The sequence below is a fragment of the Kangiella sp. M94 genome (genome assembly GCF_054926195.1).
Map to the genome: position 1 here is coordinate 2,530,426 of NZ_CM142903.1, position 115,343 is coordinate 2,645,768.

At 44.2% G+C, this 115,343-nt stretch carries 117 protein-coding genes (2 of these 117 only partly in view); 67 read left to right on the forward strand and 50 right to left on the reverse strand.

Going from position 1 to position 115,343, the window contains the following annotated elements:
• The 6 genes from ACYTXU_RS11715 to ACYTXU_RS11740 form a co-directional block, all read left to right on the forward strand.
• Window positions 1-99: the 3' end of an aspartate/glutamate racemase family protein gene (locus tag ACYTXU_RS11715; RefSeq protein ID WP_462206967.1), read on the forward strand. 594 nt of this gene lie to the left of the window's left edge; 99 of the gene's 693 nt are visible here — the last part of the coding sequence; the start codon falls outside the window, past its left edge; its stop codon occupies window positions 97-99.
• Window positions 100-195: 96 nt separating this feature from the next.
• Window positions 196-813 carry a LysE family translocator gene (locus ACYTXU_RS11720; protein WP_462206968.1) on the forward strand — a complete coding sequence of 206 codons (618 nt, stop codon included), beginning with the start codon at window positions 196-198 and terminating at the stop codon, window positions 811-813.
• Window positions 814-837: 24 nt separating this feature from the next.
• On the forward strand, window positions 838-1,254 hold the full coding sequence (locus ACYTXU_RS11725; protein WP_462206969.1) for a GFA family protein: 417 nt from the start codon (window positions 838-840) through the stop codon (window positions 1,252-1,254).
• A 67-nt stretch (window positions 1,255-1,321) separates the two neighbouring features.
• Entirely contained in the window at window positions 1,322-1,837 is a 516-nt protein-coding gene (locus ACYTXU_RS11730) for a hypothetical protein (protein WP_462206970.1), read from the forward strand.
• Between the two features lie 125 nt (window positions 1,838-1,962).
• Window positions 1,963-2,484, forward strand: coding sequence for a TerB family tellurite resistance protein (locus ACYTXU_RS11735; protein ID WP_462206971.1), 522 nt, complete (start codon window positions 1,963-1,965; stop codon window positions 2,482-2,484).
• A gap of 183 nt (window positions 2,485-2,667) precedes the next feature.
• Window positions 2,668-2,898, forward strand: coding sequence for a hypothetical protein (locus ACYTXU_RS11740; protein WP_462206972.1), 231 nt, complete (start codon window positions 2,668-2,670; stop codon window positions 2,896-2,898).
• 12 nt (window positions 2,899-2,910) lie between these two features.
• Here ACYTXU_RS11740 and ACYTXU_RS11745 read toward each other — a convergent pair whose 3' ends face one another.
• Window positions 2,911-3,600 (reverse strand): penicillin-insensitive murein endopeptidase, encoded by a 690-nt coding sequence (locus ACYTXU_RS11745; RefSeq protein WP_462206973.1) that lies wholly within the window; start codon window positions 3,598-3,600, stop codon window positions 2,911-2,913.
• Window positions 3,601-4,015: 415 nt separating this feature from the next.
• On the opposite strand from ACYTXU_RS11745, the gene ACYTXU_RS11750 reads away from it, so the two are divergent.
• From ACYTXU_RS11750 to ACYTXU_RS11760, 3 genes are all read left to right on the forward strand, one after another.
• A complete protein-coding gene (locus ACYTXU_RS11750) occupies window positions 4,016-4,654 on the forward strand; it encodes a glutathione S-transferase family protein (protein ID WP_462206974.1) in 639 nt (212 codons plus the stop codon).
• Window positions 4,655-5,094: 440 nt separating this feature from the next.
• Complete coding sequence (locus ACYTXU_RS11755) at window positions 5,095-8,316, forward strand: amidohydrolase family protein (RefSeq protein ID WP_462206975.1); 3,222 nt, start codon at window positions 5,095-5,097, stop codon at window positions 8,314-8,316.
• Between the two features lie 127 nt (window positions 8,317-8,443).
• Window positions 8,444-10,318, forward strand: coding sequence for a tetratricopeptide repeat-containing diguanylate cyclase (locus tag ACYTXU_RS11760; protein WP_462206976.1), 1,875 nt, complete (start codon window positions 8,444-8,446; stop codon window positions 10,316-10,318).
• A 109-nt stretch (window positions 10,319-10,427) separates the two neighbouring features.
• On the opposite strand, the gene ACYTXU_RS11765 is transcribed toward ACYTXU_RS11760, so the two are convergent.
• Entirely contained in the window at window positions 10,428-10,904 is a 477-nt protein-coding gene (locus ACYTXU_RS11765; RefSeq protein WP_462206977.1) for a Dps family protein, read from the reverse strand.
• 180 nt (window positions 10,905-11,084) lie between these two features.
• Here ACYTXU_RS11765 and tusA point away from each other — a divergent pair, with 180 nt between their 5' ends.
• From tusA to ACYTXU_RS11785, 4 genes are read left to right on the forward strand one after another with little or no spacing between them, the layout of a single operon-like run.
• Complete coding sequence (gene tusA / locus ACYTXU_RS11770; RefSeq protein WP_462206978.1) at window positions 11,085-11,339, forward strand: sulfurtransferase TusA; 255 nt, start codon at window positions 11,085-11,087, stop codon at window positions 11,337-11,339.
• Window positions 11,340-11,341: 2 nt separating this feature from the next.
• Window positions 11,342-11,947 (forward strand): DUF1285 domain-containing protein, encoded by a 606-nt coding sequence (locus ACYTXU_RS11775; protein ID WP_462206979.1) that lies wholly within the window; start codon window positions 11,342-11,344, stop codon window positions 11,945-11,947.
• A 14-nt stretch (window positions 11,948-11,961) separates the two neighbouring features.
• Window positions 11,962-12,195: a hypothetical protein gene (locus ACYTXU_RS11780; RefSeq protein WP_462206980.1), complete on the forward strand. Its 234-nt coding sequence runs from the start codon at window positions 11,962-11,964 to the stop codon at window positions 12,193-12,195.
• 59 nt (window positions 12,196-12,254) lie between these two features.
• A complete protein-coding gene (locus ACYTXU_RS11785; RefSeq protein WP_462206981.1) occupies window positions 12,255-12,986 on the forward strand; it encodes a L,D-transpeptidase family protein in 732 nt (243 codons plus the stop codon).
• An 81-nt stretch (window positions 12,987-13,067) separates the two neighbouring features.
• On the opposite strand, the gene ACYTXU_RS11790 is transcribed toward ACYTXU_RS11785, so the two are convergent.
• The gene (locus ACYTXU_RS11790) at window positions 13,068-13,616 is read right to left on the reverse strand and encodes a DNA-3-methyladenine glycosylase I (protein WP_462206982.1); all 549 of its coding nucleotides are present in this window, start codon (window positions 13,614-13,616) and stop codon (window positions 13,068-13,070) included.
• 893 nt (window positions 13,617-14,509) lie between these two features.
• Here ACYTXU_RS11790 and glyQ point away from each other — a divergent pair.
• From glyQ to ACYTXU_RS11815, 5 genes are all read left to right on the forward strand, one after another.
• Entirely contained in the window at window positions 14,510-15,436 is a 927-nt protein-coding gene (gene glyQ / locus ACYTXU_RS11795; RefSeq protein ID WP_462206983.1) for a glycine--tRNA ligase subunit alpha, read from the forward strand.
• A 2-nt stretch (window positions 15,437-15,438) separates the two neighbouring features.
• Entirely contained in the window at window positions 15,439-17,499 is a 2,061-nt protein-coding gene (gene glyS, locus ACYTXU_RS11800; RefSeq protein ID WP_462206984.1) for a glycine--tRNA ligase subunit beta, read from the forward strand.
• A 26-nt stretch (window positions 17,500-17,525) separates the two neighbouring features.
• Entirely contained in the window at window positions 17,526-18,050 is a 525-nt protein-coding gene (gene gmhB / locus ACYTXU_RS11805; protein WP_462209422.1) for a D-glycero-beta-D-manno-heptose 1,7-bisphosphate 7-phosphatase, read from the forward strand.
• Window positions 18,043-18,840, forward strand: coding sequence for a sugar nucleotide-binding protein (locus ACYTXU_RS11810; RefSeq protein WP_462206985.1), 798 nt, complete (start codon window positions 18,043-18,045; stop codon window positions 18,838-18,840). Before gmhB ends, ACYTXU_RS11810 begins: the two co-directional genes overlap by 8 nt.
• 95 nt (window positions 18,841-18,935) lie before the next feature.
• Window positions 18,936-19,670 (forward strand): DUF481 domain-containing protein, encoded by a 735-nt coding sequence (locus ACYTXU_RS11815; RefSeq protein ID WP_462206986.1) that lies wholly within the window; start codon window positions 18,936-18,938, stop codon window positions 19,668-19,670.
• Window positions 19,671-19,899: 229 nt separating this feature from the next.
• Here the strand turns inward: ACYTXU_RS11815 and ACYTXU_RS11820 are convergent, their stop codons facing one another.
• Complete coding sequence (locus tag ACYTXU_RS11820; protein WP_462206987.1) at window positions 19,900-20,436, reverse strand: gamma carbonic anhydrase family protein; 537 nt, start codon at window positions 20,434-20,436, stop codon at window positions 19,900-19,902.
• Between the two features lie 199 nt (window positions 20,437-20,635).
• On the opposite strand from ACYTXU_RS11820, the gene ACYTXU_RS11825 reads away from it, so the two are divergent.
• The 4 genes from ACYTXU_RS11825 to ACYTXU_RS11840 all read left to right on the forward strand — a co-directional run bounded on the left by ACYTXU_RS11825 (window position 20,636) and on the right by ACYTXU_RS11840 (window position 26,070).
• Window positions 20,636-23,068, forward strand: a complete 2,433-nt coding sequence (locus tag ACYTXU_RS11825) for a bifunctional diguanylate cyclase/phosphodiesterase (RefSeq protein WP_462206988.1) — start codon at window positions 20,636-20,638, stop codon at window positions 23,066-23,068.
• A gap of 95 nt (window positions 23,069-23,163) precedes the next feature.
• Window positions 23,164-24,054: an ATP-grasp domain-containing protein gene (locus ACYTXU_RS11830; protein WP_462206989.1), complete on the forward strand. Its 891-nt coding sequence runs from the start codon at window positions 23,164-23,166 to the stop codon at window positions 24,052-24,054.
• 11 nt (window positions 24,055-24,065) lie between these two features.
• Entirely contained in the window at window positions 24,066-25,094 is a 1,029-nt protein-coding gene (locus tag ACYTXU_RS11835; protein ID WP_462206990.1) for a TraB/GumN family protein, read from the forward strand.
• Window positions 25,095-25,233: 139 nt separating this feature from the next.
• Entirely contained in the window at window positions 25,234-26,070 is an 837-nt protein-coding gene (locus ACYTXU_RS11840; RefSeq protein ID WP_462206991.1) for a polysaccharide pyruvyl transferase family protein, read from the forward strand.
• A 22-nt stretch (window positions 26,071-26,092) separates the two neighbouring features.
• Here the strand turns inward: ACYTXU_RS11840 and gorA are convergent, their stop codons facing one another.
• Entirely contained in the window at window positions 26,093-27,457 is a 1,365-nt protein-coding gene (gene gorA / locus ACYTXU_RS11845; RefSeq protein ID WP_462206992.1) for a glutathione-disulfide reductase, read from the reverse strand.
• A gap of 71 nt (window positions 27,458-27,528) precedes the next feature.
• Here gorA and ACYTXU_RS11850 point away from each other — a divergent pair, with 71 nt between their 5' ends.
• The 5 genes from ACYTXU_RS11850 to ACYTXU_RS11870 are packed head-to-tail and all read left to right on the forward strand — an operon-like array spanning window position 27,529 to window position 33,423.
• The gene (locus ACYTXU_RS11850; RefSeq protein ID WP_462206993.1) at window positions 27,529-28,581 is read left to right on the forward strand and encodes a CDP-glycerol glycerophosphotransferase family protein; all 1,053 of its coding nucleotides are present in this window, start codon (window positions 27,529-27,531) and stop codon (window positions 28,579-28,581) included.
• A 25-nt stretch (window positions 28,582-28,606) separates the two neighbouring features.
• Window positions 28,607-29,005: an adenylyltransferase/cytidyltransferase family protein gene (locus ACYTXU_RS11855; protein ID WP_462206994.1), complete on the forward strand. Its 399-nt coding sequence runs from the start codon at window positions 28,607-28,609 to the stop codon at window positions 29,003-29,005.
• 26 nt (window positions 29,006-29,031) lie between these two features.
• Entirely contained in the window at window positions 29,032-29,844 is an 813-nt protein-coding gene (locus ACYTXU_RS11860) for a glycosyltransferase family 2 protein (protein ID WP_462206995.1), read from the forward strand.
• Window positions 29,837-31,882 (forward strand): oligopeptidase A, encoded by a 2,046-nt coding sequence (prlC, locus tag ACYTXU_RS11865; RefSeq protein ID WP_462206996.1) that lies wholly within the window; start codon window positions 29,837-29,839, stop codon window positions 31,880-31,882. The genes ACYTXU_RS11860 and prlC overlap by 8 nt, the downstream gene beginning before the upstream one ends.
• On the forward strand, window positions 31,882-33,423 hold the full coding sequence (locus ACYTXU_RS11870) for an FGGY-family carbohydrate kinase (protein ID WP_462206997.1): 1,542 nt from the start codon (window positions 31,882-31,884) through the stop codon (window positions 33,421-33,423). Before prlC ends, ACYTXU_RS11870 begins: the two co-directional genes overlap by 1 nt.
• An 85-nt stretch (window positions 33,424-33,508) precedes the next feature.
• Here the strand turns inward: ACYTXU_RS11870 and ACYTXU_RS11875 are convergent, their stop codons facing one another.
• The 6 genes from ACYTXU_RS11875 to ACYTXU_RS11900 all read right to left on the reverse strand — a co-directional run bounded on the left by ACYTXU_RS11875 (window position 33,509) and on the right by ACYTXU_RS11900 (window position 38,702).
• Window positions 33,509-33,898, reverse strand: a complete 390-nt coding sequence (locus ACYTXU_RS11875) for a hypothetical protein (protein ID WP_462206998.1) — start codon at window positions 33,896-33,898, stop codon at window positions 33,509-33,511.
• Complete coding sequence (locus ACYTXU_RS11880) at window positions 33,891-34,286, reverse strand: hypothetical protein (protein ID WP_462206999.1); 396 nt, start codon at window positions 34,284-34,286, stop codon at window positions 33,891-33,893. Before ACYTXU_RS11880 ends, ACYTXU_RS11875 begins: the two co-directional genes overlap by 8 nt.
• Window positions 34,287-34,424: 138 nt before the next feature.
• Complete coding sequence (locus ACYTXU_RS11885) at window positions 34,425-34,736, reverse strand: hypothetical protein (protein WP_462207000.1); 312 nt, start codon at window positions 34,734-34,736, stop codon at window positions 34,425-34,427.
• A gap of 1 nt (window position 34,737) precedes the next feature.
• Entirely contained in the window at window positions 34,738-35,346 is a 609-nt protein-coding gene (locus tag ACYTXU_RS11890) for a TetR/AcrR family transcriptional regulator (protein ID WP_462207001.1), read from the reverse strand.
• A 35-nt stretch (window positions 35,347-35,381) separates the two neighbouring features.
• Window positions 35,382-36,167, reverse strand: a complete 786-nt coding sequence (locus tag ACYTXU_RS11895; RefSeq protein ID WP_462207002.1) for an outer membrane lipoprotein-sorting protein — start codon at window positions 36,165-36,167, stop codon at window positions 35,382-35,384.
• A gap of 30 nt (window positions 36,168-36,197) precedes the next feature.
• The gene (locus tag ACYTXU_RS11900) at window positions 36,198-38,702 is read right to left on the reverse strand and encodes an efflux RND transporter permease subunit (protein WP_462207003.1); all 2,505 of its coding nucleotides are present in this window, start codon (window positions 38,700-38,702) and stop codon (window positions 36,198-36,200) included.
• 162 nt (window positions 38,703-38,864) lie between these two features.
• On the opposite strand from ACYTXU_RS11900, the gene ACYTXU_RS11905 reads away from it, so the two are divergent.
• Together ACYTXU_RS11905 and ACYTXU_RS11910 are read left to right on the forward strand one after the other, a co-directional pair.
• Window positions 38,865-39,200, forward strand: coding sequence for a DUF3703 domain-containing protein (locus ACYTXU_RS11905; protein WP_462207004.1), 336 nt, complete (start codon window positions 38,865-38,867; stop codon window positions 39,198-39,200).
• Between the two features lie 585 nt (window positions 39,201-39,785).
• Window positions 39,786-40,340, forward strand: coding sequence for a DUF1415 domain-containing protein (locus ACYTXU_RS11910; protein ID WP_462207005.1), 555 nt, complete (start codon window positions 39,786-39,788; stop codon window positions 40,338-40,340).
• Here the strand turns inward: ACYTXU_RS11910 and ACYTXU_RS11915 are convergent.
• Together ACYTXU_RS11915 and ACYTXU_RS11920 are read right to left on the reverse strand one after the other, a co-directional pair.
• Window positions 40,329-40,916: a uracil-DNA glycosylase family protein gene (locus ACYTXU_RS11915; RefSeq protein WP_462207006.1), complete on the reverse strand. Its 588-nt coding sequence runs from the start codon at window positions 40,914-40,916 to the stop codon at window positions 40,329-40,331. The two genes, ACYTXU_RS11910 and ACYTXU_RS11915, sit on opposite strands and share 12 nt — an antisense overlap.
• A 26-nt stretch (window positions 40,917-40,942) precedes the next feature.
• On the reverse strand, window positions 40,943-41,821 hold the full coding sequence (locus ACYTXU_RS11920; RefSeq protein ID WP_462207007.1) for an RluA family pseudouridine synthase: 879 nt from the start codon (window positions 41,819-41,821) through the stop codon (window positions 40,943-40,945).
• Window positions 41,822-41,838: 17 nt separating this feature from the next.
• On the opposite strand from ACYTXU_RS11920, the gene ACYTXU_RS11925 reads away from it, so the two are divergent.
• The 3 genes from ACYTXU_RS11925 (at window position 41,839) to ACYTXU_RS11935 (ending at window position 44,148) form a co-directional block, all read left to right on the forward strand.
• Window positions 41,839-42,624, forward strand: coding sequence for a class I SAM-dependent methyltransferase (locus tag ACYTXU_RS11925; protein ID WP_462207008.1), 786 nt, complete (start codon window positions 41,839-41,841; stop codon window positions 42,622-42,624).
• A gap of 30 nt (window positions 42,625-42,654) precedes the next feature.
• Entirely contained in the window at window positions 42,655-42,942 is a 288-nt protein-coding gene (locus ACYTXU_RS11930) for a peptidylprolyl isomerase (RefSeq protein ID WP_015781577.1), read from the forward strand.
• 249 nt (window positions 42,943-43,191) lie between these two features.
• On the forward strand, window positions 43,192-44,148 hold the full coding sequence (locus ACYTXU_RS11935; protein ID WP_462207009.1) for a HEAT repeat domain-containing protein: 957 nt from the start codon (window positions 43,192-43,194) through the stop codon (window positions 44,146-44,148).
• Between the two features lie 35 nt (window positions 44,149-44,183).
• Here ACYTXU_RS11935 and rsmD read toward each other — a convergent pair whose 3' ends face one another.
• Window positions 44,184-44,801, reverse strand: a complete 618-nt coding sequence (gene rsmD / locus ACYTXU_RS11940; RefSeq protein ID WP_462207010.1) for a 16S rRNA (guanine(966)-N(2))-methyltransferase RsmD — start codon at window positions 44,799-44,801, stop codon at window positions 44,184-44,186.
• 129 nt (window positions 44,802-44,930) lie between these two features.
• Here rsmD and ftsY point away from each other — a divergent pair, with 129 nt between their 5' ends.
• The 24 genes from ftsY (at window position 44,931) to ACYTXU_RS12060 (ending at window position 67,510) form a co-directional block, all read left to right on the forward strand.
• Window positions 44,931-46,142, forward strand: a complete 1,212-nt coding sequence (gene ftsY, locus ACYTXU_RS11945; RefSeq protein WP_462207011.1) for a signal recognition particle-docking protein FtsY — start codon at window positions 44,931-44,933, stop codon at window positions 46,140-46,142.
• Between the two features lie 23 nt (window positions 46,143-46,165).
• A complete protein-coding gene (ftsE, locus tag ACYTXU_RS11950) occupies window positions 46,166-46,849 on the forward strand; it encodes a cell division ATP-binding protein FtsE (RefSeq protein WP_462207012.1) in 684 nt (227 codons plus the stop codon).
• Window positions 46,842-47,810, forward strand: coding sequence for a permease-like cell division protein FtsX (gene ftsX, locus ACYTXU_RS11955; RefSeq protein ID WP_462207013.1), 969 nt, complete (start codon window positions 46,842-46,844; stop codon window positions 47,808-47,810). Before ftsE ends, ftsX begins: the two co-directional genes overlap by 8 nt.
• Before the next feature lie 197 nt (window positions 47,811-48,007).
• Window positions 48,008-48,586, forward strand: coding sequence for a YceI family protein (locus tag ACYTXU_RS11960; RefSeq protein ID WP_462207014.1), 579 nt, complete (start codon window positions 48,008-48,010; stop codon window positions 48,584-48,586).
• Between the two features lie 321 nt (window positions 48,587-48,907).
• Entirely contained in the window at window positions 48,908-49,759 is an 852-nt protein-coding gene (gene rpoH / locus ACYTXU_RS11965; RefSeq protein WP_462207015.1) for an RNA polymerase sigma factor RpoH, read from the forward strand.
• Between the two features lie 264 nt (window positions 49,760-50,023).
• Window positions 50,024-50,818, forward strand: a complete 795-nt coding sequence (locus ACYTXU_RS11970) for a substrate-binding periplasmic protein (RefSeq protein ID WP_462207016.1) — start codon at window positions 50,024-50,026, stop codon at window positions 50,816-50,818.
• A 172-nt stretch (window positions 50,819-50,990) separates the two neighbouring features.
• A complete protein-coding gene (locus ACYTXU_RS11975; protein ID WP_462207017.1) occupies window positions 50,991-51,740 on the forward strand; it encodes a beta-ketoacyl synthase chain length factor in 750 nt (249 codons plus the stop codon).
• Window positions 51,730-52,530 carry a lysophospholipid acyltransferase family protein gene (locus ACYTXU_RS11980; RefSeq protein WP_462207018.1) on the forward strand — a complete coding sequence of 267 codons (801 nt, stop codon included), beginning with the start codon at window positions 51,730-51,732 and terminating at the stop codon, window positions 52,528-52,530. The genes ACYTXU_RS11975 and ACYTXU_RS11980 overlap by 11 nt, the downstream gene beginning before the upstream one ends.
• On the forward strand, window positions 52,505-52,768 hold the full coding sequence (locus ACYTXU_RS11985; RefSeq protein WP_462207019.1) for a phosphopantetheine-binding protein: 264 nt from the start codon (window positions 52,505-52,507) through the stop codon (window positions 52,766-52,768). The genes ACYTXU_RS11980 and ACYTXU_RS11985 overlap by 26 nt, the downstream gene beginning before the upstream one ends.
• A complete protein-coding gene (locus tag ACYTXU_RS11990; RefSeq protein ID WP_462207020.1) occupies window positions 52,768-53,025 on the forward strand; it encodes an acyl carrier protein in 258 nt (85 codons plus the stop codon). The genes ACYTXU_RS11985 and ACYTXU_RS11990 overlap by 1 nt, the downstream gene beginning before the upstream one ends.
• Window positions 53,026-53,027: 2 nt before the next feature.
• Window positions 53,028-53,591, forward strand: coding sequence for a COG4648 family protein (locus ACYTXU_RS11995; RefSeq protein WP_462207021.1), 564 nt, complete (start codon window positions 53,028-53,030; stop codon window positions 53,589-53,591).
• A 9-nt stretch (window positions 53,592-53,600) separates the two neighbouring features.
• Entirely contained in the window at window positions 53,601-54,944 is a 1,344-nt protein-coding gene (locus ACYTXU_RS12000) for an AMP-binding protein (RefSeq protein WP_462207022.1), read from the forward strand.
• A 1-nt stretch (window position 54,945) separates the two neighbouring features.
• Entirely contained in the window at window positions 54,946-55,320 is a 375-nt protein-coding gene (locus ACYTXU_RS12005) for an ApeI family dehydratase (RefSeq protein ID WP_462207023.1), read from the forward strand.
• Window positions 55,320-57,056 carry a glycosyltransferase family 2 protein gene (locus ACYTXU_RS12010; protein ID WP_462207024.1) on the forward strand — a complete coding sequence of 579 codons (1,737 nt, stop codon included), beginning with the start codon at window positions 55,320-55,322 and terminating at the stop codon, window positions 57,054-57,056. Before ACYTXU_RS12005 ends, ACYTXU_RS12010 begins: the two co-directional genes overlap by 1 nt.
• On the forward strand, window positions 57,043-58,596 hold the full coding sequence (locus tag ACYTXU_RS12015; RefSeq protein WP_462207025.1) for an HAL/PAL/TAL family ammonia-lyase: 1,554 nt from the start codon (window positions 57,043-57,045) through the stop codon (window positions 58,594-58,596). The genes ACYTXU_RS12010 and ACYTXU_RS12015 overlap by 14 nt, the downstream gene beginning before the upstream one ends.
• Window positions 58,583-59,032, forward strand: coding sequence for an acyl-CoA thioesterase (locus tag ACYTXU_RS12020; protein WP_462207026.1), 450 nt, complete (start codon window positions 58,583-58,585; stop codon window positions 59,030-59,032). The genes ACYTXU_RS12015 and ACYTXU_RS12020 overlap by 14 nt, the downstream gene beginning before the upstream one ends.
• A complete protein-coding gene (locus tag ACYTXU_RS12025; RefSeq protein ID WP_462207027.1) occupies window positions 59,019-59,651 on the forward strand; it encodes a LolA family protein in 633 nt (210 codons plus the stop codon). Before ACYTXU_RS12020 ends, ACYTXU_RS12025 begins: the two co-directional genes overlap by 14 nt.
• The gene (locus tag ACYTXU_RS12030) at window positions 59,641-61,989 is read left to right on the forward strand and encodes an MMPL family transporter (RefSeq protein WP_462207028.1); all 2,349 of its coding nucleotides are present in this window, start codon (window positions 59,641-59,643) and stop codon (window positions 61,987-61,989) included. Before ACYTXU_RS12025 ends, ACYTXU_RS12030 begins: the two co-directional genes overlap by 11 nt.
• The gene (locus tag ACYTXU_RS12035; protein ID WP_462207029.1) at window positions 61,982-63,313 is read left to right on the forward strand and encodes an NAD(P)/FAD-dependent oxidoreductase; all 1,332 of its coding nucleotides are present in this window, start codon (window positions 61,982-61,984) and stop codon (window positions 63,311-63,313) included. The genes ACYTXU_RS12030 and ACYTXU_RS12035 overlap by 8 nt, the downstream gene beginning before the upstream one ends.
• The gene (locus ACYTXU_RS12040; RefSeq protein ID WP_462207030.1) at window positions 63,298-63,879 is read left to right on the forward strand and encodes a DUF3261 domain-containing protein; all 582 of its coding nucleotides are present in this window, start codon (window positions 63,298-63,300) and stop codon (window positions 63,877-63,879) included. Before ACYTXU_RS12035 ends, ACYTXU_RS12040 begins: the two co-directional genes overlap by 16 nt.
• On the forward strand, window positions 63,869-65,059 hold the full coding sequence (locus ACYTXU_RS12045) for a beta-ketoacyl-[acyl-carrier-protein] synthase family protein (protein ID WP_462207031.1): 1,191 nt from the start codon (window positions 63,869-63,871) through the stop codon (window positions 65,057-65,059). Before ACYTXU_RS12040 ends, ACYTXU_RS12045 begins: the two co-directional genes overlap by 11 nt.
• Window positions 65,060-65,071: 12 nt before the next feature.
• Entirely contained in the window at window positions 65,072-65,563 is a 492-nt protein-coding gene (locus ACYTXU_RS12050; RefSeq protein ID WP_462207032.1) for an ApeP family dehydratase, read from the forward strand.
• Between the two features lie 4 nt (window positions 65,564-65,567).
• Window positions 65,568-66,293 (forward strand): 3-ketoacyl-ACP reductase FabG2, encoded by a 726-nt coding sequence (locus tag ACYTXU_RS12055; protein WP_462207033.1) that lies wholly within the window; start codon window positions 65,568-65,570, stop codon window positions 66,291-66,293.
• On the forward strand, window positions 66,293-67,510 hold the full coding sequence (locus ACYTXU_RS12060) for a beta-ketoacyl-ACP synthase (protein WP_462207034.1): 1,218 nt from the start codon (window positions 66,293-66,295) through the stop codon (window positions 67,508-67,510). The genes ACYTXU_RS12055 and ACYTXU_RS12060 overlap by 1 nt, the downstream gene beginning before the upstream one ends.
• Before the next feature lie 20 nt (window positions 67,511-67,530).
• Here the strand turns inward: ACYTXU_RS12060 and ACYTXU_RS12065 are convergent, their stop codons facing one another.
• The 5 genes from ACYTXU_RS12065 to trxA form a co-directional block, all read right to left on the reverse strand.
• Window positions 67,531-68,280, reverse strand: coding sequence for an NAD(P)H-flavin reductase (locus tag ACYTXU_RS12065; RefSeq protein WP_462207035.1), 750 nt, complete (start codon window positions 68,278-68,280; stop codon window positions 67,531-67,533).
• A 16-nt stretch (window positions 68,281-68,296) separates the two neighbouring features.
• Window positions 68,297-69,778 carry a 4-hydroxy-3-polyprenylbenzoate decarboxylase gene (gene ubiD, locus ACYTXU_RS12070; RefSeq protein WP_462207036.1) on the reverse strand — a complete coding sequence of 494 codons (1,482 nt, stop codon included), beginning with the start codon at window positions 69,776-69,778 and terminating at the stop codon, window positions 68,297-68,299.
• Window positions 69,779-69,824: 46 nt separating this feature from the next.
• Window positions 69,825-70,493: a hypothetical protein gene (locus ACYTXU_RS12075; RefSeq protein WP_462207037.1), complete on the reverse strand. Its 669-nt coding sequence runs from the start codon at window positions 70,491-70,493 to the stop codon at window positions 69,825-69,827.
• 990 nt (window positions 70,494-71,483) lie between these two features.
• Window positions 71,484-72,740 carry a transcription termination factor Rho gene (gene rho, locus ACYTXU_RS12080; RefSeq protein ID WP_462207038.1) on the reverse strand — a complete coding sequence of 419 codons (1,257 nt, stop codon included), beginning with the start codon at window positions 72,738-72,740 and terminating at the stop codon, window positions 71,484-71,486.
• A gap of 429 nt (window positions 72,741-73,169) precedes the next feature.
• Window positions 73,170-73,496, reverse strand: coding sequence for a thioredoxin TrxA (gene trxA / locus ACYTXU_RS12085; RefSeq protein ID WP_462207039.1), 327 nt, complete (start codon window positions 73,494-73,496; stop codon window positions 73,170-73,172).
• A 108-nt stretch (window positions 73,497-73,604) separates the two neighbouring features.
• On the opposite strand from trxA, the gene rhlB reads away from it, so the two are divergent.
• The 3 genes from rhlB (at window position 73,605) to ACYTXU_RS12100 (ending at window position 75,707) form a co-directional block, all read left to right on the forward strand.
• Complete coding sequence (gene rhlB / locus ACYTXU_RS12090) at window positions 73,605-74,867, forward strand: ATP-dependent RNA helicase RhlB (RefSeq protein WP_462207040.1); 1,263 nt, start codon at window positions 73,605-73,607, stop codon at window positions 74,865-74,867.
• Between the two features lie 180 nt (window positions 74,868-75,047).
• Window positions 75,048-75,308, forward strand: coding sequence for a hypothetical protein (locus tag ACYTXU_RS12095; protein ID WP_462207041.1), 261 nt, complete (start codon window positions 75,048-75,050; stop codon window positions 75,306-75,308).
• Window positions 75,309-75,425: 117 nt separating this feature from the next.
• A complete protein-coding gene (locus ACYTXU_RS12100; protein ID WP_462207042.1) occupies window positions 75,426-75,707 on the forward strand; it encodes a hypothetical protein in 282 nt (93 codons plus the stop codon).
• A 103-nt stretch (window positions 75,708-75,810) separates the two neighbouring features.
• On the opposite strand, the gene ACYTXU_RS12105 is transcribed toward ACYTXU_RS12100, so the two are convergent.
• The 12 genes from ACYTXU_RS12105 to ACYTXU_RS12160 all read right to left on the reverse strand — a co-directional run bounded on the left by ACYTXU_RS12105 (window position 75,811) and on the right by ACYTXU_RS12160 (window position 85,991).
• The gene (locus ACYTXU_RS12105) at window positions 75,811-76,308 is read right to left on the reverse strand and encodes an acyl-CoA thioesterase (protein WP_462207043.1); all 498 of its coding nucleotides are present in this window, start codon (window positions 76,306-76,308) and stop codon (window positions 75,811-75,813) included.
• A 9-nt stretch (window positions 76,309-76,317) separates the two neighbouring features.
• Window positions 76,318-77,190 carry an alpha/beta hydrolase family protein gene (locus ACYTXU_RS12110; RefSeq protein ID WP_462207044.1) on the reverse strand — a complete coding sequence of 291 codons (873 nt, stop codon included), beginning with the start codon at window positions 77,188-77,190 and terminating at the stop codon, window positions 76,318-76,320.
• Between the two features lie 110 nt (window positions 77,191-77,300).
• Window positions 77,301-78,020, reverse strand: a complete 720-nt coding sequence (locus ACYTXU_RS12115; RefSeq protein WP_462207045.1) for a DUF4197 domain-containing protein — start codon at window positions 78,018-78,020, stop codon at window positions 77,301-77,303.
• Window positions 78,021-78,075: 55 nt separating this feature from the next.
• Window positions 78,076-78,963, reverse strand: coding sequence for an AEC family transporter (locus ACYTXU_RS12120; RefSeq protein ID WP_462207046.1), 888 nt, complete (start codon window positions 78,961-78,963; stop codon window positions 78,076-78,078).
• An 18-nt stretch (window positions 78,964-78,981) separates the two neighbouring features.
• Window positions 78,982-79,980, reverse strand: a complete 999-nt coding sequence (gene hemB, locus ACYTXU_RS12125; RefSeq protein WP_462207047.1) for a porphobilinogen synthase — start codon at window positions 79,978-79,980, stop codon at window positions 78,982-78,984.
• A 21-nt stretch (window positions 79,981-80,001) separates the two neighbouring features.
• Window positions 80,002-80,928 carry an oxygen-dependent coproporphyrinogen oxidase gene (gene hemF / locus ACYTXU_RS12130; RefSeq protein ID WP_462207048.1) on the reverse strand — a complete coding sequence of 309 codons (927 nt, stop codon included), beginning with the start codon at window positions 80,926-80,928 and terminating at the stop codon, window positions 80,002-80,004.
• 9 nt (window positions 80,929-80,937) lie between these two features.
• Window positions 80,938-81,501 (reverse strand): L-threonylcarbamoyladenylate synthase type 1 TsaC, encoded by a 564-nt coding sequence (gene tsaC, locus ACYTXU_RS12135; RefSeq protein WP_462207049.1) that lies wholly within the window; start codon window positions 81,499-81,501, stop codon window positions 80,938-80,940.
• A gap of 36 nt (window positions 81,502-81,537) precedes the next feature.
• Window positions 81,538-82,044 carry a 5-(carboxyamino)imidazole ribonucleotide mutase gene (purE, locus tag ACYTXU_RS12140; protein ID WP_462207050.1) on the reverse strand — a complete coding sequence of 169 codons (507 nt, stop codon included), beginning with the start codon at window positions 82,042-82,044 and terminating at the stop codon, window positions 81,538-81,540.
• A 118-nt stretch (window positions 82,045-82,162) separates the two neighbouring features.
• Window positions 82,163-82,993, reverse strand: coding sequence for a TlpA family protein disulfide reductase (locus tag ACYTXU_RS12145; RefSeq protein WP_462207051.1), 831 nt, complete (start codon window positions 82,991-82,993; stop codon window positions 82,163-82,165).
• A gap of 248 nt (window positions 82,994-83,241) precedes the next feature.
• Window positions 83,242-83,721: a Smg family protein gene (locus ACYTXU_RS12150; RefSeq protein ID WP_417445585.1), complete on the reverse strand. Its 480-nt coding sequence runs from the start codon at window positions 83,719-83,721 to the stop codon at window positions 83,242-83,244.
• An 85-nt stretch (window positions 83,722-83,806) separates the two neighbouring features.
• Window positions 83,807-84,898 carry a DNA-processing protein DprA gene (gene dprA / locus ACYTXU_RS12155; RefSeq protein ID WP_462207052.1) on the reverse strand — a complete coding sequence of 364 codons (1,092 nt, stop codon included), beginning with the start codon at window positions 84,896-84,898 and terminating at the stop codon, window positions 83,807-83,809.
• 55 nt (window positions 84,899-84,953) lie between these two features.
• Window positions 84,954-85,991, reverse strand: a complete 1,038-nt coding sequence (locus tag ACYTXU_RS12160; protein ID WP_462207053.1) for a LysM peptidoglycan-binding domain-containing protein — start codon at window positions 85,989-85,991, stop codon at window positions 84,954-84,956.
• Between the two features lie 294 nt (window positions 85,992-86,285).
• Between ACYTXU_RS12160 and def the strand changes: the two genes are divergently transcribed.
• The 5 genes from def to ACYTXU_RS12185 all read left to right on the forward strand — a co-directional run bounded on the left by def (window position 86,286) and on the right by ACYTXU_RS12185 (window position 92,072).
• Window positions 86,286-86,789, forward strand: a complete 504-nt coding sequence (gene def, locus ACYTXU_RS12165; protein WP_462207054.1) for a peptide deformylase — start codon at window positions 86,286-86,288, stop codon at window positions 86,787-86,789.
• Between the two features lie 8 nt (window positions 86,790-86,797).
• Window positions 86,798-87,757 (forward strand): methionyl-tRNA formyltransferase, encoded by a 960-nt coding sequence (gene fmt, locus ACYTXU_RS12170; protein WP_462207055.1) that lies wholly within the window; start codon window positions 86,798-86,800, stop codon window positions 87,755-87,757.
• A gap of 65 nt (window positions 87,758-87,822) precedes the next feature.
• Entirely contained in the window at window positions 87,823-89,151 is a 1,329-nt protein-coding gene (gene rsmB, locus ACYTXU_RS12175) for a 16S rRNA (cytosine(967)-C(5))-methyltransferase RsmB (protein ID WP_462207056.1), read from the forward strand.
• A gap of 84 nt (window positions 89,152-89,235) precedes the next feature.
• On the forward strand, window positions 89,236-90,609 hold the full coding sequence (trkA, locus tag ACYTXU_RS12180) for a Trk system potassium transporter TrkA (protein WP_462207057.1): 1,374 nt from the start codon (window positions 89,236-89,238) through the stop codon (window positions 90,607-90,609).
• A gap of 14 nt (window positions 90,610-90,623) precedes the next feature.
• A complete protein-coding gene (locus tag ACYTXU_RS12185; protein WP_462207058.1) occupies window positions 90,624-92,072 on the forward strand; it encodes a TrkH family potassium uptake protein in 1,449 nt (482 codons plus the stop codon).
• A gap of 16 nt (window positions 92,073-92,088) precedes the next feature.
• On the opposite strand, the gene ACYTXU_RS12190 is transcribed toward ACYTXU_RS12185, so the two are convergent.
• The 17 genes from ACYTXU_RS12190 to mnmG all read right to left on the reverse strand — a co-directional run bounded on the left by ACYTXU_RS12190 (window position 92,089) and on the right by mnmG (window position 108,661).
• The gene (locus tag ACYTXU_RS12190; protein WP_462207059.1) at window positions 92,089-92,994 is read right to left on the reverse strand and encodes a lysophospholipid acyltransferase family protein; all 906 of its coding nucleotides are present in this window, start codon (window positions 92,992-92,994) and stop codon (window positions 92,089-92,091) included.
• 62 nt (window positions 92,995-93,056) lie between these two features.
• Window positions 93,057-93,668, reverse strand: a complete 612-nt coding sequence (locus ACYTXU_RS12195; RefSeq protein WP_462207060.1) for a thiol:disulfide interchange protein DsbA/DsbL — start codon at window positions 93,666-93,668, stop codon at window positions 93,057-93,059.
• Between the two features lie 12 nt (window positions 93,669-93,680).
• Complete coding sequence (gene glmS / locus ACYTXU_RS12200; RefSeq protein ID WP_462207061.1) at window positions 93,681-95,510, reverse strand: glutamine--fructose-6-phosphate transaminase (isomerizing); 1,830 nt, start codon at window positions 95,508-95,510, stop codon at window positions 93,681-93,683.
• Window positions 95,511-96,899: a bifunctional UDP-N-acetylglucosamine diphosphorylase/glucosamine-1-phosphate N-acetyltransferase GlmU gene (gene glmU / locus ACYTXU_RS12205; RefSeq protein ID WP_462207062.1), complete on the reverse strand. Its 1,389-nt coding sequence runs from the start codon at window positions 96,897-96,899 to the stop codon at window positions 95,511-95,513. It lies immediately after the preceding gene.
• 172 nt (window positions 96,900-97,071) lie between these two features.
• Window positions 97,072-97,497, reverse strand: coding sequence for a F0F1 ATP synthase subunit epsilon (locus ACYTXU_RS12210; protein ID WP_462207063.1), 426 nt, complete (start codon window positions 97,495-97,497; stop codon window positions 97,072-97,074).
• Window positions 97,498-97,523: 26 nt separating this feature from the next.
• Entirely contained in the window at window positions 97,524-98,900 is a 1,377-nt protein-coding gene (gene atpD, locus ACYTXU_RS12215) for a F0F1 ATP synthase subunit beta (RefSeq protein ID WP_462207064.1), read from the reverse strand.
• 50 nt (window positions 98,901-98,950) lie between these two features.
• Window positions 98,951-99,811: a F0F1 ATP synthase subunit gamma gene (gene atpG / locus ACYTXU_RS12220; protein WP_015781642.1), complete on the reverse strand. Its 861-nt coding sequence runs from the start codon at window positions 99,809-99,811 to the stop codon at window positions 98,951-98,953.
• 68 nt (window positions 99,812-99,879) lie between these two features.
• On the reverse strand, window positions 99,880-101,427 hold the full coding sequence (gene atpA / locus ACYTXU_RS12225) for a F0F1 ATP synthase subunit alpha (RefSeq protein ID WP_462207065.1): 1,548 nt from the start codon (window positions 101,425-101,427) through the stop codon (window positions 99,880-99,882).
• 12 nt (window positions 101,428-101,439) lie between these two features.
• The gene (locus tag ACYTXU_RS12230; protein ID WP_015781644.1) at window positions 101,440-101,976 is read right to left on the reverse strand and encodes a F0F1 ATP synthase subunit delta; all 537 of its coding nucleotides are present in this window, start codon (window positions 101,974-101,976) and stop codon (window positions 101,440-101,442) included.
• Between the two features lie 9 nt (window positions 101,977-101,985).
• Window positions 101,986-102,456 (reverse strand): F0F1 ATP synthase subunit B, encoded by a 471-nt coding sequence (locus ACYTXU_RS12235; protein WP_462207066.1) that lies wholly within the window; start codon window positions 102,454-102,456, stop codon window positions 101,986-101,988.
• 35 nt (window positions 102,457-102,491) lie between these two features.
• On the reverse strand, window positions 102,492-102,767 hold the full coding sequence (atpE, locus tag ACYTXU_RS12240) for a F0F1 ATP synthase subunit C (RefSeq protein WP_462207067.1): 276 nt from the start codon (window positions 102,765-102,767) through the stop codon (window positions 102,492-102,494).
• 94 nt (window positions 102,768-102,861) lie between these two features.
• A complete protein-coding gene (gene atpB, locus ACYTXU_RS12245; RefSeq protein WP_462207068.1) occupies window positions 102,862-103,710 on the reverse strand; it encodes a F0F1 ATP synthase subunit A in 849 nt (282 codons plus the stop codon).
• A 33-nt stretch (window positions 103,711-103,743) separates the two neighbouring features.
• Window positions 103,744-104,124: an ATP synthase subunit I gene (locus ACYTXU_RS12250; protein WP_462207069.1), complete on the reverse strand. Its 381-nt coding sequence runs from the start codon at window positions 104,122-104,124 to the stop codon at window positions 103,744-103,746.
• A 170-nt stretch (window positions 104,125-104,294) separates the two neighbouring features.
• Complete coding sequence (locus tag ACYTXU_RS12255; RefSeq protein WP_462209424.1) at window positions 104,295-105,197, reverse strand: ParB/RepB/Spo0J family partition protein; 903 nt, start codon at window positions 105,195-105,197, stop codon at window positions 104,295-104,297.
• Window positions 105,198-105,233: 36 nt separating this feature from the next.
• Window positions 105,234-106,010 carry a ParA family protein gene (locus tag ACYTXU_RS12260; protein WP_462207070.1) on the reverse strand — a complete coding sequence of 259 codons (777 nt, stop codon included), beginning with the start codon at window positions 106,008-106,010 and terminating at the stop codon, window positions 105,234-105,236.
• A gap of 34 nt (window positions 106,011-106,044) precedes the next feature.
• Window positions 106,045-106,689: a 16S rRNA (guanine(527)-N(7))-methyltransferase RsmG gene (gene rsmG, locus ACYTXU_RS12265; protein WP_462207071.1), complete on the reverse strand. Its 645-nt coding sequence runs from the start codon at window positions 106,687-106,689 to the stop codon at window positions 106,045-106,047.
• An 85-nt stretch (window positions 106,690-106,774) separates the two neighbouring features.
• Complete coding sequence (gene mnmG / locus ACYTXU_RS12270) at window positions 106,775-108,661, reverse strand: tRNA uridine-5-carboxymethylaminomethyl(34) synthesis enzyme MnmG (RefSeq protein WP_462207072.1); 1,887 nt, start codon at window positions 108,659-108,661, stop codon at window positions 106,775-106,777.
• A gap of 249 nt (window positions 108,662-108,910) precedes the next feature.
• Here mnmG and ACYTXU_RS12275 point away from each other — a divergent pair, with 249 nt between their 5' ends.
• The 3 genes from ACYTXU_RS12275 (at window position 108,911) to ACYTXU_RS12285 (ending at window position 112,522) form a co-directional block, all read left to right on the forward strand.
• Window positions 108,911-109,606, forward strand: a complete 696-nt coding sequence (locus ACYTXU_RS12275) for a lysostaphin resistance A-like protein (RefSeq protein ID WP_462207073.1) — start codon at window positions 108,911-108,913, stop codon at window positions 109,604-109,606.
• Window positions 109,607-109,649: 43 nt separating this feature from the next.
• Entirely contained in the window at window positions 109,650-110,915 is a 1,266-nt protein-coding gene (locus tag ACYTXU_RS12280; RefSeq protein ID WP_462207074.1) for a hypothetical protein, read from the forward strand.
• Window positions 110,916-111,157: 242 nt separating this feature from the next.
• Entirely contained in the window at window positions 111,158-112,522 is a 1,365-nt protein-coding gene (locus ACYTXU_RS12285; protein WP_462207075.1) for a glycosyltransferase family 2 protein, read from the forward strand.
• Here ACYTXU_RS12285 and mnmE read toward each other — a convergent pair whose 3' ends face one another.
• Together mnmE and yidC are read right to left on the reverse strand one after the other, a co-directional pair.
• On the reverse strand, window positions 112,523-113,881 hold the full coding sequence (gene mnmE / locus ACYTXU_RS12290) for a tRNA uridine-5-carboxymethylaminomethyl(34) synthesis GTPase MnmE (protein WP_462207076.1): 1,359 nt from the start codon (window positions 113,879-113,881) through the stop codon (window positions 112,523-112,525).
• Between the two features lie 14 nt (window positions 113,882-113,895).
• A protein-coding gene (yidC, locus tag ACYTXU_RS12295; RefSeq protein ID WP_462207077.1) for a membrane protein insertase YidC crosses the window boundary here: on the reverse strand, window positions 113,896-115,343 show its 3' portion. Its footprint extends 160 nt past the window's final position; 1,448 of the gene's 1,608 nt are visible here — the last part of the coding sequence; its start codon lies beyond the right edge, outside the window — the gene reads right to left on this strand; the stop codon is at window positions 113,896-113,898.

Consider the following 115,343-nt stretch of genomic DNA (forward strand, 5'->3'; position numbering starts at 1 on the left):
GAAATAGGTATGTTAATTAACCAGCAGCATACTGATGTTCCTCTTTACGACACAACAGCCATTCATGCAGCAAAGGCCGTCGAGTGGGCAATTCAGTAAGCATTGAAAAGAATGCCTCATTATTTTTGGACATGTGCAAACTTCTCTTTATAATTCAGTAATTCTAGTTGTCGCATTAACCTTAAGGAGTATCAATTGAGTATCGAAATTTGGATTTCATTTATTGCTGCGGCAATGATTTTATGTTTCACACCGGGACCAACGGTTTTTCTTGTCATCGGCCAAGCGCTCAGCCATGGTAAAAAGTCGGTTATCCCTTTGGTAACTGGCGTTTTAACTGGCGATCTCATTGCAATGAGCTTGTCGCTGGCTGGTGTCGGAGCTTTGCTTGCCACTTCTGCCGCTTTGTTCAACGTTGTTAAATGGTTGGGAGCTGCCTACTTAATCTACCTCGGCATTAAATCATGGAAAACGAGAGCTACAATAAGTTCTCAAGTCGATACAAAACCAATGGCCAGCCGTTCGGTGTATCGCGACTCGTTGATTGTTACCGCGTTAAACCCGAAGGGAATCATCTTTTTCATGGCCTTTTTCCCGCTTTTTATCGTGCCGGGCAAAGCGGTTCTACCACAGATGATCATCCTTGCATCTTCTTTCCTGCTGGTGTCTGGCTCGAGCGCTTTATTTTATGCGCTGTCCTCAGGCTATTTACGCCACAAGGTTCACTCGGCCAATTTCCAGAATGGCTTTAATAAGATGAGCGGCGGTATGCTCGTTGGCGCTGGAGTCGTCACTGCCTCCATTCAAAAATAGGCATTAGCTAAAGCAAGGACACTTATGTATCACGGTAGCTGCCTTTGCGGCAAAGTCACTTTAGAAATACAGGGCCCGATTGAGTCCATTATTCATTGCCATTGTTCGATGTGTCGAAAAAACAGCGGAACAGCTTATGCCACCAATGGCTTTGTGGCGGCTGATGACCTTATCATCAAAACTGGAGAAGAGTTCATTGCTACCTATGAAACCTCACCAGGAAAGAAACGTCATTTTTGCCAGAACTGTGCATCACCTGTATTTAGCAGTAATGCAAACATACCGGGTAAAGTTCGTCTTCGATTAGGGATTCTTGATTCTGACATTGGAGAGCGACCGATCTCACATAACTTTGTTTCTTCAAAAGCCAATTGGGATCACCTGGATGCGGAACTGCCAAGGTATGATAGTTACGAACCCAGCCGAGGCTCTAAAAAATAAACACACTAGCTGGGCTAGTATTAATATAATCAAATACTTCCCACAATAATTCTTAGAGGCAGTCAGTTTGAAGCTACAGGGCAAAATTACAATAAACGGCAAGCATTACAGGAAAGGGGACGAAGTATCAGGATTTAAAATCTACCCTTTTTTCCTGATTCATATGGGGATGTTTGGTTATTCAGGTTTCTATATGGCTTATGCTGCCGCTAACGTCGAAGAAAGATTTTTATATATGCACGGTGGCATTGCCATTCTTGTCTACATCATTTTCTACTTCGCTATTTTTGGCAAAGAGCAGGTTAAGTGGTTATTCATTAACTCAGCGCTTGGGCTGTTCGGTATTTACGCTGAAATTGATTGGATTCTGTCTTTGTTCGATAAGCAAATACAAGATTATCCCGCAAGCAGGCACATCATTCCGTTTCTTTATTATATTCTTTACACCTTCCTGATCCGGCAAATGTTCCTCGACTTTTTTAATGCGCGCGAGGATGCTGATAGAGAACGTAAAGTGAACCATGCGTACGTTATTTTATCCCTGATCATTTACACAGCTTTATATTTTTATCAACCGAGTTAGTTGTATCGAAGGGAAATTTACAAATATAGAATTTCTCCCTTTTTTGACTTTTGTATAAAAATACTGATGATATGAAGTCTTATAAGAACATTTATACAAAAATATTAGATAATTAAGGAGTTACTGTGCACATAATTATTGGGTTATTAACCGCATTGGGTACTTTACTCTATGTTATGGAGCGAATGAGGATAGATATTGGCTGGCTCAATCCATGGGCATGGAAACGTCGTCGTGCATGGGCGAAATTGTCTGCTGGCAATCCGGTGTATGGTCTTGATAAACCAATCGACGCCATTGCATTAATTGCCACCGCTGCTGCAAAAATCGATGGCGACCTTTCCATCGAGGAAAAGGAAGCGCTTAAGAATATTTTCAGAAACACCTTTAATCAATCCGAACATGAAGCATCACAATTGCTTGGTTCGAGTGTCTATCTTCTAGGACCCGGTGAAGATGTGTTTCACTCACCAGAAAAAGTGCTACAACGATCTCTGGACAAATTCTCAGCCGAACAAAAAGTATCGTCTATGAAGTTATTGTCCGAAATAATCCATGTCGGCGGTGCGCCATCTAGCCTACAACAAGAGTTTGTTAATAAAGTGGAGCGTGTAATGAATCCAGACGATGGCAAAAGTGGCTGGTAAATTATTTCTGTAGTGACGGCAATAAGCAGCACTGTATCCTCGAAGGCACGATGGAGACTTCGAGGGTTAGTTGTATCGAAGGGAAATTTACAAATATAGAACTTCTCCCTTTTTGACTTTTGTATAAAAATACTGATGATATGAAGTTTTATAAACGAATTCATAATTTAAAATAGAAACAATATGGGACAACGAGATATTTTCGGCACTTTTGGTAAGTGGTTTATTCTTTGCCTTTACTTCGCATGGATAATAACCGCCATGACTGGGCTTGGGGCATTTGTCGGCTTACTAATCAATTTAGCCATTAACAAAGATGAACTAATTGCTGCAGTTATTATTTCCTCAACAGCAGTAGGGTTTGTAGTAGGCATCCTTGCCGCTGAGCATAGAAGACGTAGTGACTTTTTGTAGTATGATTATTGATTACTTTTCGCAAGGTATATCAAAATCTACGTGGTAGTGTTCGTCATGTCGAACCCAAGAGCGTTTTGTTGAGAGTGTAATATTATCCTTTATGTATTCTGCGTATTGCGTTTCGAATAATCCACTTTGCAGTTCAGGGTCAAATATGACACGCCATACTTTATGGCCTCTTACTTTTGCTGCTTTATCCAAGGCAACGATATGAGCGGCCAGTGCTTCGTAGTCAATTGTCATCCCCTCAAATTGATTATTTTCATCAAACTCAATATCGTATCCAAATCGATTGGCAGGATTCGTCGGCAAATGCACAGATTCACCTTTGCCATTAATGACTGGCGTCATAAAGTCTACTGAAAGCCCATTCCTGTGGGTTTTGTGTGGCTTAAATTGACCGCCCTTTTCCCAGCCGGTCTCAGCATATTTATAAACTTTATCGGGTAGCTCTTTTTCCAACTGTTTGTAGGCGTCAATGACGATCTGCTTTACTTCAGAATGTACATAAGTGCGCCCGACTAAATGTGCTATATCGCTATAGCCAACAAAGTTCGAGCCGCTTTTCGGTAATTGCACTCCAGCTTCAAGGCGTCCATTCGAGGTAGTTCCGTAGCAGGTGCTTTCTTTGGCGAGCGTTAAATTAGGTGCTGCAGTAGCTACAACTGTCAGTAATATAGAAGTTATTGTTTTATTCATGGTGTATTTTTGTTTATGCGATGTCTTGCAATATACATCATCTTGTTGTGATATGCTTTTCGGGTGTTTTGATTAGCGCCTTTCAAGCCATTTGAATACCAATAAATCCCTTACTTAAAGTAGTGGGATTCCTAGGACGGACTTTATGTACTTTGAACTACTAAATCTTTCATATGCCAATGCACAGCCCAATAGGATGGGTTAGACGAAGTCGTAACCCATCAATCATATAAACGATGGGTTACGCATAAATGCTAACCCATCCTATAAGAGCAGATTCTGAAGCTGGCTTAAAACCATTAAATATTGGGGGTGGATTCCTAGTTCATAATCACTAAGATATACCTTATTCCATTCAACAACCTTTAACAGTTGCTATTGTCCCACCATATCTGACAATGAAAGGAAATCACTCATGACTGATCTTATTCTTACTACTTTCGATTGGGTTCCCGACTTACCAAGAGGCTATGTGCGCGATCTTCGGGTGCGTTGGGCGCTGGAGGAAGCGGGGTTGCCTTATACAGTTAATAGTGTGCCTTTTCGGGAAAAGGATGAAGAGCATTTTTCGAGCCAACCTTTTGGGCAAGTTCCCTGGTTGACCGATGGTGAGATTAAGATCTTTGAAAGTGGTGCGATTTTGCTGCATCTGGCGGAGCGGAGTGAGAAGTTGATGCCTTCCGCTCCTCAAAGTCGCAGCGAGGTTATTCAGTGGATATTTGCGGCGCTTAATTCGGTTGAGATGGCGAGCTTGCCTTGGTCCTTATACCAATTTTCCGATGACACCACTGACACTCCGGGTCGTAAGCATATAGAAAATTTCCTCAATGCGCGGTTAAAGCATATGGAGACAGTTCTGGCTGAGCGCGAATGGCTGGTTGATTCTTTTTCTGTTGCAGATATTCTGATGGCGGATGTGTTGCGTCTAGTGGATCGGTTTGATGGCTTGGCAGAGTTTCACGCCTGTCGCGATTATGTGGCGCGCGCTACGGCACGGCCAGCCTTTAAGCAGGCGTACGATGATCAGATGGCTCATTTTGCGGCTGCGGATTGATGGATTATTCCGTGCTGGTAATAATAGCAGGGTACATCGCCAGCCTATAAGAGCAGATTTCCTTAAGGTACTTCCTTTGGTCACATCTTAATGACCACGCTTGAGGTTGCTGGGATTCGCTTCGCTTATCACCAGCCTACAAGAGCAGATTCCCTAAAGGGATTCCCGTCGGTCGCCTGAATCTAGTTCAGGATGACAATCCTCGAGGTGTAGTGCCACGTTGATTCTAGTATAGGATGGGTTAGACGAAGTCGTAACCCATCAATCATGCGAACAATCTAACGATGGGTTACGCATAAATGCTAACCCATCCTATAAGAGCAAATACCTCCATTTAATCTTTTCTTACAATTTACTTGCCTGATCTTTTGCCTATTGGCTTTTGCCTCTCTATATTGCTAGGTTGAGTCATTTTCATTAACTAACGAAAGAGTCTGGCAATGAAGAAATTATCTATCTTATCCAGCCTGTTGGTGCTGTCTTTGGGGACTGTGGCGAATTCAGCTACGGCGGCAGACGAGGACAAGGCTAAGTGGGATGTGAACAATCCTCCCGGCACTCCTATTTTTGCGAATATTCAGGTCAATGAAGGCACCTGGATGAATCTTGATGTTAGCCCTGATGGCGAGACGATTGCCTTTGATTTATTGGGCGATATCTACACCATGCCGATGTCTGGCGGTAAGGCGACTAACATTACTAACAGTATGGCCTGGGATATGCAGCCACGATTTTCGCCAAGCGGTAAGCAGTTGACGTTTACCACCGATCAGGGTGGCGGTGACAATATCTGGGTTATGGATACCGATGGTTCCGACCAATATCAGGTCACCAAAGAGAATTTCCGTTTATTGAACAATCCTGTGTGGAGCCCTGACGGTAACTATATTGCGGCTCGTAAGCACTTTACCGGCACCCGTTCTTTAGGCGCGGGCGAAATCTGGCTTTATCATAAGTCAGGCGGTAGCGGCGTTCAGTTAAACAAGCGTCCGAATGAGCAGAAAGATCTGGGCGAACCGGCCTTTACGCCAGACGGCAAGTACGTTTTATTCTCGCGCGATTCAACGCCGGGTAAATATTTCGAATACAGCAAAGATTCGAATGAACAGATTTATGAAGTGTTTGCGATTAACCGCGAAACAGGCGATATCGAAACCTGGATCGATGGCCCTGGTGGCGCGGTACGCCCGACGCCTTCGCCAGACGGCAAATTCATCGCTTTCGTGCGCCGAATTCGTGCGCAAAGCGCGCTTTTCCTAAAAAACCGTGAAACCGGTGCTGAGTTCCCGATTTATGAGGGTCTTGAGCGCGATATGCAGGAAACCTGGGCGATTCACGGCGTTTATCCAAACTTTGCCTGGACTCCAGATAGCGACGAAATCGTGTTCTGGGCGCAGGGCAAGCTGCATAAAATTGACGTTGCTTCTAAAGAAGTAAGCAATATTCCTTTTGAGGTTAATGACCGCCGCGAAATGCGTCAGGCCATGACTCAGAAGAATGCTGCCTATGAAGCTAAGTTCAACGCGAAAATGCTGCGTTGGTTGCAGGTGTCTCCAGACGGTGATCAGGCCATTTTCCAGGCACTGGGCAAAATTTACACCATGAGTCTGCCGAATGGTAAACCAAAGCGTTTAACCCGTCAGGATGAACATTTCGAGTTTTACCCACGTTTTTCAGCCGACGGCAGCAAAATTGTTTACACCACCTGGGATGACAAAACGCTAGGTACTATTCGCGTGGTTTCTGCCCGTGGCGGTAGTGGTAAAGTTGTTTCGCAACAACCCGGTCATTACACAAATCCTAGCTTAAGCCCGGATGGTGAGACGGTTGTCGCACAGGCTATTTCCGGTGGCTACCTGACCAGCCCATTGTATTCGCAGGACACTGGCATCATCGCCATTAATCTTGATAATGATAAGCAGTATGTCCTGTCCCAGCGTGGTAACAATCCATTCTTCGCTGGCAGCTCTGATCGCGTATTCTTCTCGCAAACCACTCCGAGCGGTGAAACTTACAGCACTAAGTTGGTGAGCACTGACTTAAGTGGAAATGAAATGCAGGAGCACTATGAAGGCAACTGGATCAGCGATTTTGCGGTATCGCCTGATCAGCAGTGGTTAGCTTTCACACAACGTTATCAGGTTTATGTCACTCCATTTGTGCAAAGCGGTAAAGCTATCAATACAGGCCCAGGCGCAAAAAACCTGCCAGTACGTAAGTTCTCCAAATTTGCCGGTAGCAATCTGGCCTGGTCTGAAGACAGCAAATCGCTTGCCTGGTCACTGGGCCCGGACTTGTATCAACAAGCGCTAAATGAGCGTTTCGAGTTCTTGAACGCAAAGACTGACGAAGATGCCGAAGCTCCTGAAGACACAGCTCCTGAAGCGAAAGCAACCCGCATTAACTTCACGGTTGACGCCGATAAGCCTGATACTTCGATTGCTCTGGTTGGTGCCAAAGTGATCACGATGGAAGGTGAGCAGGTTATCGAAGATGGTGTTGTTATCGTTGAAGATAACCGCATCAAGGCCGTTGGCTCTCGTGGCGATGTTGCTATCCCATCGGGCGCTAAGACCATTGATGTTGCCGGTAAAACCATTATTCCTGGTTTAGTCGATGTGCACTGGCATGGCCCTTATGCCAATGACCAGATCCAACCTCAGACTAACTGGAATGCGCTGGCTTCATTAGCTTTCGGTGTCACCACAACGCATAACCCTTCAGCGGATACCGAAGCGGTATTCTCAGCCAGTGAAATGCAGAAAGCCGGTGTCATTACAGCACCTCGTTTGTTCTCGACCGGTACTATTTTGTATGGCGCGAATCATTTCATCACTGCCGAAGTGGATAATCTGGAAGATGCGGTTGGTCACCTTGAGCGCATGAAAGCGGTTGGTGCTTTCTCGGTTAAGAGTTACAACCAGCCACGTCGCGACCAGCGTCAGCAAGTTCTTGAAGCTGCCCGTCAAACTGGCTTGTTGGTAGTGCCAGAGGGCGGTTCATTGTTTATGCATAACATGTCGATGGTGATTGATGGCCACACCACCATTGAGCACTCAATCCCGGTAGAAAAAATCTATGATGATGTGAAGCAATTGTGGAGCCAGGGCCAGACGTCTTACGTGCCAACTCTTGGCGTGGCGTATGGCGGTATCTGGGGCGAACGCTACTGGTATGACAAAACTAAAGTCTTCGACCATCCGTTATTGACCAAGTTTGTGCCGCGTGAAATTCTAGATCCGGTTTCTCGTCGTCGCTATACCGCACCGGATGAGGATTACAACCACTTCAACAACGCTACGGTTACCGCTGAATTGCGTGAACTTGGCGTTAAAGTTGGTATCGGTGCTCATGGTCAGCGCGAAGGTCTAGCGGCTCATTGGGAACTGTGGATGTTTGAACAGGGCGGTATGACGCCGCATCAAGCATTGGAAGCAGGCACAATGGACGGCGCTAAGATCCTCGGTATGGCTGATGAAATTGGTTCAATCAAGAAAGGAAAACTGGCTGATCTGGTTATTCTTGACGCCGATCCGCTGGAAAACCTGAAGAACAGTGAGAAGGTTAATATGGTCATGTTGAATGGTCGTCTCTACGATGCTCAGACCATGAATCAGTTAGCCCCCAAAGAAGTTAAGCGTCCTGCTTTCTTCTTCGAATAATCTTCCATAATAGATTATTTCAATCTTGCAATACCGTAATGCAAATTTGCATTACGGTATTGTTCATTTTTGCATCAATTTAGGGTACAGTAATCTCATTGACTCAATAAAAAATTAAAGGAATAACGTGGTTAACCTCACGAAATCATTAGCCTTTTTGCTATTGCTAGGAAGCGCACTGAGCTTTGCTGCTGCGCCAGCTGATAATTTGCCTCTGCAAAACCAATTATACAGCATGAGCAAGCTGACCATCCCAGAACGCAGCCAACCCTCTTTTTTGTCCAAACTTCAAACGATTTTAAATAATCAGCTGGATCCGCATTCTGAAGCTCTAGCCAATATTCTCATCGCCGATTACTACATTCATACTAACGAGCCACTCCGCGCTCGTGAACATTTGAATATTTCAAAGCCGTTAGTTAATACCGTAGATACGACTACTTTATATCAGGAATTCAATTACGTTCTGATGCTGGTGCTTCGCACCGAAGGTAACCTTACGGAAGCTAAACACACCGCCGATGCGTTGTATCGTGATGTTCGCGAAGCCTGGCCGAATAACAAGTTAAGTGACATTGTCCTTGAGCGCGCCTATATCGCCTCTTATCTGTATCGATATCAGGAGTCATTTGAACTTATGGAGTTGGCGCTTTCACATGCCTATGAAAGTAATGATCCTTTTCAGCTAGTCGAAACATATAATGTATTTGCCATCCTGTACGGCGCTTTGAACGACCATCTTTCCTCCATTGATTATTTAAAAAAGGCCATTGAAATCATGGAGGCTAATCCACAATACACGCAGAACACTTATCTCTATGTCAATCTTGCTGACTCTTATCGCGCTGCTGAAGATTTCGAGCAAGCAAACGCTTATCTGGATAAATCGTTCCAAATTGCCAAAGACACTGATGATGTTTCATTAAGAGCTTATGCCCACCAAGTCAAAGGGCGTTTATTAGTTGATCAGGAAAACTATGAGAATGCGCTCAACCATATTTTGACCTCACAGAAACTGCATAAAGAGATCGGTGAGGAATTGTTTAGCTTTGAAATTCATTCTGAGTTAACCAATATTTATCTTGAACTGGAACAATTGGAAAAAGCGAATCAACATTTAGTCTTGGCTAAAGAATATGCCCAACAGTTGGGCAGCCAAGATACCCACTATATTAATCGTCTTGAAGGCAGATTGTTTTATAAACAGGATAACTATCAGCAAGCCTACGATCTTTTAAACGAGTCCTACACCCAATATCGTAAACAGTTTAATGATAATCTCACCTATGTCTCCAACCTGTCGCGCGAGCAATTGGATCAGGAGCGGCTGGTTTTTGAAAACAAATTGTTAGAACAGGAAAATAAGCTCAATGCTCAATATGTCGAAGAGAGTCGCAAATACAGCTATATCCTATGGCTTCTTATTCTCTTGCTGCTGTCAGCAATAGCGATTGCTCTCTGGATCATGTTGCGCTATCGCAGCCTGGCTAATGCCAACCATCAAATGGCCCTCACCGATAACCTGACCAAAATGCCTAACAGAAGACATGTTTTCCGCACTCTGGCACAACAGCACAAATCCAGCGAGGCAGGTAAAAGAACCTACAGCGTCATCTTGTTCGACATTGATTTCTTCAAAAGCATTAATGATCGCTTTGGCCACAATATCGGCGACAGAGTCATTCAGTCCACCCGTGACATTTGCGACGCAGTATTACGTGATTCCGATACCATTGGTCGTATCGGCGGCGAAGAGTTCTTAATTTTATTGCCGGATACCGATCTCAAGGCCGCCTACACCATCGCCGAACGACTACGCGAATATTTCGAAACCTATAATTTCGAAGATATTGCTCCAGGATTAACAGTCACCTCCAGCTTCGGTGTCACCGAATACCTGCCAGAAGACGAAACCTTGGATTTAGTTGTTAACCGTGCAGACCGCTTATTGTACAAAGCTAAAAATGAAGGGCGAAATCAGGTTGTCGCGAGTTTTGCTTGAGAGTATAGACTAAACGAAGAGCGCGGGGACAAGCAGCCGTCCGTTGTACGGACAACTCATGAGTACCCAGTGGGGCAGACCCTTGTCCCTACGCCCAACATTAAATTTCTTACTTCTGTAAATGAGACCGCAACATCCAGGCAGTTTTTTCATGCACCACCAATCGGTCTGAAATCAAGCTGACTGACGATTCATCATCAGCTCCTTGCGCCAATGGCAAAATTTCGCGGGCGGTTCTGACCACTGTCTCATGACTATCGACTAAGCGTTCAAGCATTTCTTCAGTGCTGATATTACCTTCGACTTCTTTAATGCTGGTTAACTTAGCGAACTCTTTGTAAGTGCCCGGCGACAAAATACCTAACGCACGGATCCGTTCTGCAATGTCGTCCACCGCCACAGCCAGCTCGGTGTAGTGAGTTTCGAACAAGGTATGCAGCGACTGGAAGAATGGACCAGTGACGTTCCAGTGAAAATTATGTGTTTGTAAATATAAGGTATAAGTGTCTGCTAAAAGACGTGCTAAACCATCACCTATCTCTTCACGTTGGCTTTCATTGATTCCGATATTAATCGCTTTGTTCATTATAAACTCCTTATGATTAATGTGTTCACCATCTTAACCTAACGATTTCATTAGTTAAAATCAATCTTTCCTAATGAATCGATATATAGTCACTATATGAAGTGGTATTAGCTTCATGTTAAGAGTGAAAAAGTCTAAAATTCGCACAATTTCAGCATACAGCAACTGCTTTACTACACTATGACACAGCTCAACTTTGATCAATATGACCGTAAACTCGATGCACTTGGCCTGCGCTGCCCTGAGCCTGTGATGATGGTGCGCCTCAATGTTCGTAAAATGGAGGATGGTCAAGTATTATTAGTGTTAGCTGATGATCCTTCTACCACACGTGATATTCCCAAGTTCTGTACTTTTATGGAACATCAACTGATTGGAAGCGACACAGCGCAATTGCCCTACAAGTATCTGATTAAAAAAGGAATGGCCGCTTAATTATGCATCATTCAGATCCTGAGCCTGATAAACAGGACCCACAGCAAACCGAGAAAGATCTTGGCCAAATACTGGCTGAACTCGAGAAATCCAGCGATGGCAAATCACTGCCACCGGTTGAGAAATGGGACCCTGATTTTTGCGGCGACATGGAGCTGGTTATCAAGCGTGATGGCAGCTGGCATTATCAGGGCTCACCGATTGGCCGCCAACGCCTGGTTAAATTGTTTTCGACTGTCCTGAAGAAAGAAGATGACAAGTATTACTTGGTTACCCCGGTTGAAAAACTCGGTATTCGGGTTGAAGATGCACCTTTCTTGGTGATTCGTATGCAGGTCAAAGACTCGGTCGAAGGCCCTGTTATCAGCTTTGAAGATAATTGTGATAATCAGATTATTCTTACCAAAGACAATCCAATCTGGGTTGAACACGATTCTAAAACTGGCGAACCATCGCCTTATATTATGGTGCGTCGTAATCTGCACGCACTGATCCATCGCAACGTATTTTACGAGCTGGTAGAACGAGCCGAAGAAAGAGTCATTGATGATCAAAAACACCTCGGCGTTATTTCTGCTGGTGAATTTTTCAGTTTGGGTATCATTTAGGTTATAGGAAACAGATGGTCAAGTTTCAAGCGCTGCCTAAAATCACCATAATCTGCTACATCATTTCGGTAGTGATTATTGGTTTTGTTTTTGCTGAACAATTCGGCGAATGGGATCTATTCAACCGCGAAGTCAAAATCGGTATTTTAGTCACCGCAGCCATCATTGGCGTCTTTGGTTCGATTGTCAGTATTGCCAAACAACTCGCCGGTTATTTCAAAGGAAATAAATCTTCGACAAAAGACTAATATTTGCCGCGCTCAAATGATTGAGCTAAAGTTAAAAAAATTATTTAGCTCGGATGCCCATGAAACACATTCTTTCTCTCGTCTTCCTCCTCGCCACGCTTATCGGAATTTTCCTGATTTATAATTACGGCCGTGCTTACTGGCACCCTTTGTATATCAAGGTTGCAGGAGCTCGCACTGTAGAGGATGTGATTCAAACTTATGGGGAAGAAGCGCGCGACCGAATGGCTCCATACTTTGCAGCCGCTGGCTCAAAGTATCCACCCGACTCTGTGGCGCTGATAGCCATAAAAGAAGAAGCAAAACTGGAGCTATGGGATACCTCAGCAGCAAACCCGGTTTTTATTCGCAACTATTCTGTACTTGCTCAAAGCGGAGTCGCTGGCCCCAAATTACGCGAAGGCGATTTGCAGGTTCCAGAAGGCATTTATCGAATAGAATATTTAAATCCCAATAGCTCTTACCACTTATCAATGAAGTTAAACTATCCGAACGATTTTGACCAAACGCATGCAAAAGCAGAAGGACGAAGCGAACCGGGAACTAACATTTTTATCCACGGAAAGGCTGTCTCGATAGGGTGTTTAGCAATGGGAGATCCCGTTGCAGAAGAGTTATTTGTCCTGGCCAGCGACATTGGTCATCGCAATATAGAGGTCGCTATCGCTCCACGAGATCCAAGAAAGACTGAATTAACACCTATTGCCGAGCTACCCTGGACAGAGGAGCTCTACCAAGATTTAACGACTTACTTTGCACCTTTCGTAGCGAAGCCATCAGCGGGGCTTTAGTTATATACAAATCTTACACCGCCTCTTAAATGACTGACGATAAAAAGACTTATAACAAAGCTCAGGGTGAAAAAGATGATTTTACCTTTTGAAGCAATCCTTAGTATGATCATCCACCATCCCGGTCGCCTGCATAAAAGCATAGCAAATGGTCGAGCCGACAAACTTAAAGCCGTCTTTCTTCAGTTGCTTGGACATGGCGTCCGACTCAGGGGTGGTGACAGGAACTTCTTTAAGACTTTTCCAGTTATTGACGATGGGCTCCCCACCAACAAACTGCCACAGATAGTCGCTGAAACTTTGCTCTTCTTTGATGCGCAAATAATTCTGCGCATTGACGATAAAGGCGTTTACTTTAAGCTTGTTGCGAATAATACCCGCATCCGAAAGCAATTGTTCACGCTTGGCCTCATCATATATTGCTATTTTTTCAGCATCGAAATTATCGAACACCTTGCGGTAGTGTTCGCGTTTTTTTAGCACCGTGATCCAGCTAAGACCTGCCTGCGCACCTTCCAGACACAGCATCTCGAATAATTCCCGATCGTCAAAAGTCGGCACACCCCATTCGGTGTCATGGTACTCAATATAAAGTGGATCATCGCTGACCCAACCGCAACGTGTTTTCATAGGTAGCCCTGTTATTTTTTGCTTAGATTGCCACGTCGCCTTGATTCTCGCAATGACGAATATTTCTGTTAGTGGGCCATGGGCCACCCTGCAACAACTCACCTCCCGACATTATATCGGGCGAGCGCAACTCGCCTCTACAGTTTGCTCGAAACATTCATTTTCATGGTGGGCCAAGGCCCACCCTACAACACCTCACCTTCCAACACTTGGTCGTTAGTCGGAAAGTCGTAGGCTGGGATGAATAACATGAATCCCAGCTCTCTTTTGAGTTCACAGGGTCGGTTAGCTTTGATGGGTTACGGCAGTCGCCTAACCCATCCTATAAGAGCTAATAGCTATCCAACAAAATCTCCCCTCCCGACATTATATCGGGCGAGCGCAACTCGCCTCTACAGTTTGCTCGAAACATTCATTTTCATGGTGGGCCAAGGCCCACCCTACAACCCCTAACATTCCAACACTTGGTCGTTAGTTGGAAAGTCGTAGGCTGGGATGAATAACATGAATCCCAGCTCTCTTTTAAATTCATGTGATGAATTGATATTGATGGGTTACGGCCCAGCCTAATACATCCTATAAGGACGAAAATATCTTTGGTAGGGGCAGGCCAATGTGCCTGCCCATATCTATTCTGGTTAACGACGCGGGCGGGCACATTGGTCCGCCCCTACCTACTATCTACTTTCTTGCTACCCAACCTTCATGCAAATAATCATCCTGCGGACTAGTCATGACTTACTTCTTCATTACCTCTACACCAGGTTCTTGATGATTAACTTTATTTGATTACGATATTTCATGCTTTAAGGTTAGAAAATGACCTGAATTACCGTATAATTTCGCTCTTTGCACAAAATAAAGCATATAAGCATCCATTAAGGGCACAGATTGTGGCAGATACTAAGACCTTTCAGGGGTTAATCCTGACCTTACAAAATTATTGGGCCGAGCAGGGCTGCGTGATTCAGCAACCGCTGGATCTTGAAGTCGGCGCTGGTACTTTCCATCCCGCAACATTCCTGCGCGCCATTGGTCCTGAGCCTTGGAGCGCGGCCTATGTCCAGCCTTGCCGTCGTCCAACCGATGGTCGTTATGGCGAAAACCCGAACCGCTTGCAGCATTACTACCAATTCCAGGTGGTGATTAAACCTTCGCCGCTAGATATTCAGGAAATGTATCTGGGCTCGTTAAAAGCAATGGGACTTGATCCGCTGGAGCACGATATTCGCTTCGTTGAGGACAACTGGGAGTCGCCAACGCTGGGCGCCTGGGGTCTTGGCTGGGAAGTCTGGCTCAACGGCATGGAAGTGACTCAGTTTACCTACTTCCAGCAGGTGGGCGGTCTTGAGTGCAAACCTGTGATGGGTGAAATCACTTATGGTCTCGAGCGTATTGCGATGTATTTGCAGGGCGTCGACAGTATTTATGATCTGGTGTGGACTGATGGTCCATTGGGCACAGTCTATTACCGCGATGTGTTTCATCAGAATGAGGTGGAGCAATCCACTTATAACTTTGAGCACGCCAATGTTGAAAAACTATTCGAGTTCTTCGACTACTGCGAAAGCGAGTGCATGAGCCTGATGGAACATAATTTACCATTGCCTGCCTATGAAATGGTGCTTAAAGCATCACATGCCTTTAACCTGCTGGATGCGCGTCATGCCATTTCAGTAACCGAGCGCCAACGCTTTATTTTGCGTGTGCGTACTTTGGCGCGTTCTGTGGCCGAAAGCTATTACGCCGCTCGTGAAGCATTAGGCTTCCCGATGCTGAACAACAGTAAAAGCCAAGCCAATAAATCGGAGGGGAAATAATCATGTCACAACACGATTTATTGTTTGAGCTAGGAACTGAAGAGTTACCACCAAAAGCGTTAAAAACATTAAGCGATGCGCTACGCGATAACTTGGCGGCGAACCTGCAAAACAACGATTTCACTTTCGACAGCATCGAAAACTATGCTGCACCGCGTCGCTTAGCGCTCATTATCCGCAATTTAGCGGATAGCCAACCTGATAAGAATGTCGAGCGTCTTGGCCCTGCGGTTGCCGGAGCCTTTAATGATGATGGCTCAGCTAAGCCTGCAGCAGTCGGTTTTGCTAAATCCTGCGGCGTTGAAGTGGATCAACTGGATCGCATCGAAACCGATAAGGGCGAACGCCTGGGTTACACCATTGCCCAAAAAGGCCAGCCTCTTTCTGAATTGATTGAAGATATGCTCAATTCAGCATTGAAAAAGTTACCAATTCCCAAGCCAATGCGCTGGGGCGATCGCAGCGAGCAATTTATTCGTCCAGTACATTGGGCAGTCTTACTGTTTGGCGATCAAGTCTTAAACGCAACTGTATTGGGTGTTAAAACTTCCAATCAATCGCGCGGCCACCGCTTCATGTCGCCTGACTGGGTGACCTTTAATGCTGCTGATGATTACTTGCCAAAACTGTTAGCGGCTAAAGTGAATGCTGACTATGAGCAGCGCAAAGAACAGATTCGAGGCCAGGTCATTGCGCAGGCAGACGCCATTGGCGGCGTCGCGCAAATTGATGAAGGCTTGCTCGATGAAGTGGCCAGTCTGGTCGAATGGCCTGTGGCCTTGACCGGTAAGTTCGACACTGAATTCCTGGCAGTGCCTGCCGAGTGCCTGATTTCCTCCATGGCCGAACACCAGAAATATTTCCACGTGCTGGATAAAGACGGCAAGCTGATGCCGAACTTTATTACCGTCAGTAATATCGAAAGCAAACGTCCGCAAAGCGTGATCGAAGGTAACGAAAAAGTGATTCGTCCGCGCCTGGCCGATGCTATGTTCTTCTTTGAGACTGACAAGAAAGTCAGCCTGGAAAGTCATCAGGCACACTTGAAGAATGTGGTTTTCCAGAAACAACTGGGCTCAGTTCAGGATAAAGCCGAACGTGTAGCCGAGCTAGCGTCTAAAATCGCACCAATGATAGGTGCTGATGCTGAACAGGCCAAGCGAGCAGGTTTATTATCCAAATGTGATCTGGCCACCAACATGGTTGGTGAGTTCGATAACCTACAAGGGGTTATGGGTACTTATTACGCCCGCCACGATGGTGAAAACGAAAACGTTGCTATTGCCATGACTGAGCAATATCTTCCGAAGTTCTCAGGTGATGAGCTGGCGAAAAATCCAGTAGGTCAATGTTTGGCGATTGCCGATCGCGTTGATTCTTTGGTCGGTATTTTTGGCATTGGTCAGGCTCCTTCTGGCGCAAAAGATCCTTTTGCCTTGCGCCGAGCCGCGATTGGTTTGATTCGAACTATCGTTGAGAATCAACTTAAGCTTGATCTCATTGACCTGATTGCTCATTCGAAAGCCTCTTTCGGCGACAAGTTAAGTAATGGCAATGTTGAAACTGCATTGCTCGACTTTATTCTTGAGCGTTTCCGCGCCTGGTACCTCGATCAAGGTGTCAGCAGCAATACCATTTCTGCAGTAATGGCTTTACGTCCAACTCAACCACTCGACTTTGATGCACGCATTAAAGCAGTTCAGTTCTTCCAGACTTTACCGGAAGCTGAGAGTTTATCGGCAGCCAATAAGCGTGTGAAGAATATTTTGGCGAAAGCCGATATCCAAGTACCAGACTCTATTGACTCAAGTCTATTGCAGGAAGCGGAAGAGCAGGCACTGGCCAAAACCATTGCCGATGCCGAAGCTAAATTGTCAGCCATGACCGGTTATCAGGATAAGCTGCAACATCTTGCCAGCCTGCGCGATGATGTGGATGCATTCTTTGATAAGGTGATGGTCAATGCTGACGATTCAGCGGTTAAAGCTAATCGCCTGGCCATGCTGAATAAATTGCAGGATTTGTTCGGCTCGGTCGCTGATATTTCCCTGCTACAAAACTAGCCATGTCTAAAATAGATTGGGATAAGATCAAAGTCATCGTTCTGGATCGTGATGGAGTCATAAATCACGATTCAGATGACTACATTAAATCACCCGAAGAGTGGGTTCCGATTGCCGGTAGCTTGCCCGCGATTGCCAAGCTGAATCAACGATTTAAAGTAGCCATTGCCACCAATCAGTCGGGTATTGCTCGCGGCTATTACGATGAACCCATTTTGCATGCCATGCATGACAAGATGGATAGCCTGCTACAAGAGTATGCTGGGCATATTGATCATATTGAGTACTGTCCTCACCACCCCGATGATGGTTGCGCTTGCCGTAAGCCTGAAACACAAATGCTTGAACATATCGCCGATAAGTTTTCTGCTGAGCCACAAGAGATAGTTTTTATTGGTGACTCCAGCTCTGACTATCACTGTGCACAGAATTTTGGCTGTCCTTTTATACTTCTTCTGACTGGCAAGGGACTGAAAACACTGAATAAATTGGCGGGTAAAAATCTGGTTGTCGAAAAAAGCTTAGCTATGTTGGTGGAATTCATTGGTTAGCAAAGGGGTCAACCTGATCGTTGGCACAGGCAAACTGGGCCACCGCTTTTATGACTACTTGCAATCGCTTGATCAGACTGCCATTACCTTATCCAGAAGCCCTAAAGCTTGGTCAAAACAGCACATTTGTTATGACTTACTGCAAAACGATCTGCCTTTTCCACAGCTGCCAAAGTTAAACACTGTTTTTATTATCCTTGCACCTGGCGAACGCTCTGAAGTCGCCTATCGCCAAACTTATATTCAGGCCGTTACTAATTTGCTGACTCACTTGCACCAGCAACAGTCTGATTTTCATTGTGTTCTTGTATCCTCGACTTCGGTCTTTAGTGGCAATCCTGAATTCATTATCAATGAGCAAACCGAGCCACAACCAGATTCCTTTTCAGGTCGTATTCTTTTAGAAGCTGAGGGAAACATAAAAAGTCTGCACCCCAATACCTCTATCGTCAGACCTTCTGGCCTCTATTCGTCGCAACGCCAACGCCTGATTGATAGCCTTCTTGATAAAGCGCAATATGATAATCCTAAATGGCTAAATTTGATCCATGAGCATGATGTTTGCCAATGGCTTTGGCAAACTGCCATCTATCAATGGCCGCTAACGATTGCTTCCGACGGCTTTCCTTTCCAGCGTAGACAACTACAAGACTTCAAGCAGGCACAGACCGATCGAACGGAGCATCTCATTAATCCCAGTCAAACTGCTAAATACTACCTATCGGATTATCGTGAACAGATAAACTTGCGCTACCCCTCAATTTTCCACTGGCTAAAGTTACGAATGTAACGTTTTATAACATTTTGTGTGTTTTTATTGTTCACCAATTTGTTAAAATCACCGACTTTAATGGCTTGTAGATTGATAATTTTAGCGAGAGTGACATGAATTCTAAGAAATCCTTGGTGGCATTAGCCGTCCTTTTTTCCACCCCAACCCTATTCGCGCAAAGTGGTTTATTATCTGACGCACCTGATGAAGGTTACCTTGGTACTATCGATTTTGGTTACATCAGTACCACCGGCAACTCTGAAACCGAAAGCTTAAATGGTGCCTTTAAGTATATCACTCGCATTTCCGATGAGTGGTCAACAGGTGTTCATATCACCGGCATGACTAGTGAAAATGATGAGGTCCGCGAAGCCGAAAGATATACTTTTGTATGGAACAATCGCTATGATCTATCAGAACGTTCATTCGTCTATAGCGTAGTTGATTACATGAATGACTATTTCGGCGCTTATGACTATCAAGCCGGCGCCTATGTCGGTTATGGTCATGAATTATTTAAAGATGACACCGGCCACTTCTCGCTAGGTCTGGGTCTGGGTTATCGTGTCAACGCCTTAAAAGCTGGTGAAGATGAAAAAGAGAATGTGGTTCGAGGCGATCTGGATTATCAATATAACATTTCAGAAACCGCCATTATCACGCAACTGATATCAGCAATCTGGGGACAGGAATTCGATACTTACTCATCCGAAACAGCCTTGAAAACTAAGATATCCGACAGCTTGGCGCTTAAACTTGCCTATCATGTCAACTACAACTCGGAAGTACCTGTTGGCGCAGAAAAACGAGATACCACAACCTCTATCAGCGTGAGTTACAGTTTCTAGCTTCAGATTCTGTTGTTGAGCTTGAGATGGCTCTATAAACAAACTGGCTTGTAGAACTTATTACTAACTCTGGGTTGGGTTAGAGGTTTGTTTCGTTTCCCAACCTCTTGATTCTCTTGATGGGTTACGACTTGGTCTAACCCATCCTATAGTGTGTCAGTTCTATTAACCCTAGACCCAGACCTAAACTATTTTCCTTCTATGGGAGCATTATTAAAAATGCCGATTTTTAATCTTCCTGATCTAAATACTGATTTTTCAGTTTGACGTAATTATCGGCTGAATATCTGAAGAAGTCGGTTTCTTCTTCGGTGAGTTTTCTTATTTTGCGTGCTGGCGAGCCAACCCAGAGGTAGCCGCTTTCTAATACGCGGCCTGGTGGCACCAAGCTGTTTGCACCGACAATGACATTTTCTTTAATCAAAGCGCCGTCCATAACCACAGTCCCCATACCAATCAGACAGTTACTTTCAATACGGCAACCATGCAAAATGGCTTTGTGGCCAATAGTGACATTATCGCCCACATACAGGTCATGTCCTTCGGGGTCATAAGGGCCGGCATGGGTAACATGGCAAACGGTTCCATCCTGGATGCTGGTTCGCGCTCCAACATGGATTGAATGAACATCACCACGCAATACCGCCATTGGCCAAATCGAGCTATCGGCACCGATGTGGACGTTGCCCACCACCAAGGCAGTCTCGTCAACATATACTTTTTCACCCAATTGGGGTTGGTGCTGATTGAATTTTCTAATCGTCATTAGGTTGTGTCCTGTTACGTTCTGCCGTTATTTTAGCCTTTCTCAACTTAATCTCAAACTTAAAGTCTCGTATCTTCTGTTATTTCCTTTCTGACAAGGTACTTGCCTTTTTGCCAAGTCATATTTGCACTTATCTTGATTGCTGGTTATGCTTATCGAACGAACAGGGAGTACCTATTTTACAGGCGAATTAGTTTTGATGTTCAACAAACCCCCATTACCTGAGTCTACCCTTCAAAGCCTTGTCGAAAATGACTATTCAGCGCTGCTGATTTGCAACGAAAAGTATGTTCTAAAAGCAATTTGCATTGATCAGTCTATATCCGCTTCGACTCTTCAAGGGATAGAGCTTAAAGAATGGCTACCAGCAGAATTGCTCAGTGGTGAAAAACTCCGCGCCTTGGTTTCACTACCGGATATTCGCAAGCAACGCTACTTTATTGCTTCCATTACCCGTCTGCCAAAAGATAAGTCTCATCTCAATGTATTGGTGTCCTTGCAACCTGCGCCAGAACTTAATAGAGAGAATGAACAAGGCTCGCCAAGCTTACTGTCTGTTTACAAAAGTACTGTTCTCGATAAAGCCCCTATATTTCTCTATACCCTTGATTACCGCACTAAATTATTCGTTGAAGGATTGGAATACTTCAGTAACTTGCTTGGCTATACTCAAGAAGAATTTGAGGCCATGCCTGAAGGGGTTTATTCAACCGTCCATCCTGATGATATTCCGGTTGTGCAAGAACAGGAGAAACAGTTAGCTGCCAGCGATGACAAAGACGTTATCCCTGCGGACTTTAGAGTGCAAAAGAAAGACGGGGAGTGGATCTGGATCCAGGTACACAGCACCATTTATGCCCGGGATGACAATGGCGAAGCCACTATTGAAATTGGCTCTATCCACCAGATCCAGAAAGATTTTGAAACCGAACAAGCGTTGCGTCGTAAAGATAAATACTATCGAACATTGGTTGAGAACAGCTACGACTGTATTTTGATGTATGACCGTAATATGCAGGTAACTTATATTTCGCCGTCGGTGACTCGGGTCACTGGCTATACCGAAGAAGATCTGGTCGGCAAATCTCTCGCTACATTTATTTATGAAGAAGATCGAGATGAGGCAGAAGCTAATCTACGATATGTTGCAGAACATCCCGATGCATTATCAGTTGTTGAACGCCGTATCAATCATAAAGATGGCCACTTACTCTGGATTGAAAGTCGCCTGGTCAATCATCTCGACGATCCGGATATTCAAGGAGTAACGGTTAATTTCCACGTCATTACGGAACGTAAGCAAGCAGAACAGAAGATTCACAACCTGGCTAACTACGATCCTTTAACACAGTTGCCTAATCGCTACTTACTCCGTAAACGTTTGCTCAAAGGACTCGCTGATTCGGTTAAAAATGAGTCTAAACTTGCTTTGATGTACATCGACCTTGATCGCTTTAAAGAAATTAACGATACCCTTGGCCACTCTGTTGGCGATGCATTGCTACAAACTGTCGCCAAAACGATCAACAAATGCTTGCGTAGTTCAGATACTTTGGCCCGGGTCGGTGGCGATGAGTTTACTATCGTTTTGCCGGAAACATCGGAAAAAGAGGCGCGTCATATTGCCGAGCGAATTCTTCAACAGTTTAGAACACCGTTCCAGGCAGATAGCAACACCGTGCAAACCGGTGCCAGTATCGGTATCAGTATTTTCCCTGACCACAGCAAAAAAGCTGAAGATCTGTTTCGCTACGCTGATATCGCCATGTATTCCGCTAAGAAAGAACGCAATCAATATCAACTCTACGAGCTACGCCACAGTGAACGTGAAAATCGCCGCCGCTCGGTAGAGAAAAAGCTTAAAACAGCAATTGCTAATGATAGTTTGCGCCTTTATTATCAGCCTCGGGTCGATATTAGAACGGGCTTAATTAAAAGCGTCGAAGCACTGTGTCGCTGGTATGACCCTGACCACGGAGATATTTCTCCCAGCGTCTTTATCCCTATCGCTGAAGAGAGCACCCTGGTTCATGAGCTAAGCCAACAGGTGACGGATCTTGCCTGCAAACAAATCGTCAGCTGGCGTAATATGGGCATTGATACCGCCGTTGCTCTTAACTTATCCATCAAAGACTTGCGCAACTTTAATCTCCTCAATCAATTTGCCGACACCATGCGAACCTATGATATTCCCGGTAGTTCGCTGGAAGTTGAGATTACAGAAAGCGCCGCCATGACTGACGTGGTCAACACTGTCAAAGTGCTCAATCAATTCAAAGAGCTCGGCATCAAGCTATCTATTGATGATTTCGGTAAAGGCTATTCTTCACTGGCGTATCTGAGCCAGTTGCCAGTAGACAACCTTAAAATTGATATGTATTTTGTCTCTCAATTAAGCAGTCAAAGACAGGATCGCATGACCAACGTGAATATTATTCGCAGCATCATTTCTCTGGCTCAGAGCCTCGAGCTACACACGGTTGCCGAAGGTGTCGAAACCATGCAGCAAATGTCTATTTTGCAATCCTTAGGCTGCGATATGGGTCAAGGTATGCTGTTTTGTCGCCCCATGTCGGCCACCGCAATTACCGAACTATTGAGAGAAGGCAAAGTAAACTTTGCTAGCCAATAATCCTGATCCATAGGCTTTTGTTCTCTTGCACTTGTTTTCCATGCTACTTATTTCTCATAATAAGCGCTCTGCCAAAAAGACAATAATCACTATTAATGAAAATAGCCATTGCCACACGTCACGATCTTCCTGACTGGGAACAGGATGACCAACCATTCTTTAATGCACTCAGTCATGCCGACATTCAATATGCTGTCGTTCCCTGGGATAGCGACACTCGCTGGGATGACTATGATCTCTGCTTGATTCGCACCACCTGGGATTATCAGGAACGCTTTGCGGAGTTTACCGAGTGGATCAAAACAGTCAGCCAACAAACGCAGCTGTGTAACCCGGAATCAGTCATTCACTGGAATAGCCATAAAAGCTACTTACGGGAACTTAAGCAAAATGGTATTCAGATTGCTCCTTCTGTCTGGCTTAATAAAGGCCAATCCATTGATATTCATAGCATTATGGCTGAGAAGGGCTGGCAACAGGGCTTCATCAAGCCATTAATTGGCGCCAATGCACGTGAGTGTTGCCGCTTCGATAATAGTGAACAAGGTTTAGCCACTGCACAGGCTCATATTGATCGCCTCATCTCTAACGAAGATTTGGTATTACAACCTTATCTGTCCACCGTTGAAACTTTCGGTGAAACTTCTGGCATATTCTTTAATAATCAATTCAGTCATGGCACACGTAAGATTCCGGTGCAGGGCGATTTTCGGGTGCAAGATGATTACGGCGCCAAAGATTACCCTTACCAGTTAAACAACACTGAGATAGAACTTGCTAATAAAGCCATCGCTTATGTCTCTGCTCACTATTTACCCGCTGGTCAAGATCAATTATTGTACGCTCGTATCGATTTTTTACACGATGCTGAAGGAACACCTTACTTGAACGAAATGGAGTTGATAGAACCTTCATTATTCTTCAGGCACGGTGGCACAAAAGCATGTCATAACTTTGTATCCGCGATTCAAACTATAAAAAAGTAATGGAGTAACTCATGAACAAAATTTCACGTTTTCTCTTAATTGCAGTCGTTTTACTTCTGATTGCAATGAGCGCTGTTTACCTTTCAAAAACACAAACTATTGATCAGGCCACCCCTGATACTGATAGCGAATCACCACAAACCAACGAGCAGCCATTAGCAGAGACCACTTCGGAAGACACAGCTGAGGAAGCAGCTCAGCCTGAACAGGAAGCAGCAACCGCTCTGAACTATAACCCTGCTATCTGGAAAGTTGAGCATAACGGCGTCACCTCCTATTTATTTGGCTCCATTCATATGGGCGACCAAAGCATGTATCCGCTACCTGAGAAAGTCCGCCAGGCTTATGCTGATAGCGATGTGCTAGTTGTAGAAATTGATATGACTAACCTTAATCAGATGGAAATCGCGCAAACTGTTCAAAAAATGGCTATTGACCCAGACAAGCCGCTAAGAGATCACTTAACGGAATCTACCGCGCAAAAATATGATGAATATTGCGAAAAAACTCGATCTCCGTGCCAAATGTTTAGCTCATTCGAGCCCTGGTTTGCTGCAATGACTCTAGAAGCATTAGCAATGCAGCAATCCGGTTACAAAGAGCAGCTAGGTATAGATATGCATTTCCTTACCGAAGCGAAAGACAGCAAAGAAATTGTTGAACTAGAAAGTTTTGAATCACAGCTCAAAATGTTGGATGAGATGCCAGCTCACTTACAGGACTTAATGTTATTGTCAACGGTGACCCGGGAAGAAGGAGCGACTGAGTTGATGGTGCAGGCCTGGAAAAAAGGTGACGTTGAATCTTTCTTGGCAGAATCAGAAATTTCGGCTAAGGATCAAGGCATTTCTGATGAAGATTACCAAGCCTTTATGGATCTGTTTTTGTATGACCGAAACCAGGGCATGGCCGATGGCATCGCCGAGCTTCTAGAACAGAATAAATCTGTATTTGCAGTGGTTGGCGCTGCTCATTACGGTGGTGAGAAAAGTGTCAATTATTATCTAGAACAGAAAGGATTTAAAGTTACAAGAATGTAAGACAGTTTGTATAAAAAAGCGCTCTTAGGAGCGCTTTTTCGTATCAGGGTTTGCCGATAAAACTTTACTTTGTTTCTTCCTTGCTAATTATTTGGTGCTATACTCCAACTACTACGCCACCTCATTGACTCAAATTAGAATGTCTTTTTTTCGTGCACTTAAAAATAAATTTTCCGGCCCCATTCAACAAAAGCCTTCCGAATCAGCTTTCTATGACGATAACACTATTTACCTGAACTACTTTCAGACCACTAAAAATTGGGGGGATACTGTTAACCCTTATATTGTGGAGAAAGTATCAGGCAAGAATCCTGTTGTTGCTTCGCCGGATCAACAGCAACATCTGTTGCCTGTCGGCAGTATCTTAAGAATAGCTAACCATAATAGTATTGTCTGGGGATCCGGTTTTATTTCTAAGAAAGGCAATATTAAGTACAAGCCTCTTAAAGTGTGTGCGGTACGTGGGCCACTAACAAGAAAACTTTTAATCAAGCAGGGAATCGAAACACCTGAGACTTATGGTGACCCAGCACTGCTGATGCCACGTTTTTACCATCCGCAAGTTGAAAAACACTATGAGTTAGGCGTTATTCCTCATTATCGTGATATTAACCATCCTCTTGTCCAGCAGCTGAAAGAGCAGGGTGCGCGCATTCTGGATATCACTAAAGACACCGAATCTTTTATTGATGATTTGCTCGAATGTAAACAGACCATTTCTTCATCCTTGCATGGCTTAATTGCCTCGGACAGTTACGGCATTCCCAATCAATGGGTTACCTTCAAGAATGAACTCACTGGCGGTACTTTTAAATTTCAGGACTATTACCAGTCTATTGACCAGATGAACCAAAAACCTGTTTCTGCCAAAGAGCTGGCCAGTATGTCATTGCAGCAAATCCTCGATCACTGCCAGGCTAAGCCCATAACACTGGATCTGGACGCACTGCTCAATTCTTTTCCAACAATGGATTAGCGCAGACGATTAACACACAGTACTAGCGCATAGTCACAAACTCTTCCGCTGAAGTTGGGTGAATAGCAACGGTTGCATCAAAGTCAGCTTTTGTCGCGCCCATCTTCATAGCCACAGCAAAGCCCTGTAATATTTCATCCATCCCTTCGCCAATACCATGAATACCCACCACTTTTTCATTTGCACCCTGGCACACCAATTTAAAAGTGCTTAATGCCCGGTGGGGGGTGATAGCGTTATACATGGCAGCAAACTGTGATTTGTAGGTTCTAATATCACCCTCACCAAACTGCTCAACGGCTTCAGCTTCCGATAAGCCAAGGCTACCAACGGGAGGATGCGAAAAAACAATCGTTGGGATCTGGCTGTAATCCATATACACATTAGGCATCTCGGGGTTAAACAACCGTTCGGCCAATAAGCGGCCTGCTTTAATGGCCACTGGCGTAAGCTGGGCTTCGCCGGTAATGTCGCCTACAGCATAAATGCCTTCAACATTGGTGTTCTGGAACTTGTCGGTTCGGATAAAGCCTTCTACATCTGTTTCTACACCAGCGGCTTCCAGACCAATATCATTGATTGCCGGTTCACGACCAATGGCCCAGATCACAGTGTCCACATTATCCAGACATTCGCCTTTCGTAGTGTGCACTTCCAGCAGGCCTTTATTGTTCTTTTCAATTTTACTGACATCAGTGTGCGTATGCAGCACAGGACCATCCTGCTCAATACGATCCAGTAACGCATCGGTAATATCCTTATCGAAATAACGCAGTGGACGATCTTTTCGCACCAACAGGTGGGCATTACTGCCTAACGCATGGAGCACACCAGCAATCTCCACTGCAATATAGCCGGCACCAATCACTACCGCTTTTTTAGGCCGCTCTGTCAGGGCAAAAAAGCCATCCGAATCAATGCCCAGTTCAGCGCCTGGTACATCAGGAACAATAGAGCGACCTCCTACAGCTATCACAATATGATCTGCCGAAATCCTTTCACCGTTCACTTCCACAGTCTTGTTATCCACAAAACGTGCATAGCCTTCAATAAAATCGACACCATTGGATTCAAAGCCACGATGGTAGGCACCATGAATCCGTTCGATATAGGCTTCGCGATTCTTTACCAGTCGCGACCAGGTAAAGCCTGTTTGCTCTAAATCAAACCCATAAGCCTCGCTATATTTGATAGCCTCGGCAATATGGGCTCCATACCACATGACCTTTTTCGGCACACAACCTAAGTTAACACAGGTGCCGCCCACCGCTTTAGCCTCAATCACAGCCGCTTTGGCACCACGGATAGCTGCCCGATTGGCCGAAGCAATGCCGCCACTACCGGCGCCAATCGCTAGAAAGTCGTAATGTTTGATATTGTTGGACATAAGTTTCTGTTTTTTCGCTATAATGCGTCGATTATAAAGGTTTCCAACTTCATATAAAGCGCAGGTTTTCAGTGAAAATACTATTTGACGTCGCCTACCTCTATTATCTCCCCCACTTTACGCCCGTTCTCGACGAACTAAAGCTCAAAGGGGTGGAGCTGGGGATCGTATTTCATAGTGAACCTCCCGCCGCCATTAAAGCTCACTTAAGTTCAGTTGCTGAAATATATATTATCAATGAAGACGATTTAGTCAGCTTTTACACGGCTCAAAAACCGGACTGGATCGTATTTGGTCACGCGACAGATATCGCCGAACCATTAAACGCTTTCTGTAAAACCGCTCTTATTCTGCATGGCCTAGGCCCAAAATCGACCTATTACAATGCATCGTCGAGCCCAATTCAGTATCGTTTTGTAGAATCTGAACATCGTTCGAAAACGCTACAGCAGCTCTATCCTAACAAGACTTTCGTTACCACGGGCTACACCAAGCTCGATCCATTGGTTAATGGCACCAGTGAGAAAATCGATCTCGCTGAGAAAGGATTAGTACCGGGGAAAAAAACGATTCTGTACTCACCGACTTTTTATCCAAGCACCATCGAGAAATTTCCCAAGAACTGGCCGGAACAATTTTCGGATTACAATATTCTGATCAAGCCGCACTACTTATCTTTGATCAAATCAGCCTACAAAAAACAACGCGAGCTATTTGAGCATTGGCAAAATTATCCCAATGTGTATCTAGCCAGCCCGGAAGAACAAAGTTTGCTACCCTTTATGGCAACCGCCGATTTAATGATCAGCGAAACCTCGTCTGCCCTGTTTGAATTCATGGCATTGAATAAACCGGTTATTGTCGGACATTTTCTAAAATTGCGAGTAGGCTATTGGGGGTTCTTAAAATACCGATTGAAGAAACGTCTTTCTGATGACTATCAATTGTTCCAGGAAATTGGTACTAATATTAATCACTATCGTGAATTGAAAGAAGCCGTTGAAAAGAATCTCAGTAACCCCAAGCTATTTGAACAACAGCGCTTAAAGCATATTCAACAAATTGTCGGTACGGTTGACGGACGCTGTTCGAAACGAGTCGCTGATTTTTTACTGAGCCACTAATCACTAACCACATATAAGGATACCCATGCGCGTCATCACCTTTGGTACTTTTGATGTTTTCCACGTTGGGCACGTTAATATTCTTGAGCGCGCACGCGCCATGGGTACTGAACTGTATGTAGGCGTTTCCTCCGATCAGTTGAATTTTGAAAAAAAAGGGCGCTATCCTGTTTATTCGGAAGAAGACCGCATGCATATTCTAAGTGCATTAACCTGTGTTGATTTTACGTTTGTTGAAGAGTCGCTGGAAAAAAAGGCTGAATACATTCAAAAGTACAACGCAGACCTTCTGGTGATGGGCGACGACTGGCAAGGTAAATTTGATGAAATGAAACAATTTTGCCAAGTTAAGTATCTGCCACGAACACCCTCTATTTCCACCACTGAGATTATCGAAGTGGTGCGCCACACACCTCATAAATAATGGATGCTCACACTATGGGCCAGACTATGAAGCATAATATAAATGACAAAATCCCAGTCAGTGTATTCATTATTGCGCAGAATGAAGAGCAACATATCGCTCGTGTCATCAAAAGCTGCCAACCATTTGATGAAATCATTGTGGTGGATAGTGGTAGCACCGATAACACCAAGCAAATCGCGGAGTCCTTAGGAGCCAAAGTTGTTCATAACGACTGGCCAGGTTATGCCAAACAAAAGCAATATGCCATGTCGCTATGTAAACATGATTGGGTTCTCAACCTCGATGCCGACGAGGAATTGACTGCAGAGTTTATTCACGCAATTAAGAGTTTTATTCAGCAAAATGAATATGTCGCGCTTAAATGCCGTCGTAACGATTTATTTTTAGGTCACTTTTTCCCACGTTCTATTCGCTTGCCAACCAACACCCGCCTATTTAAAAAAGATTATATTCAATATTACCTAGATAACCTGGTACACGAAGGTCCTGAGATAAAAGGAAAAATTAAACATACTTCGGCAGCCTTCAGGCACTATGGTTATGCAGACATTGAAACCTTAAGCAAAAAATACGAATACTATTCAACATTAAAAGCCCAAGAAAAATTCAACAAAGGCAAGAAACCTTCTCGCTTAAAACTTCTTCTGGTAGCACCATTAGAGTTTATCCGCGTTTACCTTATATATCGCTATTGCTTCGCTGGTTTGCGCGGTTTTATCTTTGCAAAACTCGCTGCCCATTATGCATTTTTAAAAGAATCCAAACTGTATTCTTATCACCGTTCTCATTCACACTCTGAGCAAAAAGATTCTCCAAAGGTTGATAAACATGACTAACCCTTTACTTAATATCACTGGCCTGCCGCCATTTTCTAAAATTCAGCCTTCGCATATGCAGGAGGCAATTAAAACCATTATTGATGACAGTCGCCGTCAAATTAATAAACTTATCGATTCACTTGATAAAGACTCGGTGACCTGGCAAAACTTTGTGGTGCCAATGGAAGAAATTGGCGATCGTCTTGATCATGCCTGGTCTCCGATTAGCCATATGCAGGCGACCGTAAACTCGCCAGAAATTCGCGATGCTTACAACAGTTGCTTACCCTTGTTATCCGAATACGGTACAGAAATGGGCCAGCATAAAGGCCTCTATCAGACCATTCATAATTTGAATGATAAAGCTGATGATTTAAAGCTTGATAAAGTGCAGCGCAAGATTCTCAAAGACGACTTGCGTGACTTTAAATTGTCCGGTGTTGCTTTGCCTAAAGACAAGCAGCAGCGCTATGGCAAAATTCAATTGCGTCTTTCCGAACTGACTTCGAAGTTTGAACAAAACATCTTGGATGCGACCATGGCCTGGCACAAAGACTTTCCTGATGCCTCTGCTTTAGACGGGCTTCCTGAGTCGGCTATTGAAGCTGCCCAACAGACCGCCAAAGCCGCAGAAGTTGATGGCTATCGGATCACGCTTGATTTTCCTTCTTATTTGCCCATCATGATGCATGCTAATGATCGTGAGTTGCGCAAAGAAGTTTATACCGCTTTTTCTACGCGCGCCTCAGACCAGGGCCCTAATGCAGGAGAGTTTGATAACTCTGGATTAATGCCGGAAATTTTAGCCTTGCGTCAGGAGCTGGCGGAGCTATTAGATTTCGATAACTACGCTGAATTGTCGCTGGCCACTAAAATGGCCAAAGATCCAGCACAGGTGATTGAGTTTCTACAAGATCTCGCTGATAAATCACACCCGCAAGCGCAGGCCGAGTTAGCCGAGCTGTCACAATTCGCTAAAGACAAGCACGGGGTAGATAATCTGGAAGCTTGGGATGTCGCCTATTACAGTGAAAAACTGCGTATGGAAAAATACAGCATCTCGCAAGAAGAATTACGCCCCTGGTTCCCTGAGCCGAAAGTCATCAAAGGCCTGTTTGGAATTACCGGTCAATTGTTCAACATTCGCTTTGAACAGCGCGATGATGTGGATATCTGGCACCCCGATGTGCGCTTCTATGATATTTATAATGCCGACAATCAGCATATTGCCAGCTTCTACTTCGATCTTTACGCGCGCAAGAACAAACGCGGCGGTGCCTGGATGGCAGACTGCATTGGCCGTCGTCGCACTGCAGACGGCGTGCAAAAACCGGTTGCTTTCCTGACCTGCAACTTCAACAGCCCTGTTGGCAATAAACCGGCACTCTTTACTCATGATGAAGTGACTACTTTGTTCCATGAATTTGGTCATGGCCTGCATCATATGCTGACCCAGATTGATTATGCTTCTGTGTCGGGCATCAATGGGGTGCCGTGGGATGCGGTCGAACTGCCTAGCCAGTTCCTGGAGAACTTCTGCTGGGTTAAAGAAGGACTCGACAAAATTGCCAAGCATTATGAAACCGGTGAGCCTTTGCCGTCCGAAAAACTGGAAAAACTGTTGGCGGCCAAGAACTTTCAATCTGCCATGCAAATGGTGCGTCAATTAGAATTTTCTCTGTTCGATTTTAAAATCCATACCAAACTGGATTTAACTCAGGACAATCCGATTCAACATGCATTGGATGAAGTACGCCGACAGGTTTCTGTGATAAAGCCACCAGCCTTTAACCGCTTCCAGCATAGCTTCAGTCATATCTTTGCAGGTGGCTATGCGGCAGGGTACTATAGTTATAAATGGGCAGAAGTTCTTTCCGCCGATGCTTTCTCGCGCTTCGAAGAAGAAGGCATCTTCAACCCACAAGTGGGTCAGGACTTCTTGCACCACATACTGGAGAAAGGCGGTTCCGAAGAGCCAGCCGATTTGTTCAAAGCCTTCCGCGGGCGCGAACCTTCGGTTGAGCCTTTATTGAAGCACTCAGGAATAGGTATTTAATGGACAATAAGACCCTGCTCGCAATCGACAATGGTACGCAAAGCCTGCGTGCCATTCTGTTTGATTTGCAGGGTCAGATTGTTGCCAAAGTTCAAATCCCTCTGAATTATTACAGCGATCAGCCAGGTTGGTCAGAACAGGATCCGCAAGTCTTCTGGAATACCCTATGCCGTGCTTGCCGAAAGTTAGCGCAAGATCCCAAGGTCAACCTGTCCAGCATTCAGGCTATATCCGTTACCACTCTGCGCAACACGGTTGTTAACCTTGATCAAGATGGTGAGCCATTACGTCCTGCCATTATCTGGACCGATCAACGTGAACTGGAATCCATTAAGCCTTTAAAAGGTATCTGGCCATTTCTGTTCAAGCTGGTCGGCGTTAGCGACACCATTAAAAACTTCCAGACTCGTTGCCAGGCCGCCTGGATTGCTCATCATCAGCCGGATATCTGGCAGAAAACCGACAAGTATCTGATGCTGTCGGGCTATCTCAATTATAAACTGACTGGCGAGTTCAAAGACTCCACCGCTTCTCAGGTCGGCTACATTCCCTTTGATTACAAGCACCACCGATGGGAAAAACCGAAAAGCTGGAAGTGGCAGATTGCTCCGATCGAACTCGAAATGCTGCCAGAACTAGTAAAACCCGGAGAACTGATTGGTCAAATCAGCCAAACCGCCAGCGAATCTACTGGTCTGCCACAAGGATTACCGGTTATTGCCTCCGGTGCCGATAAAGCCACCGAAGTGTTAGGCAGCGGCTGTATCGAAGATCACCAGGCCTGTCTAAGCTACGGCACCACCGCCACCATTAACGTCACCAGTCATCGCTATATCGAGCCTTTACGCTTCATTCCACCTTATCCATCTACCGTTTCTGATGCCTACACCATTGAATATCAAATCTACCGCGGCTACTGGATGGTCAGCTGGTTCAAAGAACAATTTGGCCACCGCGAACAGGATCTGTCAGTAGAGATGGGTATTTCAGCCGAACAGCTGCTTGATCAAGCCATCGCGCAAATACCGCCCGGCTCGGATGGTCTGATGCTGCAACCCTACTGGTCACCCGGCGTCAAAGTACCGGGACCGGAAGCACGTGGAGCTATTATCGGTTTTCATGATGGCCACACTCGCGCTCACGTTTATCGTGCGATTCTGGAAGGGATTGCTTATGGATTAAAAGACGGTAAAGAATCGATTCAACTCAGAACGAAACATCCGATTGATCAACTAATGGTTTCCGGCGGCGGCTCGCAAAGCAATGTCGCCATGCAGCTCACTGCCGATATATTCAATCTGCCAGCGACACGACCACACACCTTCGAAACTTCCGCGCTTGGCGCAGCCATCAACGCCGCAGTTGGTATTGGTCTATTTGAAAATTACCAAGACGCAGTTAAAGCCATGTGCCACAAAGGCGAAACCTTCGAGCCTATCAAAGAAAATGTCGATCACTATCAGGAACTCTACGAAAAGGTTTACAAGAAAATGTATCAACGACTGAAACCAATTTATCAGTCGTTGAGAAAGATGGGGTAAACAGCTTCCGTTATTTAGTTGACCTTCCAAGCATAATTATAAAAAATGTTTCTATGACTGGAAAGTAATATTGGACAATATATTATCATTCCACTACAAAAGAGATCCTCAGATTATCCTTAATTATAATTTCTTCATCTATTAAATTATTTTTTCCAGAACTAACATATATTCCGTTTTTGGAAAGAATAACTTCTACATTATTATCAACCACTCTTAAAGACTTAATATTCTTCAAATGATCCTCAGGATAATCTTCACCATGACTTGGTAATTCTTTTTTAAGAATTACATCATCCTCATCATTTCTTACAACTAAGTATATGTAGTATAAGTTTAGGCTCCCTGTAGAAATTACTTCTACTTGGTAATTATTACCCGTTTGCACTGAAAATAATACCGTTTCCCCCGTCATAAAGCATGATGAGAGAAACAGCACTGATATAGATATCAAAAACATTTTTACTCTAGCCATTACACAAAATCTGCCTTATCAAAGTATTGGGTTTTGCAATCGCCCCTCGACTTTTACAGTCATTTAGCGCTGCTTCTTTCATGATTTCGCCAACTTTTTGCCCAGCATTATTACCTTTAATTTCAGCCAAGCTCTGATCTCTTTGAAAACCTGAGGCAACATATTGAGCTAGATCTTGAATATTACCATAAAAACTCAACGGTACCCCGATAATCTCTCCTCCTGCTGCCGCATAAATATGCCGCCCTACATCACCATTTTGCCCATCCGCTATCAACTCATTTTTGAATCCACTAACATCTGTTATTCTGGGTCTACCCTCAAATGCCTCACTAATCATATTGCTTCCTAAATCAAAAGCTCCATACTTCCCTGCAGCTACAGCCATTTCAGCTAGTTTCAGCGCAAAATCTGTGCATCCGGATAATCCAAACCTGTCAGTCTTTATTATCGGTCTTGAAGACACGTAACTATAAGTATTAATACCACCCCATAAGCCAATCGGAATTAATTGTGTCAGAGTAAATTAGCCAAACGTTTTGTACATACTTATTATTATAAAAATTAGCAATAAACCTAATGCAATTTTCACTCTGGTAACATATTTATAATCTTCCTTGCTGAGCTCTTCTTTATATGTTCCAGCCAGTACGAATTCCAACATAAAATTTGCCATTCTTGCTCGTTCCTTATGCATGTTGGAATCAAAGTAATTATTGTGGATATCAGGATATTTATAACCGAGATGGTTTATTAGTAAGTTCGTTGTTATTTTTACAAGTATCCCACCAAGAATTATTAATCCCGGCGTTATTAAAAATGGCTGTAATGCTTCCATGCTATGCTCTCAACGTCTTCACATAATCCTGTAAACATTTCCCTGCTTCATCGAAAGCCTGGTCGTTCATGTAGCATTTGCATTGGCCAATGATCCCTTCAATGGTAGCGATAAGGAAGCGGGCGATATGGCGTGGGTTGACGTCTTGCTTAATGAGGCCGGCTTGTTGGCCACGTTCAAAAGTTTCAGCGAGCGCTTCGTACCAGATTTCCCAGATGGCGGCGATGCGAATACGGAAAGATTCATCGAGTGGTGACATTTCCTGAGTCAGGTTGTTTAGAGGGCAACCTGTGTGCAGTTCTTTGATATTTATTTCTTCGCGGGCATCATTCATCATGCCAATCAGATCATTGATAGGATCTTTTATCTGTTTTAACGGTTCGATCCAACGCTCATGAATCCATGGGTTGAGCACTTCATCGATGACGGCATGGCCGAGTTCTTTCTTGCTTTTAAAGTGATGGTAAAAGGCACCTTTGGTGAAACCGGTTTTTTTTAAAACCTCGTCCACGCGCAATCCCTGATAGCCCTTTAAGAGAATTTCTTCAAAGGCTACTTCAAGAATATTCTGCCGCGTTGCATCGGCGTTTCTTACTGCTGTTTTGGTCATTCGGTTACCTTGTTACCATCACTGTGGATTACAATTTATCGTGCGCGCTTCAGACTACTTTTGTTGAAGTCATCTTCATTTAAGCCCACGTTAAACTCATAGTCTTTCCAGATAATAGTGGTGCTTTTACCTGTTTGTACATTCTTCATTTCCTGACGATGGGCGCGCCAGTATTTGTCCAGGTACTGTTTAAATTCAGACATGTTAAGCTCTTTTAGCTTATCATCTTTTTGATCGAAGAATTCAATGCGATGCACTCGATAATGCTCCTGATCAATCCAGGCAATGGTTTTGTTATAACCTGAATTGCTATAATCCGGCACCATTTCCACGACAAACATCTTCTCGCCGTTCAGCTCATCACCACGTAAAAACTTATAATTATATTTTTCTACTTCGAACGACGACAGGTCTTCATAGGCAAATTCACTGCCCATCCACGGACCGGATTTATTCGATGATGAAATGCGTTTTACACGCTTAAGCGCTGGCAAGTATAACCATTGGTCATCATTACCATGAATATGCGAATACGTTAAAAAAGCCGTACCTTCAACATCTCGCGGCTGTTCAAAGACACTCAAGCCTTTATCGCCATCATCTTTAATTTCCAGATTCTTAACCTTAACGATGCGTTCCGATTCGTTGCCGCCTTTGTCGCGTAGAATCATGGTCATTTCCGCCTGGCTATCACCCCAGCCGGTATTGCGCGCTTTGGCTTCTTTCGCAATGGCCAAGCCTTTTTCCTCGGGTGTTTCAGCATTAGCGACAAAGCCGGTGCTGGTTGCTAACAGTGCCAAAGCTATCATTATTCGTTTCATGAATTTCTCCTAATTCGTTTTTGCAGAGATCTATTCTGCGGTCTTTGCTGTAGTCTGTTTTTTGCTGCCGAGCATTAATAATGGTGGCAACAACAAGAAATCAATAATCAGTGCAGATGCTAATGTTATCGCGGTCAAAATACCCATATGGCTGTTCATCACATAATGCGACATGCCTAACACCAGGAAGCCTGCAACTAACACAATGGTAGTCACGGTTAATGCCATTCCGACGGTATGGAAGGCGTATTTTACCGCAGCTTCTTTATCCAACCCCTTTTCACGTCGGGCGCGAAGATACTTACTTAAGAAGTGTACCGTATCATCGACCACGATGCCTAAGGTCATGCCGGTCACCACCGAAAGCCCCATACCGATTTGTCCCTGGAACATTGCCCAAACACCAAAGGCTACCGCCATCGGCACTATGTTTGGAATCAAGCTCAACAAGCCTAGCTTCAAGGACCTCAGTGCAAAGATAAGCAGTAAGGAAATCAGTACCAATGCCCATGCTGTGCCTTTAAGCATCGAATAAATATTATTTTGCCCGATGTGCGCGAACATGATCGCCGGACTTGAAGCCGAAACATCTAAATGCGGTGCATTATCTTCAAACCATTGAGCAAAACGATCTTCGAGTTCAAGGACCTGTACACTGGATAAATTCTCCAGTGATAATTGAACACGGGTGCCTGACTTGTCACTATTGACCTGATTGTTAATATCCATGCCACGCGGCAGTGAGGTTTGATAAATCAGGGTATATTGCGCAGTTAACTCTCTAACCAGGGTATCTAGCTCGACACCTTCATCATCCTCTAACAGGATCGCATTACAGCCTTCATCTAACGATGGCTTGGGTAAGGCATAACATTCTTCACGATCTCCATTCATACTTTTGTTAAGACGCCTCATCACATCGGTATAGCTTTGTACATGCAACACTTCCGGTTGCTGTTCGGCATACTCAACAAAATCTTCCAGTAACGCCATAAACTCCGGCTCATGAATGCCGCTACCCTGGTCGGTGGTAATGCCGTAAAAAGCGGTGTAAAGCCCGGTCAGGTTCTCCGCCGTATAGTCGGAGTCCACACGGAAGTCGATGGTTTCATCGAAGTACTTAACAAACTCATCGTTCAGTTCATTTTTCGGAATGAAGGCAATGATGGCGATACTGACTACCGCCATAACGGGCAATAGCATTTTGCGTTTGGCAACGACAAAGTTACCAAAGCTATCCATCCAACGATGGCTTCTGCTTTCAATCTGTTTGACTTTTACGGGCAATAGCATCATGACTGCTGGCAAGAAAGTGACCGAATAAATGAAAGCCAGCGTCACACCGACAGCAACCGTATTACCCATATCGCGCAACGGTGGCACTTCACTAAAGTTGAGAGTTAAGAAGCCAATTACAGTGGTAATACTGGTCAGAAAGATCGGCATCATATTGATGCGAATACTTTCAACCATAGCGTCATGTTTATTCATGCCATGCCGCATGTTATGCAGGAAGGTGACCAGCAGATGCACCGAGTCGGCCACCGCCATGGTCGCCACCACCGTCGGTACCGAAAACATGGGCGCCGTTAATGGAATGCCCAACCAGCCAGCGGCACCCATGGAACCAAGAATAGAGAAGATAATGATAAAGACGCTACCTAAGGTACCGCTGGTGCTTCGAATCATGAAATACAAAGCGAGCGGAATAACCAGGAACAGCATGATTGGCGTTAAAGTCATCATGTCACTTTTACCAGTTTCGGCAAAAGCGTCATTCATCATGACCACACCGGTCAAGCGTATTTCCAGATTAGGATTACGCTCCATCAATTCGCTTTGTAAGGCTCTAGCCTGATTGGCAACCTTGGTCACCGCAGTCAGGATCTCAGTCTTCTTTTCCTTCCAGGCTTTGCCTTCCAAACCCTCTAAATCAGGATCCTGTGGCAACTGTAAGGTCACATTGACTGCCGTAACCGTTTCCTCAGGATTAATCACTCGATTCAGCAACTGTGGTTCATTAAGCACAATGTCGCGCAAACGATCAATTTCAGCATCGCTGAGATTATCGATCATCTCCTCGGTAACAGCTTCGTGCTCACATTCACTATCAAAGTCCGCTGACTTATCCGGAATACACAACAGCGCGCCAACCAACATGTAATCCTCATCCTCGGGTGTAACCCAGGTATGCTGATAGTTAGTTATCGAATCCACGCGGGTGGTATAGGGGATTTGCCAGCCCTGTTCTGTGAGCCAATGAATGCTTTTCAGTGTATCGTGATCAAACACAGTGCCCTCTTTGGGCGTGATCACGAACATAACATTGTCGGCTTTATCGTAGGTATCCTGAATATCCTCAAACGCCATTAATTGAGGATTATCTTCAGCGAAAAAGACGCGATAATCGGTTTTAATCTCTAAAAAGCGGGCGCCGAAGGTGGTTGCTACCACTAACAGCAACGATAGGAAAATAATGAGCCAAGGGTGATTGATGATAAATCGGCCAAATTTAACAGTATTGTTTTCCGGCATAGTCGATCCTGACTGATAATTGAACAAAATGAAGTTCTGATGCCAGCAACGCCATTTTGTTGAATATTTACATTAAGAGGCTTGCTATTTAACTACAGACCAACTAGTCTGTCAATTCGTCAGAACCGATAAATCGACCTGTTTATTGAAGGAATACCAAGCATGTCACAATCTCTTAAAATGGCATTCGCCAATGAGTTAAACAAAGGTAAGTTATTATTTTCAAAGGGTAAATTTGATAAAGCCTTTTATCACTTTGAACGCGCCCACATCCTCAGCCAGCCCTTTTATGGACGCCATGTAAAAAGTCATTGGTGGATGTTTCGGGTCGGCGTTAACCGCCTTGATCTGCGCGAAACCGCTGGACAAATCATTAGGATCATTGGTTCAGCCGGTTCATTAATCGGCAAATACCCGGTTGGCAATACCGGTGGCGCCAATGTTTCACCCTTTAAGCCCATGCCGATTCCAGAGGATTTAAGGGTTTATTTTGAGTAATGTTCTAGTTTCTGTATGTCGCTTAACTATATTTTTCGCTACTCAGCGAGTTACTTTTCTTGCGTGGTCAAGAAAAGTAACCAAAAGAAGACCACCCCGTGATTGAGGTTTCGCTTCGCTCAACTGCCTTCGTATCCGCCAAGTCATTTAACGCACCGTAAAATACGTTCCATCCTTGGCCCGAATTTTACTATTCAAATCATCTCCCTAAAGGGATTCCTTTCAGTCACAGATTTGAATTGCTATGCCTTGCCTACTACTCAGCTCAATCAAAAGGGGTTTTTTGGTGCTAACCAGAGAGTAAATATATTCGTCATCAATAACCGTTCATATTATTAATGGCATAATAAAACCATATTCCTCTACCTTTATATTTCTTGTCATTCCGCGGTACCTGGGGCATTTCCTTCAGTCACTTACCGCGGACAAAATCGTCGGGAACGATTTTGAACAGCGAAGCTGGCCTTAGGTGAAATACATCCCTGTATTTCATAATCCAGTGACCTTACCTAATTCCTTTACAAATGTAATTAATTCCTACCAACTCTGCTATCATTAGCCGACTTTCTCAAAACCCAATTTATTATGCATCAACCTTCTAACACTTCAGTTATAAAAGCCACTCGCTACTGGCTGGAGCACACGGTCATTGGTTTCAATTTTTGTCCTTTTGCTAAACGTGAGTTTGTGCGTCAGTCTATTCGATATTGGGTGTCTGAAGCTGACGAGATCGAAACAGCATTAGAGGATTTAATGGCGGCAGTCGCGGAACTTGAGAAGGATAGTTCGATTGAAACCACTTTACTGATCCTGCCGCAGGGTTTTGCTGATTTTGAGGATTATCTGGATTTGCTGGATATGGCCAATGAATTAATGGCTATGCAAGACCTGGAAGGTGTTTTTCAGTTAGCCAGTTTCCATCCTGATTACTGTTTTGACGGCCAATTGAAGAATGACCCAGCCAATTACACCAATCGTTCGCCCTACCCCATGCTGCATTTATTGCGTGAAGCCAGCATCGAAAAAGCGCTTGAATTTGTCGACGATCCCGATTCAATACCTGAGCGCAATGTCGAGTTAGCTCGAGAAAAGGGCGATGCCATCTTCAAGGAAATTCTACACAACAGTTTAAAGCAATAATTCGCTCACTCGCTGCCTTAATTTAGGCAGTAACTCTTCCTCAAACCAGGGGTTTTTCTTCAGCCAGATATTATTGCGTGGGCTGGGATGTGGTAATGGCAGAACCGGCTGTTCAAAGTTTAAATAATGACGCCAGTTCTTGACGGTTTCGGTGAGATTCTTTTCCTGTCGATTGGGTAGATGCCAGTCCATGGCGTACTTACCGATAACTAATGTCAGTTCTATGTTTGGCAACACTTTAAGAATTTTATTGCGCCAGGTTTCTGCACAGATTGCTTTCGGGGCCAGATCACCGGATTTGCCTTTGCCCGGATAACAGAAGCCCATCGGCACCACTGCTAACTGTTGCGGATCATAGAAAGTCTCACGGTCAATGCCTAGCCAATCGCGTAGCCGATCACCGCTGGCATCGTCAAAGGGTCGTCCCTTGTGGTGGGTGATTTGTCCGGGGGCCTGGCCTGCTACTAATATTTTAGCATCGGTACTGAACTGCAGAATGGGATTCGGGCCTAGCGGCAAATCCTGACAAATGGTGCAGGCTTTAACTTCTTTAAACAGTAGCTGGTCTTTTTTCATAATCCTTTAATGACTTGGTTCTAGTCTCAACAATCTTCAAGTTCCGACTCTTGTAATTGAGAATCTTTCAAACAATATGCTTTTTGCTCGCCGCTTATCGGACACTGAAACATGAGTTTATAAGCTATCAGTTGCAGGTTGGGACTGTCGTCATCAGCTTGCCCATGTTGCCGATCCCCTATAATTGGGAAACCTTGCGAAGCCAGGTGAATACGGATCTGATGTTTTCTGCCAGTCAGAATCTGCACCGACAGCAAGCTACGATCCGTGTCCGCATCATATTCTTTCAAAGTCACGATACTTTTGGCTGGCTTGTTATCAATAGGCTTGTCGATAGTGACTGTATCATGAGGGAATTGCCCTTGAACCCAGGCCAAATAGTGTTTTTCGACGGTACGCTTGGCAAACATGGCCGATAAGGCTGCCGCTGCCTCTTTATTATGGGCAAGGATGATCAAGCCTCTTGCCGCCCGATCCAGCCGATGCACCACATAGGTTTGTCGATTGTAGTCAAAATGTTCTTCTACCAGGCGTCCAATGGAGCAATGATCGCCCCATTTAGAGCCTTGCGACCAAACACCATAAGGCTTATTCCAGACCGAGTAATCACCCTCATCCGCTATCAACTCGGGTTTGGCTACCGTCTCGCTTAGGACCTGCTCGTTATAGTACAGATGCAGCTCCTCACCTAAACGCAGTCTGGCATTTTTGCGACGCAAAGGCCGCGCCTGTTTGCCATGCGATAACCAGACAGCCCCTTTGGTCATGGCGTCTTTAACTTTCTGCTTTGACAAACCGCTGGCTTGCACCAATAATTCGAGCGGGTTGGTATCATTCAGATCGGCAATGTCATCAAGGTTTATATGTTGCTCAATAATGGTATTCTGTGCGGGTTCTGTCATCATCGTGTGAATTATTAACTGTGAAGCATTCTTTAGCTTATTATCAAACCGATTCTTTATCACCACCGTCGTTACTGGCTGATTTGCCTGTAATTACTGATGCTGGTGAGCTGGAGCAGTTCGATGGCTATTTCTGTTTTGAGCCAAAGGATGCCAATCAAGTGTTACATTTTTACGCCAAGCTGGAGGGACATGCAACCGGCTTTTCTCTGGACTTCACTCAGGGAGCAATCGCCTGGCGCCGAAGTCACGGCGGTGGCCGCAAGCAACAGATCGCAAAAGCCTGCGGATTGAAGCACAACTGGCAGCCCTCAATCCTCGACGGGACAGGCGGTCTGGGCCGTGATGCATCCGAATTGCGCAACCTCGGCTGTCGCCTGCGCATCATCGAACGCTCGCCTTATGTAGCGGCTTTATTACAAGACGCTATCGAGCGCGCTACCAGCCATCCCGAAACTCAGGCGCTTTTTGGGCAACATTTTCAGTTATTTCAGGGACAGGCGAACGAGCTGATACCACAATTATCATCTGAGCAACAGCCCGATATCATTTATCTTGATCCTATGTTTCCACCACGCAACAAAAGTGCTGCAGTGAAAAAAGAGATGCGGCTGGTAAAACTGCTGGTTGGAGAAGATTTGGATGCCGATGAGCTGTTACCACTGGCAATGAAACACGCTAAATACCGCGTGGTGGTCAAAAGACCCAGTTATGCGCCCTATCTTAATCAGCAAAAGCCCTCCATGAGCATCGAAAGCAAAGCCAATCGTTTTGATGTTTATGTTAAGCAGGCAATTCCCAATTAACTGTGTCACTTTTTATTTAAGGAACTCACCATGGCCAAAGCCTCTGCATTACACATTCTGGTAAAAACCGAAAAAGAAGCCCTGGCGCTCAAAGCCAAGCTGGAAAAAGGCGCTGACTTTTATCAGCTGGCCAAGCGCCACTCCATGTGTCCATCAAAAAAACAGGGCGGCGATCTCGGCGAGTTTAAGCGAGGCCAAATGGTCAAGCCGTTTGATAATGCGGTATTTGCAAAAGGTAGTGAAGATAAACCTTTAATTGGCCCAGTCAAAACGCGCTTTGGTTACCATTTAATCAAAGTATTATATAAAAGCGGGTAACTGGTTTAAGCCGATAGTGCTACAACTTTTAGGCAAGCCTTTCCGCTATCTCAAAGACATACCCATAAATTATCAAGCGAACAAACCGATATTATTTATCTCTAGTCCATTCACCCCCCGAGATGCTCTTGATGTGGATTATTGCAATACTTAACCCGTTCAACTAATATTTATCCGCTTTTTATTAGCAAAAAACTATATGTGCTTATTAAATAAGCCGTCTCTTTATAATAATGAATTGAGGATATTATGAATATTAAAAAAACGTTACTGCTTACAGCAGTTTTATTGGGGTTACAAGCTTGCGCACCTTCGGCATACAACATTGATAAACCTGAGCCATCGACAATCAGCTACGCCAATCCAGCTGAATCTCAAGAGTCGCTTCACCTGATAGACAGTCGTCCTGAGCTGGAGAAAACGTTCAGCTACGGTGTTCTAAAGGCAGAGCTACTCGATAATAAAACTCCAGTTGAGCCAATCGAGTTCTTACAAAAGCACACTCAAGCAGAGCTAAAAGCGCGTAACATTAATGCACAGCTCGCCGCGCAAGGCAAAAACATTCATATCAACAAATTTGTTGTCAGAAATCATCGCACTAATGCCTATACGCCATTCATTACGTTTACCATGCTTAGCGCTGACATCATGAGTGACGAAGGTTCTAAGCGTATTGCCCTATTTATTAAGCGTGGCAAGACTCCTGTTTGGAGCTTCGATGAAATTATTGAGCCAACTTTCAATCAGCCTTTAGATCTAGCCATTAAAGAATTTGTCGCAAAACTCAATAATCACCTATTCCACCAGGCAATGACCGATGAAGAAGTTCAGGCTCTGATTGCTCGTATTAACAATGCTGATGATGCTGATACTGCCTACCAGGACGTGTACCAACTTGGATTTTCTAATAATCCACTAGCTTTAGATACTCTGCTAGAACTTACTAATAATGATGATGAGTATATTCGTCTGGCTGCCATTTCTGGTCTCGGCACCATCAAGGCTGAATCGTCACTGGAACGACTTAAAGAAATCTATGCCACAGCGGATATCTGGCAAGATAAAGCTATGGCGCTAAAGTCGATCGGAGATATCGGTACTGACGAAGCACGCAATTTCTTAGTAGTTGCATCCAATGAGCTACAAAGCGCGAATGATAAAGAACGTTTATGGAGTCAGGAAGTCATTGACTTGTACTTAAAATAAATCTTCTTTGCTCAGGTAAGTTAAGGGTACTTCCCTTAACTTACCTCTATTTCAAACAACTTATACTGCAACTGCCCTGCTTTCTTATCTTTAAGCTCACTCCAGTTCTCTGGAATATTAAGCTCCAGCCCCTGCTCCACTTCAATATAGATTAGAGCCTCAGGTTTAAGCCACTCCGCTTCAGCCAGTTGTTCTATGACTTTTTGCGTCATGCCTTTATGGAATGGCGGATCAAGGAAGATGATATCGAAAGGTTGTTGATTTGAGGCTATAAATTCAAAAGCATCGCCATGCACAACATGAGCATTATCGGCGTTGACCAGTCCCAAATTTTCTTCAAGCTGGTGAAAGGCTTTGCGGTTCAGTTCAACAAAAGAGGTTTTCGCTGCTCCTCTGGAGAGCGCTTCAATACCGATAGCTCCTGATCCTGCAAACAAGTCCAGGCACCGTGCGCCATGAATCTCATTCTGTAGCCAGTTAAAGAGAGTTTCACGAATTCGATCAAGGCTGGGTCTGAGCCCTTCAACTTCAATAAAGCGTAATTTGCGCCCTTTCCATTTGCCACCGATGACCCGAAATTGGCCGGTCTTTTTTGCATGTGGCGATGAGGATGTTCTCTTGCTTTGTTGAGCAATCTTATTTCGATTAGCCATAAGTGGCCTCTTCTACTCTGGCGTTCAAGTTTGCCCGCTCGCGGTTTGCAAATCTCTTACGCACCTGCCTTGAAAGTGATAGGATAACGCCTTTATAAAGTTTAACAAGTCATTGATACCTTTACTGCCATGAGCGACTCACAATCAAAAGATAAATCAAAACGCGGCCTGTTCGGCTGGTTTGGCAAAAAAGACTCCGAGAATGCTAATCAAACTCCAGCTCCGGAGTCTGATACAGGCGTTGATGAAGAGCTTCTGCAAGAGGCAGAACATGCTCTGGAAGAACAGCTCGAAGAGCAGGTGGAACATGATATTGAGGAAGCTTACGAACATCAGGAGCACCAGGAAGAAAAGATTGAAGCGGCGGCTCCAACTTTGACTGATACTGACAGCAATCAACAGCATCCAGCCGAAAGAAAAGGTTTCTTTTCACGCCTCAAAGCCGGCTTAAGCCGCACCCGTGGTCAGTTAGCGGACAGCTTGGCTAATCTGGTTCTGGGCAGTAAAGAAATTGATGACGATTTGTTGGAAGAAATCGAAACTCAATTATTGATGGCTGATGTGGGTGTAAGTGCCACCCGCAAAATCATTGATGATCTGACTGACAAAGCCGATCGTAAAGAGCTTAAGAACCCACAGGCTTTAATGGATCGTTTACGCCAATTATTGTCTGAGATCATTGAACCTTGTACTCAACCGCTGGAGCTGACCCACAAGCCTTTTGTGATTTTGATGGTTGGAGTCAATGGTGTCGGTAAGACCACCACCATCGGCAAGTTGGCTAAAAAATTCCAGGGTGAAGGTAAATCGGTAATGCTCGCTGCTGGCGATACTTTCCGTGCCGCCGCTGTTGAGCAGCTTCAAGTATGGGGCGAACGCAATAATATTCATGTCACCGCTCAGCACACCGGCGCAGACAGCGCTTCAGTTATTTTCGATGCTCTACAGGCAGCCCAGGCACGCAATATTGATGTCTTGATCGCCGATACAGCCGGACGTTTGCATACTAAATCGAACCTGATGGATGAGCTATCCAAGGTACAGCGTGTTATGCAAAAGCTGGATCCGAGCGCGCCGCATGAAGTGATGTTGGTGGTCGATGCGGGTACCGGTCAAAATGCTCTTAATCAGGCCGAACACTTCAATAAAGCGGTACCACTTAGCGGAATTACCATTACCAAGCTGGATGGCACTGCGAAAGGTGGTATTATTTTTGCATTGGCTGACAAGATGAAAACGCCAATTCGCTTCATTGGGGTGGGCGAAAGTATTGATGACTTACGCGAATTCAATGGCCAGGACTTTATTCAGGCCTTATTCGCAACCGACGATAACGCTTAACAATAATAATCTATCAACACACTATGATTGAATTTCACCAGGTATTTAAACGCTATGAAGGTGGCCACGAAGCCCTCAAAGGGGTTAGCTTTGAGTTACCGGCTGGTGAAATGGCATTTCTAACTGGCCACAGTGGCGCTGGTAAAAGTACCCTACTGAAATTGATTGCTCTAATGGAGCGGCCTACACGTGGTCAAGTCATTCTTGATGGGCAGAATATAAGTAAAGTTAAAGATCGGCATATTCCTTACCATCGTCGCAAAATTGGCATGATCTTTCAGGATCATCGTCTCTTATATGATCGCACTGTTTTCGACAATGTTGCTTTGCCTTTGATTATTGCCGGCGTATCCGATCGTGAAATTCCGAAACGGGTGCGGGCTGCGCTGGACAAGGTCGGGCTGCTCAGTAAAGAAAAGCAATTGCCAATTCAGCTGTCAGGCGGCGAGCAACAACGAGTGGGCATTGCACGCGCAGTGGTCAATAAACCCCCTCTTCTGCTTGCCGATGAGCCGACCGGTAACCTCGATCCTGAGTTGTCAGCCGACATCATGAATTTATTTGCAGAATTCAATCAGGTTGGTGTTTCAGTGTTGATTGCTTCACACGATTTAGCCTTAATTGCCCGCATGAAGCACCCGGTCATTACCTTGAAAGAAGGCCGTACCATTCGCAACGAACTGGCGGAGGCTGCTTTTGATGAGTAAATCCAATCGTCAAAATACTTCCTATAAAGTCAGCTTTCTTGATCGTTTCAAGATGGCTATCAGCCTGCACAAGAAAAATGCTGCGAGCACCCTGCTGGATGTCTTGCGTCACCCAACTAACAGTCTGCTGACCATATTAGTTTTAGCCATCGCTTTGGCTTTGCCGACTGCTTTTTATGTATTCAGCTCTAATGCTAAAGCCATCAGCAGTAACTGGAGCGGTGGTGTGCAAATGGCTTTATTCCTCAAAGACAATGTCAGTCAGGAACAGCGAGCCGAGTTGGTACAAGAGTTAAGCTTTCGTCCCGAATTTAAAGAGGTTGTGCTGGTTCCAAAGGAAGAAGCTATTGAAGAGTTTAAGCAACAATCCGGCTTTGGCGATGCTTTGGACTATCTTGACGATAACCCTCTTCCCGATAGTATTATTTTAACTCCCTATGAAATCCATGCTGAAGCGGCCATGCTCGAGCAACTGGCACAGGAGTTAGAGCAAAACCCCATGGTTGATCTGGCTCAGTTGGACATGGCCTGGATTCAACGCTACCAGGCAATTCTTGAAATCTCACAGAAAGTAGGCTCTTTTGTCAGCATCTTGCTTGCGTTCGGGGTTCTTTTGATTGTTGGCAACACCATTCGACTGGCGATTTTAAATCGCCGTGACGAGATTCAGGTTATTAAATTAGTCGGAGCCACCGATGCCTTTATTCGCCGTCCCTTCCTATATACCGGTTTCTGGTACGGTCTTATTGCCGCCCTGCTCGCTGCGCTGATGGTTAATATTGTGTTGCTTCTTTTACAGCAACCCTCTTCTACACTAGCTGATCTATATAACAGCGGCTTTTCTTTAATGGGATTGGAACCTAACCAGACGCTGACATTATTGGCAATTGGTGCAGGTTTGGGCTTATTCGGTGCCTGGTTCTCGGTCAGTAAACACCTTAAAGATATTCAACCCACTTAGCTAACCATTAAAAGATTCACTTTTTTCTCACCAGTCATAATGGATACTAGGCTCAACTAGCCATTCACCCGCTATACTCTGAGGTAATACTCAAAATTACATTATGCTATTTGCTTATGGCTGAGAAGCTTGTTTGAATATGAGCGTTTATTATCTATCAAATATTGAGTATCCCTGTCGATATAAGGAAAAGATTTATGAAATTATTGTTTACTTTAGCTTTAAGCATATCCACCCTCGCTTTTTCTAGCACCATTAACGCTAAAGCTGCTGATTACGAGTTTGACACAGTCCATACCCAGATCATCTTTAAAGTCAATCACTTAGGCTACTCTAATTCTTATGGTAAGTTCCGCGCCTTTGACGGTACCTTAAGCTTTGATCCTGAAGACTGGTCAACCGCTAAAACTGAAGTGTCAATCAATACCAAAAGCATTGATCTAGAAAATAAAAAATGGAACGACCATATGCGCAACCCCGATTTCTTCGATGTTGAGCAATACCCGGCCATGACGTTCAAAAGTACTAAGCTAGAAAAAACCGGTGAAAATACCGGTAAGCTACACGGTGATTTAACCATTTTGGACAAAACCTTACCGATTACTTTGGACTTAACCTTAAATCAGGCGGGCATACACCCAATGAGCGAACAACCACACGTTGGATTCTCTGCTACTGGCACTATCAAACGTTCAGAGTGGGGCATGATATATGGTGTTCCAGCAGTTGGTGACGAGGTTGATATCATTATTGAAGTAGAGGCGACTGCAAAATAAGCTCCTTAAGTTTAATCCGGTTCCTGCTAACCGACTGATTTCTGGTCTGGCAGGAACTCCTGGTTCTAATTTGTAATCTCCTGTTACAAAGCACCCATAAGACTTTAGCAAGTTTCACTTTATTTCTGCTTACGAGGGGTGTAGGTTACTTGATTCAAGGATACAAACTAGCCTCCAGGCCTTATAGAACCTCGCCTGAAACCTCTTTTTTGTATGGAACTTTTTTACTGATTAGCACTCTTATGCTTAGAGTGCCAAAATATTAGCACTCTCACTTAAACAGTGCTAATATTGGCCAATCTTTATTATTGGAGAGAATGCATGAGCAACATTTCACCGAGCATGGCATTAGCCGTTCCAACAGGCAGTATTGATGGTTACGTCAGTACCGTCAGCGCTATTCCTGTCCTGTCGGTCGAAGAAGAGCAAAAACTAGCGCATGAATTTCACGACAATAACGACATTGAAGCTGCGCGCCAGTTAGTAATGGCTCACTTACGCTTTGTTGTCTATATAGCAAGAAGTTACAGCGGTTACGGCTTACCACAAGCCGACCTTATCCAGGAAGGCAATATTGGCCTGATGAAAGCGGTTAAGCGTTTCGACCCTAGCGTCGGCGTGCGTCTGGTTTCTTTCGCCGTGCACTGGATCAAAGCTGAAATTCACGAATACGTATTGCGTAACTGGCGTATCGTCAAAGTTGCGACCACCAAGGCGCAGCGTAAATTATTCTTCAACTTGCGTTCGAAAAAGAAAACCCTTAACTGGCTCAATAATGACGAAATTAACGCCGTTGCACAGGATTTAGGTGTCAGCGAAGAAGAAGTTCGTCGTATGGAAGGGCGTTTGAATGCCCACGATGCCTCATTCGATGCACCGCATGCCAGCGATGACGATGATGCAGTATACGCACCGATTCATTATCTCGAATCTCCTAACTCAGATCCCGCGCAAGCCATTGAACAGGAAGACTGGCAGGATCAGCGCGAAACTCGCTTATTGTCTGCATTGAAAACGCTGGATGAAAGAAGCCAGGATATTTTGCAGCAACGCTGGTTGAGCGATCAAAAAGCGACCTTGCATGACTTAGCAGATAAATATGGCGTTTCAGCTGAAAGGATTCGTCAGTTAGAAAAAAATGCCATGAACAAAATTAAAAACGCCATTAGCTAATCTGTGCTGGCGAACATTTATGTTAAAAAAGCGACCAAATTGGTCGCTTTTTTTTTGCCCCTGGGCTCTTCTCACCAATTATCAAATATTTTACACCACAAGTCGGTTTTGGTTTGTTTTCTGAGCTATTTGTCGACAAATCAGTCAATTGCTGACTGATTTTCAACCTGTTTGTCGAGTTTTTATACAACAAATACTTGATCCAGTTCACATTTAGTAGCAAGATGATACTGTCATTATAATTAAAAAGCTTGGGGAGGCTTTATGAATCGTCTAAGCACCTTATTGTTTGTCAGCACATTTTTTCTCGTGGCTTGTGGAGGAGGGGATACCAACCCTTCAACAACCGAAACGACAGTCAGCAATGATTACGATTGCGTCATCAAATATGGATGGGAACCGCGTCCACCTTACCAATTTCTACACAACGCAGAGATGCAAGGCATTGATATCGAAATCTTCAAGAAGGCTGCCGATGCTACTCAATGTAACGTTCAATATGTTCAAAAAGGTTGGTCAGAGTTATTAACGGCTCTGGAAAAAGGTGAAATTGACGTATTAGGCGGTGCCACTGAAACCCCAGACCGTAAGGTTTATGCTGATTTTTCAGTTCCCTATCGAAGCGAGTCATTTGCACTGTTTATCCGCTCAACCAGTTCTTTTCAGGGTGATACATTAAGTGGATTTTTAAGTGGTGGTAACAAAATTGGTATCACAAATGACTATTACTATGGTCAGGACGTCTATAACTTGATGAACCACCCACAGTACGGCCCACTATTTATTGACGGTAACTTCGGCGAGCAAAGTTTCTACAATGTCATTTACAGCACTATTGATGGCGTCTTAACTGACCCGATCGAAGGACGCTATATTATTAAACGTAAAGGCCTGGAATCACAGGTTAAAGAGTCTAGTGTTATTATTCCAAGCGATAATGTTTCCTTCATGTTCAGCAAAAAAGGATTATCGCCAGAGAAGACCAAAGCATTGCAAGACGCCATTAAAGAACTGGTGGCCAATAGCGAAGTGAACCCTGTTGTTGCTAAGTACCAATGATCAAAAGATTGATTTGACAAACTTTAGCCACCTTCATTGGTGGCTTTTTTTATCTTAAGTCACATTTGAAGTAGATAATTAAATCGGCTAGACTCTCGCCTCTAGATTCTTATCTCTAGACACTTCTTACTAGATTCTCTTCGGATAATAAGCACTACGGAACGATAGGCAGATGACAAATAACAATACTATAAAGCTAGGCGTCCTATCTTCCCATTGCTGGATTCAACCGGCTTTTAAAGAGCAATCCAACTTTAAGAGCTTAGCTTTACTGGCCGATTTCAACGAAATTAGTTTGAAGCAAATTCCTCCCATCAAACGACGCAGACTGAGCGGCCTCAGTAAGATAGCTATGCACAGCTCCCTTTGTTGTCTGGAGCACAGTGACTTTACCGCTGAACAACCGATAACCGTTTTCGCCTCTCAGCACGGTGAGCTCAACCGAACTACTAACATTGTCGAAAGCATGCTTCATGAGCAGGCAGTCTCACCGAAAGACTTCAGTTTATCCGTTCATAATGCTTCACTTGGTTTATATTCTATTTTTACTGGCAATAAAAATCCGGGGACCAGCATTGCCGCTGAGTCAAACACCTTCGGTTACGCACTGCTAGAGAGTTATCATCAGCTACAGAGATTTCCGGGCCGTCCGGTATTATTAACCTGCTTTGATCTGCAGGTTGGAGCACCTTTCTCCGAACTACAGCAGAAACTATACCCAAGCTACAGCCTTTCTTTACTGCTGACCCAACCATCCACAGCGTATCCAGCCATCTCTTTTGCGTTTGAGCCCCTTAAGCATCAGCAATCGCCCGAATTGCCCTTAGGCCTCAGTTTTTACGACTTTCTACAGAGTAGTGAACAGCAGCGAGCATTAAACAGTCTTGATACACGCTGGGAATTTGTGAAGCATGTTGTATAAAATCAATTACCTATGGCGCATTTTCGCGACTGGCCTATCCTTCGCAACCTTTGGGATTGGGGGTTTATTATTATCGTTGTTGGTTTTTCCGATTATTGGGCTCTTTTATCGTGATCCAAATATCCGCAAGCAAAAGGCTCGCTTCCTGATTCACAAATGCTGGTATGTATTTATCCGCTTTATGCAAATGCTGGGAATATTTACCTTTGACTTAAAACAGGCCAAGGAGCAGCTACAAGGCGTTGAAGGCAAAATCATTATTGCTAATCATCCCAGCCTGATTGACGTTGTTGCGCTGATTTCCTTAATCCCCAAGGCTGATTGTGTGGTTAAAGAAGGCTTATGGAACAACTTTTTCTTGAAAAGGGTGGTTAGAGTTGCCGACTTTATTAACAACGACCAGGATGTAAATAAACTCATACAAAACTGTAACAAAAGCCTACAAGAAGGTTATAATCTTGTGATATTTCCTGAGGGTACTCGCACAGTCCCCAATCGGCCCATAAAACTACAGCGCGGGGCGGCTAACATTGCCATTCGCTGTCAAAAAAATCTACTGCCAGTGATTATCGACTGTGACCCCACCACGCTTACAAAACAAGAAATGTGGTATCAAGTTCCTCCTCGCAGAGCACAGTTCTCGATGAGGGTGGTTGAGGAAATAGATATTACTCCGTTTATTCATAATGAGAAAAATGAATCAATCGCAGCAAGACGGTTAACGGAGCATATTAAATCGATTTTTATAGAGGAAATAGATAAAAATGAAATCCTTAGAAAACGAGATTAAAGCAGTTATTATTGACTCGCTCGATCTCGAAGAAATTAGCATTGATGATATTAAAGCAGACGAAGCTTTATTTGGTGATGGATTAGGACTTGATTCAATTGACGCACTTGAGCTTGGTTTAGCTTTGAAGAAACAATTCGATATTAAACTTGATTCCAATTCAGAAGAATCAAAGAAACATTTCTATTCTGTCAGTACTTTAGCTTCTTTTATAGAACAACAAAGAGGAGCTCGCTGATGGCACAACTTGATAATAAAGGGCAGATCTTCCAACATTTAGTTACCATCCTGGTTGAAGACTTTGAGGTAGAAAGCGACGATATTACACTCGAAGCTAATCTTTATACGGATTTGGATCTGGATAGCATTGATACCGTTGATTTAGTCATCAAGCTACAGGAAATGACTGGCAAATCCGTCAATCCCGAAACCTTCAAGGCTGTTCGAACCATGCAGCATGTTGTTGACGCGGTGTATGACTTAGTTCATAGCTAACCATGCAACATCTTTTTAAGACCTTAATCGCTATTGTGGTTTTACTCTACCCCTTGGCGGTTTATTTTGGCCTGCAATATTTAGAACCGAAATCGATAGCTCTGTTACTGGGTGGACTGGTTCTGATTCGTGGATTTGTAATCCGCGGAAAACTCCTGCAAGCCTTTAAAGGTCTGTGGATTATCGTCCTTATAGCTGGACTTTGTATTGCATCCTTAAGCTTTTTTCTCAATACAACTTCCGGCTTAAAACTTTATCCAGCCATTATTACCGCCAGCTTTTTAGCCGTATTTGCCTATAGCCTGTATTCACCCCCTTCAGTGATTGAAAGAATCGCACGAACTCAGGAACCTGAGCTGCCTGCAGAAGCGATTCCTTACACTAAGAATGTTACCAAAATATGGTGTGCATTTTTTATTGTTAACATCTTTATTTCACTGTACACCACTTTCTTTACCACCATAGAAGTTTGGACACTCTATAATGGACTTATCTCTTATCTGTTAATGGGACTTTTATTCTTTGGTGAGCTCATCTATAGAAAGCTGATACACCAATCGAAGTAGGGTAGTGATGTGAACGAGGCTGTCGAAAAACTCCATAATTTACTACAAGCTCCTCATAATTATTGGGTAGCCTATGATGCAGAGCATGCCTATTCGCACTCTCAGTTTATTCATGACGTCCATCTTTGCATGGCTCACATTAATCATTACCCACACCACACTTATTTATTATTTGTCGAACATAGCTATTCGTTTGCAGTTAACTTCATTGCCCTGTTAATGCTGCAAAAAGATATTGTTTTAACAGCCAATAACAAGCCTGAATGGATTGCTCAAATTGATACTCATTACGATGCTATTATCGGAGAGACGTCACTAAACCCTTTAGTGTCTGGCGATCAATTTGTTAATACAAAACTTAATGAAACCGTTAATAACTTAATTCTGCCTGAGGTTTTAACCAGTAAAGTTCTTTTTTTCACCTCCGGTTCCACCAGCAAGCCTAAGTTAATCACTAAATCGATTACTCATATACTGATGGAAGTCGGCGCTATTGATCGCCTGTTCGGTGAGTCGGTCGCTAACTGCCAGTTCCTTGCTACTGTATCCCACCACCATATTTATGGTTTGATCTTCCGGCTCCTCTGGCCACTGATTTATCGACATTCCTTTTACTCCAGGATTGTTTTATATCAAGAACAACTCGCCGATTTATGTAGAGATAATCCCGATATTTGTTTGATTTCAAGCCCTGCTTTTTTATCTCGACAGGACACAAATCTTGACTCTATTTCATTAAAAACATGCTTTAGTTCCGGCAGCTTATTAAGCCAACAAGCGGCACAGCTTGCCCATCAGCAACTAGGCGTTTTTCCCGTCGAGGTCTATGGTAGCACCGAAACTGGCGGTATTGGTTATCGCCAACAAAGTAATCTTAATCAGCAGTGGACCTTGTTTCCCGGCATTCATATTTGCCAGCCAACCAATCAACCGTCGATTCTTTCTTCGCCCTACCTTGAACAAGATATCGCTCTAGATGATGAGATAGAGCTTCTTGATAATCAACACTTTAAGCTACTGGGCAGAAAAGATAGAGTGGTTAAGATTGAAGAGAAACGCGTCTCACTGAATGCTATTGAGCACACTCTTAACGCATCACCATTGATAGAAGAGGCCAAAATTGTCGTGTTACAGCATCATCGTACGTTTTTAGGTGCGGTAGTTGTTCTCAGCGAGGAGGGCAGGCAATTCCTAGAAACCCGCCAAAAACAAAGCCTTAATCGATTATTTAAATCCCAGTTAGCAGAAACCTATGAAGCCGTTGCTATCCCGCGCAAATGGCGCTACCTTGATGACCTGCCTTTGAACAGCCAAGGCAAGCTTCCTTTAGATGAACTTAAGGCTTTATTCTAATATGGATTATCCAGATATTGTTGCGCAGGACTTGCATGATAATGAGCTTCAACTCATGTTGAGCATTGATGCAAATTTAGATGCTTTTGAAGGACACTTTGATCAATTCCCGGTTGTTCCGGGAGTGACCCAAATCGCCTGGGCAAAATATTACTTTAGTAACCTGCTAGCCCCTAAGTTAAAACTTTCTCGTCATTGGCAAGTGCAGAAAATGACAACTTTAAAATTTCAGCAGGTCATGACGCCAAACAATCAAGTCCAACTCACTCTTTCTTTTGATCACAATAGAGAGTGTTTCACATTTTCTTTTTATAATAGCCAAAGTCAGTATTCTTCTGGCAAAATTTTTGTTTCTCCGCTTAGGCTGACCGACTGATGTCCTCTTGCCACTGTATCGTCATACCAAATTATAATCATACTCAGCATATTGAGCAGGTGTTGCTAGCAATAGAACCACTTAACCTTCCCGTTATCATGGTCAATGACGGTAGCGATCAGCATACCCATCAAGTGCTGAACCAATTGCCCGATCGATTTAGCTTTTTACAAGTGATCAATCTGCCTGAAAATTCCGGTAAAGGTGGCGCAGTAATGGCTGGGCTGCTAGCCGCTCATGAACAAGGCTTTAGTCACGCCATTCAAGTTGACGCTGACGGGCAACACAACCTTAAAGATATTCCCAACTTTATTGCTTTAAGTAACAACTATCCTGAAGCCGTTATTTGCGGTATTCCGGATTACGATGATTCAGTGCCATTAGGGCGTTTAATCCCACGCTACCTCACTCACTTCTGGGTTTGGGTCGAAACCTTGTCCTTCAAAATCAAAGACTCAATGTGTGGCTACCGCCTTTATCCGCTTGCTGCTACCGTGCAACTTATTAAAAGCACGAATATCGGTAAGCGAATGGATTTTGACACTGAAATACTTGTCAAACTTTATTGGGCTTCTGTCGATATTCTCAATTTTCCTACTAAGGTTACCTATCCCGAAGATGGCTCTTCACACTTTAGAATGCTTCAGGACAATTGGTTAATCACTAAAATGCATACTAAACTTTTTTTTGGCATGCTCCCTCGCGCACCCAGGCTAATTGCTCGCCACTTCAAGTCACGACGTAAGCAAACTGATACTCATTGGTCAGCAACACAAGAGCGCGGCTCCACTATCGGAATCCAAATTTTAGTCTGGTTATATCGCTTTTTTGGCCAGTGGCTATTTCGTATCGTATTAATTCCTGTCATTGCTTATTTTGTTTTAACTGGCAGCAAGGCGCGTAGTGCTTCTTATCAATATTTACAGCGCATAAACACTTATAATCAATCCCATGCCAAGGTTCGTTGGTATCACGTCTATAAACATTTTTATCAATTCGGCTTAGCCGCTGTCGATAAAATTAGAGCCTGGCTTGGGGATGTGGGACTGAAAGATATCATCTTCCATAACCCACAAATATTTGACTCTCTGCGCAAAAATAACTCTAGCAAAGGTGCTGTTTTTATTGGTTCACATTTAGGAAATTTGGAGCTTTGTCGAGCCATCGGTGAGGCTGACTCTGCACTTACTATTAATGCTCTTGTTTTTACAAAACATGCTTTAAAATTTCAGCAGGCACTTGAAAAATTTAATCCTAAGGCTTCTGTTAACCTGATACAGGTTGATACTCTCGGAGCTGAAACAGCCATCATGCTTAAAGAGAAGGTCGATGCGGGAGAAATTGTTATTATCGTTGGCGACAGAACCTCTGTCACTCAATATGGCCGCGTAAACTATGCTTCATTTCTTGGTCAATCAGCACCCTTTTCACAAGGTCCATTTATTTTAGCCGGCATCCTTGAGTGCCCTGTCTATTTATTATTTTGTCTGAAACAATCAGGACAGTATCATGTTTATTTAGAGCCTTTTTCTGACAGTCTGAAATTGGCAAGAACAAACAAAAACGATCAGTTACAATCCATTATTGAGCGTTATTCTCAGAGGCTGGAACATTACTGTTTAAAAGCCCCATATCAATGGTTCAACTTCTATAATTTTTGGCAAAAAGATGACCATCAACATATTCAACGTAGCGCACTAAAAACACAAGAGAGCCATCGCCGTGACAGAAACTAAAAAAGCCATTACTTTTGGTAACTCTTCGCTTAGCATTGAGCAGATTTGCCAACTCGCAAAAGGCAATGCCACTGCCCAGCTTAACTCTGCACCTGAGTTCAAGCACAAAATACAACAGGGTGCTGACTTTATCAAAGAACTGTTGCGTGAAGATGGCGTTATTTATGGCGTTACCACGGGTTATGGTGATTCAGTTACCACACCAGTGCCTGTGCAGGACACTCATGAGCTACCTCTACATCTGACCCGCTTCCATGGCTGTGGCCTAGGAAATATCTTTTCTGCCGAACAAACTCGTGCCATTCTTGCGGCAAGATTAGCATCATTAAGCCAAGGTTATTCAGGCGTTAGCTGGTCATTATTACAGCAACTAGAACTTTTATTGGAAAAGGATATCTTACCGCGTATCCCTGAAGAAGGTTCGGTTGGTGCCAGTGGTGACCTGACTCCACTATCCTATGTTGCTGCAGCACTGATTGGCGAACGCGAGGTGCTCTATCAAGGTAAAACTCAGCCAACCGAGCAAGTATTTAAAAATCTAGGTATCAAGCCCATCACGCTGCAACCAAAAGAAGGTCTGGCGATAATGAATGGTACCGCAGTGATGACTGCGCTGGCTTGTCTTGCATTTGAAAGGGCTGATTACTTGACCAAACTCTGTTCCCGTATCACTTCTCTATGCTCGATTGCTTTGCAGGGCAACAGCGCTCATTTTGATGAACTGCTGTTTTCAGTCAAACCACACCCTGGTCAAAACCAGGTGGCGGCCTGGATTCGTGACGATCTGAATCATTACAAACATCCACGCAACTCCGATCGTCTTCAAGATCGCTATTCCATCCGCTGTGCCCCTCACATTATAGGCGCGCTGAAAGATGCTATGCCTTGGATGCGTCAAACCATTGAAACTGAGTTAAACAGTGCTAACGACAACCCTATTATCGATGGGGCAGGTCAACATGTTTTGCACGGCGGTCATTTTTACGGTGGTCATATTGCGATGGTCATGGACACCATGAAAACTGGCGTTGCCAATCTTGCCGATTTAATGGATCGTCAGATGGCTCTGTTAATGGATTGTAAATTTAATAATGGCTTACCCAATAATCTGTCTGCTGCCTCAGAACACCGCAAACCCTTAAATCATGGTTTTAAAGCTGTGCAAATTGGCATTAGCGCCTGGACTGCTGAAGCATTAAAGCTGACCATGCCGGCCAGTGTTTTTTCACGCTCGACAGAATGCCATAATCAGGACAAAGTAAGTATGGGTACCATTGCTGCTCGCGATTGTTTGCGTATTCTGGAACTCACTGAGCAAGTCGCTGCTGCTTCATTAATGGCAGCAACTCAAGCAGTAACTTTGCGTATTAAGCAGAATCAATTAGACCAAACGTCACTCTCCGATGGCGTTTCATCCACCTTAGAGCAAGTATTTGAGCATTTTGAATTGGTCAGTGAAGACCGCCCATTAGAATATGAACTGAGACATTTCGTTGCCTTAATTCAAAAGCAGCATTGGAGCACCTATGCCAATCAATAATAAACAATTACATTCGCATCCAATCAGCGCAGAATATAACATTGAAGTGCCTTTCTTCGACCTTGATCCGATGCAAATCGTTTGGCATGGCAATTACATCAAATACTTCGAAGAAGCGCGTTGCCAGCTACTGCGCAAGATTGATTATGATTATCCACAAATGAAGGCATCAGGTTATTACTGGCCAATCATTGATATACGAGTGAAGTACGTTAATCCGGCAAGGTACGGCCAAAAATTACGATGTATTGCGACTCTTAAAGAATGTGAAAACCGTTTGCTGATTGACTACCGAATTGAAGATCAGGCGACCGGCAAGAAACTTTCAAAAGGCCATTCCATTCAGGTTGCAGTAACTGCCGATGAATTTGAAATGCAATTAATGTCGCCCACTGTTCTATCTCAAAAACTAGAAGACTATTATGCATCGTTATAAGTTAATATTACTGACATTCTTTTTGTCCTTTGCTTTTCTTGCTACCAGCAAAGCACACACTGATTCAGCTCAAAGCTGTAACCTTCAATCCGTCACAGAGCAGGTGCGCGAGCATGCTCCTCTTAATCAATTTCAGCAAACCAAACGCATTGCCATTTTATCTAAACCATTAGTCTCCACAGGTTATCTGCTGGTTGAAGATGAACATGGCGTGATTTGGCAAACAACAGAGCCTCTTAAAAGTACCATTCTGATCAAAGATGACTCCTTACAACAATTCAACAAACATGATCAAGCTGTTTCAGCACCAGCCAACTCGAATCAAAAAGCCAGTCAGCTAATCAGCTCAACCTTTCTTGCTATTTTAGCGGGTGATTTTGAACAACTTGAACGTAACTTTTCTGCCGAGTTGATTTGTGATGAAGAGCAATGGCAGATTCAATTGCAGGCCAAACATGATGATATGCAGCGTTTGTTAACTGACATAACCATCATTGGTAACACCAATATTCAACAACTAATTTTTGCTGAAGCAAATGGTGATACTACAGAATTAGTTTTTAAGCCGCTTGATGATCCGGCAATAGAAGAAGCACTAGGTCTCTATTTTGTCCGCTAAACTGTCTACTAAATCTAAAGCCCTGATTTGGGTTATTTTAATTCTAGCAACTGCGGGGCTTTTTTATAAACAGCTTAAATCTTCCTCTGCGTTTAACATCCAAACCAATATCTTGAAGTTATTGCCTGTTACTGAAGTGGATCCCTTTGCTGAGAAAGCTTTCGAGCAATTTTCGGACAAAAACTTTAGACAAATTATTGTTGGCATAAAGACAGACAAAGACACCGATTTTCAACCGCTGGCTCAATCGTTAATTGCTCAACTTGAACAAACCCAATTGATTGAACGATTCAACACTCAAATAACCGAGAGTGAACAACAGGCCATTGCTGAGCTGGTTTTTCAGCATCGCTTTCACTTATTGAGTGAAGCGGACCGCAAGCTCATGTCTTCAGCTGGCGCTGAACCTTTTATTGATGACAGCCTACAAATTCTTTATTCGCCACTCTCCGGTCAGCTGCTCAATCTGATGCCACAGGACCCATTGCTGTTATCCTATCGCTATCTGCAAAATTCTGTGGGCCAAAACCAGCCATCTTCTCAAGCGCAGATAGTCGATAATCTGATGTTGTTCTCACAACCTGACCATAATCTGGTCATTCTATCGGCGTTATTAAAGCGTTCACCGTTCGACACTGAAACCCAGGATCGGATTACTGAAGTAACCCATAATTTTGCCAGTAGCCACCCTGACGTCGAGTTGTTAACAACCGGTGCGGTATTTTATGCAAAATATGCAGCTGCATCCGCCAAGTCGGAAATTTCAACCATCGGAGTAGGCTCTTTAATTGGTGTTATCTTCCTGTTAATCATTGCCTTTCGAAGTATCGCTCCACTGTTTATGACCTTAACCTCGCTGGCTGTTGGAATTTTTGTTGCCTTCACGGTAGTTCATTATGTCTTTGGTTCTATTCATATTTTAACGCTGGTTTTTGGCGCCAGTCTGTTAGGCGTTGCGGTCGACTATGCCTTCCATTATTTTTCCAGTGCCATCCACCATTCGAAACCCTTGCCGCATATCTTTATGGCGATTGTAATGGGCTTGCTCTCCAGCGTGATCGGTTATACCGCACTCTACATGGCTCCATTTCCCGGCCTGCAGCAAATGGCCGTTTTTTGCGCTACTGGCTTAGTCGGTGCTTTTCTGACCGTAGTACTGTTATTTGATACTTTCCGTTATAAAGTTTCTACACCCTCGGCGTTCCTGTCAGTTCTTCAAAAGCATCATTCGGTTAGCCAGAAGCTCACTCATCGTTACCTTATGGTAAGTCTTCTGTTGCTGCCTATTATCGCAGGCTATCTGCTATTAACCGCTGATCAAGACAACGACAATATTCGTCAGTTGCAGGCAGCGCCAGCAGAGCTGGTTAAACAGGAGGCCATGCTTACCCAGATCACATCAGCTCCGGCCACTAATCAATTCTTTTTACTACGCGCAAATTCCAGTGAACAACTGTTGAATACCATTAATCAATTTGATAACCAGCTTGATCAGTTGGTAGCTGACAATGTCATCAGCAGTTACTCGCATCTTGGCCACTTTGTGCCAAGTCGGCCGCAACAGGAAGCAGATTACCAGCTGATTGGTGAGCAACTGACCTTATCTAATCTCAAACCCTTCCTTGATATCGGAATACTTGATCAAGCGAGCCTTGCACAGCTCAAAAGCGACTATCACCTAAACGGCGACAATTATTTAGAGCTCGAAGAATGGCTCGAGTCACCGATTGGCCAACGTCTTTCTTATTTGTGGTTAGGTAATATTGAAGGTAAGGCCACCGCCATAATCAGCCTCTCGAATATTAAAAATATTCAGGCTCTTGAGCTATTAGCTGAGCAGAGTCCTGATCTTTACTTCATTAACAAAGTTGACAAAGTTTCACAGCTTTTTACCAGCTACCGTGAACTCGCTAGCTACATGCTACTACTGGCTTGCCTGGCGATACTGATTTTACTGTCTATCAAATACAAACTGCTAATTGCCTGCCATGTTGTATTGGCTCCTCTACTGGCGGCCTCTGTTGCGATTATCATTACCATACTGGTCACTGGCAGCTTTAATTTATTCAGCACTCTGGCACTGTTTCTAGTATTCGGCATTGGCATTGACTACGGGCTTTTTTATGCCGAAGCACAGTCTCGATCAATTTACATTCACCTGGCAGTCACTTTATCTGCCACCACAACCTTCCTGTCATTTGGGCTCTTGTCACTCAGCGAAACACCAGCCATTCATGCCTTTGGTTTGACCATGCTGACGGGCATATTAACCGTCTACTTGCTATCACCCATTCTTGGTAGTCGAATTTACCGGATTAAAGGACTGAATCATGCCTGAGTTGAACCCACAGTACGATGTCATCATCATTGGTGCCGGCCCGGCAGGCAGCTTGGCGGCATCACTATTAACACAACAAAACGTTAGCGTTCTGGTGGTCGAAAAACAGCACTTTCCGCGCTTCTCAATTGGTGAGAGCCTGCTACCGCAGTCGATGGTGTATTTACAAGAAGCAAATATGCTTGATGCCGTTAAAGCAGCAGCCCCTGAGCTTGGTTTTCAATTCAAAGATGGCGCTGCTTTTTTTGCCAACAATCACCCTTGCCACTTTGATTTCAACGAGAAGTTTACTTCAGGGCCCGGCAGCACCTTTCAAGTCAAGCGAGCTGCCTTTGATCAACTATTAGCAGAAATTGCAGAACAGCAGGGAGCAACCTTTTGTTTTGGGCAACAGGTCACTCAGGTGCAGCTAGAAGCCCCCTGTGCCGTCACTTTGCAGGATGAAGATGGCACCAGCCGTGATATCCATACCCGCTTTATCCTTGATGCCAGCGGTTTTGCCAAAGTATTACCAAAACTGCTGGATTTAACGCTTCCCAGCTCATTTCCGGTTAGAAGCTCAGTGTTTTGTCATGTAAAAGACCATATCAACTCTGAAACTTACGACAGAAATAAAATCCTCATAGAAACTCATCCACAATGTAAAGATGTCTGGTATTGGTTGATTCCGTTCGCTGACGGCACTGCCTCCATTGGCTGTGTTGCCAAGCCTGACTTTTTTAAAAAATTAGAGTTTGAGGAATTAGAGTTCGAACAATTAAAGACTGAGCAACTAGCGACTGATCAATTAGAGAACGCCTCTTCTAGCCATGAGCACTCTTCCCATGAGCAGTGGCTGGATGAAGCTGTTAACCAATCGGTTCGCCTCAAGCAACTTTTAACCGCTGCCAGCAAAACCACCAGTGTACAGCACATCACTGCCTATTCTTCCAACGTTAAGCAGCTGTTTGGTGATCGTTATGCATTGCTGGGTAACGCCGGCGAGTTTTTAGATCCGATCTTTTCTTCAGGGGTGACCATCGCTTTTAAATCCGCCAAGTTGGCTACCGATGTTCTGTTAAAGCAACTTAATGATGAAGAGGTATGTTGGCAGTCAGAGTTTGCTGATCCTTTGCAACAAGGAGTTCAAACCTTTAAGGCTTTTGTGGAATCCTGGTATCAGGGACAGTTGCAGGATATTATCCACTTTGATGACGCCCCTGAGAATATTCGCGAAATGGTCTGTTCGATTCTGGCTGGCTATGCCTGGGATACCAGCAACCCTTTCGTAGTACACACTAAACGTCGATTAAATACATTAGGTCAATTATGCGCAACGTCATAATTCTCTTACTTTGCTTATCCATTTGGGGTTGCAATCCGTCTTATATCAGCGATCAACATAGAGTGCAGATCGCCCAAGATGTTCAGTTTCAACTGATCCACAAACTTCCCTTTGAACATGGCTTACAGCTTTTGCAAAGTGCCCAAATCGATTTTCAGGGTCAATCGCGTGATCTATTATTTCAAACTGAAGTCCGCGACAATCGGTTAACCATGGTCGGGCTAACAGCCACCGGCACGCGTCTCTTTTCTATCGAAATGAAGCGCGATCAAATCCAAGCAAGTGGTTTGCCGTCAAGTGATGAGCTGAAGCCTCAATATCTGTTAGCTGACATGCAGCTGAGTTTATGGCCTGCTGAGCTCGTTGCTAAAGCTTTAACCGGCGCCGAGGTTAATCAGATCAATCCTCTTGAGCGTGTGATTAGTCATAACCAGCAACCCATTATCGTCATTCGCTATACTGAGCCGGTTTATTATCAGGGTAATATTGAATTTCGGCATCTAGAACGTGGTTACAGCTTGAATATTGAACTTTTATCCATTGAAGAGGTTTCTGATGGCCAGTAATTCGCTTGTTTACCTTAATCATATGGCTTTGAATAATGCCCTAGGATCTAAGCATGACGAGGTTTTTTCCAAACTGATTAGTGGCAATACCTCCGGTATGGTTCCTTATCGATCACCCGCCACCAGCAAAGAGTTCTTGGTCGGAAGAGTTCAAACTCAGCTACCTGCTATGCCAGCCGGGTTTGCCAAACATAATACCCGTAATAACCGGCTCATTCTTAACTGCCTTGAGCAGCTTTCTGCATCACTTTCCGAATTGTCACAAACCTATCCGGCTCATCGTATTGGCATAGTTATGGGCACTAGTACCTCCGGCATTGCTGAGGGTGAAATTGCGCTCCAATCACATGCTCAGAGCGGAAAGTTTCCCGAGGATTTCAACTATTGCCAAATAGAAATGTCCTCCCCGGCCAGCTTCATTAAAGACTATCTCCAGTTAAATGGCCCGGCTTATTCTATTTCGACGGCTTGCTCTTCCAGCGGTAAGGTATTTGCTTCTGCCCGCAGCCTTATCGAGAATGATATTTGCGATGCCGTCATCGTTGGAGGCGCTGATTCACTCTGTGATATGACTCTCAACGGTTTTGATTCATTGGAAGCCATTTCTCCTCAGCTAGCATTACCGTTTAGTGTCAACCGTAATGGAATTAACATCGGCGAAGGTGCGGCGCTGTTTATTATGTCGCGTGAAGCAGCTCCTATTGCTTTGTTGGGCGTGGGTGAATCATCTGATGCGCACCATATTTCGGCACCTCATCCCGATGGTCAGGGCGCAGCCCTCGCTATGGCAATGGCGCTTGAAGATGCGGGACTGCAAGCAGAAAATATTGATTACTTAAATTTGCATGGCACCGGTACTGAATTGAACGACCTGATGGAAGGTAAGGCTGTTTCTCGTATTCTTACTGATTCAACCATTGCCAGCTCAACCAAGCCTCTTGTTGGCCATACATTAGGCGCAGCAGGGGCAACCGAGCTGGCTTTTTGCTGGCTCGCTCTGTCTCAATCTTCTGCGCCTTTTCACTTTCCCAAGCATTATTATGATGGTCAATACGACCCAGCGATCCCCACATTAACTCTGGCAACCGGCCAAACTAGCAGCCAACCTCTCAAGGTTGCCATGAGCAACTCCTTTGCCTTTGGCGGCAATAATGTCAGTGTTATAATCGGTCGCACATAATAGGGTAGCTTTATGCAGACTAATATTAATTCTCAAAAAACCGTTATCTTATCCAAGCCGCTATCTGAGTTTGTTCCTCATTCATCACCAATGGTACTGCTTGATAAGATTGTAGACTTCGAGCAAAACAGCCTTACTGCCCAGTTCCAGGTAACTGACCAGAGCCGCTTCTATTGCCCTGAGCAAAAAGGGATTGAGTCGTGGATGGGGATTGAATATATGGCTCAAGCAGTTGCTGCTCTAGCTGGGGTCAGGGCTTATCTGGTGGGGCAGCCGGTTAAGTTAGGCTTTCTGCTGGGCACTCGTAAATTTGAGATCAACCAGACCTTATTTGCTGCTAACCAGACCTATCAAGTAGTGATTACCGAGTTATTCATGGATGACTCTGGCCTGGGTGCATTTGATTGCTCAATTCTGCATAATGAGAGCCTTGTCTGTCAGGCAAAATTAAACGTTTTTGAAAGCAATGATACGGATCAGCTTCTAAATAAAGAGAGCCATTAACCTTATGAGTAGAAGAGTATTAGTCACCGGTTCAAGTCGTGGTATCGGCAAGAGTATTGCCCTGCAATTAGCCAAAGATGGTTTTGCCGTCACTGTGCATTGCCGCTCAGGACTTACACAAGCTCAAAAAACTATTGATCAGATTACCCAGGCTGGCGGAACCGCCAGTTTGCTTCAGTTCGATATTGCAGACCGAGCCCAGACACAACAAGCAATAGAAGCTGATATTGAGCAAAATGGCGCTTACTATGGCGTTGTTTGCAACGCTGGCATTACTCGTGACAACGCTTTTCCAGCCTTAAGCGATGACGATTGGGATGATGTTATTCATACCAATCTGGATGGCTTCTACAATGTGGTAAAACCGCTGGTCATGCCGATGGTTCGACAAAAGCAGGGCGGGCGCATTGTAGTCATGTCTTCAGTGTCTGGTGTGCTGGGTAATCGAGGTCAGGTTAATTATAGTGCTTCCAAAGCCGGTTTGATTGGTGCCTCTAAAGCACTGGCAGTAGAGCTGGCTCGTCGCAAAATTACCGTCAACTGCGTGGCCCCAGGCTTAATTGAAACCGATATGGTCGATGATGAGCTTGCAGGCGAAGCGCTGAAAATGATCCCGGCCAAAAGAATGGGCAAACCGGAAGAAATTGCCGGTTTAGTAGGCTATCTCTTTTCTGACACCGCGGGCTATCTTACTCGTCAGGTTATTTCGGTTAATGGAGGGATGGCTTGATGTCACGCGTTGTTATCACGGGAATGTCCGGTATTACTGCCTTTGGCGACAACTGGAATGATATTCAATCAAGACTTGTCGAAGGTAAGAACGCGGTTCGAATTATGCCCCAATGGGCTGATTGCGCAGGTCTACGCACCAGCTTGGCAGCACCCGTTGACTATAGTTTTCCAAAGCTTCCTCGTAAACGCATCCGTAGCATGGGTAGAGTTTCCTTACTGGCCACTTGCGCCACTCAGGATGCACTTGCTCAGGCGGGTTTGCTCGAGCATCCTGCACTTACTAATGGCGATACCGGCATTGCTTACGGCTCTTCCTCCGGTAGCACGCGCACCATCCCTGTCTTCGGCGACTTGATTAAAGGCGGCCCCATGACCGGTTTTACTTCAACTTCCTACGTCGAAATGATGAGCCATACCGCTCCCGTCAACATGGGCGTCTTCTTCGGCTGTAAGGGACGAATTATTCCAACCAGTAGTGCCTGTACTTCTGGCAGCCAGGGTATCGGCTATGCTTATGAAGCGATTAAGTTTGGTCGTCAGAAAGTTATGATTGCAGGCGGGGCGGAAGAATTATGTATCACTCAGGGCGCGGTCTTTGACTCGCTCTTTGCCACCTCGGTTGACAACCAGCATCCCGAGAATACTCCGCGTCCTTTTGACAAAGATCGCGATGGCCTGGTGATTGGCGAAGGCGCCGGCACCTTAATCCTTGAAGATTATGACCACGCCATTGCCAGAGGCGCTCCGATATTGGCGGAAATCGTCGGTTTTGGTTGCAACTCTGATGGGGCGCATGTGACCCAGCCACAGCAAGAAACCATGTCACAGGCGATGCAGCTGGCACTAGATGATGCTCAATTATCAGCAGATGCCATTGGCTATGTCAGCGCGCATGGTACAGCCACTGATCGTGGTGATGTTGCTGAAACTCAGGCCACACGACAGGTGTTTAACCGCGCCGTACCCATTAGCTCATTAAAAAGCTATTTTGGTCATACCTTGGGAGCTTGCGGCGCTATTGAGGCCTGGCTATCAATCGAAATGATGAACAATAACTGGTATGCACCGACTCTCAATCTTGCCAATCTAGATCCCGACTGCGCTGAACTTGATTATATTGTTGAGAACAATCGCCAAATGGACCACCAATACATCATGAGCAATAACTTCGCGTTTGGCGGAATCAATACCTCATTAATTTTCAAAAAGGTCTAGGGCTGGGGGTTGCCTAGAAATTAGTCCAGCAGTCCCATTTCGCGCTTGATGTTAAGAATGTCTGAATGAATAGAGGTCTTTTTGACCCCACGATCTAAGAGGTCCTGATAAACCGACACAGCCATCGGTTCAGAACCACCAACGTAAATATCCATATCGGTTAGATCATCATGATCCAGCATAAAAGCGTGGTGGACAAAGCCTTTGCGACCCTGCCACTTCTCATCGAGGCCTGATAACACCGGAATAAAGCTAAACTGTTCGAACTCTTCGGCCCAGGCTTGCGGTTCATCCAGTAAATAGAGATCTGCGGAAGTTTGCGCACCCCAATACAGAGTCAATGGCCTTTGATCGTCTTGCTGCAATGCCGTTTTGATAATGGAATGGAAAGGCGCAAAGCCAGTGCCACCGGCGATAAAAACAGCAGGGCGCTCTGAATCAGTAAGCACACACTCACCGTATGGCATCTGCACTCGCACTCTATTTCGATGCTTTAACTGGCTAACAATTTTATCAGCAGCGTCATGTCCCGGTAAGCGTCGGATATGCAACTCCAGTACATCCTGCAGTGGCGAGCTGGCAATCGAGAAAGGGCACATAGAGCCATCATCTAGTTCCAACATTAGATACTGTCCTGCGGTGAATTCAGGCAAGCTTCCTTCGGTTGGCGTCAATTGTATCCAGTAAACATCACGACCAATGCGTCGTACCAATGTCACTTCACAATTAACAAAGGTCGCTTCTAAATTTTCAGTGTTTTGTTCGGACATATTCTTCTCAATACTTTTATTCGGTGTCTTTCGGATCCAGGCCAAGCTCTTGCCACATCGCATCCACTTTATCTTTAACCGCCTGATCCATCACAATCGGCTTGCCCCATTCACGATTGGTTTCGCCTGTCATTTTGTTGGTCGCATCAATGCCCATTTTAGAGCCAAGGCCAGACACTGGCGAAGCAAAGTCGAGATAATCAATCGGCGTGTTATCAATCATGGTGCAATCACGGGTCGGATCGACACGTGTAGTAATGGCCCAGATGACATCCTTCCAGTCACGAGTGTTCACATCGTCATCAACTACGATCACAAACTTTGTGTACATGAACTGACGCAGGAAAGACCAGACACCCATCATGATGCGCTTGGCATGGCCAGGATATTGCTTCTTCATGGAAACAATTGCCAGACGGTAGGAACAGCCTTCCGGTGGTAAATAGAAATCGACAATTTCCGGGAACTGCTTTTGCAGAATAGGCACAAAAACTTCGTTTAACGCTTCACCCAGAATCGCAGGCTCATCCGGTGGGCGGCCTGTATAGGTTGAGTGATAGATGGGATCTTCTCGCATGGTAATGCGTTCAACAGTGAACACCGGGAAGCTGTCCACCTCATTGTAATAGCCGGTATGATCACCATAAGGGCCCTCATCCGCCATCTCTTCAGGGTCGATATAACCTTCCAGTACAAATTCAGCGCTGGCCGGAACCTGCAACTCATTGCCGATAGACTTCACCACCTCAGTCTTTTCGCCGCGCAGCAAACCGGCAAAACCGTATTCACTCAAAGTATCTGGTACAGGTGTTACCGCGCCTAGAATAGTCGCAGGGTCGGCACCAAAGGCCACCGAAACAGGGAAGGGCTGGCCAGGATTTTGCTGGCACCACTCCCTGAAATCCAGAGCACCGCCCCGGTGTGCTAACCAACGCATGATGAGCTTATTCTTAGCAATGACCTGCTGACGATAAATACCCAAATTCTGACGTTTCTTATGCGGACCTTTGGTAATGGTCAAGCCCCAGGTCATCAAAGGCGCAGCATCCTCAGGCCAACAGGTTTGCACCGGAATCTTACTTAAATCAACCTCATCGCCCTCAAGCACAATTTTCTGACACGGCGCTTTCTTAACCACCTTCGGCGCCATGTTCATAACCTGTTTAAACACCGGCAACTGCTGCCATGCATCCTTAAAACCTTCTGGTGGCTTCGGCTCCTTCAAAAAAGCCAACAGCTCACCCAACTCACGCAAACCGGTTAAATCTTCCTTACCCATTGCCAAAGCCACCCGCCGCGTCGTGCCAAACAAATTGCCCAACACCGGAATCGAATGACCTTTCACATTCTCAAACAAGATCGCCGGACCACCCGCCCGCAACGTACGGTCACAGATTTCCGTCATCTCAAGATAAGGATCAACTTCCACAGAAACACGCTTAAGCTCACCCATAGATTCAAGCTTAGCGATAAAATCACGCAGATCTTTGTATTGCATGAGGATTTTGAGTTGATTAGTAGTGGAGCTATTTTAGCAGATTGCTTTAGATTTCTATATCCAGTGTGAGGAGTTTATTGTTTTCTAAATAATAAATACCGTGACGGCTTATCTCGTCTTCTATCCAGTTAACTATAATTTCATTAGTATCTGAAAACTTATAATCGACAACCTCTTTGGCGGCAACCGTTAACTCAGTTCCATCAATTTTAGACGCATATAAGGTTATGCTATCTTCGTGGCTTAAAAATCCATCTTCATTTGTGTCCTCTGATGCAATCAAATATATGTTTCTAACTGTATGATTACTATCTTCGTGGAAACTAGGTGTTTCTATAGATATTATGTATGCATCTTTTTCTAATAAGTAACTAGTCTTTCCAATATTATCAACGAACATCAAGTTAACAGTATATTCGTCCTCGTACTCCGCCATCCGAAAAACTCTACTTTTACGCTCAACAGATTGATCAATCTTGTCGCTATTTACCTTAAATAAGTAATTATCTTTAACCTTCTTATAAAACTTAGTTTTGTATTCTATTTTGACTTCTTCACTAACTTGGTTATTAGCTACCTCTACTTTTGGAGGCTGGTAACTTTCTCGGGTTATGTCTTTAATAATATCTTTAGAAAAAGTGCCTATAAGTATTACAGCAAGAATAAAAATGAGGATTGTGTTCGTTTTTTTAATGAAGTTGTAAATTTTGTTCATTTTTAGCTCTTTTAACTGACTGACTTTATATTAACGATACACTATACAAATCGGGTTATAAATTCCATATGATCATTTTCTTTGCACCACAGGAACTTCCTAAGGTCGCTTATCCAAAGAAAAGGTAGAAAAGTAGGTTTTAAGAATTTTGCATTGATAAGTAGTGGAGTTATTTTAGAAGATTATCAGTAAAACCCTACCGATAAGGAGCTTATCTATCGTTTTCTTTAGAGAATATGTCAAGCCAGTGATAGGTTATCCACCCACCAAAAATGCCAATTGCAGGATACAAAATATAACCATACTCAATCAGTGGTATCCACCAACCAAGGGTCGAGAACCACAACCATAGTATTAAACCGACGACAAAACCCAATAATAGACACGTATAAAAATTAACCAGCTTAAAATAAATTAAGCCGAGCATACAAAGATAGTAAGGCAATGCAAGATAGGGTGTTAGGAAGATGCTGTATAGTACAAAAACAAAGGGGGCAATAAACAAGTTACTAAGATCGCTTGGCTCAGATAAGTGCCAAAAAGTTGCAACGAATCCGAATACAAAAGAAGAAAAGAATACGCTTATGAATAAAGAAGGTATCAGATGAACCTTCTTAAACTCCATATTTTGACTTATCCTTTCTTTGAAGCTCGCCACTACTTTATCCAAAGTTTTGAACGCTTTACCAAAAAGATTACAGGAAAAGATAGAGCCAGAAAAGTGGATTTTTAGGAGTTTTGCGAGGCAGTCTCTTACCCGAGGGCATTCCTAAAGTCATGCACAGCAAGGACGCATATACTGATACGTAACCGAGCGAGAACGAGACTAACAAAGAAAAAGAGACTGATTAACCTACTAAACAGCTTCTAAAATTAAGATTTTTCTTTCTAGGCGAGGCGTAGCAAGATTTTTAATGACGATTTCACAAGTAGTGAATGAGGATATTAAAAAGTCTTGCTACAACAAAGCATAGAAAGAAAAAGATAATTTTAGCGTTTCATGGCGTCGAAAAACTCGTCATTAGTCTTCGTCAACGCAATCTTGTCGATCAAAAACTCAATCGCATCGATCTCATCCATTGGATGAAGAATTTTGCGTAGTATCCAGTTCTTTTGCAGCTCTTCTGGCGACGTTAAGAGGTCTTCTTTTCGTGTGCCTGAGCGGTTGAAGTCGATTGCTGGGAACACGCGTTTTTCGGAAATCTTACGCGAGAGATGCAGTTCCATGTTACCGGTACCTTTAAACTCTTCGTAGATCACTTCGTCCATTTTCGAACCGGTATCCACTAGCGCTGTGGCGATAATGGTTAAGCTACCACCTTCTTCAATATTACGTGCGGCACCAAAGAATCGTTTTGGGCGCTGCAATGCGTTGGCATCGACACCACCGGTTAATACTTTGCCGGATGATGGCACTACTGTGTTGTAGGCACGTGCTAGACGAGTAATCGAGTCGAGCAGGATCACTACGTCTTTTTTGTGTTCGACCAGGCGCTTAGCTTTTTCAATAACCATTTCGGCGACTTGAACGTGACGTGCGGCTGGCTCATCAAAGGTTGAAGCAACCACTTCACCTTTTACTGATCGCTGCATTTCGGTCACTTCTTCCGGACGCTCATCGATTAGCAAAACGATCAGCATGCATTCTGGGTTATTGCTGGTAATTGATTGTGCAATGTTCTGCAAAATCATTGTCTTACCGGCTTTTGGTGGCGATACGATAAGGCCACGCTGCCCTTTACCGATAGGCGCTGCCAGGTCAATCACTCGCGCGGTAATATCTTCGGTTGAACCATTACCACGTTCCATACGCATACGTTCGTCTGGGTGGAGAGGGGTAAGGTTTTCGAAGAGAAGTTTGTTGCGAGAGTTTTCAGGGCTGTCGTAGTTGATTTCTGCGACTTTAAGAAGGGCAAAGTAACGTTCACCGTCTTTCGGTGGGCGTATTTTGCCAATAATGGTATCGCCCGTTCGCAGATTGAAGCGTCTGATTTGACTTGGGGAAACGTAAATATCATCCGGGCCGGCTAAATAAGAGCCTTCAGCCGAACGCAAGAAACCAAAACCATCAGGAAGGATTTCGAGAACACCGCCACCGAAAATATCTTCACCACTTTTGGCGTGATTTTTCAGTAGACCAAAGATGATATCTTGTTTGCGCATACGCGCCATATGGTCAAGACCTACGGCTTTCGCCATTTCAGACAGATCTTGAGCTGACTTTTGCTTTAATTCAGTTAGATTCATAGTATCGAGTTGTTTATTGAAACATAGAAACGTCTTGAAACGAGTTCCTGTGAAATAAAATTATTTGGAAAGAATCGGAATTTGCCCAGGGGCTTAGAGACGCTTTTTTATTAGCTTGCTCAATGTAGCATTAGTTCTGCGAGGTGTCTAGTTTTTTAGACCAACCAGAAACCACCAAGCTATAGTAATAGTTAGCAATATAATTAGCATGCCAAGAATGAAGGCTGTGCTTGCTGATGGATCTTGTTTCGCCTGTTTACTTAATGGGAGAAGCCTTAGAACTGACGCTCCTACTTTCTCTGCACACCAAAAAATGCCTTCAACTATCGCATGGAAGACCAAACTCAACACTGCAGTTATAGCATCGAACATCCAAACTCCCTCTAAACAAAAAAGAGGCCGAAGCCTCTTTTAAGTATCAATCTGACATTAAAGATTGCTATCGATAAATGCCATTAATTGTGATTTTGATAAAGCTCCCACTTTAGTGGCTTCGATATTGCCACCTTTGAATAACATCAAAGTAGGAATACCACGAATGCCATATTTAGGTGGCGTTTCGCTGTTTTCATCAATATTCAGTTTGGCTACTTTAATCTTACCTTCATACATCTCAGCAACTTCGCTAAGAATTGGGGCGATCATTTTGCATGGACCACACCATTCTGCCCAATAATCAACCAATACTGGCTGATCCGAATTTAAAACCTCAGCTTCAAAGGTCGCATCAGTCAGATATACAATTTTGTCACTCATCAATTTTCTCCTGCTATTTACTTGCGCTTGGCTCTGTACATACGCACAATGGCACTATTTCAAACAATCACGCTTGTTAATGCAAGCGCTAATGGTAAAAATTACCTTATGGATACATCGCATCTATCAACTATTAGATTTTCTGATCTAGGACTTGATCCCAAATTGCTTAAGGCCGTTGCAGACCTGGGCTTCGAATATTGCACACCAATCCAGGCAAAATCTCTGCCTTTATTGTTAAAAGGCCAGAATGTTGCCGGTCAGGCACAAACCGGTACCGGTAAAACTATCGCTTTTTTATTGGCGATTATGAACGATATTCTGACCTTGCCGGAAATCGAAGGGCGTCGTAAGAACGAACCACGTTCATTAATTATGGCACCCACTCGCGAACTTGCAGTGCAAATTGCCAAGGATGCGGTGGATCTAGCCAAACATACCGATCTCAAGATTCGGGTGGTATATGGGGGCGAGGATCACGAAAAACAACGCCAACAACTGATCGATGGTGTCGATATTCTAATTGGTACTACTGGCCGCCTGATAGATTACTTCAAAACTAAAGCGTTTGGCCTGGAGGCCATTGATAGTGTAGTTCTCGACGAGGCCGACCGGATGTTTGATCTGGGCTTCATCAAGGATATTCGCTACTTGTTCAATCGCATGCCGCCAGCAACGGATCGCCTTAACATGCTGTTCTCCGCCACCTTGTCGCATCGCGTACAAGAGCTCGCCTATGAGCACATGAACAACCCTCAGCATGTACAGGTTCAAACCCAACAGGTCTCTGCCAACAAAATCCGCGAAGCCCTGTTTTATCCAAGCCGCGAGGAAGCACTACCATTGCTGGTCGGCCTGATGCAACGATTAGGCCCCGACAAATCGATTGTCTTCACCAACACCAAGCGCGCAGCAGAGCATGTCTGGGCCTGCCTGGCTGGCAATGATATAAAGGCTGGGTTGTTAACCGGTGACGTTCATCAGAAAAAACGTTTACGCCTGTTAGATGAGTTAAAGAATGATGATGTCAGCGTCTTGGTTTGTACTGACGTCGCCGCTCGTGGTTTGCACATTGATGGGGTTACTCACGTTTTCAATTATCACCTGCCGGATGATGCTGAAGACTATGTTCACCGAATTGGGCGTACCGCACGGGCAGGCGCCGAAGGTGATGCTATCAGTTTTGCTGGCGAAGATTTTGCCATGAACCTGACTGCCATCGAACAATATGTTGGACACACTTTACCTAAACTTGAAATCAAGTCTGAGTATTTAGCCAACCTAAAACCATCGCTACCTATTCAGCAGAAGCGTCGTCATCCAACCCAGCGCCGAGGTGGGGGCAAGCCAAGACATCCACGCAACTCATAAGCACACAAGCTCTTAAGCATGCCGCACCAAAGATACGGCATGCTTAAGCTAATTAAATACAATCTCTAGTACCCAGACCACAACTAACTCACTCAAGCCTATAATTCTTACTATCTTTTTTTGTAACCATCTTTGTTGTAAGGTCGTCTTATAATGGAACTTCAATATTATGGAACAATCATGAAAAAGCTATTAACTATCATTACAGCACTTGGTATCACTGCTTGCTCTACCACAAACACCAGCAACCTTGCTTCTCAGCATACGAATGCTCATTCACCTGACGAGTTGGTGTGTTTCTACACCCAAAAGCCCGGCTGGTATATCAAGGAAAAGCACTGTATGCCCCGTAAATTATACGAAACTAGCAAGTTGGTGTTTATGCCCCCGCCACCAAGTGCACCCATAAATGTCGATAATTTACCTTCCTCTGGTAAATAATTTCCTATGTCGAAGCAATAAGTTAATGTCTATTACATATTCAGTTACATTTCTTATGTTTCGATTTTCTTACGTGTCTGCTAGTTTTTCAGGTCTCTCATACAAAATGGAATGGTCATGCTAAAAAAATTATCTTTATTATCTGTTATCTTCTTCGTATCTGCTTGCGCTACACAAACTCCTGTAGCAAGCAAAGACAACCTCGATTCTGAAGAAAAAGTTGCTTCTGAAGAGAAAAAAGAACAAAAAATTATCTGTAAACGTACGCAAACTGTCGGCACTAACTTCAAAAAGAGACAATGCTGGACTGTAGAAGATTACGAAGACTTACAGCGTAGAAGTAGAGAAGCTGTTGAACGTGCACAAGGCTCTGATATGACGGCACCTCAAGGTCGTTAATAACTTATATCTTTATAAAACCAGAGCTACATGAAGGTAGCTCTGGTTTTTTTATAAGACTCGCTGCTACGCAACTTTCTGATCTGGTAGCTGCAACCTTCACTTACTTCCATTTCTCGACGACTTCTTTGATGCGCCCTTCGCGACGACCCACATGATTTTTAATCTGCTGTGCCAGCTCGCTTTGTTTGCGCTCTTTATCGGTATCGATAATTAATTCTGGTACGGGCACAGGTGTTCGCTCATCATTAAATGCAACAAGTGTAAAGTGAGCAGTGGTGCTAAGCACATCACCTTCATCGCCACCTTTGTCTACAAATACATCAGTGCGAACCATCATGGAGGTGCGGCCAACCAGCACAACCTTTGCCACTGTTTTAATTCGGTCGCCGACAAAAATCGGTTTTTTAAATATCACTCGTTCAACCGACGCGGTCGACACCGTCCGCTCAGCGTAACGTATGGCAGCCATGGCAGCCGTGGTATCCATAATAGCCAATAACTCACCGCCAAACATGTTGCCGTATGGATTGCTTTGGTTAGGGAATACGAAATTCCAGGTTACAATCTCTTCTGCTTTTTTAGGTGTCCGCTCTGCCATTATCCGTGCCTATTGATTGAGAAAATTTACCATAGGTTGCCATATTCCTTTGACGATTTCCTGCTTTTTTCTGAACAGACCAAAATGACCAATCCTCTTCAAACCAATGTCATTTGGCATTAAATATTGGGTTTCACGGTGACTATTAAGGTACTGAGCTAATAAAGCATCTCTTGAAGATTGCGGGGCATACCAATCATCAGAAATGGTTAGTGCAAAAATGTTGGCTTTGATTTTCTTATAACCAGAAAGATCAAGACCATGAACAGGGGTAAATAAATAGTTCTCCGATTTGGCCCACTCAACCCATTGTTTGACTGCATGTTTAGGCACCGGAATTGGTCCCAGCATCTTGGAGTGAAAATAATCACCTCGCTGTAACAGCATCATTAGTGGCATAGCTAAATACCACATAGCCGCCAACACATATCTTTGCGTACCCATCCAGGCTCGCCATGCACCCACTCCGGTAGCAGCCAATATTACTTTATCAAACCTGTACGCAGAAGGCGCTAGCCCAAGAATCTGACCACCGGCACTATGCCCAAGATAATACAGACTGCTCGGCTGATAGCTATCCTGCACGTGTTGAATCACTGCCTCTAAGTCCAGCTCACCCCAATGCTGCATTAGAATATTTTCGGCTGGCATCACACCATCTTTAGATTGACTGATCCCCCGATAGTCGAATGTTAAACAAGCAATTCCTTGCTCTGCGAGATAATGCGCAATATGTTTATAGTATTGGTAGGGTACACCGAAAGCAGAGCCTATTATTAATATGCGCTTTGGTAGCTGCTTGTTGGCAGTATATAAAGCGCCCTTCAACTCATAGCCATCAGCTGCTGTTATTGAGACTTCATGATAGGGATAAGCGGACATAATTGACTGGTTTAATTCACATGACCTCTTTTTACCGAATTTTGGTCGCAATAACCAGTGGTCAGTCCACTTTTATGGTTACTTATACCAAGACTTCTATTTTCTATAACCTATTGTTGAGCAAAAACTTTTTGCAGTAACTCTGTGGTTCTGGCCAAAGGGTCACGACGGATCTTGGCTTCTTCATCAGCTACCAGGGTAAACAACCCATCCATAGTTTCGGTCATCACATAAGCTTCTATATCGAGATTGGGTTTATCGGTAAATGGAATATTGTCGTAGGTATTGAGCAAGCGCCGATAATCGCTGTAAAAACCCACTTTTTGCATATTATTATTGATAATAGGAGCAAATTTTTGCTCGAGTTGGCGCTCTGTTTTATTTCTAAAATATTGTGTTGCCGCATTGTCACCACCGCGTAAAACTCCCCAGGCATCTTGTACAGTCATCCCCGAAATAGCACTGAAGAAAACCTGTTTTGCTTCGCCAGAGGCTTGCTCGGCAGCTCTGTTCATCTGCAACTCAAATTTATCCACATAAGAACCCAGGCCAATCTGTCTGACCTTGGTTGCTACATCGCTGAACTGCTCAGGCACCATAATCTTGATCAGTGGGTTGTTGCTAAACCCGCCGGTTTTATTGGTTTTGAAAACTGCGTTTTCAGTGCCAACTTCCAAAGCCTGTTTTAGACCAGCCACCACGGTCTGTTCTGACAATGGTTGATTAGCACCACCCAAGGTATCCAAGACCCGCTGAACGTCTGTGGTTTTGCAGGAACTTAAACTTAAAGCCGCTAGCAGTATAATCGTGAGTTTGAATGGTTTGAGCATGGTCTATTCCTGAGCCGTTTTGATAGCTCATCATACAAAAGGATTCGCTCAGGCTCTAGCCCTGCACCAGCCAAATGGTGACTGGTATACAAACCACCGATAGAAGGGTTGTTAAAGCAATTGTGCTGTGAGTAATCTGCTTGTCTTGCTCTACTGCCTCAACAAAGGGCATTACACTGATTCCGGTGGGGCAGGCAGCCAATATCACCAGTGAGATTAAAACCACCCCATCAAGCTCCATCACCCATCGCCCAAAACTGTAGACCACTATAGGCAGGAGTATCAGTTTAATAGCGGTAACCAGGGCTGTTTTTTGCAACAAATGTCCCTTAAATTTACCCATCTGTGCCAGCGAGCTGCCTAAAATGATCAAAGCCAAGGGCAGGGCAGCCTCGGACACCATTTCCAAAGGTGTCATCAGTTGCTTGGGTAACTCAATGCCACTGTAATTGAAAGCCAAACCGAGTAATAAGCCGATGATTACAGGGTTACTGAACAGATTCATACTGGCTTTGAATTTGGAGGGTGTCACATTGACCTTGGTTGAAAAGAGGTAAAAAGCACTAAACAGGATCAGACTGTGTGCTGAAATAACGGCGAGGGTGATGGTCAGTCCTTGCTCTCCGGCCACCGACAATATCACCGGAATGCCGACCAGCACGTTATTAGAAAAGGTCGAAGTCAGCGCCATGCGGTGGTTCATTAGCAAGGCAACCGCAACGAAAACTACCAATACCGGAACAAAATAAGCAATCAGGGTTTGGCCGACGTCTTGCAAGCCACTGCGGTAAACACTGACAAACAAAAAGACTGGAACAAAGACTCTGAAAACCAGCTTTGATAATTCAGGGAAAAACCCATCACTGACATAGCCGGATTTAACCAGCAGGACGCCGATAATCACCACCAGGGCGATGGGGATGATGGCGTCGAGAATTAACATGACCGGCTAACTCTATTTTTATTGAGCCAGATAACGACAGATATCTTTGGCGAAATAGGTCAGGACCCCATCGCAGCCAGCACGCTTAAAACTCATCATGGCTTCCATCACGATCTGCTCTTCTTCCAACCAGCCATTGGCAGCGGCTGCTTTGATCATGGCGTACTCCCCGCTGACCTGATAGGCAAAAGTAGGTACTTTAAACTCGTCTTTAACACGACGCACAATATCCAGATAGGGCATGCCCGGTTTGACCATCACCATATCCGCGCCTTCTTCGATGTCCAGCGCCACTTCATGCAAGGCCTCATCAGAATTGGCGGGATCCATCTGATAGGTTTTCTTGTCCGCTTTGCCCAGAGCACCAGCTGAGCCCACCGCATCACGGAAGGGTCCATAGAAGCTGGAAGCATATTTAGCCGCGTACGATAAAATCATGATATTCACAAACTCGGAGGCTTCTAAAGCTTCCCGAATGGCACCAATCCGCCCATCCATCATATCCGAAGGGGCAACCACATCCGCACCAGCCATTGCATGACTCAATGCCTGCTTAACCAACACCTCTTTGGTGATGTCATTCAGGATATAACCACTGTCATCAATGATACCGTCCTGCCCATGAGAGGTATAAGGATCGAGCGCCACGTCGGTAATCACACCGAGCTGTGGGAATTTTGCTTTAATCGCTTTCACTGTGGTTTGCACCAGGCCTTCGGGATTAAAAGCTTCTTCCGCATCGAGCGACTTCTTCGAAGCATCAATGACCGGAAATAGGGCAATCGCCGGGATGCCCAGATCAACAATTTCCTGGCATTCCTCTAATAACAAATCCAGGGTTTTGCGCTCAACGCCAGGCATCGAAGCTACCGATTCTTTTTTATTCTCGCCTTCGAGGACAAACACCGGATAGATTAAATCTTTAGCTGAGATGCTGTTCTCACGCACTAAATCACGACTGAAAGCTTTCGCTCTGGAACGACGTAAACGACGACTGGGGAAAAATCCGCTATTCATATCCTTTACCTATCCTCAACCTTATTGGTTTAACCAATCTTTCGGTTTTAAGTAATATTCAGTTAACTCAGCTTCGCGACTGCCAGCTTCTGGCTGCCAGTTATAGCGCCAGCGAACTTCGCTCGGCAATGACATCAAAATCGACTCGGTGCGGCCACCGGTTTGCAGACCAAACAAGGTACCGCGATCCCAGACCAGATTAAACTCCACATAACGACCGCGACGATATAACTGAAAATCTCGCTCCGCTTCAGTGTAAGGCTTGTCTTTGGTTTTTGCCAAAATCGGCCGGTAAGCTTTGATGTAGTGATCGCCCACTGAACGCATAAAGGCAAAGCATTGCTCAAAGTCCCAGCTAGTTTGTTCACTATTGAGATCATCGAAAAACAGACCGCCAATACCGCGGTGCTCATCGCGATGCTTTAGATAAAAATAATCATCGCACCATTTTTTATATTTATCATAAACTTCACTACCAAAGGGATCGCAAGCCTGTTTGGCTACTTGATGCCAGAACATGCAATCCTCTTTATTGGCATAATAGGGCGTTAAATCAAAGCCACCACCAAACCACCAAATTGGCTCCTCACCTTCTTTTTCTGCGATGAAAAACCGTACATTCAAATGTGAAGTCGGAGCATATGGATTTTTCGGATGGATAACTAACGAAACGCCCATCGCTTTAAAACTACGCCCCGCTAATTCGGGTCGATGTGCGGTCGCAGAGGCGGGCATATTGGTGCCTTCCACATAGGAGTAGTTAACACCGCCTTTTTCAATCACGCCACCATTTTCCATCACACGTGTCAGACCGCCACCACCTTGAGCTCGTTGCCATTCATCAACGATAAAGTCCTTTTCATCATCTTCTTCAGCTAGCTGCAGGCAAATGTCTCGTTGTAACTCCAGTAAATAGTGTTTAACGTCTTCGATATTGATATTTTGCATGTAGGACTCTTATGCTCTTAGAACTTCTCGGGTCTGTGCGTCAATGATGGATGAGGGTCGTGTATGACCACCGGTTGGGCCAACAACAATCACATCCACCTCACTGCCCATTTGACAGCGCACCTGCTCAGTCTTGGTCATTTCTGGTTGCCCCGCACGATTGGCGCTGGTCGAAACCAGAGCAGTGTTAGCAGCATCGCATAATGCTTTAACATAAGGATTGCTGCTTAACCGTACCGCAATTTTTTCATGAGTGCCACGAAGTAGTGGTGAAACCTCAGAGTTCACTGGCAATAACCAGGTCACCGGGCGCTTATGCTGTTCATTAAAACAGTTGATTAGAGCTAGTCCTTCTTCGCTTAAATAAGGCTTAATCTGCTCAACGGTGGAAGCTACCAGAATCAACCCTTTTTGCCAGGGTCGACGCTTAATCTTGAGAATTCTTTGAATCGCCTGTTCGGCTTTCGGATGACAACCAAGGCCATAAACTGCCTCAGTTGGATAAGCGATTACGCCGCCCTGCTGGATACGCTGAGCGGCATAATGCATTTTGAAGGGGTTGATGTAGGCCAATGTTTGTCCTAATCATCGATCATCAAAAATGACCAATTAACCTTTCAGTTTTTCTTGTAGTGCTGCATCTTTAGCGACGACGGCTTCCATGTTGGCAACACGATCATCAGCAACAGCTTTAGCCACTTTATCGTCAATCAAAGCCATGATTTGCGCTGCAAGATAGGCTGCGTTTTTAGCACCGGCAGAACCAATGGCAACTGTGGCAACCGGAACACCACCAGGCATCATAACGGTTGATAACAATGCATCATGACCTTGCAGTGGGCCTGCGTCGATAGGCACGCCTATTACTGGCTTAACGGTTAAACCGGCAACTGCACCAGCAAGGTGAGCCGCAAGACCTGCAGCACAGATGAAGACTTTACAGCCACGCTGTTCGGCACTTTTGACATACTCGTGCGTCTGAGCTGGTGTGCGGTGTGCAGAAGTGACCTTCATTTCAACTTTAACACCTAATTTTTTTAAAGTGTCATACGTTTTTTGCATGGTCGGCAGGTCAGAATCCGAACCCATTAAAATCGCTACAAAAGCATCAGACATGATAAACCTCTAAGTTATGTGGTCTGGTGAATGGAAAGCTGTGCGAATTTTACCGATTTGTGCCTGATTTGTGTAGGTTTTTTGGCCAAAGATACGACGATCTTGCCTTGTTAAGCATTTAATTAACGCTTTGTTGCTCTTTATCGATCAATTTCTCCAGTTTAGCTTTTAAACTGGCCTTTGATAGCTCACCCAAATGTGCATCCACTAACTGACCTTGAGCATCGAGGAAGAGAGTGGTCGGTAAAGCTCTGCTACCAACCTGATAACCCAGACTTCCGGTTGTGTCAGCCATGACATTATTCAGCTGTAAGGTTTCCTGTTGTAAATATTGCTCAATTACCGCTGAGTGCTCACCCTGATTGACAAACACAAAACCAATCCCATCCATTGTTTGCTGAGCCTCTTCTAAAACGGGCATTTCGCGACGACAGGGCGGGCACCAGGTTGCCCATAGGTTTATCACTCGAGGCTTACCCTGTTCTACCTGATTCAGGTCAATCGTATCGCCATTCATCTGTTTGACCATAATTTGCGGTAACTGCTGAGAGGTATCTTTGATTACCCATAAGCTCACAGTGGTTAAACCCCAAACCATCGCGCCAGCCGTCACACCTTTGACCAAAGCTTTACGCCCTTTACTTTGCTTCCAGGCAAAACCCATAAACGCAATCAGCCCCATAAGTATAGCAGTCAGGCCATCAAAGCCACCATCGCGAATATCCATCATTGCCCTAAAGTTGCCTTGGTACTCTTGCCAATACTGGATCACAAAGCTAATGCGAGACGCTATCATTGCTATGACGAATATTGCTGCAATACGAGCATCAACCGATGTTTTCTCTTTTTTCGCTGCAAAAGCACCGACGATAAAAGCAATTGCCAGACAGATCACTATTAAAAAGCGATCAAAGGGTAAACTGATTGGGCCTATCGACAATGACATCATGGTTTTTTTAGTTGTCAGGGATGGCGTTATTGTACGAAATTTTTGCCTTGAAGCGACTCACCAAGCTGTAAAGATTGGGTAAAACAGGCTTAGTTACATTGATAGTGAGAATCTTAATAGTACTATTGACTATTATTTTTTAACTAAGAAGGATTTACGGCAGCATCTGCTGCCTTAAGGATCTGGTACGGCTTATTGCCGCTTGTGGCGTAGCCCGAGGCTCAAATTAGTCTTGTGCTCAAGACTAATTAATGAGGCTCAGATCTACTTTCCAGATTTTCTACCCAAGCAAACTCGGCATCTCGGTCCTGCAAATTAAACAGCACCATCATCACCACCCAGCGCAGACGATCCAGTTCGGTCTCAACGTCTTCTTGCGGACCCAGTGCCAACATACGATCTATCACCATTTCACGAGCCTGTGGATCTAAAATCCCACGCTGTTCAAAGTATAAGATCATGCCTTGGGCTTCTGCTGACATTAATAACTGTTCCTGCGGAGAAAAGACGCGCATGGAATCAGTCACTAAATCTTCAGCATTGCTGGATTCAGACGTTATTTCAACCAAACCATCAAGCCAGTCTATAGCCCCTTTAATTTCGCCGTCGGTAAAACCAACGTCTTCAAGAGCCTCAACTAGTGAATCATTAGCGAGAATATGATTGCTTTCTTCGTCTTGGAAGTTTTCAAAGATATAGAGTAGTACATCGAGTACGTCTTCTTTCATTTAGCTCTCTTCTGTGGTTACTGGCAAAGCCAGGTTAAAAAGCAAGAGTAAAGCTAGATATACTACACAGTCGCTGTACAGGTGCTTAACGGACGCGCTGATAACCACCGGGCACACTTGCTATGTAGTCATTTAATTCTAACAACAATAACATATGGCTGACTACCTCTATTTCAAGGCCGCTGCGCTGAATAATAGTATCCACACTTGTAGTGCTATCATCCACATACTCCAGAACTTCCTGATATTCCTTTTCTAGAACAAGGTCTTGCGCCTCGTTTTGCTCATTATGCTCCGTTTGCCAGGCTGCCAAAGCCCCCAGTTCTTCGATAATTTCTTCAGCAGTTTCAACCAGTTTTGCACCCTGTTTGATAATGCTATGACAACCGCGAGCTAGGGTGTTATGAATTGAGCCAGGTATGGCAAACACTTCACGACCTTGCTCCATGGCCAATCGCGCAGTGATTAATGATCCGCTTCGTATTGCAGCCTCAACCACCAATGTGCCTAAACTCATGCCACATATAATTCTATTACGAACCGGGAAATTGCTGGCGTTAACCGGCGTACCTAAGGCAAACTCTGAAACCAAGGCTCCTTGCTCACTAATCTGAACAGCCATCTCTTTATGTCGCGCAGGATAGACCCTATCAAGCCCCGTTCCGACCACCGCAATAGTCGGCTGACCCGCATCTAAAGCCGCCTGATGAGCAATACCATCTACCCCCAGCGCCATGCCGCTAGTGACCACTGCACCAGCACCGGCTAAAGTTTTTGCAAACTCTCGTGTATTATCCTTACCCTGTGCTGTTGGGTTTCTACTGCCAACAATCGCTATCTGGTGACGATTCAACAAACTTTTATCACCATGCACAAATAATAGCTTTGGCGGATCTGGAATTTCTCTAAGTAGAGCAGGGTAGTCACGGCTAGTGATAGGAATCAGGTGTTTGTGTTCTGTGTCGAACCACTTCAGATCTTGATCGATTATGTCATCATTTACCGAAGCCAGTTTTTTTGCCAGGCCAGCACGAAAGCCCTCTTCCTGTAATGCTTGTTCAGATAGCTCAAATAAGCGGGCAAGAGAATTACCAGCCTCTAAAAACGCTATAAGTTTATTGGCACCGATATTAATATGAGAAAGCGCCAACCAGTGGCGCAATTCGAGTTTTTCCATAATGTTAAGCACCTTCCTTGGTGATTAGATCTCTATAAATTCTTTGCAGTTAAAATTATTCAGGATTTCTTGCAACATCAAACAGATGTATAGGACGTGTCGCATTCATAATTAATGCGAGACTAACCTTGTCGTAAGTTTTAAATACCATCAGGGTGCCTGCATGCTCTTCGGGTAATGTCACTTCAGCTTCGCCACCACGTTTAGCAGCAACTTCATCGTGAATTTTCTTGCCACGTTGATAAACACTGAGCACATGGCCTGCTTCCAAACCGTCACGCGTACCTTTATTTAAAGTAACCACATTGTATTGACCAATTTGGGTCACACCGTCATAAACTGAAATAATCTGTGCTTTGATATCAGTCTCAGGGGCGCGAGGCGCATATACGGGTGGTAAAGGATTCTCGTTACGAGGTAAAACAACATCGCCTTTATGCACTTCTAACTTCGACTTTTTGATGGTTAAGGTTGACGGATCACCCTCACGGCTAATGTTACCATTCGCCAAGTATCGGGCCTCAACACCCAACAACTCATCCGTTACAGGATCACGATACTCTTTACCTTTACGGTAAATCCCGTAAGCACTGCCTGCGCCAGAGTCCATACCTCGAACATACACTCGATCACCAAAACCACCACTGATCAGTCGCTGCTCTTCTAAGTCAACAACATAGGGAGCTGTATCGAATACCGAGGGATCCACCACCATTTCATCAATTAGATAGGGCTTAATCATGCTTAGTGGGATTGTCGAGATTGCTTCGCCCTCAGAAAGGACGCGCGCCTCAGGACGTAACTTTATCGTTCCGTCGCTAGCCTTGACGATATAAGGCTTACCATCAATATAAACCAGCTTTAAAATATCACCAGGATAAATTAAATGAGGATTTTCAATATTAGGATTAACGTGCCAGATTTCTGGCCATAACCAGGGATCGGTCAGGAAAGTCGCAGAAATATCCCATAAGGTATCACCCTTCTGGACCACATAAGTATCTGGATGATTGTCACGCAATTCGGCAGTTTGCGCGATGCCCCCAAATAAGACCGCTACCGAGGCAGTCAAAGCAATTATTAATTTTTTCATGGCTTTCCTTTCTAATTAACTGATATCGGATCCTATTGCGCTTACTATACCTCGAAAAAAAGCAATAGGAAATAGCCAAAACCCGACCTGACAATCAGCCTGAAGGCCTTAGTTAGCAAGGTCAAAGTCTAAAAGGATCATCATCTTATCAACATTTCTTATCATATTACTACAACTTAATCACAGTCTAATCATAATTTTAAGCGCTATCACATTGATTTACTCTTTAAAATGGTCTTTGCCGTCGTTATTTATTATGATCGGTTTCCCTGATGACACAAATTAGTACGATCCATGGCTATTTTAGAGATTTTAGAGTTCCCAGACCCTCGGTTACGCACTAAAGCGCAGCCGGTTACCGATTTTGGCGATGAGCTACAACAGCAAATCGATAATATGTTTGAAACCATGTACGCTGCCCCCGGCATTGGCCTGGCGGCTACTCAGGTTAACCTGCATAAGCAGTTTTTTGTCATTGATGTTTCAGAAGATAAGAGTGAGCCATTAGTCTTCATCAATCCTGAAATCATTGAAAAGCGCGGCGTGGAAGAAATGGAGGAAGGCTGCTTGTCTTTCCCTGGAGTTTACGCCAAGGTGCAACGTGCCAATGAGATAGTCGTTAAAGCTCTGGATCGTCATGGCAATCCTTTTGAAATGGATACTGGCGATTTATTAGCGGTTTGTATACAACACGAAAACGATCACATAGAGGGCAAGCTTTTCGTTGACTACCTTTCGCCATTAAAGCGCAACCGTATTCGTAAAATGCTTGAAAAACAGCAAAAACAACAAAAGTAAGCACTTACATGCCAAATTCTCTTAAAGTCATATTCGCCGGTACACCAGACTTCGCAGCCAGCTCTTTAGCTGCTGTTTTAAGCAGCCACCATCAGGTAGCCGCCGTTTATACACAACCCGATCGCAAAGCAGGGCGTGGCAAAAAAATCTCCATGAGCCCGGTTAAAGAATTGGCATTGCAACATGATATCGCGGTTGAGCAACCGGTTAATTTCAAAACCGAAGAGTCATTAAACCAACTCGCCAGTTATCAAGCCGACGTTATGATAGTAGTTGCCTATGGATTATTATTGCCACAATCGGTTCTTGATATCCCCAGGTTGGGCTGTATTAATGTCCACGCTTCCTTACTGCCGCGTTGGCGTGGTGCAGCCCCTATCCAAAGAGCTATTCAAGCCGGCGACGCCGAAAGTGGGGTCACTATCATGCAAATGGAGGCTGGCCTGGATACTGGCCCAATGTTATTAACAGCTTCTTTACCCATAACCGAGCAGGACACTGGCTCCAGTCTGCATGACAAATTAGCAGAGCAGGGTGCGCAACTGTTGGTCGAAGCTCTGGATAAACTTGCTGATAATCAGCTGAGCCCCACCCCGCAAGATGATAGCCAAGCCACCTATGCACACAAACTCTGCAAGGCAGAAGCTCAACTGGACTGGCAGCAAAGTGCGCAAGAACTAGTACGCACAATCCGTGCTTTTAACAGCTGGCCCGTAGCTTATAGTCTTATTGATGAGAATACAGTCAGAATTTGGCAAGCGACAGTCCAACATAACCCCTCTAATTCAAAGCCAGGCACTATTTTAAAGACTGATGGTAACGGTATTTTGGTGGCTTGCGGTCAAGATTCACTGTTATTAACCGAGTTACAGCTTCCCGGCTCGCGCGCTATGACAGCCAAAGACCTGCTCAATGCCCCAAAAAATCAGCAATTATTTGCACCCGGCCGCCAGTTTGCTAGTCTGTAATATATCCCAACTCCAATCCTGGTCTTGGCAATATCTCTTTCAGGGAAACATTTTTAGGAAACATCGTGCAATCAACTCCTCACAACAAAGCAGCTAACCACCAGCTTCGCCAACAGGCCTGTCAGGCATTAGTTGCCATTGCCTTCAATGGTCGATCGGCCAACGATGTTCTTAGTGTAGTTCAATTTGAACAAAGCTCTGACAATAGTTTGTTTCGAGCTTTAGTGTTAGGTAGTTGCCGCTATTTTATTCGCCTGGAGGCTATTGCCAATCAGCTACTGCAAAAGCCACTTAAACCAAAAGATCGCGATTTGTTATGCCTGATTATTATCGGTCTGTACCAGTTGCATTACAGCCGGGTGCCCGATCATGCAGCCATCTCTGAAACCGTTTCTGTGTGCCAGCAGCTGGATAAAACCTGGGCTACCAAACTAGTCAATGGAGTGTTACGCAACTTTGTGCGTCAAAAAGCAGAATTACTTGAAAAAGTCGACGCAAATTGGGATAGCCGTTTTGCCATGCCTGACTGGTTAATTTCGTTGCTTAAACCTTATTACAAGGGGCAAATGGAAGCACTGATGGAGGCAATCAACCAGCAGGCACCTATGACATTACGCGTCAACCGCCAAAAAATCGGCCGTGATCAGTATTTGGAACGTCTTCTTGAGCAAGGAATAGCGGCTAGCCCACACTCGGTTGCGACCAGCGCTTTAGTATTAGAGCAAGCCGTCAATGTTGAACAGTTGCCTCACTTCGCCGATGGCTATGCGTCGGTTCAGGATGCCGCGGCACAGCTAGCGGCAGGTATTTTAGCCCCCAAGCCCAATCAACAGGTTTTAGACGCCTGCGCTGCGCCGGGCGGTAAAAGCTGCCACTTATTAGAATTATGCGAATCCATCGAGCTTACTGCCTGTGATATCGATCATGAGCGCTGCCAGCGTATTTCAGAAAATCTGCTACGCTTGGACTTATCTGCCAAAGTCGACTGCCAGGATTTAACTAACAGCAATTATCCTGATAACCACTTCGATGCCATTTTGCTGGACGCACCCTGTAGTGCAACCGGTGTCATTCGTCGTCATCCTGATATCAAATTATTGCGCCAAGCCAGCGACATCGATCAACTGGTTCAACTGCAGCAACAGATACTCAAACATTTATGGGGCAAACTTAAGCCTGGGGGTCGGTTACTCTATGCCACCTGCTCCATACTGCCACAAGAAAATGAGCAGCAAATCACTCAGTTCCTGGCCCGTCAAAACGATGCCAAACTGATGCCGCTCGGTGATGAGCTTCAAAGCTTGTCGCACTGTACAACCGGTTGTCAGCTGATTCCCGGCCAATTATCGATGGACGGCTTTTATTATGCGCTGTTAGAAAAAGGCATTAATTGAACAAAAACCCTTTAGATCAGATGCTTATAGCGTTAGCATAGGCAAAGTTAAGCGAATAATAAGGCAAGGATCTTAATTGTCGTTATGAAAATCATCATTCTCGGAGCCGGTCAGGTTGGCACAACGTTAGCGCTTAACCTTGAAGGCGAGGATAACGACATCACGCTGATCGACACTGATAGTAAGCGTTTGCGTGATATCCAGGATCATCTCGATCTTCGAACCATTGTCGGTCATGGCGCCTATCCGGATGTACTTTATAATGCCGGTATCGAAGATGCCGATATGTTGGTTGCTGTAACCAACAGCGACGAAGTTAACATGGTTGCTTGCCAGATTGCGCACAGCCTTTATCAAACCCCCACCAAAATCGCTCGTATTCGCTCACCTAATTACCACAGCAAAGACATCATATTTAAAGATAATCATATCCCTGTAGATGTCGTTATTAGCCCCGAAAAACTGGTCACGCAATACATTACCCGTCTGATTGAAAATCCTGGCGCTTTCCAGGTACTCGACTTTGCCGAAGGCAAGGTTCGCCTTGTAGCGGTTCGTGCCTATTATGGTGGCCCGCTGGTCGGCAATGCTTTATCAGAACTGAAACACCACTTGCCGAATGTTGATACTCGTGTAGCCGCAATTTTCAGGCGCGGCGCACCGATTGTTCCAACCGGTCATACTATCATTGAAGCTGACGATGAAGTTTTTTTCCTGGCTGCCAAAAAACACATTCGCTCAGTAATGAGTGAGTTGCAGCGGCTGGAAAAAAACTACAGCCGGGTCATGATTGCTGGTGGTGGCCATATCGGTGAAGGCCTGGCCAAAGCATTGGAAAACAAGATGCAAGTTAAAATTATCGAGCGCAGTCCTGAGCGAGCTCAAGAGCTGGCTGATGTCTTGAACAATACGCTGGTGTTACAGGGTGATGTATCTGATGAGGACATGCTTAAAGATGAAAATATTAGTGACTTTGATCTCTTTATCTCAGTCACCAATGATGATGAAGCTAATATCATGTCTGCGCTGCTTGCCAAGAAATTAGGTGTCCGCAAAACCATGGTCCTTATTAACCGCACCGCTTACGTTGACCTGATTCAGGGCCATCAAATCGATATCGCCATATCGCCACAACAGGTCACCATCGGCAGCCTTTTAAAACACATTCGCCGCGGTCTGGTTTCCAACGTCTACTCATTACGCCGCGGAGCAGCTGAAGCTATAGAAGCAGTCGCCAAAGGCAACGAACAGAGCTCTCTTGTGGTCGGTCGAACCATCAGTGAACTCCCACTACCTCCCGGCACCTCTATCGGGGCCATCGTACGCGATGACCAGGTTCTAATTGCCCACGACAACATTATTATTCGCGAAAACGATCATGTTATCCTTTTCATGGTTGATAAAGCTTATATTCATGATGTTGAGCGCTTGTTCCAAGTCAACGTTACTTACTTTTAGTCGGATCAGGCAGCATGCAATATTCAACAATCATCCGTATTCTTGGCATCCTCCTGATGATTTTTAGTATTACCATGTTACCCCCGGCGGTGGTATCGATTATCTATGAAGATGGTGGTGGCAGTGCTTTTATCAGTACCTTTTTGTTGTCACTTTTCACCGGACTTATATTATTCTGGCCTAAACGAAAAGCCCGCGCCGAACTTAAAATTCGCGATGGCTTTTTAATCGTTGTTCTTTTCTGGACAGTTCTTAGTACCTTTGGCGCAGTGCCCTTTATCTTAGCCCAACCTCTGCAAGTTAGTATTGCAGATGCTATTTTTGAATCCTTTTCCGGCTTAACAACAACCGGTGCCACTGTTATCAGTGGCTTGGATTCACTCCCTCATTCTGTTTTATTCTATCGCCAGCAATTACAGTGGTTGGGAGGTATGGGGATCATCGTCTTGGCAGTAGCCATTTTGCCACTGCTTGGTATCGGTGGTATGCAATTATACCGTGCTGAGATGCCTGGCCCAATGAAAGACAACAAGCTCACGCCACGCATTGCAGGAACCGCCAAGGCGCTCTGGTATATCTACCTGGGCATTACTATTGCCTGTGCTTTAGCTTATTGGATAGCAGGGATGACCGCCTTTGACGCTATTGCTCATAGTTTTTCTACGGTGGCCATCGGCGGTTTTTCAACCCATGACGCCAGCATTGGTTATTTTGATAGCCACGCCATTGAGCTCATTTGTGCTTTTTTCATGTTTGTTGCAGGTATAAATTTCGCCTTACACTTTATTTCAGTACGCACACTTACCATTCGTCCTTACCTAAAAGACCCTGAGTTTAAAGCTTTTTTTGGCATCTTGTGTGTTGTTATCCTGTGTTGCATATCAGTGCTACTTTATTACCAGAAATATGAATTCACCGATGCGCTAGTTAAAAGTATTTTCCACTCTGTATCTATTGCCACTACTTCTGGATTTGCCAGCGCAGACTTTGCTGCCTGGCCAACCTTGCTACCTGTACTATTAATTTTTTCCAGCTTTATTGGCGCAAGTGCAGGCTCAACCGGTGGCGGCATGAAGGTCATTCGTGTACTGCTATTATTCAAACAAGGCATGCGTGAGATTAAGCGACTGATTCATCCCAATGGAGTCTTTCTGATTAAACTCGGCAAAAGCTCAGTCAATGATCGGGTTGTTCAAGCGGTATGGGGATTTTTCGCGACCTATGTGGTTCTATTCGTTATTCTTATGTTGATTCTACTGGCTGATGGGCTTGACCAAATTACCGCATTTTCCGCGGTAGCGGCCTGTATGAACAACCTTGGTCCAGGTTTAGGTGATGTTGCGGTTAATTATAGTGGCCTGAGTGATTTGGCAAAATACGTGTTAAGTTTTGCAATGCTACTTGGACGTCTTGAAATCTTTACTTTACTGGTACTGTTTACACCTTATTTCTGGCGTCGTTAGATTCATCTTTTAATGGCTATTTTCGATAAATATTTTTCGATCCATCTTCAGTAGTTTTAAAACGTTTATAAGACCATTGATATTGTTCCGGGAAACGACGAATCGTCTGCTCTAAATATTGGTTAATCTTGGTTGAATACTCCAATTCATCCATACCCGAGTCCATATTTAATGGCTCAAGGTAAATATCGAAGCTACCCTGTTGGTTTCTTATTGCGGCTATTTGATACACTTCGGCGTCACTTTTTTGTTGCACCTTTTGTACCAAAGTCATGGTCAATGCTTGCTTTCCGAAGAAGGGCACAAAGACACCCGCTCTACGCCCCGGCTCCTGATCACTGAGTATGGCCGCCACATCGCCTGCTTTTAGCGATTCAATCAGACACATCACGCCACGACTATTACCCGCCACCATGGTTGTAGAGTTTTTACAGCGTCCCTTACAGATCACCTCATCCATCTCTAACTGACGAGGAGGGCGGTACATACAATGAAATTTATAACGGCTGCCGAGGTAATAAAGCGCAACTTCCCAATTGCCAATATGAGCTCCGGTAATCAATACTCCCTTACCCTGACTCAGTGTTTCCTTGAGCTGATCTTCACCATAAATATTAGCAATCCAGGCTTCATTATTTTCTTTACACCATACCTTAGCTGCTTCAGAAAATAGTCGCCCTGTATGAGTCAGGCTTTCATGTACGATGGCTTGCTGTTGCTGCTCGGTTAACTCCGGTAAGCAAACCCCTATATTGGTTTTGCTGGTCGTATAAGCGCGGCTTGTCGTCCAGCGGCTAACTTGGGCAAATAGTCGTCCCACCCAACGGCCAATAAATCTCGGCATGATCGAAAATAGTCGAATCATTGCTCGTATAAAAAAGACCTTGGTTGGACTGGATGTTACTGCTTTACCTTTTGCCATGTTATTTACTGCCTATAAAAAAATGCCGGCTGAACCGGCATTTATTATAACTCGAATATTGATTACTGTGCTTTTTCGATTGGGAACTTACTCAGCATATAATCCAATTTTTCGTAACTTTCAACTTTATACTTTTGGTTAACCACAAACATTGGAAAGCTCATGACCTTAAACTCACGGGCTAATTTTTTAGCATGCTGAACTTTATTTTCAACAGCAAATGACGAGTAAGCTTTTTCAAACTCTTCTTTGGACACTCCAGCTGCAGCAAAAATTGGTATTAAATCTTCTTTAGATTTAACGATTTTTTTCTGCGCATGCCATTGGTTGAAAATCGCCGGATGCACTTTATCCAATACACCCAGGACCTCTGCTGTATAGTAGCCATAAGTCAAATGAGCTACTTGCGGTAAAAATACTGGAACCTGCTTAAACTTAACTTCCGCTGGCTTAGTTGGCTCCCACTTGTGTAAGAATCCTTCAATACTATAGCAGTGAGGGCAAGTGTAGGAGAAAAACTCCATAACTTCGGGCTTGTTGACGCCTTTAGCGCCCGCGATCACAGAATAATCTTTACCTTCTTTTGCCTGGCTGGCACTACCATTTTCTGCGCATGCCACCTGGGTTAATGCTAATAAAGCCAAAGCTACACTGAACAATACTTTTAATTTCATCAATTTCTCCGTTTATTCTACGGTTACAGATTTTGCCAAATTTCTTGGCTGATCGACATCTGTACCTTTAATAACAGCTACATAATAAGATAACAACTGCATTGGTATGGTATAAACCATAGGAGCAGTAATTGTATATTGACTCTTTATCGGAAAGACGGTTATACCATCTGAACTCTGAATCTTAGCTGACTCGTCGGCAAAAACAAAGAGCTGACCACCTCGAGAGCGAACCTCTTCTATGTTTGACTTCAGTTTTTCCAACAAATTATCTTTTGGTGCTACTACTACGATGGGCATTTCCTTGTCGATTAACGCCAAGGGGCCATGCTTTAACTCACCTGCGGCATACGCTTCTGCATGGATATAGGATATTTCTTTCAATTTTAACGCGGCTTCCATAGCAATAGGGTATTGCTGTCCTCGGCCTAAAAACAGGGTATGGTGCTTTTCCGCGAAAGCTTCCGATAAATCTTCAATCGCAGCCGCTTGATCCAGGGCTGCCTGAATTTCATTAGGAAGGTGCTCCAATGCTTCAGCAATAGCTTTTTCTTTTGCTTCATCCATGCCTTGCGCTTTACCAATAGTTACCATCAACAGCATTAATGATACTAGCTGAGCGGTAAACGCTTTGGTTGAGGCTACACCAATTTCAGCTCCGGCACGTGTTAACAGTGTAAAGTCAGACTCACGAACCATTGATGAGGAAGGGGAGTTACAAACCGTTAAGGTGCCAAGATAACCTTGCTGCTTTGCTTTTTTTAAAGCCGCCAGCGTGTCTGCAGTTTCTCCTGATTGGGAGATGGTTACAAATAAACTGTTTGGCAGTATCGCTGTTTCCCGATAGCGATACTCGCTGGCAATTTCTACCAGACAAGGAATCCCTAGATATTCCTCAACCCAGTACTTGGCCACCAGCGCTGCATGATAACTGGTGCCACACGCTATAATTTGAATCGCTTTAGTTTCAGCAAACACCTTGCTGGCATTTGCACCAAGAGTTTCAATGATAATTTTATGATTGACTAAACGACCCTCAAGGGTGTCGTTGACCACTTGTGGCTGCTCAAAGATTTCTTTCAGCATAAAATGCCGAAAACGGCCTTTATCCACTGCATCATGTTGAATATCTGACTTTTCAAATTCGCGTTGTACTTCGTTACCGTTACTATCCAGAATGGTAACTCCGTCACGACGAACTTCAGCAACTTCACCTTCTTCAAGGTAAATGAAATCTCTAGTTACAGGAAGTAGGGCAAGCTGATCCGATGCAACAAAATATTCGCCAATTCCTTTCCCAATAACTAATGGGCTTCCTGAGCGTGCCACAACCATCTTATCCGGTTCATTGGTATCAATTGCGACAGTACCATAGGCGCCATGCAATTTTTTTGTGGTTTTTTGTAATGCTTCCAGCAATGACGCACTGGTTTTTAATTCTTCATGCAGGCAATGAGCCATGACCTCGGTGTCAGTATCCGAACTAAAAACATAGCCTTTCTTTTTTAACTCATCGCGTAAGTCATCATGATTTTCGATAATTCCATTATGGACCAATGCGATATTGTCTTCAGACATATGAGGGTGAGCATTACGTTCACTGGGTTCACCATGAGTCGCCCAACGAGTATGAGCAATACCTAGCCCACCTGGCAGCGGGTTTTCTTGAAGAGCCTGATCTAACTCCGAGACCTTGCCTAATCGGCGCAAACGCTGGATTTGATTATTATTATATATAGCCAGACCCGCCGAGTCATAGCCTCTATATTCGAGTCGCTTCAAGCCTTCTACTAAAATTTGGCTAACATCTCTTTGCGCGATCGCTCCAACAATGCCACACATTTACTTATTATCCTCGTCATTATTCTTTGCTTGTTTTTTTACTGGCCTTTGCCAGCCTTCGATTTGCTTTTGGGCAACGCGGCTGATGCAAAGTTCACCTGCATTAACATTTTTTGTGACTGTGGTACCAGCCCCTATGGTTGCTCCTTTACCAATAGTCACCGGTGCTACTAACTGTGAATCTGAGCCAATAAAGGCCTGATCCTCTATAATAGTCAGATGTTTATTAGCGCCGTCATAATTACAAGTAATGACTCCTGCGCCAATATTCACTCCTTGACCTACTTCTGCATCACCAATGTAGCTTAAATGGCTGGCTTTGCTGCCTTGCCCAAGTTTTGTATTTTTGGTTTCTACGAAATTGCCAATAAAGGCTCCTTGCTTTAATTCCGTACCAGGCCTGATTCTTGCGAAAGGTCCCACTGAGCACTCAGCCTCAACTACTGCTCCTTCAATAATACTATTCGGTTTTATCACGCAGTTGGGGCCAATCTTCGAATTAATAATAATACTATTGGCACCGATTAAGGTACCTCGACCAATGGTCACATCGCCTTCTGTAATCACATTGACATCAATGGTCACATCTGTGGCACAACTTAAAGTACCTCGTACATCTAATCGGGCAGGATCAATTAATGTGACTCCTTCGTTCATTAACCTTTCAGCCTGATGTTTTTGATAAGCGCGCTCTAATTGCGCAAGTTGTATTCGACTGTTAACACCTTCTACTTCAATCGCAGAATCTGGATGACAAGCTCTTACGCCACCTTCTTCTGAAGCCATCGCAATAGTGTCCGTCAGATAATACTCTCCTTGAGCATTATTATTATCAATCTGAGCTAACCACTTAGACAGGCTAGTTGCTGCAACCGCCATAATACCGGTATTCACTTCGTTGATAGCTAGCTGCTCCATAGTCGCATCTTTTTGCTCAACGATAGCCTCTATCCTTCCCTCAGCATTTCTAACAATACGTCCGTAGCCTGAAGGGTCTTTCAATTTTACCGTTAGCAACCCAATCCCTTGCTGCGGTTGAGCATCAACCAACTGCTTTAATGTTTCTTTCTGAATAAGCGGCACATCGCCATACAGTACTAAAATCTGATTGTCGGAATTAACCAAGGGTAGGGCTTGATCGACGGCATGGCCAGTACCAAGTTGCTCCAGTTGCTCAGCTATTATTATATCTTGCTGTTTGACACTGCTTTTGACCTGTTCAATCTCATGCCCAGCAACCACGATAATCTGCTCGGGCTCAAGCTGTCTAGCTGCATCAATGACGTGTTGCAGCATGCTTTTACCTGCAATTTTGTGCAGGACTTTGGGCATATTCGATTGCATGCGGGTTCCTTTACCCGCAGCGAGAATCACTACACTTAAAGCCATAATTTATTCACAATTCCTAAATAAGCGCGCATTTTACCACTTTTCTTTATTTTTTAATCCTAGTTGCCAGCTTTTTTTACAGGATCTAATCAAAGTCTCATAACCCAAACTTTTTGAAGACAATAAAAAAGGTGGCCTAAGCCACCTTTTAATTCGGAACTACAATCAAGATTTACTTGCCAGATTTCTTTCTGATGGCTCTTAAGGTTCTTAATTGAGCAACTGCTTCGGCTAATTCAGCTGCAGCTTTAGAGTATTCAATCTCTGAGCTTTGATCCTGAAGTGCTTCGCGAGCCATTTTTTCCGCTTCCAGAGCTTTTGCTTCATCCACATCTTCTGCACGTACTGCGGTATCCGCAAGTACCGTCACAACATGCGGTAGAACTTCAAGCATACCACCAGAAACAAAGAAGAACTCTTCTTCGCCACCCGGTAACGTGACCTTGATTGGCCCTGGGTTCAGGGACGTTAGCAAAGGGGCGTGGCCTGGTTCAACACCAAGCTCACCCAAGTCACCGTTTGCAATCAATCGCTCGACTTTACCCGAGAAGATTGACTCTTCGGCGCTAACGATATCCAAATGTACTGTCATTGCCATTAGGTCCCCCTAATTTTAGGGCTGGATTAAATGTTTTTCGCCTTTTCAACCGCTTCTTCGATTGAACCGACCATGTAAAATGCTTGCTCAGGTAAGTGATCATATTCACCGTTCAAAATACCTTTAAAGCCAGCAATCGTGTCTTTTAGCGATACATATTTACCAGGAGCACCAGTAAATACTTCTGCTACGAAGAATGGTTGCGACAAGAAACGCTGGATTTTACGAGCACGAGCAACGGTTTGCTTATCTTCTTCAGATAGCTCATCCATACCCAAAATCGCAATAATATCCTTCAATTCTTTATAACGCTGCAATACACCTTGCACACCACGAGCTACGTCATAATGCTCGCTGCCGATCACTAATGGATCTAGCTGACGTGAGGTTGAATCTAGTGGATCAACCGCAGGGTAAATACCAAGCTCAGCAATCTGACGAGACAATACAACTGTCGCATCCAAGTGAGCAAAGGTTGTAGCAGGAGAAGGGTCAGTCAAATCATCCGCAGGTACGTATACCGCCTGAATCGATGTAATCGAACCAGTTTTTGTTGAGGTAATACGTTCCTGAAGAACACCCATCTCTTCAGCAAGGGTTGGCTGATAACCTACCGCAGAAGGCATACGACCTAGCAATGCAGATACCTCAGTACCCGCTAGCGTATAACGGTAGATGTTATCGATGAATAATAGTACGTCACGACCTTCGTCACGGAATTTTTCAGCCATTGTCAAACCAGTTAATGCAACACGTAGACGGTTACCTGGTGGTTCGTTCATCTGACCATATACCAATGATACTTTGTCGATAACGTTTGAATCAGTCATTTCGTGGTAGAAATCGTTACCCTCACGAGTACGCTCACCAACACCGGCAAATACAGAGTAACCTGAGTGCTCAATCGCGATGTTACGAATAAGCTCCATCATATTTACCGTTTTACCAACACCGGCACCACCGAATAGACCAACTTTACCACCTTTAGCGAATGGGCAAACCAAGTCGATAACTTTAATACCCGTTTCTAGCAATTCGTTTGCTGGCGCTAACTCTTCTAGCTTAGGTGCTTTACGGTGAATTGACATACGCTCTTTTTCACCGATTGGACCTTTCTGATCGATAGGTTCACCTAGCACATCCATGATACGACCAAGGGTTTCTTTACCCACAGGTACCTGAATTGGCGCGCCAGTATTGGTTGCTTCTAAGCCACGACGTAAACCGTCAGATGCACCCATAGCAATACAACGAACCACACCATCACCTAACTGCTGCTGAACTTCTAAAGTCAGTTCAGTTGCTTTAACGAACAATGCGTCGTACACCTTTGGTACGCTATCACGCGGGAACTCAACGTCGATAACCGCGCCGATAATTTCTACAATCTTACCTGTGCCCATATTGATTTCCTCAATCTTAAGCTTTAAAAACTTTTCAATAAATTATTGCGTTATACCGCAGCCGCACCTGCACAAATCTCAGAAAGCTCCTGAGTAATCGCAGCCTGACGAGCTTTGTTATATACCAATTCAAGATCGTCAATAAGATCACCAGCGTTATCGGAAGCTGCTTTCATCGCAACCATTCGTGCCGCTTGTTCACATGCGATATTTTCAACCACTGCTTGATAAACTTGTGATTCGATAAAGCGAACCATCAATTTATCTAGCAAGGGTTTAGCTTCTGGCTCATACAAATAATCCCAATGATGCTTAAGCTCATCGTCCTCACCAGCCGGAAGTGGCAGTAATTGCTCAACTTCAGGGCTTTGAGTCATTGAGTTAACAAACTCATTGGTCACTACGAATAAACGATCGATGCGCTTTTCATCGTAGGCTTTTAGCATAACTTTAACTGAACCAATCAGATCTTCAATTTCAGGTGTATCACCTAAGTTCGAAGTCTTAGCAACCACAGAGCCGCCGAACTTACGGAAGAATGAAGTCGCTTTGTTGCCGATTAGGCACAAGTCAATTTCGATATCCTGTTCCGACCAGGTTTTCATATCGTTTAGTGCTGCCTTGAATAAGTTGATATTCAAACCACCACATAAACCACGGTCTGTGGATACGACAATATAACCAACACGCTTAACGTCTCGCTCAGAAACATAAGCATGTCGGTATTCTGGAGTACCTTGTGCAATGTGCTTGATCACGTTGCGAATTTTCTCGGCATAAGGACGAGAAGCCGCCATACGATCTTGCGCTTTACGCATTTTACTGGCAGCAACCATTTCCATTGCTGAAGTAATTTTTTGCGTATTTTTAATCGACCCTATTTTGGTACGAATCTCTTTAGCGCCTGACATAGTATATTTCCAGTCTTAATCTAATTAATTGGTAATACACAAAAGGGTGCTAAGCACCCCATTGTTATTTACCAAGTTTGGGTAGCCTTAAATTTGGTTACCGCTGCTTCAAGTTTCTCTGCTACTTCGTCGTTATAATCACATTTTTCATTGATTTCTTTCAACAAGTCAGCATGTTGATTCTTGAAGTAATCGAGTAGAGCAGATTCGAAGTCGCCGATCTTGCTGATTTCAACGTCTTTCAAATGACCTTTCTCAGCTGAGTACAATGAAACCGCCATTTCTGCTACCGAAAGTGGCGCATACTGGTGCTGTTTCATCAGTTCAGTAACACGTTGACCGTGTTCTAACTGAGCTCGAGTCGCATCATCAAGATCCGAAGCGAACTGAGCGAACGCTGCAAGTTCACGATACTGAGCCAATGCAAGACGAACACCACCACCAAGCTTTTTGATGATTTTAGTCTGTGCTGCACCACCTACACGAGATACCGACAGACCGGCGTTAACCGCTGGACGAATACCTGCGTTGAACAAGTCAGTTTCCAAGAAGATCTGACCGTCCGTAATCGAGATTACGTTAGTTGGTACGAAAGCAGAAACGTCACCGGCTTGAGTTTCAATGATCGGCAATGCGGTCAATGAACCTGTTTTGCCTTTTACTTCACCGTTGGTAATCTTTTCAACATGTTCAGCGTTAATACGCGATGCACGCTCAAGAAGACGAGAGTGTAAGTAGAATACGTCACCAGGATATGCTTCACGACCTGGGGGACGACGTAGCAACAACGAGATTTGACGGTAAGCCCAAGCTTGCTTGGTTAAGTCATCATAAACGATCAAGCCATCTTCGCCGCGATCACGGAAGTACTCACCCATGGTACAGCCAGCGAATGGAGCAATAAATTGCAATGCCGCCGCATCAGAAGCCGTTGCAGCAACAATGATGGTGTGAGCCATCGCGCCGTGCTCTTCCAATTTACGAACAATGCCAGCAACAGTTGATGCTTTTTGACCAACAGCTACATAAACACAGACAACGCCTGTGCCTTTCTGGTTAATAATGGCATCTACTGCAATCGCAGTTTTACCAGTTTGACGGTCACCAATAATCAACTCACGCTGTCCACGACCAACTGGGATCATGGCATCAATTGATTTAATACCGGTTTGTACAGGCTGATCAACTGATTTACGTTCAATTACACCAGGTGCAATTTTCTCAACTGGTGAGAAGCCGTCATTTTCAATTGGACCTTTGCCATCAATTGGGTTACCAAGAGCGTCAACCACGCGGCCTAAAAGACCTCGGCCGACTGGCACTTCCAAAATACGGCCAGTACATTTAGCCGTCATACCTTCAACGATATCAGTATAGTCACCAAGAACAACAGCACCGACAGAGTCGCGCTCGAGGTTTAAGGCCATACCGTACTTACCGCCGGGTAATTCAATCATTTCACCAGCCATAACGTCTGTTAGGCCGTGAATACGTAAAATACCGTCAGACACACTGACGATAGTACCTTCATTGCGAGCTTCGCTCACGACTTCAAAAGAATCGATTCGCTTTTTAATTAGCTCGCTAATTTCTGATGGATTCAGTTGCACACTCATGCTTCTTCCTCACTAAGCTCTTAGCGTTTCGGAAAGCTTGTTGAGCTTACCGCGTACGGATCCGTCAATTACCATATCGCCAGCCTTAATAACAAGACCACCAATCATGGACGAATCTACCTGTGTTTGAATATTAACTTTACGACCAAGTTTTGCCGTTAACTTTTCAGTTAAACGTTGCAATTGCTCATCGTTTAGCGCTGTTGCAGAAATAACTTCTACATCAACAGCTTTGTCATAGTCCGCCTTTAATACTTCAAAACGGCCTTTTATAGCTGGCAAAGCCTGTAAACGATGGTTTCTTGCAAGCAACTTAATAAAGTTTTCAACTTTATCAGTTATCTGACCTTCACTTATTTTCAAAAGCACTTCACCTTTTTGCTCAGCAGAAAGGGAAGGGTTACTGATAATGGTGGCCACGTCGTCGTTGCTAACGGCTTGAGCGACAAAATCTAACATGCTTGCCCACTCAGATACATCCTGAGCGCCAAGAGCATATTCGAATGCTGCTTTTGCGTATGGTCTTGCAATAGTAGTCAGCTCAGCCATAGTTAACCCTTATAACTCTTTTACCAGCTTGTCGAACAAATCATTGTTCGCAGCTGCATCGATATTTCGCTCAATTACTTTCTCGGCACCAGCTACAGCCAGGGTAGCCACTTTCGAACGAAGCTGTTCTCGAGCACGGTTAACTTCTTGCTCAATCTCGGCCATAGCGCCACTTTTAATTTTGTCAGCTTCAGAACGAGCATCGTCTTTAGCAGAATCAACAATTTCAGCATGGCGTTTCTTGGCTGAATCAACAATCTCTGCAGATTGTTGCTTAGCTTCGCGCAGCATTTCTGCGGCTTTTTCTTGAGCCAGCTCTAGATCTTTTTGACTTCTTTCAGAAGCAGCCAGACCTTCAGCAATTTTGTCTTGACGTTCTTTGATGACCTTCATCAACGGAGGCCATACAAACTTCATGCAGAACCACACAAAGCCGACAAAGAAAATCATGTTAATCAATAGGGTAGCGTTGATATTCACGTCTATTCCCCCTCAGGTTATTGGTTAGCCAAAGATTAAAGTTCAATTCCTAAAATTTTGGCTAATTGAGTTGCATATGGGCTTGCGAATGTGAACCACATACCGATACCAATACCGATCATGGTTACCGCATCAAGAAGACCCGCAACTAGGAACATTTTAGTTTGCAACATTGGAGCTAATTCTGGTTGACGAGCAGAAGCTTCCAGGAATTTACCACCCAAAAGACCAAAGCCAATCGCAGTACCCAAAGCACCAAGACCTAAAATTAACAACACACCTAATGCTGTAAACGCGAACAAAGTTTCCATTGTTTCCTCCAATCGAGAAATAAAGTTAAATGTTAAAACTAAAAGTAAAACCTAAAAAACAAACTCTTTAATTTAGCGACATGCCTTTGGCGTACTAGTGATCTTCATGAGCCATGCTTAAATAAACAATGGTTAACATCATGAAAATGAAGGCTTGTAGTGTGATAACCAGAATATGGAAAATTGCCCATACCATGTATGAAATACCACCACCAACTATGCCGCCAATGCCCGCGCTCATTAATACTGCAATCAGGATAAAGATCAGCTCACCGGCATAAAGGTTACCGAACAAACGCAGTGCTAACGAAACTGGTTTTGCTAACAAACCAATTGACTCCATCAGGAAGTTCACTGGAATTAGCAACACTTGAACAAATTTATTCTTACTTGAAAAAGGATGTAAGGTCAGCTCACCAATAAAGCCGCCAATGCCTTTTACTTTAATGCTGTAGAAAATAATCAGAATAAACACACCCAAAGATAAGCTAAAGGTGATATTGGCATCCGTAGTAGGCACTACTTTAAGATAATCTGCACCCGCTTGACTTGCCGCCCATGGTAATAAATCCACAGGAACCAAATCCATCAGGTTCATTAAGAAAATCCAGACGAATATGGTTAGGGCGAGCGGCGCAATCATTGGGTTGCGACCATGGAAGGTATCTTTAACGCTTTTATCAACAAACTCAACAATCATTTCTACGAACGACTGCCAGCGGCGTGGTTTTTCTATTTTGGCATTTTTAGCGACGCGCCAGAACGAGAAACAGAACAGCGCACCCAAAATAAAGGAGAAGAATAAACTATCGATGTTAAAGGTCCAGAACCCTGCATCTTGACAATGATTCCATACCCAGCCCTCGTCCGTTTTACACACTTGTGCGTTCTGCAGATGGTGCCTGATATATTCAACACTTGTTGGATTTTCTGATGAAGCCATTCTGAAGCCTTCTCTCTTATCAACGTGTCTTAATTAAGACGATTTAACGATTAAGGGTGCAAACCACTGCGAAACTATGATAATAAAATAACCTATTATCAGTGTTGCTGGGTGCACCGGTAATACTGTCAACGCAAAAGCCAGCAAGCCAATAGCGAGTAAGATTTTCAAGCTCTCGCCGTACATAAATGCTTTCTGAATTTCTTGTGCTGCTTGAGCCCCTGACTTTCTGAATACTATAGTGGCGAAAACAAAATGTATGACAACGGCTATCAAGCTTCCGATACCTAATGACATACTCACCTTCATTGATATGAACAAGCCTATCAATGCCAAAATTACGCTAATACCTAATTGGAGTAGAACCACTTTATAGGCCTGCTTTCGACCTTTCTTCGCTAATGATTCACTCATAAGGAGCTGCCTTCCCTATGCATCAAAGCATAGGCTCACCACATATTCGGGCGGCAAGTATAAAGATTTAGTGCCCTTTAATCAACCAAACCACCTCGAAAAAACACAAAAATTAAAGGCCATTCACCGGCTTATCCATAAGGATAACTAATGACCCTATAACTTGTGTTCTAGTCTTCCTTGATACCCAGATGTTGTAGTATTCCATCCAGTTCATCCAGGCTGTGATAGTTGATAACCAAACTTCCTTTGCCTTTATTGCCATGATTAATGGCTACGCTAGCGCCAATTTTATCTGACAGCTGTTGCTCCAGTGACTTGATATGATGATCTTTCTCAGCAGGCTTGGCCTTTTTCTTCGGCTCATTGATATTGCGCACTAACTTTTCAGTGTCGCGCACGGTCATAGCTTTGGCAACTACGGTTTTGGCCGCTTCAGTCTGCTTGGCTGGCTCTAGCGACAGGAGCGCTCGTGCATGACCCATTTCCAGATCTCCGCGCTCTAACAACGTCTTACAGTGTTCGCTTAATTGCATTAAACGCAATAGATTGGTGACTGTGGTACGGCTTTTTCCCACTGCATCAGCAGTTTGTTGATGGGTTAAGTCAAACTCCTCCATCAAGCGGTGCAGTGCGTAAGCTTCTTCCATGGCATTGAGATCTTCACGCTGAATATTCTCAATCAAGGACATGGCGATGGCTGCTTCATCCGGCACTTCTTTGATAATTACCGGTACTTCATGCAGACCCGCTCTTTGTGCCGCACGCCAGCGACGCTCACCGGCAATAATTTCATATTTGTCTTTTCCCACCGAGCGAATAACGATGGGCTGGATCATACCTTGAGCTCTTATCGAGTCAGCCAGTTCATCTAACCCTTCTTCGGTCATTACACGACGAGGTTGATATTGGCCCGGCTGTAAAAACTCGATGGGCATTTCTCTTAAATGTCGCTCAGCTTCCGAAGCTTCGTTAGCTGAACCATCACCTGTTTTCTTAGCTTGAGGTTTGCTCATTGCTCCGCCGAGCAGAGCATCTAACCCTTTACCTAATCCTCGCTTACTCATTCTTATCCTCTACCACTCGGTATTCTTATTGAATCATACAAGCTAAAGCGCCTGGGCTTTATTGCGGCGAATAATTTCACCCGCTAACGCTAAATAGGCCTTTGAACCGCTTGAACCTCGGTCGTGATACATTACTGGCACGCCAAAACTGGGGGCTTCAGCTAGCCGCACATTACGGGGAATCACGGTACGGTAAACTTTGTCAGCAAAATGATTAAACAACTGTCGCGACACTTCCAGCGATAAACGGTTTCGCGGGTCATACATGGTTCTCAATATACCCTCGATTTCTAAATTAGGGTTAATGTGATCCTGAACCTGTCCAATCGTGTTCAATAAGGCTGACAAACCTTCCAAAGCATAATACTCACATTGCATTGGAATTATTACAGAATCGGCTGCCACCAAAGAGTTTAGCGTCAGCATATTTAAAGAAGGAGGGCAGTCAATTAACACATAATCATAGTAGCGATTAATTTGTAAGATTACCTGGCGCAGACGCTTTTCTTTGTCATCCAGTTTTAGCAGATGTACCTCGGCCGCTGTCAGGTCTGCATTAGCTGGTAACACATCAAAATTACCAGCCTCGGAAACAACAATATGGCTTTTGGCTTCATTTGGCTCCATCAGTGAATCATAAACCGATAGTTCCAGGTCGCCCTTTTCCACACCAGAGCCCATGGTCGCATTTCCTTGCGGATCCATATCAATCAGCAATACTCGCTTGCCTTCCTCGGCCAAGGATGCAGCAAGGTTTACGCTGGTGGTTGTTTTACCCACACCGCCTTTTTGATTCGTTATGGCAATTACATGCGCCACGCTTCACCTCTTATTCTATTATTTGCAGCTTCATTCACTGCTTCTGTTTTAAATAGATAAACCAACGACTTGCATTAACACCAGGTAGCTTAACTTCGTGCGCTTTAACAAGCTCCACTGTTTTTGGTAACTCATCCAATTCCTGATGAGGATATTGGCCTTTCATCGCTAACCAATGTCCATCTTCTGCAAGTAAATGCTTAGTCCAAAGCACCATATCAGACAGGCTGGCAAACGCCCGCGAAAGAATGCAAGCATACCCTGATTGATTCTCAAAGTCTTGCACTCGCTGATTTATCACTGTCACATTATCCAGTCCCAGCTCATAGACCACCTGTTTTAGAAAACGAGTCTTTTTACTATTAGTATCAAGCAGTGTGAACTCTTTATCAGGGTTTAAGATTGCCAGCGGAATTCCGGGCAAACCACCGCCAGTGCCCACATCAAGCAAAGAACGGTAATCTTGAATTGCTGGCGATACCGCAACCGAATCCAGCAAGTGTAAATCCAACGCCTCTTCAGGCTTGGTGATAGCTGTCAGGTTAAAGGCTTTGTTCCATTTCAGTAATAAAGAAAGATAGTTAAGTAAGCGCCCACTATCTTCATCTGATAAATCAATACCCGCTTTATGGCATTTTTGATTAAAGACCTTTTGTAATTTTAATAGTTCTGGATTCACAAACAGTTTCTTCTTAAAGGATAATTTTTAACAACAAGCCAGGCACTGGCAAACCTAAATCTAATAGCCTCTTACAAACAACTATTTATGCAGATTTTAGATGCTGCCGTTTCTTTAAGTGCACTAACAATAACGAGATAGCTGCCGGGGTCACTCCTGACACACGACCAGCCTGGCCGATGGTTTCAGGTTTGATATTCATCAGCTTCTGCACCACTTCATTAGAAAGCCCTTTAACCTGGCTATAGTCCAGATCCTTTGGCAGCGCTGTATTCTCATTACGTAGGCTACGCTCGATTTCGTCTTTTTGACGATCAATATAGCCCGAGTATTTAATTTGTATTTCAACTTGCTCAGCAACCTTGCTTGGGACAGATTCAGCCGCCATTCCGGGCAAGGCCGTTAATCCTGCATAAGTGATATCAGGGCGGCGCAATAACTCTTCACCTTTATAGGCACGACTTAATGGTTTCTCGAGTTGTTGGTTTAGTTGCTGACCTGCAGCACTGTCTGGTTGCACCACCAAACTCTTGATACGGCTTGTTTCACGCTCAATAGCCTCTTTTTTATCGCTAAAAGCCTGCCAACGAACATCATTCACCAGTCCTAACTGGCGGCCTTTTTCGGTTAAACGTAAATCCGCGTTGTCTTCTCGCAGAATCAAGCGGTATTCAGCTCTCGAGGTGAACATACGATAAGGTTCTTGCGTACCTTGAGTGATCAGATCGTCAATTAAAACACCAATATAGGCCTCATCACGACGCGGCGACCAAGCCTCTTTGTCCTGTACTTGTAAGGCTGCGTTCATACCAGCGATCAAACCTTGGGCACCTGCTTCTTCATAGCCTGTGGTGCCATTGATTTGGCCAGCAAAGAACAAACCGCCTATATACTTAGTTTCCAGTGATGCTTTTAAATCGCGCGGGTCGAAATAATCATATTCGATGGCATAGCCCGGACGCGTAATATGGGCATTTTCAAAACCTTTTATCGAGCGCACCAGATTCATTTGCACATCAAAAGACAGACTTGTTGAAATGCCGTTTGGGTATAGTTCATGACTATTTAACCCCTCGGGCTCAACGAAGATCTGATGACTGTTTTTGTCGCTGAAGCGCATGATCTTATCTTCGATAGAAGGGCAATAGCGCGGACCAACGCCCTCAATCACACCAGAATACATTGGCGATCGATCAAGCCCACCCCGAATAATCTCATGCGTGGCTTCGTTGGTATGGGTGATCCAACAAGAAACTTGCTTTGGATGCTGATCAGCTGTTCCCATAAATGAAAAGGTGGGTACAGGATTATCACCTGGTTGCTCTTCCATTACCGAAAAATCCACACTCTTAGCATCTATTCTCGGCGGAGTACCTGTTTTCAGTCGGTCCACACGGAATGGTAGTTCACGCAAGCGCTCAGCTAAAGCTATAGAAGGCGGATCGCCAGCACGGCCACCGGAATGGTTCTGCATCCCAATATGAATCAAACCACCAAGGAAAGTACCAACCGTTAGAACCACTGCCGGAGCATAGAAATCCAGGCCCATTTGGGTTTTAACCCCTCGCACCTTATCCTGCTCAACAATCAGATCAATGACAGCATTCTGAAAAATGGTCAGGTTTGGCTGATTTTCCAATATTTCACGAATAGCCCCTTTATATAACGCACGATCAGCCTGTGCTCGAGTGGCGCGAACTGCCGGACCTTTGCTGGCATTTAACGTCCTGAATTGAATTCCAGCACGATCAATCGCTTGCGCCATGGCGCCGCCGAGGGCATCTATTTCTTTGACCAGATGGCCTTTGCCAATACCGCCAATCGCCGGATTGCAGGACATTTGCCCTAATGTTTCAATGTTATGCGTTAGTAATAAGGTTTTCGCACCCATACGAGCTGAGGCCAAAGCAGCCTCTGTGCCAGCATGGCCTCCGCCAATCACAATAACTGAATAATCTTCTGGATAACGCATAAGTTAACAATCTCTAATTTAAAAATGGGGCTATCAACGCCGAACGAACAAAAACACCCTTATCTGCTAAGGGAGCGAGATCATACCGATATTTGTATAACTTTTGAACAGCTTTTTAGGTTTTCGAGGCTAGTTAAACAGTACAATTGACAGCCTATTCAATTCCGCAGCCTTTCAGCCACGCCAAAGTGTGGTATAACATTGCTGCAGAACAAGTCTTTTTAAAACAACAAGGTGGAGCACTTTAGATTGGTCAGCGCCAACCCAAAATACCAATACCCTTTTACTGAAGCTATCATTTTAACCTGTTTGGCCTTGGTTTTGCTTGCTTTTACTACCAACAGCATCCTTTTTCTAGCCTATTATTTCGCCGACTTACCGCTTGGAGCAGAGCCTCCACCTTTACTACTTGCTATCTCCGTTTGCTTTGGACTGCTTGTCAGTTACTCGCTCGTTATTCGCCTCAGTTTACCGTTCTTTTTATCTGTTTTTTTACCTCAGCTTAGAACCTCTTTCCTGTGGTTCCTTTTGTCATTAATGGCAGGATCACTGTTTTCTTTAATGGTTTTATGGGGAGGGCAGTTTTTTTCCCCTCCATTGGCAGAAGACTCCACCTTATTACAGATTCTCGACGGTGGTCCTATTGCTAAAAACTTTTTGTTTATTTCAGTAATAGTGTTGGCTCCAATTGGAGAGGAATACCTCTTTAGAGGGGTCTTATTATCAGGCTTATCCCAACGGTTTTCTAATTTCTGGGCAATTTTTTTATCCTCAGTTGTGTTTATGGCCTTTCACCTACTAGAATACTCTGGTTACTGGTTTGCTCTGGTGTCCGTTTTTTTATTGGGGATATTGCTGGCAGTGTTACGGCTTCGTAGTCAATCTATGTTGGTACCAATAATCTGCCATGCTGGTTATAACTTTATAATGTTAACCCTCGTTTAATGGAAATAATCACCATTAAACATTACAAGTGAAGGAGAGAAGGGTGAAGATTTTTATTCGATTGTTTGTCTTTTTATTAATTGCTGCCGCTTTAGGTTATGGCTACATCTGGTATAAGAACAAGCAAGCTATAGATGATGTATTTTCTCAGTTTCGCATGGTTACTTCGGCCAGTTACGATAGTACCTTTGTCAGCATTGATGGCAAATCAGTTACTCGCGGTATTAAATTCACCTTCCCAGGGACCAGTACCGAAGCGACTATCGAAGAGTTTCAGATCGGTACCGGTAGCTTAATCGAATCTTTCAAGCTTGTCCGTAGTATTGAAACTCGAATGCTTACCGACGCCCCTTCCTCAATGGTGCTTAAGATTAAAAACTTTCAGTTCCCATTATCCCTTGATTTGGAGTCAGAACCTGCTTTTGCCGCCAGACCTGATTTCTTTACGCAGACACAAATGGCTGGCTGCGGTACCAAGCGCTCAATCTCTATCAGTGATTTAAATAAAATGGGGTACAGCCAGATAACCCTGGATTTTGACGCCAGCATCAATTACGACCACCACATTAATCAGGCTAACTTTGTGCTTTATGCCAACGCCCGAGATTACGGCAGCTTCCAAATGGACTTCTTGATGGACAACATCAGCCAAAACTCTATGAACCCCAAACTAAAAAGCATTGGCATGACGTATATCAACGATGGTTATATTAATCGCTTAAATGAATTCTGTGCGGACTTGGTTGATATATCTAAAGAAGACTACCACCAACGTCACCTTAATTACCTTAAACATCTTTTTTATAATGAGTCCATTTACCTAAGCGATGAATTCTATACGCAGTACGCTGATTATGTAGCAAATCCGCGTAACATTAAGATTTCCACATATCCTGATAATTCTATGGATCCATTTCAACTATTATCCATGTCACCGCAACTCATGATCAGTAGTTTGAACATGTCTATTAAAATAAATGATAAAGAAATACGACAGCTTTTTGGTCCGCGACCCAATCCTGAAGATTTGCCTCAACTGGATGAAGAAACTGAAGTCGTTGATGATAACCTTGAAACTATTCAAGGTTTAACACTGCAAGCAACCAATCCATCTGATCTTGCTAAGTATATTAACTACCAGGCCTATTTTGATTATCGAGGTAAGTCCTACAAGGGTACCATTGAGTCAGTGGATGGCTCCGTTGCTCGTATTAACACGCAAATTTCTGCAGGTAATTATCTACAAATGCCATTCAGAATTTCCGAGATTCGTAACTTAAGGGTAAGACGAGAATATTCTGGCAACTAATCCTGCCTTTCATTAAATCTACACTCCAATCCCGCCCTCGGCGGGATTTTATTAAAGTTCCATCATTTTCCGTCTATTTTTTTATATTCAACTTATTTTGCCGAATGCTTCACACTGCTATAACAGGCTGAAAGCCTAATGTGAACTGTTTCATACACATTGCTTTGTAGCACCCTATAGTTATGCCATAATCGCTCGCGATTTGTGTAACCTATTCACTCTTGGTACAAAGCAGAACTTCTATGATGAAATTATTTAAGCAACATCAGCTTACGACCAAACTGTTAATTACCAGTTTGTATCTGTTATCTGCAACGGTTCTAATTTTGGCTTTTCTGATGGAAGGCCCTGTATCCGAGTCATTAATTAGTCTCAGGTTTTTCCTGTTTATACTGGTGTTACCTTTAATTACAAAATTAGTGGTTCAACTGTATGCTGCTATCAGGTACTCATTTTTACCTGTTAACCAAGGTTACTCTACACTAACGCCTTATAAAGTTAGTGTCTTGCTTCCAGCCTGGAATGAAGAAGTTGGCATCATTAAAACTATTGAGTCGGTATTACAGTCTAATTACGATGATTTTGAGCTAGTGGTGATTAACGATGGTTCAACTGACAAAACTCATCAGCTGATCACCCAGTTTATTAAGCAATATCAATCACACCAGAATAATCTAGTACCCATTAAGTATTTATCCTTAACCAATGGCGGCAAAGCTAAAGCACTGAATAAAGGTTTAGAGATCGCAGAGGGTAATATTATTATTACCATTGATGCTGATTGTATTGTGGATAGAAATGCCATTTATAAATTTATTCAGCGTTTCGACGATCCTTCTGTGGGCGCTGTAGCAGGCAATATCATTGTTGGCAATAAAAAGAAGCCTCTTGAGTGGCTACAGCAACTTGAGTATGTTTGCGGTTTCTTTTATAAACGCGCTGATTCTTACTTTAATGCAGTTCATATCATTGGCGGTGCGGCAGCAGCGTATAGGCGTGATGTATTACACAATCTTAAAGGTTTTGACGAAGACATTATCACTGAAGATATTGATCTTTCGATGAGCATTTTAAGCCACGGATATAAGACTCGTTATGCTCATGATGCAGTGGTATATACCGAAGGTCCGACAGATTGGAAAGGGTTAAGAAAACAACGACTTCGTTGGAAATATGGTCGTATTCTCTGTTATCTGAAGCATCGTGAATTATTCTTTAGTAACAATACACAGCACAATCGTTACTTATCCTGGTTTATCTTACCGTTAGCTGTTTATGCTGAAATTCTACTGTTGAATGTCGGTTTATTTTTATCTTTGTTTTATTGCTACATCATCATTAGCCAGGACTTTGCATTGCTGGCGTCGGTTATTCTGGTTTCTTCCAGTTTGGTCACGCTACAGATCAAACTTGATTCAAAATCAAGCTACCATAAAAACTTGCTACCTTTTATCCCTGTAGCTTGGATACTACTGTATGTTATTGAGTTTATTGAACTCGTAGCTTTAACTTTGAGCTTACAGAAGCTTTATAACCGTGATTCAGTAAAATGGCAGAAATGGGAGCGCATAGGACTGCAGCAACAGGCAGCAGAGCAGGCGTCCTGACTATTTACCGATACAGAAGCTGCTGAAAATTCTTCCTAACAAATCATCGGCGGTAAACTCGCCGGTGATTTCAGATAACGCATTTTGCGCTTGGCGCAGCTCATCCGCCAGTAACTCTCCAGCTTGATATACTTCCAACTGCTGCTTACCGTTCTCGCAAAATTGCAATGCTCGCTCAATCGCATCAAGGTGGCGACGACGGGCAATAAATGATCCTTCTGATGTTTGTTTAAAACCTACAATATCTTTTAAAGTCTTTTTTAACTCGTTAATTCCCTGACCTGTTTTTGCACTTAGCGGTAACACTTTGTACTGTAAGTTTTTCGCTATTTCTACACTATCAGTTAAGTCTACTTTGTTAGCAACAATCAGTAGTTTTTCTTTGAACTGTTCAAACTTGGTAAAGGCTGGGTCAATTTCATGAGGTATAAACTGATGTGTTTCACTTGCATCTGCAACTAGAATAATTTGATCCGCTTTTTCTATTTCTTGCCAGGCACGCTCAATGCCAATTTTTTCTACCGTATCGTCACTTTCGCGCAATCCTGCTGTATCAATGATATGAACCGGCAATCCATCAATATGAATATGCTCACGCAACACATCCCGTGTTGTTCCAGCAATCTCAGTGACAATAGCCGACTCTTTCCCAGCCAGGGCATTGAGCAAACTTGATTTTCCAGCATTGGGTTTACCAGCAATAACGACCGTCATGCCTTCGCGTAAAATAGAGCCTTGTTGCGCTTCATTTTTTAACTGCTTTATCGCGTCAAGGATCGCATTCAGATCACCCTGCACCTTGCCATCAGACAAAAAGTCTATCTCTTCCTCAGGGAAATCAATGGCCGCTTCAACATAGATTCTTAAATGAATGAGCGCCTCAACCAGACGATTAACTTTATTTGAAAACTCGCCCTGCAATGAACGTATGGCTGAACGCGCAGCCTGTTCTGAAGTTGATTCGATTAAATCCGCTATCGCTTCCGCCTGCGCCAAATCAAGCTTATCATTTAAGAAGGCTCGCTCTGAAAATTCACCTGGTTTTGCTATCCTGGCACCGGCGGCCAATACTTCTTTTAACACTAGGTCTAAAATTACTGGGCCGCCATGCCCTTGTAACTCGAGAACATCTTCACCGGTAAAAGAATTGGGTGCTTTGAATAAAATGGCTATACCTTGATCGAGAGTTTGACCAAAGCTATCTAAAAAAGGGAGGTAAGTAGCTTCACGTACTTTAAGTGACTTGCCTAAAACTTTCTCAGCAATAAGTTGAGACTTTTTGCCAGAAAGTCTTATGATGCCAACGCCACCGCGTCCGGGTGGCGTTGCAATCGCAGCAATAGTATCTTGGTTGCTCACTTGAATTCAGACGTCTACTTACTTTTTGTTGCGTAGTTCTTTTCGATCTTTTTGGTAATGTACTGTTGCTGTGCAACTGAAATTAAGTTGTTACATAACCAGTATAAAACCAGACCAGCAGGGAAGAACAACATAAAGACTGTAAAGACAATCGGTAAATAGCTCATGATTTTTTGCTGCATTGGATCCATGGTCGGTGACTGTGGCTGCAGCTTTTGCATCAACCACATGCTACCCCCCATCAACAAAGGCAGTACAAAATATGGGTCTGCTACTGACAGATCCTGAATCCAGCCGAAAAAAGGTGCATGACGCAATTCAACAGCTTCAAATAACACATAGTAAAGCGCGATAAAAATTGGGAACTGTAAGAGCATAGGTAAACAACCACCAAATGGGTTGGCACCTTCCTCTTTATACATTTTCATCATTTCTTGTTGCATACGCTGTTTATCTTCGCCGTAGCGCTCTTTCAGCTGCTGCATTTTCGGTGCCAACTTTCGCATATTAGCCATCGAACGGTATTGCGCGGCTGATAGAGGGTAAAGTAACGCCTTAACTACCAAGGTAACTAAAATAATAGCGACACCCCAGTTAGCAACAAACGAAAAGAAGAATTGCATTAACTTATATAAAGGTAAGCCAATCCACCACACCCAACTTAAATCCAGAGATTTTTCTAACCCTGGCGCAGCTGCTTCTAAACGTTTAAGAATTTTAGGACCAACATATAAAGTGGCTTTAATGACTCTTTTGCTTTGCGCTGGAACAGAGACGGTTGGTTGAATAAAGCGAATAATAGCGCTTTGGTTCGACTTTACTGTGGTAGTAACTTTAATCTGTTCTTGTTGTTCAGGAATCCAGGCAGAAATAAAGTAATGCTGCAGATAACCAATCCAGCCACCTTGTCGAGTTACATCAACAGGTTCTTCCGTCAGATCATCAAATGCAATTTTTTCATATTTTCTTGCTTCTGGAGAGTAGGCAACTCCCATAAATGGCGACATACCAAATGAGGATTTTTCTTCCAGACCTGTCGGTTTTTGATCACGAACCAACTCAGCGACAAAATTGTAAGTACGATCATTGGTTGACTGATTATTAATTGTATAATCGACACCAATCTCATAATCATCGCGTTTAAATGTGAATGTCTTAACAAACTCGACACCTTCGTCATTTATCCAGGTTAAAGGTATTTTTAATTCATCCTGCCCCTGGGACAATTGGAAAGTGTTTTTTTCAGTTTGGTAACTCGCGCGAGGAAGTTGGTTATCCGGTGCTCCGTTGCCCAACAGGGCACTTTTCGCTTGATATAGACGCTCTCTATAATCAAATAACACCACACGCTCATTTTCACTATCAAGCTCACGGTTATAATTATTTAACTCAGCATAAACTACATCGCCGCCAACCCGATCTATTTTTATTTTCAAAACATCGGTAGTGACTTCAATTAAAT

What these genes read in the sequence shown, in the direction of transcription:
- ACYTXU_RS11725 (WP_462206969.1), top strand. Translation starts at nt 838, where the DNA reads ATGTATCACGGTAGCTGCCTTTGCGGCAAAGTCACTTTAGAAATACAG.
- ACYTXU_RS11740 (WP_462206972.1), top strand. Translation starts at nt 2,668, where the DNA reads ATGGGACAACGAGATATTTTCGGCACTTTTGGTAAGTGGTTTATTCTT.
- ACYTXU_RS11745 (WP_462206973.1), bottom strand. Translation starts at nt 3,600, where the DNA reads ATGAATAAAACAATAACTTCTATATTACTGACAGTTGTAGCTACTGCA.
- ACYTXU_RS11750 (WP_462206974.1), top strand. Translation starts at nt 4,016, where the DNA reads ATGACTGATCTTATTCTTACTACTTTCGATTGGGTTCCCGACTTACCA.
- ACYTXU_RS11755 (WP_462206975.1), top strand. Translation starts at nt 5,095, where the DNA reads ATGAAGAAATTATCTATCTTATCCAGCCTGTTGGTGCTGTCTTTGGGG.
- ACYTXU_RS11765 (WP_462206977.1), bottom strand. Translation starts at nt 10,904, where the DNA reads ATGAACAAAGCGATTAATATCGGAATCAATGAAAGCCAACGTGAAGAG.
- tusA (WP_462206978.1), top strand. Translation starts at nt 11,085, where the DNA reads ATGACACAGCTCAACTTTGATCAATATGACCGTAAACTCGATGCACTT.
- ACYTXU_RS11775 (WP_462206979.1), top strand. Translation starts at nt 11,342, where the DNA reads ATGCATCATTCAGATCCTGAGCCTGATAAACAGGACCCACAGCAAACC.
- ACYTXU_RS11780 (WP_462206980.1), top strand. Translation starts at nt 11,962, where the DNA reads ATGGTCAAGTTTCAAGCGCTGCCTAAAATCACCATAATCTGCTACATC.
- ACYTXU_RS11785 (WP_462206981.1), top strand. Translation starts at nt 12,255, where the DNA reads ATGAAACACATTCTTTCTCTCGTCTTCCTCCTCGCCACGCTTATCGGA.
- ACYTXU_RS11790 (WP_462206982.1), bottom strand. Translation starts at nt 13,616, where the DNA reads ATGAAAACACGTTGCGGTTGGGTCAGCGATGATCCACTTTATATTGAG.
- glyS (WP_462206984.1), top strand. Translation starts at nt 15,439, where the DNA reads ATGTCACAACACGATTTATTGTTTGAGCTAGGAACTGAAGAGTTACCA.
- ACYTXU_RS11815 (WP_462206986.1), top strand. Translation starts at nt 18,936, where the DNA reads ATGAATTCTAAGAAATCCTTGGTGGCATTAGCCGTCCTTTTTTCCACC.
- ACYTXU_RS11820 (WP_462206987.1), bottom strand. Translation starts at nt 20,436, where the DNA reads ATGACGATTAGAAAATTCAATCAGCACCAACCCCAATTGGGTGAAAAA.
- ACYTXU_RS11825 (WP_462206988.1), top strand. Translation starts at nt 20,636, where the DNA reads ATGTTCAACAAACCCCCATTACCTGAGTCTACCCTTCAAAGCCTTGTC.
- ACYTXU_RS11830 (WP_462206989.1), top strand. Translation starts at nt 23,164, where the DNA reads ATGAAAATAGCCATTGCCACACGTCACGATCTTCCTGACTGGGAACAG.
- ACYTXU_RS11835 (WP_462206990.1), top strand. Translation starts at nt 24,066, where the DNA reads ATGAACAAAATTTCACGTTTTCTCTTAATTGCAGTCGTTTTACTTCTG.
- ACYTXU_RS11840 (WP_462206991.1), top strand. Translation starts at nt 25,234, where the DNA reads ATGTCTTTTTTTCGTGCACTTAAAAATAAATTTTCCGGCCCCATTCAA.
- gorA (WP_462206992.1), bottom strand. Translation starts at nt 27,457, where the DNA reads ATGTCCAACAATATCAAACATTACGACTTTCTAGCGATTGGCGCCGGT.
- ACYTXU_RS11855 (WP_462206994.1), top strand. Translation starts at nt 28,607, where the DNA reads ATGCGCGTCATCACCTTTGGTACTTTTGATGTTTTCCACGTTGGGCAC.
- ACYTXU_RS11860 (WP_462206995.1), top strand. Translation starts at nt 29,032, where the DNA reads ATGAAGCATAATATAAATGACAAAATCCCAGTCAGTGTATTCATTATT.
- prlC (WP_462206996.1), top strand. Translation starts at nt 29,837, where the DNA reads ATGACTAACCCTTTACTTAATATCACTGGCCTGCCGCCATTTTCTAAA.
- ACYTXU_RS11870 (WP_462206997.1), top strand. Translation starts at nt 31,882, where the DNA reads ATGGACAATAAGACCCTGCTCGCAATCGACAATGGTACGCAAAGCCTG.
- ACYTXU_RS11875 (WP_462206998.1), bottom strand. Translation starts at nt 33,898, where the DNA reads ATGGCTAGAGTAAAAATGTTTTTGATATCTATATCAGTGCTGTTTCTC.
- ACYTXU_RS11880 (WP_462206999.1), bottom strand. Translation starts at nt 34,286, where the DNA reads ATGGCTGTAGCTGCAGGGAAGTATGGAGCTTTTGATTTAGGAAGCAAT.
- ACYTXU_RS11885 (WP_462207000.1), bottom strand. Translation starts at nt 34,736, where the DNA reads ATGGAAGCATTACAGCCATTTTTAATAACGCCGGGATTAATAATTCTT.
- ACYTXU_RS11890 (WP_462207001.1), bottom strand. Translation starts at nt 35,346, where the DNA reads ATGACCAAAACAGCAGTAAGAAACGCCGATGCAACGCGGCAGAATATT.
- ACYTXU_RS11895 (WP_462207002.1), bottom strand. Translation starts at nt 36,167, where the DNA reads ATGAAACGAATAATGATAGCTTTGGCACTGTTAGCAACCAGCACCGGC.
- ACYTXU_RS11900 (WP_462207003.1), bottom strand. Translation starts at nt 38,702, where the DNA reads ATGCCGGAAAACAATACTGTTAAATTTGGCCGATTTATCATCAATCAC.
- ACYTXU_RS11905 (WP_462207004.1), top strand. Translation starts at nt 38,865, where the DNA reads ATGTCACAATCTCTTAAAATGGCATTCGCCAATGAGTTAAACAAAGGT.
- ACYTXU_RS11910 (WP_462207005.1), top strand. Translation starts at nt 39,786, where the DNA reads ATGCATCAACCTTCTAACACTTCAGTTATAAAAGCCACTCGCTACTGG.
- ACYTXU_RS11915 (WP_462207006.1), bottom strand. Translation starts at nt 40,916, where the DNA reads ATGAAAAAAGACCAGCTACTGTTTAAAGAAGTTAAAGCCTGCACCATT.
- ACYTXU_RS11920 (WP_462207007.1), bottom strand. Translation starts at nt 41,821, where the DNA reads ATGATGACAGAACCCGCACAGAATACCATTATTGAGCAACATATAAAC.
- ACYTXU_RS11930 (WP_015781577.1), top strand. Translation starts at nt 42,655, where the DNA reads ATGGCCAAAGCCTCTGCATTACACATTCTGGTAAAAACCGAAAAAGAA.
- ACYTXU_RS11935 (WP_462207009.1), top strand. Translation starts at nt 43,192, where the DNA reads ATGAATATTAAAAAAACGTTACTGCTTACAGCAGTTTTATTGGGGTTA.
- rsmD (WP_462207010.1), bottom strand. Translation starts at nt 44,801, where the DNA reads ATGGCTAATCGAAATAAGATTGCTCAACAAAGCAAGAGAACATCCTCA.
- ftsY (WP_462207011.1), top strand. Translation starts at nt 44,931, where the DNA reads ATGAGCGACTCACAATCAAAAGATAAATCAAAACGCGGCCTGTTCGGC.
- ftsE (WP_462207012.1), top strand. Translation starts at nt 46,166, where the DNA reads ATGATTGAATTTCACCAGGTATTTAAACGCTATGAAGGTGGCCACGAA.
- ftsX (WP_462207013.1), top strand. Translation starts at nt 46,842, where the DNA reads ATGAGTAAATCCAATCGTCAAAATACTTCCTATAAAGTCAGCTTTCTT.
- ACYTXU_RS11960 (WP_462207014.1), top strand. Translation starts at nt 48,008, where the DNA reads ATGAAATTATTGTTTACTTTAGCTTTAAGCATATCCACCCTCGCTTTT.
- rpoH (WP_462207015.1), top strand. Translation starts at nt 48,908, where the DNA reads ATGAGCAACATTTCACCGAGCATGGCATTAGCCGTTCCAACAGGCAGT.
- ACYTXU_RS11970 (WP_462207016.1), top strand. Translation starts at nt 50,024, where the DNA reads ATGAATCGTCTAAGCACCTTATTGTTTGTCAGCACATTTTTTCTCGTG.
- ACYTXU_RS11975 (WP_462207017.1), top strand. Translation starts at nt 50,991, where the DNA reads ATGACAAATAACAATACTATAAAGCTAGGCGTCCTATCTTCCCATTGC.
- ACYTXU_RS11980 (WP_462207018.1), top strand. Translation starts at nt 51,730, where the DNA reads ATGTTGTATAAAATCAATTACCTATGGCGCATTTTCGCGACTGGCCTA.
- ACYTXU_RS11985 (WP_462207019.1), top strand. Translation starts at nt 52,505, where the DNA reads ATGAAATCCTTAGAAAACGAGATTAAAGCAGTTATTATTGACTCGCTC.
- ACYTXU_RS11990 (WP_462207020.1), top strand. Translation starts at nt 52,768, where the DNA reads ATGGCACAACTTGATAATAAAGGGCAGATCTTCCAACATTTAGTTACC.
- ACYTXU_RS11995 (WP_462207021.1), top strand. Translation starts at nt 53,028, where the DNA reads ATGCAACATCTTTTTAAGACCTTAATCGCTATTGTGGTTTTACTCTAC.
- ACYTXU_RS12005 (WP_462207023.1), top strand. Translation starts at nt 54,946, where the DNA reads ATGGATTATCCAGATATTGTTGCGCAGGACTTGCATGATAATGAGCTT.
- ACYTXU_RS12010 (WP_462207024.1), top strand. Translation starts at nt 55,320, where the DNA reads ATGTCCTCTTGCCACTGTATCGTCATACCAAATTATAATCATACTCAG.
- ACYTXU_RS12020 (WP_462207026.1), top strand. Translation starts at nt 58,583, where the DNA reads ATGCCAATCAATAATAAACAATTACATTCGCATCCAATCAGCGCAGAA.
- ACYTXU_RS12025 (WP_462207027.1), top strand. Translation starts at nt 59,019, where the DNA reads ATGCATCGTTATAAGTTAATATTACTGACATTCTTTTTGTCCTTTGCT.
- ACYTXU_RS12035 (WP_462207029.1), top strand. Translation starts at nt 61,982, where the DNA reads ATGCCTGAGTTGAACCCACAGTACGATGTCATCATCATTGGTGCCGGC.
- ACYTXU_RS12040 (WP_462207030.1), top strand. Translation starts at nt 63,298, where the DNA reads ATGCGCAACGTCATAATTCTCTTACTTTGCTTATCCATTTGGGGTTGC.
- ACYTXU_RS12045 (WP_462207031.1), top strand. Translation starts at nt 63,869, where the DNA reads ATGGCCAGTAATTCGCTTGTTTACCTTAATCATATGGCTTTGAATAAT.
- ACYTXU_RS12050 (WP_462207032.1), top strand. Translation starts at nt 65,072, where the DNA reads ATGCAGACTAATATTAATTCTCAAAAAACCGTTATCTTATCCAAGCCG.
- ACYTXU_RS12055 (WP_462207033.1), top strand. Translation starts at nt 65,568, where the DNA reads ATGAGTAGAAGAGTATTAGTCACCGGTTCAAGTCGTGGTATCGGCAAG.
- ACYTXU_RS12060 (WP_462207034.1), top strand. Translation starts at nt 66,293, where the DNA reads ATGTCACGCGTTGTTATCACGGGAATGTCCGGTATTACTGCCTTTGGC.
- ACYTXU_RS12065 (WP_462207035.1), bottom strand. Translation starts at nt 68,280, where the DNA reads ATGTCCGAACAAAACACTGAAAATTTAGAAGCGACCTTTGTTAATTGT.
- ubiD (WP_462207036.1), bottom strand. Translation starts at nt 69,778, where the DNA reads ATGCAATACAAAGATCTGCGTGATTTTATCGCTAAGCTTGAATCTATG.
- ACYTXU_RS12075 (WP_462207037.1), bottom strand. Translation starts at nt 70,493, where the DNA reads ATGAACAAAATTTACAACTTCATTAAAAAAACGAACACAATCCTCATT.
- rho (WP_462207038.1), bottom strand. Translation starts at nt 72,740, where the DNA reads ATGAATCTAACTGAATTAAAGCAAAAGTCAGCTCAAGATCTGTCTGAA.
- trxA (WP_462207039.1), bottom strand. Translation starts at nt 73,496, where the DNA reads ATGAGTGACAAAATTGTATATCTGACTGATGCGACCTTTGAAGCTGAG.
- rhlB (WP_462207040.1), top strand. Translation starts at nt 73,605, where the DNA reads ATGGATACATCGCATCTATCAACTATTAGATTTTCTGATCTAGGACTT.
- ACYTXU_RS12095 (WP_462207041.1), top strand. Translation starts at nt 75,048, where the DNA reads ATGAAAAAGCTATTAACTATCATTACAGCACTTGGTATCACTGCTTGC.
- ACYTXU_RS12100 (WP_462207042.1), top strand. Translation starts at nt 75,426, where the DNA reads ATGCTAAAAAAATTATCTTTATTATCTGTTATCTTCTTCGTATCTGCT.
- ACYTXU_RS12105 (WP_462207043.1), bottom strand. Translation starts at nt 76,308, where the DNA reads ATGGCAGAGCGGACACCTAAAAAAGCAGAAGAGATTGTAACCTGGAAT.
- ACYTXU_RS12110 (WP_462207044.1), bottom strand. Translation starts at nt 77,190, where the DNA reads ATGTCCGCTTATCCCTATCATGAAGTCTCAATAACAGCAGCTGATGGC.
- ACYTXU_RS12115 (WP_462207045.1), bottom strand. Translation starts at nt 78,020, where the DNA reads ATGCTCAAACCATTCAAACTCACGATTATACTGCTAGCGGCTTTAAGT.
- ACYTXU_RS12120 (WP_462207046.1), bottom strand. Translation starts at nt 78,963, where the DNA reads ATGTTAATTCTCGACGCCATCATCCCCATCGCCCTGGTGGTGATTATC.
- hemB (WP_462207047.1), bottom strand. Translation starts at nt 79,980, where the DNA reads ATGAATAGCGGATTTTTCCCCAGTCGTCGTTTACGTCGTTCCAGAGCG.
- hemF (WP_462207048.1), bottom strand. Translation starts at nt 80,928, where the DNA reads ATGCAAAATATCAATATCGAAGACGTTAAACACTATTTACTGGAGTTA.
- purE (WP_462207050.1), bottom strand. Translation starts at nt 82,044, where the DNA reads ATGTCTGATGCTTTTGTAGCGATTTTAATGGGTTCGGATTCTGACCTG.
- ACYTXU_RS12145 (WP_462207051.1), bottom strand. Translation starts at nt 82,993, where the DNA reads ATGATGTCATTGTCGATAGGCCCAATCAGTTTACCCTTTGATCGCTTT.
- ACYTXU_RS12150 (WP_417445585.1), bottom strand. Translation starts at nt 83,721, where the DNA reads ATGAAAGAAGACGTACTCGATGTACTACTCTATATCTTTGAAAACTTC.
- dprA (WP_462207052.1), bottom strand. Translation starts at nt 84,898, where the DNA reads ATGGAAAAACTCGAATTGCGCCACTGGTTGGCGCTTTCTCATATTAAT.
- ACYTXU_RS12160 (WP_462207053.1), bottom strand. Translation starts at nt 85,991, where the DNA reads ATGAAAAAATTAATAATTGCTTTGACTGCCTCGGTAGCGGTCTTATTT.
- def (WP_462207054.1), top strand. Translation starts at nt 86,286, where the DNA reads ATGGCTATTTTAGAGATTTTAGAGTTCCCAGACCCTCGGTTACGCACT.
- fmt (WP_462207055.1), top strand. Translation starts at nt 86,798, where the DNA reads ATGCCAAATTCTCTTAAAGTCATATTCGCCGGTACACCAGACTTCGCA.
- trkA (WP_462207057.1), top strand. Translation starts at nt 89,236, where the DNA reads ATGAAAATCATCATTCTCGGAGCCGGTCAGGTTGGCACAACGTTAGCG.
- ACYTXU_RS12185 (WP_462207058.1), top strand. Translation starts at nt 90,624, where the DNA reads ATGCAATATTCAACAATCATCCGTATTCTTGGCATCCTCCTGATGATT.
- ACYTXU_RS12190 (WP_462207059.1), bottom strand. Translation starts at nt 92,994, where the DNA reads ATGGCAAAAGGTAAAGCAGTAACATCCAGTCCAACCAAGGTCTTTTTT.
- ACYTXU_RS12195 (WP_462207060.1), bottom strand. Translation starts at nt 93,668, where the DNA reads ATGAAATTAAAAGTATTGTTCAGTGTAGCTTTGGCTTTATTAGCATTA.
- glmS (WP_462207061.1), bottom strand. Translation starts at nt 95,510, where the DNA reads ATGTGTGGCATTGTTGGAGCGATCGCGCAAAGAGATGTTAGCCAAATT.
- glmU (WP_462207062.1), bottom strand. Translation starts at nt 96,899, where the DNA reads ATGGCTTTAAGTGTAGTGATTCTCGCTGCGGGTAAAGGAACCCGCATG.
- ACYTXU_RS12210 (WP_462207063.1), bottom strand. Translation starts at nt 97,497, where the DNA reads ATGGCAATGACAGTACATTTGGATATCGTTAGCGCCGAAGAGTCAATC.
- atpD (WP_462207064.1), bottom strand. Translation starts at nt 98,900, where the DNA reads ATGGGCACAGGTAAGATTGTAGAAATTATCGGCGCGGTTATCGACGTT.
- atpG (WP_015781642.1), bottom strand. Translation starts at nt 99,811, where the DNA reads ATGTCAGGCGCTAAAGAGATTCGTACCAAAATAGGGTCGATTAAAAAT.
- atpA (WP_462207065.1), bottom strand. Translation starts at nt 101,427, where the DNA reads ATGAGTGTGCAACTGAATCCATCAGAAATTAGCGAGCTAATTAAAAAG.
- ACYTXU_RS12230 (WP_015781644.1), bottom strand. Translation starts at nt 101,976, where the DNA reads ATGGCTGAGCTGACTACTATTGCAAGACCATACGCAAAAGCAGCATTC.
- atpE (WP_462207067.1), bottom strand. Translation starts at nt 102,767, where the DNA reads ATGGAAACTTTGTTCGCGTTTACAGCATTAGGTGTGTTGTTAATTTTA.
- atpB (WP_462207068.1), bottom strand. Translation starts at nt 103,710, where the DNA reads ATGGCTTCATCAGAAAATCCAACAAGTGTTGAATATATCAGGCACCAT.
- ACYTXU_RS12250 (WP_462207069.1), bottom strand. Translation starts at nt 104,124, where the DNA reads ATGAGTGAATCATTAGCGAAGAAAGGTCGAAAGCAGGCCTATAAAGTG.
- mnmG (WP_462207072.1), bottom strand. Translation starts at nt 108,661, where the DNA reads ATGCGTTATCCAGAAGATTATTCAGTTATTGTGATTGGCGGAGGCCAT.
- ACYTXU_RS12285 (WP_462207075.1), top strand. Translation starts at nt 111,158, where the DNA reads ATGATGAAATTATTTAAGCAACATCAGCTTACGACCAAACTGTTAATT.